At 65.9% G+C, this 109,661-nt stretch carries 118 protein-coding genes and 4 tRNA genes (2 of these 122 only partly in view); 61 read left to right on the top strand and 61 right to left on the bottom strand.

Annotated elements, in window-relative coordinates; translation table 11 throughout:
• Positions 1-423, top strand: the 3' portion of a protein-coding gene (locus FHS31_RS07750) for a 16S rRNA (uracil(1498)-N(3))-methyltransferase (RefSeq protein WP_167072994.1). The gene continues 318 nt to the left of window position 1, outside the view; 423 of the gene's 741 nt are visible here — the last part of the coding sequence; the start codon falls outside the window, past its left edge; the stop codon is at positions 421-423.
• A 3-nt stretch (positions 424-426) separates the two neighbouring features.
• On the opposite strand, the gene FHS31_RS16790 is transcribed toward FHS31_RS07750, so the two are convergent.
• Positions 427-708: a CcdB family protein gene (locus FHS31_RS16790; RefSeq protein ID WP_425057210.1), complete on the bottom strand. Its 282-nt coding sequence runs from the start codon at positions 706-708 to the stop codon at positions 427-429.
• A 304-nt stretch (positions 709-1,012) separates the two neighbouring features.
• Between FHS31_RS16790 and FHS31_RS07740 the strand changes: the two genes are divergently transcribed.
• The 7 genes from FHS31_RS07740 (at position 1,013) to FHS31_RS07710 (ending at position 6,302) form a co-directional block, all read left to right on the top strand.
• A complete protein-coding gene (locus tag FHS31_RS07740) occupies positions 1,013-2,386 on the top strand; it encodes a glutamate--cysteine ligase (RefSeq protein WP_167072791.1) in 1,374 nt (457 codons plus the stop codon).
• A 45-nt stretch (positions 2,387-2,431) separates the two neighbouring features.
• Positions 2,432-2,764 (top strand): hypothetical protein, encoded by a 333-nt coding sequence (locus tag FHS31_RS07735; RefSeq protein ID WP_167072790.1) that lies wholly within the window; start codon positions 2,432-2,434, stop codon positions 2,762-2,764.
• A gap of 14 nt (positions 2,765-2,778) precedes the next feature.
• The gene (ribD, locus tag FHS31_RS07730) at positions 2,779-3,801 is read left to right on the top strand and encodes a bifunctional diaminohydroxyphosphoribosylaminopyrimidine deaminase/5-amino-6-(5-phosphoribosylamino)uracil reductase RibD (protein WP_167072992.1); all 1,023 of its coding nucleotides are present in this window, start codon (positions 2,779-2,781) and stop codon (positions 3,799-3,801) included.
• Positions 3,802-3,808: 7 nt separating this feature from the next.
• Entirely contained in the window at positions 3,809-4,426 is a 618-nt protein-coding gene (locus tag FHS31_RS07725; RefSeq protein ID WP_167072789.1) for a riboflavin synthase, read from the top strand.
• On the top strand, positions 4,410-5,543 hold the full coding sequence (gene ribB, locus FHS31_RS07720) for a 3,4-dihydroxy-2-butanone-4-phosphate synthase (protein ID WP_167072788.1): 1,134 nt from the start codon (positions 4,410-4,412) through the stop codon (positions 5,541-5,543). The genes FHS31_RS07725 and ribB overlap by 17 nt, the downstream gene beginning before the upstream one ends.
• Entirely contained in the window at positions 5,543-5,962 is a 420-nt protein-coding gene (gene ribH / locus FHS31_RS07715) for a 6,7-dimethyl-8-ribityllumazine synthase (protein WP_167072787.1), read from the top strand. Before ribB ends, ribH begins: the two co-directional genes overlap by 1 nt.
• 91 nt (positions 5,963-6,053) lie before the next feature.
• On the top strand, positions 6,054-6,302 hold the full coding sequence (locus tag FHS31_RS07710) for a DUF6356 family protein (RefSeq protein WP_167072786.1): 249 nt from the start codon (positions 6,054-6,056) through the stop codon (positions 6,300-6,302).
• A 6-nt stretch (positions 6,303-6,308) separates the two neighbouring features.
• Here the strand turns inward: FHS31_RS07710 and FHS31_RS07705 are convergent, their stop codons facing one another.
• Positions 6,309-6,677, bottom strand: a complete 369-nt coding sequence (locus FHS31_RS07705) for a response regulator (RefSeq protein ID WP_341786314.1) — start codon at positions 6,675-6,677, stop codon at positions 6,309-6,311.
• 30 nt (positions 6,678-6,707) lie between these two features.
• On the opposite strand from FHS31_RS07705, the gene FHS31_RS07700 reads away from it, so the two are divergent.
• From FHS31_RS07700 to FHS31_RS07680, 5 genes are all read left to right on the top strand, one after another.
• Complete coding sequence (locus tag FHS31_RS07700; RefSeq protein WP_167072784.1) at positions 6,708-6,998, top strand: DUF3572 family protein; 291 nt, start codon at positions 6,708-6,710, stop codon at positions 6,996-6,998.
• Complete coding sequence (locus tag FHS31_RS07695) at positions 6,995-7,627, top strand: HAD family hydrolase (protein WP_167072783.1); 633 nt, start codon at positions 6,995-6,997, stop codon at positions 7,625-7,627. Before FHS31_RS07700 ends, FHS31_RS07695 begins: the two co-directional genes overlap by 4 nt.
• 30 nt (positions 7,628-7,657) lie before the next feature.
• A complete protein-coding gene (locus FHS31_RS07690; protein WP_167072782.1) occupies positions 7,658-8,116 on the top strand; it encodes a RidA family protein in 459 nt (152 codons plus the stop codon).
• A 145-nt stretch (positions 8,117-8,261) separates the two neighbouring features.
• Positions 8,262-9,395, top strand: a complete 1,134-nt coding sequence (locus FHS31_RS07685; RefSeq protein ID WP_167072781.1) for a GNAT family N-acetyltransferase — start codon at positions 8,262-8,264, stop codon at positions 9,393-9,395.
• Between the two features lie 7 nt (positions 9,396-9,402).
• Complete coding sequence (locus FHS31_RS07680) at positions 9,403-9,657, top strand: hypothetical protein (RefSeq protein WP_167072780.1); 255 nt, start codon at positions 9,403-9,405, stop codon at positions 9,655-9,657.
• Positions 9,658-9,693: 36 nt separating this feature from the next.
• Here the strand turns inward: FHS31_RS07680 and FHS31_RS07675 are convergent, their stop codons facing one another.
• Entirely contained in the window at positions 9,694-9,972 is a 279-nt protein-coding gene (locus tag FHS31_RS07675; protein ID WP_167072779.1) for a hypothetical protein, read from the bottom strand.
• 144 nt (positions 9,973-10,116) lie between these two features.
• On the opposite strand from FHS31_RS07675, the gene FHS31_RS07670 reads away from it, so the two are divergent.
• The 4 genes from FHS31_RS07670 to FHS31_RS16600 all read left to right on the top strand — a co-directional run bounded on the left by FHS31_RS07670 (position 10,117) and on the right by FHS31_RS16600 (position 14,168).
• Complete coding sequence (locus FHS31_RS07670; RefSeq protein ID WP_167072778.1) at positions 10,117-10,914, top strand: division plane positioning ATPase MipZ; 798 nt, start codon at positions 10,117-10,119, stop codon at positions 10,912-10,914.
• Positions 10,911-11,306 (top strand): J domain-containing protein, encoded by a 396-nt coding sequence (locus FHS31_RS07665; RefSeq protein WP_167072777.1) that lies wholly within the window; start codon positions 10,911-10,913, stop codon positions 11,304-11,306. The genes FHS31_RS07670 and FHS31_RS07665 overlap by 4 nt, the downstream gene beginning before the upstream one ends.
• 42 nt (positions 11,307-11,348) lie before the next feature.
• The gene (pgmG, locus tag FHS31_RS07660) at positions 11,349-12,731 is read left to right on the top strand and encodes a phosphoglucomutase/phosphomannomutase PgmG (RefSeq protein ID WP_167072776.1); all 1,383 of its coding nucleotides are present in this window, start codon (positions 11,349-11,351) and stop codon (positions 12,729-12,731) included.
• 72 nt (positions 12,732-12,803) lie between these two features.
• A complete protein-coding gene (locus tag FHS31_RS16600; RefSeq protein ID WP_167072775.1) occupies positions 12,804-14,168 on the top strand; it encodes an HD-GYP domain-containing protein in 1,365 nt (454 codons plus the stop codon).
• Here the strand turns inward: FHS31_RS16600 and FHS31_RS07650 are convergent.
• On the bottom strand, positions 14,160-15,086 hold the full coding sequence (locus FHS31_RS07650) for an arginase family protein (RefSeq protein ID WP_167072774.1): 927 nt from the start codon (positions 15,084-15,086) through the stop codon (positions 14,160-14,162). The genes FHS31_RS16600 and FHS31_RS07650 overlap by 9 nt on opposite strands.
• Positions 15,087-15,144: 58 nt before the next feature.
• Complete coding sequence (locus FHS31_RS07645) at positions 15,145-16,143, bottom strand: ligase-associated DNA damage response exonuclease (RefSeq protein WP_167072773.1); 999 nt, start codon at positions 16,141-16,143, stop codon at positions 15,145-15,147.
• Positions 16,144-16,332: 189 nt separating this feature from the next.
• Here FHS31_RS07645 and FHS31_RS07640 point away from each other — a divergent pair, with 189 nt between their 5' ends.
• The 8 genes from FHS31_RS07640 (at position 16,333) to tgt (ending at position 24,445) form a co-directional block, all read left to right on the top strand.
• Positions 16,333-18,738 (top strand): ligase-associated DNA damage response DEXH box helicase, encoded by a 2,406-nt coding sequence (locus FHS31_RS07640; protein WP_167072772.1) that lies wholly within the window; start codon positions 16,333-16,335, stop codon positions 18,736-18,738.
• A 211-nt stretch (positions 18,739-18,949) separates the two neighbouring features.
• Entirely contained in the window at positions 18,950-19,609 is a 660-nt protein-coding gene (locus FHS31_RS07635; protein ID WP_167072771.1) for a cell cycle transcriptional regulator TrcR, read from the top strand.
• Between the two features lie 87 nt (positions 19,610-19,696).
• Positions 19,697-19,948 carry an exodeoxyribonuclease VII small subunit gene (locus FHS31_RS07630; RefSeq protein WP_167072770.1) on the top strand — a complete coding sequence of 84 codons (252 nt, stop codon included), beginning with the start codon at positions 19,697-19,699 and terminating at the stop codon, positions 19,946-19,948.
• A gap of 7 nt (positions 19,949-19,955) precedes the next feature.
• A complete protein-coding gene (locus FHS31_RS07625) occupies positions 19,956-20,858 on the top strand; it encodes a polyprenyl synthetase family protein (protein WP_243843337.1) in 903 nt (300 codons plus the stop codon).
• Entirely contained in the window at positions 20,858-21,340 is a 483-nt protein-coding gene (coaD, locus tag FHS31_RS07620) for a pantetheine-phosphate adenylyltransferase (protein ID WP_167072768.1), read from the top strand. Before FHS31_RS07625 ends, coaD begins: the two co-directional genes overlap by 1 nt.
• Positions 21,341-21,342: 2 nt before the next feature.
• The gene (locus FHS31_RS07615; RefSeq protein WP_341786313.1) at positions 21,343-22,056 is read left to right on the top strand and encodes a peptidylprolyl isomerase; all 714 of its coding nucleotides are present in this window, start codon (positions 21,343-21,345) and stop codon (positions 22,054-22,056) included.
• A 109-nt stretch (positions 22,057-22,165) separates the two neighbouring features.
• Entirely contained in the window at positions 22,166-23,251 is a 1,086-nt protein-coding gene (gene queA / locus FHS31_RS07610) for a tRNA preQ1(34) S-adenosylmethionine ribosyltransferase-isomerase QueA (protein ID WP_167072767.1), read from the top strand.
• A 42-nt stretch (positions 23,252-23,293) separates the two neighbouring features.
• Positions 23,294-24,445, top strand: a complete 1,152-nt coding sequence (gene tgt / locus FHS31_RS07605; protein WP_167072766.1) for a tRNA guanosine(34) transglycosylase Tgt — start codon at positions 23,294-23,296, stop codon at positions 24,443-24,445.
• A 100-nt stretch (positions 24,446-24,545) separates the two neighbouring features.
• Here the strand turns inward: tgt and FHS31_RS07600 are convergent, their stop codons facing one another.
• A complete protein-coding gene (locus tag FHS31_RS07600; protein WP_167072765.1) occupies positions 24,546-24,839 on the bottom strand; it encodes a plasmid stabilization protein in 294 nt (97 codons plus the stop codon).
• 131 nt (positions 24,840-24,970) lie between these two features.
• Between FHS31_RS07600 and typA the strand changes: the two genes are divergently transcribed.
• Positions 24,971-26,812 (top strand): translational GTPase TypA, encoded by a 1,842-nt coding sequence (gene typA / locus FHS31_RS07595; protein ID WP_167072764.1) that lies wholly within the window; start codon positions 24,971-24,973, stop codon positions 26,810-26,812.
• Entirely contained in the window at positions 26,812-27,531 is a 720-nt protein-coding gene (locus FHS31_RS07590; protein WP_243843336.1) for a DUF72 domain-containing protein, read from the top strand. The genes typA and FHS31_RS07590 overlap by 1 nt, the downstream gene beginning before the upstream one ends.
• A 122-nt stretch (positions 27,532-27,653) precedes the next feature.
• Here FHS31_RS07590 and FHS31_RS07585 read toward each other — a convergent pair whose 3' ends face one another.
• A complete protein-coding gene (locus tag FHS31_RS07585; protein ID WP_167072989.1) occupies positions 27,654-28,313 on the bottom strand; it encodes a DNA-3-methyladenine glycosylase family protein in 660 nt (219 codons plus the stop codon).
• Between the two features lie 70 nt (positions 28,314-28,383).
• On the opposite strand from FHS31_RS07585, the gene FHS31_RS07580 reads away from it, so the two are divergent.
• Positions 28,384-28,701, top strand: a complete 318-nt coding sequence (locus tag FHS31_RS07580) for a 2Fe-2S iron-sulfur cluster-binding protein (protein ID WP_167072763.1) — start codon at positions 28,384-28,386, stop codon at positions 28,699-28,701.
• A gap of 120 nt (positions 28,702-28,821) precedes the next feature.
• Here the strand turns inward: FHS31_RS07580 and FHS31_RS07575 are convergent, their stop codons facing one another.
• The 3 genes from FHS31_RS07575 to FHS31_RS07565 all read right to left on the bottom strand — a co-directional run bounded on the left by FHS31_RS07575 (position 28,822) and on the right by FHS31_RS07565 (position 30,278).
• Complete coding sequence (locus FHS31_RS07575) at positions 28,822-29,571, bottom strand: TrmH family RNA methyltransferase (RefSeq protein ID WP_167072762.1); 750 nt, start codon at positions 29,569-29,571, stop codon at positions 28,822-28,824.
• Between the two features lie 256 nt (positions 29,572-29,827).
• Entirely contained in the window at positions 29,828-30,124 is a 297-nt protein-coding gene (locus tag FHS31_RS07570) for a hypothetical protein (protein WP_167072761.1), read from the bottom strand.
• 68 nt (positions 30,125-30,192) lie between these two features.
• Positions 30,193-30,278, bottom strand: a tRNA-Tyr gene (locus tag FHS31_RS07565).
• A gap of 123 nt (positions 30,279-30,401) precedes the next feature.
• Between FHS31_RS07565 and FHS31_RS07560 the strand changes: the two genes are divergently transcribed.
• Positions 30,402-30,475: transfer RNA gene (locus FHS31_RS07560), tRNA-Gly, on the top strand.
• Positions 30,476-30,488: 13 nt separating this feature from the next.
• Here FHS31_RS07560 and FHS31_RS07555 read toward each other — a convergent pair.
• The 3 genes from FHS31_RS07555 to FHS31_RS07545 all read right to left on the bottom strand — a co-directional run bounded on the left by FHS31_RS07555 (position 30,489) and on the right by FHS31_RS07545 (position 32,250).
• Entirely contained in the window at positions 30,489-30,749 is a 261-nt protein-coding gene (locus FHS31_RS07555; RefSeq protein WP_167072760.1) for a twin-arginine translocase TatA/TatE family subunit, read from the bottom strand.
• Between the two features lie 182 nt (positions 30,750-30,931).
• Complete coding sequence (gene scpB, locus FHS31_RS07550) at positions 30,932-31,504, bottom strand: SMC-Scp complex subunit ScpB (RefSeq protein WP_167072759.1); 573 nt, start codon at positions 31,502-31,504, stop codon at positions 30,932-30,934.
• Positions 31,501-32,250 (bottom strand): segregation and condensation protein A, encoded by a 750-nt coding sequence (locus tag FHS31_RS07545; protein WP_167072758.1) that lies wholly within the window; start codon positions 32,248-32,250, stop codon positions 31,501-31,503. The genes scpB and FHS31_RS07545 overlap by 4 nt, the downstream gene beginning before the upstream one ends.
• A 314-nt stretch (positions 32,251-32,564) precedes the next feature.
• Here FHS31_RS07545 and FHS31_RS16595 point away from each other — a divergent pair, with 314 nt between their 5' ends.
• The gene (locus FHS31_RS16595) at positions 32,565-32,687 is read left to right on the top strand and encodes a hypothetical protein (RefSeq protein ID WP_279587887.1); all 123 of its coding nucleotides are present in this window, start codon (positions 32,565-32,567) and stop codon (positions 32,685-32,687) included.
• A gap of 98 nt (positions 32,688-32,785) precedes the next feature.
• Complete coding sequence (locus FHS31_RS07540; RefSeq protein WP_167072757.1) at positions 32,786-33,145, top strand: EexN family lipoprotein; 360 nt, start codon at positions 32,786-32,788, stop codon at positions 33,143-33,145.
• Between the two features lie 132 nt (positions 33,146-33,277).
• Here FHS31_RS07540 and nagZ read toward each other — a convergent pair whose 3' ends face one another.
• The 3 genes from nagZ to argS are packed head-to-tail and all read right to left on the bottom strand — an operon-like array spanning position 33,278 to position 36,790.
• Complete coding sequence (gene nagZ, locus FHS31_RS07535; RefSeq protein ID WP_167072756.1) at positions 33,278-34,282, bottom strand: beta-N-acetylhexosaminidase; 1,005 nt, start codon at positions 34,280-34,282, stop codon at positions 33,278-33,280.
• On the bottom strand, positions 34,282-35,064 hold the full coding sequence (locus FHS31_RS07530) for an SPOR domain-containing protein (RefSeq protein WP_167072755.1): 783 nt from the start codon (positions 35,062-35,064) through the stop codon (positions 34,282-34,284). Before FHS31_RS07530 ends, nagZ begins: the two co-directional genes overlap by 1 nt.
• Before the next feature lie 7 nt (positions 35,065-35,071).
• Positions 35,072-36,790, bottom strand: a complete 1,719-nt coding sequence (argS, locus tag FHS31_RS07525; RefSeq protein ID WP_167072754.1) for an arginine--tRNA ligase — start codon at positions 36,788-36,790, stop codon at positions 35,072-35,074.
• 182 nt (positions 36,791-36,972) lie between these two features.
• On the opposite strand from argS, the gene FHS31_RS07520 reads away from it, so the two are divergent.
• The 4 genes from FHS31_RS07520 to FHS31_RS07505 all read left to right on the top strand — a co-directional run bounded on the left by FHS31_RS07520 (position 36,973) and on the right by FHS31_RS07505 (position 39,101).
• Complete coding sequence (locus tag FHS31_RS07520) at positions 36,973-37,359, top strand: membrane lipoprotein lipid attachment site-containing protein (protein ID WP_167072753.1); 387 nt, start codon at positions 36,973-36,975, stop codon at positions 37,357-37,359.
• A gap of 96 nt (positions 37,360-37,455) precedes the next feature.
• Positions 37,456-37,710 (top strand): DUF6894 family protein, encoded by a 255-nt coding sequence (locus FHS31_RS07515; RefSeq protein ID WP_167072752.1) that lies wholly within the window; start codon positions 37,456-37,458, stop codon positions 37,708-37,710.
• A 92-nt stretch (positions 37,711-37,802) separates the two neighbouring features.
• Positions 37,803-38,540 carry a Crp/Fnr family transcriptional regulator gene (locus tag FHS31_RS07510; protein ID WP_167072751.1) on the top strand — a complete coding sequence of 246 codons (738 nt, stop codon included), beginning with the start codon at positions 37,803-37,805 and terminating at the stop codon, positions 38,538-38,540.
• 60 nt (positions 38,541-38,600) lie between these two features.
• Positions 38,601-39,101, top strand: coding sequence for a CcdC protein domain-containing protein (locus FHS31_RS07505; RefSeq protein ID WP_167072750.1), 501 nt, complete (start codon positions 38,601-38,603; stop codon positions 39,099-39,101).
• A 132-nt stretch (positions 39,102-39,233) separates the two neighbouring features.
• On the opposite strand, the gene FHS31_RS07500 is transcribed toward FHS31_RS07505, so the two are convergent.
• The gene (locus FHS31_RS07500) at positions 39,234-40,382 is read right to left on the bottom strand and encodes a deoxyguanosinetriphosphate triphosphohydrolase (protein WP_167072749.1); all 1,149 of its coding nucleotides are present in this window, start codon (positions 40,380-40,382) and stop codon (positions 39,234-39,236) included.
• A 55-nt stretch (positions 40,383-40,437) separates the two neighbouring features.
• Positions 40,438-41,847 (bottom strand): SPOR domain-containing protein, encoded by a 1,410-nt coding sequence (locus FHS31_RS07495; RefSeq protein ID WP_167072748.1) that lies wholly within the window; start codon positions 41,845-41,847, stop codon positions 40,438-40,440.
• A gap of 211 nt (positions 41,848-42,058) precedes the next feature.
• Between FHS31_RS07495 and FHS31_RS07490 the strand changes: the two genes are divergently transcribed.
• Complete coding sequence (locus tag FHS31_RS07490) at positions 42,059-42,526, top strand: hypothetical protein (protein ID WP_167072747.1); 468 nt, start codon at positions 42,059-42,061, stop codon at positions 42,524-42,526.
• Positions 42,527-42,568: 42 nt separating this feature from the next.
• Here FHS31_RS07490 and FHS31_RS07485 read toward each other — a convergent pair whose 3' ends face one another.
• From FHS31_RS07485 to FHS31_RS07380, 22 genes are all read right to left on the bottom strand, one after another.
• On the bottom strand, positions 42,569-42,847 hold the full coding sequence (locus tag FHS31_RS07485; RefSeq protein ID WP_167072746.1) for a type II toxin-antitoxin system mRNA interferase toxin, RelE/StbE family: 279 nt from the start codon (positions 42,845-42,847) through the stop codon (positions 42,569-42,571).
• Positions 42,848-42,849: 2 nt separating this feature from the next.
• Positions 42,850-43,122: an antitoxin of toxin-antitoxin stability system gene (locus FHS31_RS07480; protein ID WP_167072745.1), complete on the bottom strand. Its 273-nt coding sequence runs from the start codon at positions 43,120-43,122 to the stop codon at positions 42,850-42,852.
• A 136-nt stretch (positions 43,123-43,258) separates the two neighbouring features.
• The gene (locus tag FHS31_RS07475) at positions 43,259-43,540 is read right to left on the bottom strand and encodes a DUF427 domain-containing protein (protein ID WP_167072744.1); all 282 of its coding nucleotides are present in this window, start codon (positions 43,538-43,540) and stop codon (positions 43,259-43,261) included.
• Between the two features lie 123 nt (positions 43,541-43,663).
• Positions 43,664-45,127, bottom strand: a complete 1,464-nt coding sequence (ftsZ, locus tag FHS31_RS07470; protein ID WP_167072743.1) for a cell division protein FtsZ — start codon at positions 45,125-45,127, stop codon at positions 43,664-43,666.
• 444 nt (positions 45,128-45,571) lie between these two features.
• Positions 45,572-46,825, bottom strand: coding sequence for a cell division protein FtsA (gene ftsA / locus FHS31_RS07465; protein WP_167072742.1), 1,254 nt, complete (start codon positions 46,823-46,825; stop codon positions 45,572-45,574).
• 118 nt (positions 46,826-46,943) lie between these two features.
• On the bottom strand, positions 46,944-47,930 hold the full coding sequence (locus FHS31_RS07460; RefSeq protein WP_243843335.1) for a cell division protein FtsQ/DivIB: 987 nt from the start codon (positions 47,928-47,930) through the stop codon (positions 46,944-46,946).
• Positions 47,927-48,874 carry a D-alanine--D-alanine ligase gene (locus FHS31_RS07455; protein ID WP_167072741.1) on the bottom strand — a complete coding sequence of 316 codons (948 nt, stop codon included), beginning with the start codon at positions 48,872-48,874 and terminating at the stop codon, positions 47,927-47,929. The genes FHS31_RS07460 and FHS31_RS07455 overlap by 4 nt, the downstream gene beginning before the upstream one ends.
• Before the next feature lie 121 nt (positions 48,875-48,995).
• Positions 48,996-49,889: a UDP-N-acetylmuramate dehydrogenase gene (gene murB / locus FHS31_RS07450; protein WP_167072740.1), complete on the bottom strand. Its 894-nt coding sequence runs from the start codon at positions 49,887-49,889 to the stop codon at positions 48,996-48,998.
• Positions 49,890-50,005: 116 nt separating this feature from the next.
• Positions 50,006-50,200, bottom strand: coding sequence for a hypothetical protein (locus FHS31_RS07445; protein ID WP_167072739.1), 195 nt, complete (start codon positions 50,198-50,200; stop codon positions 50,006-50,008).
• Positions 50,197-51,606 carry a UDP-N-acetylmuramate--L-alanine ligase gene (murC, locus tag FHS31_RS07440; RefSeq protein ID WP_167072738.1) on the bottom strand — a complete coding sequence of 470 codons (1,410 nt, stop codon included), beginning with the start codon at positions 51,604-51,606 and terminating at the stop codon, positions 50,197-50,199. The genes FHS31_RS07445 and murC overlap by 4 nt, the downstream gene beginning before the upstream one ends.
• Before the next feature lie 139 nt (positions 51,607-51,745).
• Positions 51,746-52,921 (bottom strand): undecaprenyldiphospho-muramoylpentapeptide beta-N-acetylglucosaminyltransferase, encoded by a 1,176-nt coding sequence (murG, locus tag FHS31_RS07435; protein WP_167072737.1) that lies wholly within the window; start codon positions 52,919-52,921, stop codon positions 51,746-51,748.
• Positions 52,918-54,147: an FtsW/RodA/SpoVE family cell cycle protein gene (locus FHS31_RS07430; protein WP_167072736.1), complete on the bottom strand. Its 1,230-nt coding sequence runs from the start codon at positions 54,145-54,147 to the stop codon at positions 52,918-52,920. Before FHS31_RS07430 ends, murG begins: the two co-directional genes overlap by 4 nt.
• Before the next feature lie 122 nt (positions 54,148-54,269).
• The gene (gene murD, locus FHS31_RS07425) at positions 54,270-55,364 is read right to left on the bottom strand and encodes a UDP-N-acetylmuramoyl-L-alanine--D-glutamate ligase (RefSeq protein WP_341786321.1); all 1,095 of its coding nucleotides are present in this window, start codon (positions 55,362-55,364) and stop codon (positions 54,270-54,272) included.
• Positions 55,365-55,901: 537 nt separating this feature from the next.
• Positions 55,902-56,972: a phospho-N-acetylmuramoyl-pentapeptide-transferase gene (mraY, locus tag FHS31_RS07420; RefSeq protein ID WP_167072735.1), complete on the bottom strand. Its 1,071-nt coding sequence runs from the start codon at positions 56,970-56,972 to the stop codon at positions 55,902-55,904.
• Complete coding sequence (locus FHS31_RS07415; RefSeq protein WP_167072734.1) at positions 56,972-58,342, bottom strand: UDP-N-acetylmuramoyl-tripeptide--D-alanyl-D-alanine ligase; 1,371 nt, start codon at positions 58,340-58,342, stop codon at positions 56,972-56,974. The genes mraY and FHS31_RS07415 overlap by 1 nt, the downstream gene beginning before the upstream one ends.
• Positions 58,343-58,466: 124 nt before the next feature.
• On the bottom strand, positions 58,467-59,885 hold the full coding sequence (locus tag FHS31_RS07410) for a UDP-N-acetylmuramoyl-L-alanyl-D-glutamate--2,6-diaminopimelate ligase (protein ID WP_167072733.1): 1,419 nt from the start codon (positions 59,883-59,885) through the stop codon (positions 58,467-58,469).
• Positions 59,872-61,629, bottom strand: a complete 1,758-nt coding sequence (locus FHS31_RS07405) for a peptidoglycan D,D-transpeptidase FtsI family protein (RefSeq protein WP_167072732.1) — start codon at positions 61,627-61,629, stop codon at positions 59,872-59,874. The genes FHS31_RS07410 and FHS31_RS07405 overlap by 14 nt, the downstream gene beginning before the upstream one ends.
• Positions 61,629-62,345, bottom strand: coding sequence for a hypothetical protein (locus tag FHS31_RS07400; protein WP_167072731.1), 717 nt, complete (start codon positions 62,343-62,345; stop codon positions 61,629-61,631). The genes FHS31_RS07405 and FHS31_RS07400 overlap by 1 nt, the downstream gene beginning before the upstream one ends.
• The gene (rsmH, locus tag FHS31_RS07395) at positions 62,342-63,298 is read right to left on the bottom strand and encodes a 16S rRNA (cytosine(1402)-N(4))-methyltransferase RsmH (protein WP_341786312.1); all 957 of its coding nucleotides are present in this window, start codon (positions 63,296-63,298) and stop codon (positions 62,342-62,344) included. Before rsmH ends, FHS31_RS07400 begins: the two co-directional genes overlap by 4 nt.
• Positions 63,295-63,753, bottom strand: coding sequence for a division/cell wall cluster transcriptional repressor MraZ (locus FHS31_RS16710; RefSeq protein ID WP_167072730.1), 459 nt, complete (start codon positions 63,751-63,753; stop codon positions 63,295-63,297). The genes rsmH and FHS31_RS16710 overlap by 4 nt, the downstream gene beginning before the upstream one ends.
• A 336-nt stretch (positions 63,754-64,089) precedes the next feature.
• Positions 64,090-64,311 (bottom strand): hypothetical protein, encoded by a 222-nt coding sequence (locus tag FHS31_RS07385; RefSeq protein WP_425057209.1) that lies wholly within the window; start codon positions 64,309-64,311, stop codon positions 64,090-64,092.
• A 258-nt stretch (positions 64,312-64,569) separates the two neighbouring features.
• A complete protein-coding gene (locus FHS31_RS07380) occupies positions 64,570-65,562 on the bottom strand; it encodes a cysteine synthase A (protein WP_167072728.1) in 993 nt (330 codons plus the stop codon).
• A gap of 149 nt (positions 65,563-65,711) precedes the next feature.
• On the opposite strand from FHS31_RS07380, the gene FHS31_RS07375 reads away from it, so the two are divergent.
• Entirely contained in the window at positions 65,712-66,101 is a 390-nt protein-coding gene (locus FHS31_RS07375; protein WP_167072727.1) for a hypothetical protein, read from the top strand.
• A 202-nt stretch (positions 66,102-66,303) separates the two neighbouring features.
• Here the strand turns inward: FHS31_RS07375 and FHS31_RS07370 are convergent, their stop codons facing one another.
• The gene (locus tag FHS31_RS07370) at positions 66,304-67,005 is read right to left on the bottom strand and encodes a CAP domain-containing protein (RefSeq protein WP_167072726.1); all 702 of its coding nucleotides are present in this window, start codon (positions 67,003-67,005) and stop codon (positions 66,304-66,306) included.
• 207 nt (positions 67,006-67,212) lie between these two features.
• Between FHS31_RS07370 and purL the strand changes: the two genes are divergently transcribed.
• The 3 genes from purL to FHS31_RS07355 all read left to right on the top strand — a co-directional run bounded on the left by purL (position 67,213) and on the right by FHS31_RS07355 (position 71,549).
• Positions 67,213-69,426, top strand: a complete 2,214-nt coding sequence (gene purL, locus FHS31_RS07365; protein ID WP_167072725.1) for a phosphoribosylformylglycinamidine synthase subunit PurL — start codon at positions 67,213-67,215, stop codon at positions 69,424-69,426.
• Positions 69,427-69,547: 121 nt separating this feature from the next.
• Entirely contained in the window at positions 69,548-70,459 is a 912-nt protein-coding gene (locus tag FHS31_RS07360; protein WP_167072724.1) for a DMT family transporter, read from the top strand.
• A gap of 268 nt (positions 70,460-70,727) precedes the next feature.
• Complete coding sequence (locus tag FHS31_RS07355) at positions 70,728-71,549, top strand: retropepsin-like aspartic protease family protein (protein ID WP_167072723.1); 822 nt, start codon at positions 70,728-70,730, stop codon at positions 71,547-71,549.
• Here the strand turns inward: FHS31_RS07355 and recN are convergent.
• Complete coding sequence (gene recN, locus FHS31_RS07350; protein WP_167072722.1) at positions 71,500-73,161, bottom strand: DNA repair protein RecN; 1,662 nt, start codon at positions 73,159-73,161, stop codon at positions 71,500-71,502. The genes FHS31_RS07355 and recN overlap by 50 nt on opposite strands.
• Positions 73,162-73,254: 93 nt before the next feature.
• On the opposite strand from recN, the gene FHS31_RS07345 reads away from it, so the two are divergent.
• Positions 73,255-73,599 carry an arsenate reductase gene (locus tag FHS31_RS07345; RefSeq protein WP_167072721.1) on the top strand — a complete coding sequence of 115 codons (345 nt, stop codon included), beginning with the start codon at positions 73,255-73,257 and terminating at the stop codon, positions 73,597-73,599.
• Between the two features lie 125 nt (positions 73,600-73,724).
• Here the strand turns inward: FHS31_RS07345 and FHS31_RS07340 are convergent, their stop codons facing one another.
• The 4 genes from FHS31_RS07340 to yajC form a co-directional block, all read right to left on the bottom strand.
• Positions 73,725-74,534 (bottom strand): outer membrane protein assembly factor BamD, encoded by an 810-nt coding sequence (locus tag FHS31_RS07340; protein WP_167072720.1) that lies wholly within the window; start codon positions 74,532-74,534, stop codon positions 73,725-73,727.
• Positions 74,535-74,580: 46 nt separating this feature from the next.
• Positions 74,581-75,543, bottom strand: a complete 963-nt coding sequence (gene secF, locus FHS31_RS07335) for a protein translocase subunit SecF (RefSeq protein WP_167072719.1) — start codon at positions 75,541-75,543, stop codon at positions 74,581-74,583.
• 151 nt (positions 75,544-75,694) lie between these two features.
• A complete protein-coding gene (gene secD / locus FHS31_RS07330; RefSeq protein WP_167072718.1) occupies positions 75,695-77,287 on the bottom strand; it encodes a protein translocase subunit SecD in 1,593 nt (530 codons plus the stop codon).
• 19 nt (positions 77,288-77,306) lie between these two features.
• Positions 77,307-77,651 carry a preprotein translocase subunit YajC gene (gene yajC, locus FHS31_RS07325; RefSeq protein WP_167072986.1) on the bottom strand — a complete coding sequence of 115 codons (345 nt, stop codon included), beginning with the start codon at positions 77,649-77,651 and terminating at the stop codon, positions 77,307-77,309.
• Between the two features lie 352 nt (positions 77,652-78,003).
• On the opposite strand from yajC, the gene FHS31_RS07320 reads away from it, so the two are divergent.
• The 3 genes from FHS31_RS07320 (at position 78,004) to FHS31_RS07310 (ending at position 80,361) form a co-directional block, all read left to right on the top strand.
• A tRNA-Pro gene (locus tag FHS31_RS07320) sits at positions 78,004-78,080 on the top strand.
• A gap of 134 nt (positions 78,081-78,214) precedes the next feature.
• Positions 78,215-79,930, top strand: a complete 1,716-nt coding sequence (locus FHS31_RS07315) for an aspartyl protease family protein (protein ID WP_167072717.1) — start codon at positions 78,215-78,217, stop codon at positions 79,928-79,930.
• Positions 79,927-80,361, top strand: a complete 435-nt coding sequence (locus tag FHS31_RS07310; RefSeq protein ID WP_167072716.1) for a cupin domain-containing protein — start codon at positions 79,927-79,929, stop codon at positions 80,359-80,361. Before FHS31_RS07315 ends, FHS31_RS07310 begins: the two co-directional genes overlap by 4 nt.
• Here FHS31_RS07310 and FHS31_RS07305 read toward each other — a convergent pair.
• From FHS31_RS07305 to FHS31_RS07290, 4 genes are read right to left on the bottom strand one after another with little or no spacing between them, the layout of a single operon-like run.
• Positions 80,288-80,731 (bottom strand): winged helix-turn-helix domain-containing protein, encoded by a 444-nt coding sequence (locus FHS31_RS07305; protein ID WP_167072715.1) that lies wholly within the window; start codon positions 80,729-80,731, stop codon positions 80,288-80,290. The genes FHS31_RS07310 and FHS31_RS07305 overlap by 74 nt on opposite strands.
• 42 nt (positions 80,732-80,773) lie before the next feature.
• The gene (locus FHS31_RS07300; protein WP_167072714.1) at positions 80,774-81,670 is read right to left on the bottom strand and encodes a transposase; all 897 of its coding nucleotides are present in this window, start codon (positions 81,668-81,670) and stop codon (positions 80,774-80,776) included.
• Entirely contained in the window at positions 81,667-82,533 is an 867-nt protein-coding gene (locus FHS31_RS07295) for a HEAT repeat domain-containing protein (protein ID WP_167072713.1), read from the bottom strand. The genes FHS31_RS07300 and FHS31_RS07295 overlap by 4 nt, the downstream gene beginning before the upstream one ends.
• Positions 82,534-82,537: 4 nt before the next feature.
• The gene (locus FHS31_RS07290; protein ID WP_167072712.1) at positions 82,538-82,690 is read right to left on the bottom strand and encodes a hypothetical protein; all 153 of its coding nucleotides are present in this window, start codon (positions 82,688-82,690) and stop codon (positions 82,538-82,540) included.
• Positions 82,691-82,807: 117 nt separating this feature from the next.
• Here FHS31_RS07290 and FHS31_RS07285 point away from each other — a divergent pair, with 117 nt between their 5' ends.
• Positions 82,808-83,251 carry a PaaI family thioesterase gene (locus tag FHS31_RS07285; protein ID WP_425057205.1) on the top strand — a complete coding sequence of 148 codons (444 nt, stop codon included), beginning with the start codon at positions 82,808-82,810 and terminating at the stop codon, positions 83,249-83,251.
• On the top strand, positions 83,248-83,652 hold the full coding sequence (locus tag FHS31_RS07280; protein WP_167072710.1) for a PaaI family thioesterase: 405 nt from the start codon (positions 83,248-83,250) through the stop codon (positions 83,650-83,652). Before FHS31_RS07285 ends, FHS31_RS07280 begins: the two co-directional genes overlap by 4 nt.
• Before the next feature lie 135 nt (positions 83,653-83,787).
• On the opposite strand, the gene FHS31_RS07275 is transcribed toward FHS31_RS07280, so the two are convergent.
• Genes FHS31_RS07275 through hpnI form a run of 4 tightly spaced genes read right to left on the bottom strand, consistent with a single transcriptional unit; the run spans position 83,788 to position 88,432 of the window.
• Positions 83,788-84,681: a ferritin-like domain-containing protein gene (locus FHS31_RS07275; protein ID WP_243843334.1), complete on the bottom strand. Its 894-nt coding sequence runs from the start codon at positions 84,679-84,681 to the stop codon at positions 83,788-83,790.
• Positions 84,678-85,751 carry a hopanoid biosynthesis-associated protein HpnK gene (hpnK, locus tag FHS31_RS07270; RefSeq protein WP_341786311.1) on the bottom strand — a complete coding sequence of 358 codons (1,074 nt, stop codon included), beginning with the start codon at positions 85,749-85,751 and terminating at the stop codon, positions 84,678-84,680. The genes FHS31_RS07275 and hpnK overlap by 4 nt, the downstream gene beginning before the upstream one ends.
• Positions 85,748-87,196 (bottom strand): hopanoid biosynthesis associated radical SAM protein HpnJ, encoded by a 1,449-nt coding sequence (gene hpnJ / locus FHS31_RS07265; RefSeq protein ID WP_167072709.1) that lies wholly within the window; start codon positions 87,194-87,196, stop codon positions 85,748-85,750. Before hpnJ ends, hpnK begins: the two co-directional genes overlap by 4 nt.
• Before the next feature lie 9 nt (positions 87,197-87,205).
• Positions 87,206-88,432: a bacteriohopanetetrol glucosamine biosynthesis glycosyltransferase HpnI gene (gene hpnI, locus FHS31_RS07260; RefSeq protein ID WP_167072708.1), complete on the bottom strand. Its 1,227-nt coding sequence runs from the start codon at positions 88,430-88,432 to the stop codon at positions 87,206-87,208.
• Positions 88,433-88,595: 163 nt separating this feature from the next.
• On the opposite strand from hpnI, the gene hpnA reads away from it, so the two are divergent.
• The 7 genes from hpnA to FHS31_RS16590 all read left to right on the top strand — a co-directional run bounded on the left by hpnA (position 88,596) and on the right by FHS31_RS16590 (position 96,379).
• A complete protein-coding gene (gene hpnA, locus FHS31_RS07255) occupies positions 88,596-89,591 on the top strand; it encodes a hopanoid-associated sugar epimerase (RefSeq protein ID WP_167072707.1) in 996 nt (331 codons plus the stop codon).
• Positions 89,588-90,712 carry a glycosyltransferase gene (locus tag FHS31_RS07250; protein ID WP_167072706.1) on the top strand — a complete coding sequence of 375 codons (1,125 nt, stop codon included), beginning with the start codon at positions 89,588-89,590 and terminating at the stop codon, positions 90,710-90,712. The genes hpnA and FHS31_RS07250 overlap by 4 nt, the downstream gene beginning before the upstream one ends.
• Entirely contained in the window at positions 90,709-91,554 is an 846-nt protein-coding gene (hpnC, locus tag FHS31_RS07245; protein WP_208408615.1) for a squalene synthase HpnC, read from the top strand. Before FHS31_RS07250 ends, hpnC begins: the two co-directional genes overlap by 4 nt.
• Positions 91,551-92,384 carry a presqualene diphosphate synthase HpnD gene (gene hpnD / locus FHS31_RS07240; protein ID WP_167072705.1) on the top strand — a complete coding sequence of 278 codons (834 nt, stop codon included), beginning with the start codon at positions 91,551-91,553 and terminating at the stop codon, positions 92,382-92,384. The genes hpnC and hpnD overlap by 4 nt, the downstream gene beginning before the upstream one ends.
• Positions 92,381-93,619 carry a hydroxysqualene dehydroxylase HpnE gene (hpnE, locus tag FHS31_RS07235; RefSeq protein WP_167072704.1) on the top strand — a complete coding sequence of 413 codons (1,239 nt, stop codon included), beginning with the start codon at positions 92,381-92,383 and terminating at the stop codon, positions 93,617-93,619. The genes hpnD and hpnE overlap by 4 nt, the downstream gene beginning before the upstream one ends.
• A complete protein-coding gene (gene shc / locus FHS31_RS07230) occupies positions 93,619-95,556 on the top strand; it encodes a squalene--hopene cyclase (RefSeq protein ID WP_167072703.1) in 1,938 nt (645 codons plus the stop codon). The genes hpnE and shc overlap by 1 nt, the downstream gene beginning before the upstream one ends.
• Before the next feature lie 163 nt (positions 95,557-95,719).
• Positions 95,720-96,379 carry a phosphorylase family protein gene (locus tag FHS31_RS16590; protein WP_167072702.1) on the top strand — a complete coding sequence of 220 codons (660 nt, stop codon included), beginning with the start codon at positions 95,720-95,722 and terminating at the stop codon, positions 96,377-96,379.
• 15 nt (positions 96,380-96,394) lie between these two features.
• Here FHS31_RS16590 and hpnH read toward each other — a convergent pair whose 3' ends face one another.
• Together hpnH and ispH are read right to left on the bottom strand one after the other, a co-directional pair.
• Complete coding sequence (gene hpnH, locus FHS31_RS07220; protein WP_167072701.1) at positions 96,395-97,543, bottom strand: adenosyl-hopene transferase HpnH; 1,149 nt, start codon at positions 97,541-97,543, stop codon at positions 96,395-96,397.
• Positions 97,544-97,551: 8 nt separating this feature from the next.
• Positions 97,552-98,508, bottom strand: a complete 957-nt coding sequence (ispH, locus tag FHS31_RS07215; RefSeq protein WP_167072700.1) for a 4-hydroxy-3-methylbut-2-enyl diphosphate reductase — start codon at positions 98,506-98,508, stop codon at positions 97,552-97,554.
• Positions 98,509-98,677: 169 nt separating this feature from the next.
• Between ispH and FHS31_RS07210 the strand changes: the two genes are divergently transcribed.
• Positions 98,678-99,253 carry an ABC transporter substrate-binding protein gene (locus FHS31_RS07210; protein ID WP_341786310.1) on the top strand — a complete coding sequence of 192 codons (576 nt, stop codon included), beginning with the start codon at positions 98,678-98,680 and terminating at the stop codon, positions 99,251-99,253.
• 123 nt (positions 99,254-99,376) lie between these two features.
• Here FHS31_RS07210 and dxs read toward each other — a convergent pair whose 3' ends face one another.
• A complete protein-coding gene (gene dxs / locus FHS31_RS07205; protein WP_208408614.1) occupies positions 99,377-101,299 on the bottom strand; it encodes a 1-deoxy-D-xylulose-5-phosphate synthase in 1,923 nt (640 codons plus the stop codon).
• Positions 101,300-101,608: 309 nt separating this feature from the next.
• Here dxs and FHS31_RS07200 point away from each other — a divergent pair, with 309 nt between their 5' ends.
• From FHS31_RS07200 to FHS31_RS07180, 5 genes are all read left to right on the top strand, one after another.
• Entirely contained in the window at positions 101,609-102,640 is a 1,032-nt protein-coding gene (locus FHS31_RS07200; protein ID WP_167072698.1) for a COX15/CtaA family protein, read from the top strand.
• Entirely contained in the window at positions 102,637-103,410 is a 774-nt protein-coding gene (locus FHS31_RS07195) for a hypothetical protein (protein ID WP_167072697.1), read from the top strand. The genes FHS31_RS07200 and FHS31_RS07195 overlap by 4 nt, the downstream gene beginning before the upstream one ends.
• 161 nt (positions 103,411-103,571) lie before the next feature.
• Positions 103,572-104,051, top strand: a complete 480-nt coding sequence (gene rplM / locus FHS31_RS07190; RefSeq protein WP_167072696.1) for a 50S ribosomal protein L13 — start codon at positions 103,572-103,574, stop codon at positions 104,049-104,051.
• Positions 104,051-104,614, top strand: a complete 564-nt coding sequence (gene rpsI, locus FHS31_RS07185) for a 30S ribosomal protein S9 (RefSeq protein ID WP_167072695.1) — start codon at positions 104,051-104,053, stop codon at positions 104,612-104,614. Before rplM ends, rpsI begins: the two co-directional genes overlap by 1 nt.
• A gap of 263 nt (positions 104,615-104,877) precedes the next feature.
• Positions 104,878-105,318, top strand: coding sequence for a hypothetical protein (locus tag FHS31_RS07180; protein ID WP_167072694.1), 441 nt, complete (start codon positions 104,878-104,880; stop codon positions 105,316-105,318).
• An 80-nt stretch (positions 105,319-105,398) separates the two neighbouring features.
• Here the strand turns inward: FHS31_RS07180 and FHS31_RS07175 are convergent, their stop codons facing one another.
• The 4 genes from FHS31_RS07175 to FHS31_RS07165 all read right to left on the bottom strand — a co-directional run bounded on the left by FHS31_RS07175 (position 105,399) and on the right by FHS31_RS07165 (position 108,040).
• Entirely contained in the window at positions 105,399-106,652 is a 1,254-nt protein-coding gene (locus FHS31_RS07175) for a dipeptidase (RefSeq protein ID WP_167072693.1), read from the bottom strand.
• Between the two features lie 66 nt (positions 106,653-106,718).
• A tRNA-Val gene (locus tag FHS31_RS07170) sits at positions 106,719-106,794 on the bottom strand.
• 57 nt (positions 106,795-106,851) lie between these two features.
• Positions 106,852-106,983, bottom strand: coding sequence for a hypothetical protein (locus FHS31_RS16585; RefSeq protein WP_279587885.1), 132 nt, complete (start codon positions 106,981-106,983; stop codon positions 106,852-106,854).
• 256 nt (positions 106,984-107,239) lie between these two features.
• On the bottom strand, positions 107,240-108,040 hold the full coding sequence (locus FHS31_RS07165) for a helix-turn-helix domain-containing protein (RefSeq protein ID WP_167072692.1): 801 nt from the start codon (positions 108,038-108,040) through the stop codon (positions 107,240-107,242).
• Positions 108,041-108,128: 88 nt separating this feature from the next.
• On the opposite strand from FHS31_RS07165, the gene FHS31_RS07160 reads away from it, so the two are divergent.
• A complete protein-coding gene (locus FHS31_RS07160; RefSeq protein ID WP_208408613.1) occupies positions 108,129-108,686 on the top strand; it encodes a hemerythrin domain-containing protein in 558 nt (185 codons plus the stop codon).
• A gap of 88 nt (positions 108,687-108,774) precedes the next feature.
• On the top strand, positions 108,775-109,661 hold the 5' portion of the coding sequence (locus FHS31_RS07155) for a PEP-CTERM sorting domain-containing protein (RefSeq protein WP_167072691.1). Its footprint extends 61 nt past the window's final position; only the first 887 of its 948 coding nucleotides appear in the window; its start codon is at positions 108,775-108,777; its stop codon lies off the right edge, out of view.

Genomic DNA, 109,661 nt, shown 5'->3' with positions numbered 1-109,661 from the left:
GCGACCGAGCTGGGCGTGGCGCGGCTGCAGCCGGTAATCACCCAGCGCACGATCGTCGATCGCCTCAACATGGATCGCCTCCGCGCCCACGCGATCGAAGCCGCCGAACAATGCGACCGCACCGCGCTGCCGGAACTGGCGGAGCCGGTGAAGCTCGCCGCCTTACTGCGCGATTGGGATAAAGCCCGCCCAATCCTATTCGCCGACGAACAAGGCGGCGCGCCGCTCCCCCAAGCCGCCAAGCCCGGCCCCGCCGCGATATTGATCGGCCCCGAAGGCGGCTTCACTGAAGAGGAACGCGCCTTGATTCGTGCCCACCCGGCCGCCCAACCCATCACCCTCGGCCCCCGCATCCTCCGCGCCGATACGGCGGCCGCGGCAGCTATCAGCCTGTGGATGGGGGCCGTGGGGGATTGGCGGTAGCGGTCAGAAACCGCGGAGGAGAAAGTCGATCGCACCCATGATTCTGTATTCGTCAGCGACAAGCGAGCCGACCACCTCGCCAAGCTCCGCTATCGTCAATGTCGTCGCGAGCTGTGGAACAAGGACCAAATTCCTGTTCCGAAACGACAACATAGGGTTGAGGCGCCCCAAGGCGTACCCCGAACTCTCTGCCAGCAATGGGATCGTAAAGCGCGTGGGCAGAGCCGACAAAAGATCTGCCTGACAATCTACAACCAGCGCGCCGCGCTCCGGCCATCGATACACATCCAACCAAGCCACTTAGAAGGTAGGGCGTCGCAGATATTTGTGCCCTTCGGTTTCAAACCAAATATTGTACGCGGCAATCGCCCCGGCATTCTCCGCCTGCCAAGCGGCCGAGCGCGCATCGCGATGGGGATCATTTTTCACCTGGCGATATGGCCGCGGCAAGGCGCCCTGGCCCTCGTCAGGAAGCGGGTCGGCATCATCGGGATTAGCGGGTCGCGCATCCATCATAGCAAAATAAGCTTGCGTCTAAGTCTATGCAAGCCGCTGGCGTCGCACCTTTCCGCCCGCTAATGGCGCGCTCATGACGACGCGCTCCGCTGATACCGGCCCTGATCCCCTGATCGAGGGCCGCGAAGACCTGATCGGTGTGTTCGCCAAGGGTGAGAAGCCCAAGGAGCGGTGGCGGATCGGCACCGAGCACGAGAAATTCGTGTATATGAAATCCGATCATCACGCGCCGTCCTATGAGGAAAAGGGGGGCATCCATGCGCTGATGATCGGCCTCACGAAGTTCGGCTGGGAGCCGGTCTACGAAGGCGAGAATATCATCGCGCTTTCGGGCGCCGACGGGGCGATCAGCCTTGAGCCTGCGGGCCAGTTCGAGCTCTCCGGCGCGCCGCTCGAAAATCTCCACCAGACCTGCGACGAGACCAACCGCCACCTCGCCCAGGTCAAGGAAATCGGCGACAAGCTCGGCATCGGTTTCCTGGGGCTCGGCTTCTGGCCGGACAAGACGCGCGAAGAGCTGCCGATCATGCCCAAGGGTCGCTACGAAATCATGCTGCGCCACATGCCGCGCGTCGGATCGCTCGGCCTCGACATGATGCTGCGCACCTGCACCATCCAGACCAACCTCGATTATTCGAGCGAGGCGGACATGGTGAAGAAATTCCGCGTCAGCCTGGCGTTGCAGCCGCTCGCCACCGCGCTGTTCGCCAACTCACCGTTCAAGGAAGGCAAGCCCAATGGCTTCCTCTCCTACCGCAGCCATATCTGGACGGACACCGATCCGCACCGCACCGGCATGCTGCCCTTCGTCTATGAAGACGGCTTCGGTTATGAGCGCTACGCCGATTACATGCTCAACGTGCCGATGTATTTCGTCTATCGGAACGGAGGCTATATCGATGCCTCGGGCCTCGATTTCCGCGATTTCCTGGCAGGCAAGCTTTCGGTGCTGCCGGGCGAGAAGCCACGCATTGCCGATTGGGTCGATCACCTGTCCACGGCTTTCCCGGAAGTACGGCTAAAAAGCTTTCTCGAGATGCGCGGTGCCGACGGCGGCCCGTGGAACACGATCTGCGCGCTGCCCGCCTTCTGGGTGGGCCTGCTGTATGATGATCAGGCGCTGGATGCCGCATGGGACGAGGTCAAGCATTGGACGATCGAGGATCACCAGCGCATCCGGGACCAAGTGCCGAGGCTCGGCCTGCAGACGCAGGGCCCGCGCGGGCGGACCTTTCAGGAACTCGGCAAACAGATCCTCGATGTCGCCCACGCCGGGCTCTCGGCGCGCAATCGGCTCAACGCGGCGGGTGATAACGAGACGGGCTTCCTCGCGCCGCTTCACGAAATCGTGGCGAGCGGCAAGGTGCCCGCGCAGCGCCTGCTCGATGCCTATGAAGGCGATTGGGGCGGCGACCTCAGCCGCATCTATGAGGCAATGAGCTACTAAGCCATCGCTCTGGCAAGATCGGGCCACCCGCCTTATCTTGCGGGCATGTCCTCCTGGTTCCCCCGCCCCGCTGCGCCCAAGACGCTGCTCGCCGATCTGCGCGGCGTCTTCACTGGCACGCGACGCCATCTGCTGGTCTTCGGCGCGATGGCGATCGGGATGACTTCGGCGATCATCACGCTGTTCGTGATCGACAGCCACGACAATATCGGCCCCGGCCCGCAGACGATCTATGTTTCGGACTGGAGCGCCAATCGGACGGACGCTGAGATCATCGCCCAGCAGAAGATCGATATGGTCGCGATCCACAAAGCCAAGGAAGAGCGGCGCAAGAGCTTCCAGCGGGTGGACGATGCGATGAAGGCGTGGGGTTTCTGAGCGACACCGGCTGGATGGCTTCCGCGCTGGCGATTGGCGAGCGCGGGCGCGGGCGATCGACCCCCAATCCCAATGTGGGCTGCGTGATCGTCCGCGAGGGCTGCGTCGTCGGGCGCGGCTGGACACAGCCGGGCGGGCGCCCCCATGCCGAGGCGATGGCGCTGGAGCAGGCCGGCGCGGAGGTGCGCGGTTCTACCCTCTACGCCACGCTGGAGCCCTGCGCGCACGATAGTGCGCGCGGCCCCGCCTGCGCCGATCTGATCGCCGCGGCCAAGCCTGCGCGGGTGGTCATCGCGCTTAGCGATCCCGATGTGAGGACGCGCGGACGGGGCATCGAGAGGCTCCGTGCGGCGGGGATCGAGGTGCTGGAAGGAGTCTGCGCTGCGGAGGCAGGGCGGAGCATGGCCGGCTGGCTTTCGCGGATCGAGCGCGGGCGGCCCTATGTCACGCTCAAGCTCGCCACCTCGCTCGATGGCAGGATCGCGCTGCCCGACGGCAGCAGCCGCTGGATCACCGGTGATGCGGCGCGGGCGCATGCCCATCTGGAGCGGGCGCGATGCGATGGGATTTTGGTCGGGCGGGGAACATGGGAAACGGATGTGCCAAAGCTCGACGTTCGCCTCCCGGGACTGGAAGATCGCTCGTCACGCCGCATTCTTCTTTCTTCCCGTCACCCCGGACTTGTTCCGGGGTCCACCCATCCCGAAGCTCTGGAGCGTGAGGTGCGGTGGACCCCGGAACAAGCCCGGGGTGACGTTTGGGAAGTGATTAGTGGCGTGGAGGCCATTGCCGCCCTTCCCGACTGCAACGATCTCCTCATCGAAGGCGGCGCCCAAACAGCCGCCTCTTTCCTCGCCGCCGATCTCGTCGATCGCCTTCTCCTCTACCGCGCGCCCATCCTGATCGGGGACGGCAAGGCCGCGATCGGAGACATCGGGCTCACCGATCTCGCCGCCGCGCATGGGCGCTGGACCTTGATCGACACCCGCATGCTTGGCAGCGACCGGCTGGAAGTCTACGAGCGCGCCCGGAGCTAAATCCCACATGTTCACGGGCATCATCACCGACGTCGGCGTCATCGAAAGCGTGGAGCAGCGCGGCGATGCGCGCGTCCGCATCGGCACGGCTTATGATACCGCCACCGTCGATCTCGGCGCCTCGATCGCCTGCTCGGGCGTCTGCCTGACCGTGGTCGACAAAGGGGCAGGCTGGTTCGCGGTCGACGTCTCGGGCGAAAGCCTGTCGCGTACCGCCGCGCAGATGTGGCAGCCGGGCCGCGCACTCAATCTTGAACGCGCGCTCAAGGTGGGCGACGAACTGGGCGGCCATATCGTCACGGGCCATGTCGATGGCGTGGCGACGGTGCTCGGCATCTGTCCCGAGGGCGATTCGCGGCGCATCGGCTTCGCCGCCCCCGCCGCGCTGGCGCCCTATCTGGCCGCCAAGGGATCGATCACGATCGATGGCGTGTCGCTTACCGTCAACGATGTCACCGATCAGCCCGATGGCGGCGTCCACTTCGCGATCAACATCATCCCGCATACCGCCTCCGTCACCACGCTCGGCCAACTCGCCGTGGGGCAGGCGGTCAATCTCGAAATCGATGTCCTGGCACGCTATCTGGGACGCATGGAGCAGTTACGTCATGTCCTCCCGGCCTGAACTGGCGCGCCTACGCCACGCCTTCCTCTCGACACCCGAGGAGGTGATCGACGAGGCGCGCAACGGCCGCATGTTCATCTTGGTCGACGATGAGGATCGGGAGAATGAGGGCGATCTCATCATCCCCGCGCAGATGGCGACTCCGCAGGCGATCAACTTCATGGCGACGCACGGCAAGGGCCTGATCTGCCTCGCGCTTTCGAAGGAGCGGGTCGATCAGCTCGGGCTCGATCTGATGAGCCGCGCCAACGGCACGCGGCACGAAACCGCCTTCACCGTCTCGATCGAGGCGCGGCATGGCGTCACCACGGGCATCTCCGCCGCCGATCGCGCGCGCACCATCTCCGTCGCGATCGACGGCACCAAGGGCCGCGACGAGATCGTCACCCCCGGTCACGTCTTCCCCCTCGTCGCCAAGAACGGCGGCGTGCTCGTTCGCGCCGGGCATACCGAGGCGGCGGTAGATGTCTCACGCCTCGCAGGGCTCAACGCATCGGGCGTGATCTGTGAGATCATGAAGGAGGACGGGACGATGGCCCGCCTCGATGATCTCGTCAGTTTCGCGCAGCTCCACAACCTCAAGATCGGCACGATCCGCGATCTGATCGCCTATCGCCGCCGCCACGATCACAATGTCGAAAAGACCGCCGAAACCAGCTTCAGGAGCGTGTGGGGCGGCGACTGGAAGGTCATCAGCTTCCGCAACAAGGCGGCGGGCACCGATTCGGTGGCACTCGTCAAAGGGCGGATAGATCCGGACAAGCCGACCCTGGTCCGGATGCATGCGATCAATGTCTTCGGCGATGTCTTCGGCGATTCCGGCCCGCGCAACGGCCTGCTTGCCCGATCGATGCAGACGATCGCCGCGGAGGGCGCGGGCGTCGTCGTGCTGCTCGAACGAGTCGGCACGCTCACGGATGCGGTGCTGCGCATGGCCGGCGCAGGCAATGCCGACATGCACGAACTGCGCGATTATGGCGTCGGCGCGCAGATCCTTGCCGAGCTGGGCATTCACGATATGATCCTGCTCACCAATTCGCACCATACTCTGGTGGCGCTCGACGGCTACGGCCTCAACATCGTCGCCGAGCGGGCGATCGAAGGCGAGGCGGACTGATGGCCAAATTCCTCATCGTCGAAGCCCGCTTCTACGACCATCTCAACGACCTGCTGCTACAGGGTGCCCGCTCCGCGATCGAGGCGGCGGGGCACAGCCACGAAACCATCACCGTACCGGGCGCACTCGAAATCCCCGGCGCGGTGGCGCTGGCAGCCGAAAGCGGACGCTATGATGCTTATGTCGCGATCGGCGTGGTGATCCGCGGCGAAACCTATCATTTCGAAATTGTCGCCGGCGAAAGCGCGCGCGGCCTGATGGCGCTGAGCCTCGATGGTCTCGCGATCGGCAACGGCATCTTGACCGTGGAGAACGAAGCCCAGGCCCTCACCCGCGCCCGGCCGACCGAGAAGGACAAGGGCGGCGAAGCCGCCAAGGCAGCGATCGCGATGCTGGAGCTCAAGGGGCGGTTTGGCTGACAGTAAGCCCCTCCCCTAAAGGGAGGGGCTAGAAAGCGGTGTCGCTGGATTCTCCGGCAATCGGCGGTTATCCTCCCTACCGGAGACCCCGATGATCGACCGCCTGTTCCTCTCGCATCCCCGCTCGGTCAACGAGACCTATTTCGAGCATTTCCGATTCGCCAGCCGGATCGGCATGCGGCTGATCGGCGGCGGGCTGGCGTGCATCGTCCATGCCGTCTTCCCAAAGCTGCACGAACGCACCGGTAGCCGCACGATCTTCGGCCTCAACGCGGAACTCAAGGGTCGCACACCGACCGAGGCCGAGCTCAACGGGGCAGCGCTGACCTGGGATATTTGAGCCGACTCACTCGCGGTGTGCCAACCTATCCACCGTCGCAACGAACCGCGCCACCGGCACGGGCTTGGCGACATAAGCCTCCGCTCCCGCGGCGCGGATCTTGTCCTCATCCTCCTTGGTGGCATAGGCCGTTACCGCCATGATCGGCGTGGCGCTTAGCATCGCATCGGCCTTGATCTGCTCGATCAGCTCCAGACCGCTGACGTGGGGAAGCTGGATATCCATGATGATGACATCGGGACCGAAGGCGCGGGCGCGATCCAGCACTTCTCTGCCATCGCGCACCGCTTCCGTCTGATAATCGTGGGCGCGGAGAAGATCGCAGAACAGCTTCGAGTTGAGCTCATTGTCCTCGACGACCAATACCTTCTTCACGACACCATCAACCTCCACTAGGCAGCGCGAATGGCCGGCCCGTTTATCGCATCAAACGCACGGCAGGGCCAAAGTGCCGATGCCTTCACGATTGCCCTGGGCGCGCTCGGCTGGGCGGTCTCCGAACCTGCGCGCGCCGATCGGCTGCTGGCACTGACCGGGCTCACCCCCGATGATCTGCGCGCCCGCGCCACCGATCCCGCCTTGCTGGCTGCCGTCATCGGCTATCTCGAAGGATATGAACCTGATCTGATCGCCTGCGCCGACGCGCTGGGCGTGGCGCCCGCCGATCTCGTCGCTGCGGGCCGGGGACTGGCATGATCGGGCGCCCGCTGCTGATCACCGATTGCGATGAGGTGCTGCTCCATATGGTGCGCCATTTCGGCGACTGGCTGGCGGAGGCGCACGCGATCGATTTCAAGCCGGTCGGCAGCCAGTTCGCAGAGGCGCTGCGCCACCAGCACAATGGCGAGGTGCTGAAGCCCGAGCGCGTCTGGCCGCTGCTCGATGGTTTCTTCAAGACCGAGATGGCGCGCCAGACGCTCGTGCCGCACGCAGCGCAGGCGATCTCGCGCATCGCCGAGGTCGCCGATGTCGTGATCCTCACCAATCTCGGCGAGCATAATCTCGAAGGCCGATCGGGCCAGCTCGCCGCGCTCGGCATCGATCATCGCGTCGTGTGCAATGGACATGGGCCCAAGGGTGCGGCGGTGCGCGCGCTGCTCGACGAATATCGCCCGAACATCGCCTGCTTCGTCGATGATCTCGGCTGGCACCACGCATCGGTGGCCGAGGCGGCGCCCGAGGTGTTCCGCCTCCACATGGTCTCCGAACCCTCGATCGCGGTCGACGTGCCCCCTGCTCCCGCCGCCCACGCCCGGATCGATGACTGGGCCGAGGCGCAGAATTGGCTGCTCGCACGGTTCGCAGGGCAACCGCTCACGGCTTGACGCCATCACGCACGGATACAAGGTAGCACTATGAGCATTGACGATCGCCTCGCCGAACTCGGCCACACCCTCCCCGAAGCCGCCGCCCCGGTCGCGGCCTATGTCCCCGCCGTCGAGGCGGGTGGCCTGCTGCACGTCTCGGGCCAGCTTCCCTTCCTCGATGGCCAGCTGATGGCTGGCCGCTGCGGCGAGGATCGTGATGAGGCCTATGGCGCGCAGGCCGCCGAAAAGTGCGGGCTGATGCTGCTCGCGCAGATCAAGAAGGCGCTGGGCTCGCTCGATCGGGTCGAACGGATCGTCAAGCTCGGCGTCTTCGTGAACTCGGCGGCGACCTTCACCGCGCAGCCCAAGGTGGCCAATGGCGCATCGGAGCTGATGGTCGCGGTGTTCGGCGATGCCGGCAAGCATGCCAGAAGCGCGGTCGGCGTACCGGTGCTGCCCTTGGGCGCGGTGGTCGAGGTCGATGCGGTGGTGGCGATCAAGGCGTAAGAGTAACCGCCCGTGCGCTCCGCTTCGCTCGCTTTGCTCCCCTCCCTGAAAGGGAGGGGCTGGGGGTGGGTCGATCAGAAGCGGACGGCATCAAGAGTGAGCCACCCACCTCTAACCCCTCCCTTACAGGGAGGGGGACGCGCTTATGACTGACCTTGTCGCCCGCCTCGGCCAGGGCGTCAGCTCCTTCACCGCCGCCGATTGGGATGCCTGCGCGGGCACGGACAATCCCTTCGTTTCCCACGCCTTTCTCGCCGCGCTGGAAGAATCGGGCAGCGCCACCGCCCGCACCGGCTGGCAACCCATCCCGATCGCGATCGATGGCGCGGACGGCCACCCCGCAGCACTCCTCCCCGCTTATTCCAAGAGCCATAGCCGGGGCGAATATGTCTTCGATCATGGCTGGGCGGACGCCTGGACGCGCGCGGGCGGGGAGTATTATCCCAAGCTGCAGATCTGCGTCCCCTTCTCCCCCGTCCCCGGCCCGCGCCTGCTGCTGAAGGACGAATCGCTCGCCGCGCCGCTGATCGCCGCCGCCGAGGCGGTGGTGGAGCAGCACGGCCTCTCGTCCGCGCACGCCACCTTCGTCGCGCCTGAGCAAATCCCGCTGTTCGAGGCGGCGGGCTGGCTGATCCGCACCGACAAGCAATTCCACTGGCCCAATCGTGGCTATGGAAACTTCGACGACTTCCTCGGCGCGCTCGCCAGCCGCAAGCGCAAGGCGATCCGCAAGGAACGTGCCGCCGCGCGCGAAGGGCTGACCTTCCTCCACCTCACCGGCGCCGAAATCACCGAGGCGCATTGGGATGCGTTCTGGATCTTCTATCAGGATACCGGGCAGCGAAAGTGGGGCACGCCCTATCTGCGCCGATCCTTCTTCACGCTGCTGGGCGAGCGGCTGGGCGATAAGGTGGTGCTGATGCTGGCAATCCGCGATGGCCGCGCAATCGCCGGCGCGCTCAATCTGGTCGGCAGCGATACGCTCTACGGCCGCTATTGGGGCTGCACCGAGGAAGTGCCCTTCCTCCATTTCGAGCTCTGCTATTATCAGGCGATCGATTACGCCATCGCCCACGGCCTCGGCCGCGTCGAGGCCGGCGCGCAGGGCGAACACAAACTCGCGCGCGGCTATGAACCGACCCCGACCTGGTCCGCCCACTTCATCCCCAACCCCAGCTTCCGCCGCGCCGTCGCCGACTATTTGGAAGCGGAGAGAGCCGCGATCGCGCGCGAGATCGATGCGCTGGAGGATTATGGGCCGTATCGGAAGGGGGAGTGAGCGGCTGATGACGAAACCTAAATCGACACGCCGATCGGCCCAAATTCTTTTGCTTATTGGCTCAGCTATGATCGTCGCCACGATCGCAGAACTTGTGGCTCACTTTTTCTTCGGCTTCGAGATTAAAAACAAAGCCACGGGATTGCCTGCAAGTAACTCCAGCATAATCACCGACAGCATTTACTTTGGCGGCATTGGAGCAATTTTTGGTCTTGCAGGAATCAGCCTCTTGCGGCCGCCGAAGTCTCGCAATGATAGCTAAGCCAGCGCCCTTCTCAAACCTGGTGTTAAATACGGCTCAAGCCGCCGCGCGAACCACCTGCAACGTAGCCCGCGCCAGCTTCTGCGCCTCGACGACTTCGCCGCCGGACATCTCGGTCGCGATTTCGGCGCGCCATTCCTGCGCGGGTTTGTAGCCGCAGATCGCCGCGACGTTCAGCCAGCGGTGCGCCTGCACCAGATCCAGCGGCATCCCCGCCGATCCGCTCGAATAAGCCATGCCCAATTCGAACGCGGCTTCGGCGCCGCCCTTCACCACGCTGGCCGTCTGATCCTTGTCGCTCAAAAGTCTGCTCATGCCCCAAGTTCCTTCTCGCGTGCGCACATCCTTGCCCGGAATGCCTACGAACCCGTTAACGACGATTTTTTTCGGTCCTTGAGTCGTTGCGCCGAAATTTTTGGCTGGCATAAGTCCCGCCGATGAACCGGATCGCATACTGACATGGCAGCGCATCGCCCCGCACATCGGATCGTCTTCGCCAATGAAAAGGGCGGATCGGGCAAATCGACCAGCGCCGTCCACGTCGCGGTGGCGCTGGCGACGGCGGGCAAGCGCGTCGCCGCGCTCGATCTCGATACCCGCCAACGGACCTTCGGCCGTTACCTCGACAATCGCGCCGCCATGCAGAAGACGGTGGAAGCCGCGCTGCCGATGGTGGCGCACGAGACTTATGATCCCGCCAAGAGCGGACCGATCGAGGAGAAGCTCGCCGCGCTGGCCGAGGGCGTGGATTATCTCGTCGTCGATACGCCGGGCCGCGACGATGATTATGTCCGCGCCGCCGTCTCCACGGCGGACACGCTCGTCACCCCGATCAACGACAGTTTCGTCGATCTGGATCTGATCGGGCAGGTCCATCCCGAGACCTTCAAGGTGACGCGGCCGAGCTTCTATGCCGAGCTGGTGTGGGATGCCCGCAAGGCGCGCGGCAAGCGCGATGGCGCGACGGTCGACTGGATCGTGCTGCGCAACCGCCTCCAGCATCTCGAAGCGCGCAACATGCGCCGCGTGGCTGCGGCGCTGGTCGAGCTTTCCAAGCGCGTCGGCTTCCGTATCATCCCCGGCCTTTCCGAGCGCGTGATCTATCGCGAGCTCTTCCCCAAGGGCCTGACATTGCTGGACCTCGGCGCGATCGGTCAGGATGCCGGCCTCGGCCACATCGCCGCGCGGCAGGAACTGCGCGAGCTGATCGCGGGCCTCCAGCTCCCCGGCGATGCGGAAGCGGCAAAAGCCGCATGATCGGCCTCGTCCTCATCGCTGCCGCCGCGATCGGCTATTGGGCGTGGAAGACGCGCGACGAGCAGGCGATGCGCTTCGGCGATGTCGCCGCCGTGGTCGCGGCGATCGTCGGCCTGGCGCTGTTCCGCAAATCCGAAACCTTGCCCGCGCTGCTCGCGATCGGCGGCGCGGGCTGGTGGCTATGGTTTAGGCGCGGCGGTGGCCGCACGATCGCCATGAGCCCCGCGGAAGCGCGCCGCCTGCTCGACGTGCCCTCCGATGCCTCGCCCGAAATGATCCGCGCCGCGCATCGAAGATTGATCGCGCGCGTTCACCCGGACGCGGGGGGATCGGCCGACCTCAGCGCGCGGGTCAACGCTGCGCGCGATACGTTGCTCGCCAACCGCATCTGATCAAACCCGAGCCGGCGTCCTGCCGGCCGCAAGGAGACCCGCATGACGCATCGTTTCGATCCGACCTCGCTTCGTGAATATGATATCCGCGGGGTGGTCGGGAAGACGTTGGGCGTGGACGATGCCTATGCGATCGGCCGCGGCTTCGGCACGCATGTGCTGCGCGCGGGCGGCACGCGCGTGGCGCTGGGCTGGGATGGGCGCGTCTCCTCCGAATCCTTGCGCGATTCGCTCTTGAAGGGCCTGCTGGAGACCGGCGTCGATGTTGTCCGAACCGGCCTTGGCCCCACCCCGCAGCTCTATTTCGCCGAGGCGACGTTGGAGGTGGACGGCGGCATCCAGATCACCGGCAGCCACAATCCGGCCGATTACAACGGCTTCAAGATGGTCCTCCAGCACAAGCCCTTCTTCGGCGACGATATCCAGTCGATCGGGCGGATGGCCGAGGAGGGCAATTGGGAAGAGGGCGAAGGCAGCGTCACCGATTATGATATCGAGGATATCTACGTCGATCGGCTGATGGCGGGTTATGCCGGCGGCACCTTCCGCATCGGCTGGGACAATGGCAATGGCGCGGGCGGCCGCATCCTGGAGAAGCTCGTCAAGAAGCTGCCCGGCGAGCATCACGTCCTCTACGCCGAGATCGACGGCACCTTCCCCCACCACCATCCCGATCCCACCGAGGAAAAGAACCTCGAGGATCTCAAGAAGCTCGTCGCCGAAAAGAACCTCGATTTCGGTATCGCCTTCGATGGCGACGCCGATCGTATCGGTGCGATCGACGGACAGGGCCGGGTGGTGTGGGGCGATCAGATCCTCTCGATCCTCGCCGAGCCGGTGCTCAAGGCCGTCCCCGGCGGCACGATCATCGCCGACGTCAAGGCCAGCCAGGCGCTGTTCGATCGCGTCAAGGAACTGGGTGGCGAACCTTTGATGTGGAAGACCGGCCACTCGCTCATCAAGACCAAGATGGCCGAAACCCATTCGCCGCTGGCGGGGGAAATGTCGGGCCATATCTTCTTCAAGCATGAATGGTATGGTTTCGATGATGCCATCTATTCGGCGGTGCGCTTCATCTCCTCGATCCACATGCTCGGCGGATCGCTGACAAATCTCAAAAGCGCGATGCCCGCTTTGGTCAACACGCCCGAGATGCGTTTCCAGGTTGACGAGAGCCGCAAGTTCGCGGTGGTCGAAGAAGTGCTGGAGCGGCTGTCCAAGACCGACGCCGAGGTCAACGCCACCGATGGCGCGCGCGTCAACACCCCTGACGGCTGGTGGCTGCTCCGCGCATCGAACACGCAGGACGTGCTGGTCGCCCGCGCCGAAGCCAAGGACCAGGCCGGCCTCGATCGCCTGCTCGGCCAGATCGACGAGCAGCTCGCGCTTTCCGGTCTGGAGCGTGGACCGCAAGCGGGCCATTGATCCGCAGAACTACGTATTACCCGCAAGCGGGGATTAACCCGCGATGGAGGGATTTGCTGCTATACCAGCAGCATGTCCATTCATGCCTCTCGGGCCACGGGGCCCGCACCGGCATCCTTACCGCTCGCCGAACTGCTCGGCGCGTTCAGTTATGCGCTGGATATCACCGAGGGCCAGCCGGAGGGGCATTGCGTTCGCGCCTGCTGGATCGGCAGCCATATCGGCCGCGCGATCGGCCTGTCCGAAGCGGCGCTGGCCGAGCTGTATTATGTGCTGCTGCTCAAGGATCTTGGCTGCAGCAGCAACGCCGCGCGGATCTGCGACATCTATCTGGCCGACGATCGCGCCTTCAAACGTGATTTCAAGCTGGTGGGATCGGGCCTGCGCCCCGTGCTCGGTTTCCTGCTCAAGAATGTCGGGCGGAACGTGCCGTTGCGTCAGCGCGGCAAGGCGATCCTCAACATCCTCAAGAACGGCCCGGCGATCGCGCAGGAAATGATCGAGACGCGCTGCACACGCGGCGCCGATATCGCGCGGCAATTGCATTTTTCGGATGCGGTCGCGTCCGGCATCTACAGCCTCGATGAGCTGTGGGACGGCTCCGGCAAGCCCGATCATCTCGCCGGCGAGGCGATCCCGCTGTTTTCGCGGATCGCGCTGCTGGCGCAGGTCGTCGAGGTGTTTCACGCCGCCGCCGGGCCGGAAGCGGCAATGACCGAAGCGCGCGGCCGATCGGGCAGCTGGTTCGATCCCACGCTGGTGGCGGCGCTGGAAAATGTCGCCGCGGCACCGGATTTCTGGACCGGCCTTGCCTCCCCGACGATCGCCACGCAGGTGCTGGCGCTGGAGCCCGCGCAGCATGTCCAGACGATCGACGAGGATTATCTCGACGATATCGCCGCCGCCTTCGGTTTCGTCGTCGATGCCAAGAGCCCTTACACCGGCGGCCATTCCCAGCGCGTCGCCGATTACTCGATCGCGGTGGCCGAGCGGGTGGGCTTCCCGGCCGATCGCCTGCGCTGGCTGAAGCGCGGAGCGCTGCTCCACGACATCGGCAAGCTCGGCGTCAGCAACGCCATCCTCGACAAGCCGGGGAGCCTTGATGAGGGCGAGTGGGTGGTGATGCGCGGTCATGCCGATGCCACGCAGGCGATCCTCGGCCGCATCTCCGCCTTCCACGATCTCGCGCCGATCGCCGCCGCGCACCATGAGCGGCTGGACGGCAAAGGCTATCCCCTCGGTCTCCAGGGCCAGGAGATCGATCTGGCGACGCGAATCATCACGATCAGCGATTTCTACGATGCGCTGACCGCGGACCGCCCCTATCGTGGCGCGATGCCCGCCGAACGCGCTCTGGCGATCATCGGCGAAGAAGTCGGCCGCGCGATCGATCCGCGCTGCTTCGCGGCCCTGAAGGATTATGCCGGTCTAGCCTAGCGCGTCGCGCGCGAGGCCCAGTCCGACCGCCGTGATCCGGGCCGCGACAAGGCCGGAGAGCAGATTGTGGTCATCCCGCGAAGGCACATATTCCACCATCGCCAGCCCCGCGATCCGCGCCTTGGCGGCAACGCCCCGCAATAGGCGGACCATATCCTCATAGGTCAGGCCGCCCGGCGTCGGCATGTTGACCGCGGGCAGCACGGCGGGATCGATGCCATCGCAATCGATTGAGATCACGACATTGGCGCCCGGTTCAATCGCATCGAGCACCGCGCTTAGGCCCTGCTCGTGGAGCGCATAGCTGGTGACAAGCTTCGATCCGAAGGCGCGGGCGTCGTCATGCTGCCAGCTCTCGCCCGACCCGAGACCCCGGATGCCGACCTGCACCATGCGCGTGACGAACGGCAATTCGGCCACCCGCCGCATCGTCGATCCATAGCCATAGGGATTGCCCTGCAGCACATCGGCCCAATCGACATGCGCATCCACCTGCAAGATGGTCAGCGGCCCCAGTGCCGCCATCCCCGCGATCGCCGGAATCGGCACCGAATCATCGCCGCCGAGGATGATCGGCACCGCCCCCGCTGCGACCACCTTCTCCACCGCCGCCGTGATCCGCGCGCGATTGCCCTCGGCATCCCAGGCGCTGGTCGGCACATCGCCCGCATCGACGCAGCCGCGCTTGTCCTCCTTGTCGGGAAAGAGCGTTGCATCGAGATCGAAATCATATTGGCCGAGCGATGCGCCGAACTGCGCAGACGCCTTGCGCAGCACCGCCGGACCATCGGCGGAGTGGCTGCGCTCGCCCGCGACGTAGGGGGAGGCTTCCGAGGCGCCGAGGACGACGACCTTGGCGCCATCGAGCTGGTCTAGATCGGCGTCGGGAAGGCCGATGAAAGTCTGGCGCTTGTGCATGAGGGCGAGACGTTCGGGTCGGTCCCAAGTTCCTCCCCTGCAAGGGGAGGATCAGTGTCTAATCGTCCTCATCTTCGTAATGCGCCAGCGCCAGCGCGCGGGCCTTGATCTGGCGGGTCATGCACCAGTGGACCAGAGCCTCCTCACGGCCATGCGTTACCCACACCTCGCTCGGCCCGATTTCCTGCAGCGTGGCGGTCAGCTCATCCCAATCGGCATGATCCGAGATCACTAGCGGCAGCTCGACATTCTTCTGCACGGCGCGCTGGCGGACCCGCATCCAGCCCGAGGCCATCGCCGTGATCGGATCGGGCAGGCGGCGCGACCAGCGATCGTTGAGCGCCGAGGGCGGGCTGATGACGATCCGCCCCTTCAGCTCCTCCTTCTTGACGCCGGTCGCGGCGCGCAGGTCGCCAAGCTCGACACCGAAGCTCTGATACAGTTCGCACAGCCGCTGCATCGCGCCATGCAGATAGATCGGATCGTGATGGTTGCGCCCGCGCAGCTCCATGATCACGCGCTGCGCTTTGCCCAGCGCGTAGGCACCGACCAGCACGCAGCGATCCGGATTGGCGTGGAGCGCCTCCAGCAGCCGATCCATTTCCGATCCGGTATCGGGATGGCGAAAGACGGGCAGGCCGAAGGTCGCCTCGGTGATGAAGATATCGCACGGCACCGGCTCGAACGGCGCGCAGGTCGGATCGGGGCGGCGCTTGTAATCGCCGGAGACGACGATGCGCTCCCCCTTATGATCGAGGATGATCTGCGCCGATCCCAGCACATGTCCGGCGGGCACGAAGCTTACCTCGACATCGCCCATGCGGACGCTCTCGCCATAAGCGATCGCCTGGCCATTCTGCGGCCCATAGCGGCATTCCATGATCGCCAGCGTCTCGGCCGTCGCCAGCACCGACCCGTGGCCGCCGCGCGCATGATCGGCATGGCCATGCGTCACCAGCGCGCGTTCGCGCGGCGTAGAAGGGTCGATCCAGGCATCGGCGGCGGGAATGTAGAGCCCGGTGGGGTGCGGTTCGATCCAGGATCCGAGACGGGGCATGATGGCTATATGGGTGAGCGAGGCGGAGGTTCCCATCGGCACATGTCCTCCTCCCTGCAAGGGAGGGCTAGGGGTAGGTGGATCAGAAGCACGCGCTCCGATGGAGAGCACCCCCAACCAAGCCATCCCTTCCAGGGAGGGGGCAATTGCCCTCGCCCTCCGCCGGTATGCTCCCCATATACCGTTGGAATGAAGGCCCTCCCTTCCCCCATCGCCGATTGGTTCGCGCGCCGCGGATGGGCGCCGCGGCGGCACCAGCTGGAGATGCTCGCCGCCGCCGAGGCGGGCCGCCACGCCCTGCTCGTCGCGCCGACGGGATCGGGCAAGACGATGGCAGGCTTCCTCCCCAGCCTCGTCGAACTCGCCACCAACCCGACGCAAGGCCTCCACACGCTCTACGTTTCGCCCTTGAAGGCGCTGGCGATCGATGTGCGGCGCAATCTGATCGATCCGATCGAAGAGATGGGCCTCGATATCCGCGTCGAAACCCGCACCGGCGATACGCCCTCCGATCGCAAGGCCCGCCAGCGCGTCAAGCCGCCGCAGATGCTGCTGACGACGCCCGAATCGCTCAGCCTGCTGCTCAGCCACGAAGACGCGATCCACCTGTTCGCCAATCTCTCGACGATCGTGGTCGATGAGGTTCATGCCTTTGCCAGTGGCAAGCGCGGCGATCTACTGTCGCTGTGCATGGCGCGGCTGCAGACGCTCGCGCCCAGCAGCAGCCGCGTCGCGCTCTCGGCCACCGTCGCCGATCCCGATGCCTATCGCGCCTGGCTCGCGCCCAATGGCGATATCGATGCGGTCAGCCTCGTGCGCGGCGATCCCGGCGCGGAGCCCAAGCTTGCCATCCTGCTGCCGCAAGACCGTATTCCCTGGTCGGGCCATTCGGGCCGCTATGCCGCCGAGCAGGTGATGGCCGAGATCGAAACGCACCGGACGACATTGGTCTTCTGCAATACGCGGAGCCTCGCCGAGCTGATCTTCCAGGACCTTTGGGCGGTGAACCCGCTCAACCTGCCGATCGGCATCCACCACGGCTCGCTGTCGATCGAGGCGCGGCGCAAGGTCGAGCAGGCGATGGCGGACGGGCGGCTGCGCGGGCTGGTCTGCACCGCCAGCCTCGATCTCGGCGTCGATTGGGGCGATGTCGATCTCGTCATCCAGATGGGGGCGCCCAAGGGTTCGTCGCGCCTGCTCCAGCGCATCGGCCGCGCCAACCATCGGCTCGAGGAAACGAGCGAGGCGGTGATCGTCCCCGGCAACCGTTTCGAATATCTCGAGGCGCGCGCCGCGCTCGATGCGGTCGAGGAACGTGAGCTGGACAATGAGGTGTTCCGCCCCGGCACGCTCGACGTGCTCGCCCAGCATGTCATGGCCTGCGCCTGCGCCGCGCCCTTCGTGGAAAGCGAGATGCTCGCTGAGGTGCAATCGGCGCTGCCCTACTCCGCACTGACCCCCGAACGCTTCCGCCAGGTGCTCGATTATATCGCCACCGGCGGCTATGCGCTTAAGGCCTACGATCGCTTCCGCCGCCTGACCAACGAAGGCGAGACTTGGCGGGTAAGCCACCCCAAATTCATCGCCCAGCACCGCCTCAACGCCGGCATCATCGTCGAAGCGACGATGCTCAACGTCCGTTTCCGCAACGGCCGCAGCCTTGGCAAGGTCGAGGAGAGTTTCGGCGCGACGCTACGCCCCGGCGACACCTTCTTCTTCTCGGGCCTGAGCCTGGAGGTGCAAGGCATGAGCGCCGAGGATCTGCTCGTCCGCGCCAGTTCCAAGCCCGCGCGCATCCCCACCTACGGCGGCGCGCGGATGCCGATATCGACCAACCTCGCCGATCGCGTCCGCGCTTACTTTGCAGAGCCCGAGCATTGGGCACGCTTCCCCGAAGATGTACGCGACTGGCTGGAGATGCAGGCACGCCGCTCGGTGCTGCCCAAGCCCGGCCAGTTGCTCGTCGAAACCTTCCCGCGCGAGGGGCGGCACTATATGGTCGTCTACAGTTTCGAAGGCTGGAACGCGCACCAGTCGCTCGGCATGCTGCTCACCCGGCGGATGGAGACGGCGGGGCTCAAACCGATCGGCTTCGTCGCCAGCGATTATGCCATCGCCACCTACAGCCTCGAGCCCGTCACCGATCCCGCCGCCTTGTTCGACAAGGATATATTGGAGGACGAATTCGTCGATTGGGTGCAGCAATCGAGCCTACTCAAGCGCGCCTTCCGCGAAGTGGCGGTGATCGGTGGGCTGGTGGAACGCCAGCACCCCGGCAAGCGCAAGACCGGCCGCCAGGTCAGCTTCTCGACCGATCTGATCTACGACGTCCTCCAGAAATACGAACCCGATCATCTACTGATGCGCGCCGCCTGGAACGACGCCCGCGCGCGGATGACCGATGTCGGAAGGCTGGCCGATCTGCTCGATCGCGCGGCGGGGACGATGCTTCATGTCGATCTGGCCAAGGTCTCGCCGCTGGCGGTGCCCGTGCTGGTCCTGATCGGCCGCGAGCGGGTGACGCAGGGCGCGACGGACGATGCGCTGCTGATCGAGGCCGAGTCCCTGGTCCGCGAGGCAATGGGCGAGGACTGAGCCCATAGCACATCCCTCGACTTCGCTCGGGACGAACGGTGAAGGAGGAGGAGACCTTAGAGTCCGTTCGTCCCGAGCGAAGTCGAGGGACGTGCCATAAAGCGATCCGCCGCCCAATCTGCTTGCCCCCGCCCCCGCCAAAGTCTACATTCCCTCCATATTCAGGCCGCTCCGCGAGGGGCGGCCCTTTCTTTATCTGGAGTTTCCGCCCGTGGCCCAGCCGCTCATGCCCCACGCGACCGCATCCTGGCTGGTCGATAACACCGCGCTTTCCTTCCAGCAGATCGCCGCCTTCTGCGGCCTGCACATCCTCGAAATCCAGGCCATCGCCGACGATACGGCCCAGACCAAGCTTACCGGCCGCGATCCGATCCGCGCGCATGAGCTGACTCAGGACGAGATCGATAAAGGCCAGGCCGATCCGAATTACGTGCTGGTCATGTCCAAGGTGCCCGATCAGCAGCGCCGCACCAAGGGCCCGCGCTACACGCCGGTCTCCAAGCGGCAGGACAAGCCCGATGGCATCGCCTGGATCATCCGCAACCACCCCGAAGTCACCGATGGCCAGATCAGCCTGCTGATCGGCACGACCCGCACCACCATCGCCGCGATCCGTGATCGCAGCCATTGGAACATGGCCAACATCACGCCGAAGGATCCGGTGACGCTCGGCCTCACCAGCCAGCGCGAGCTGGATGCGGTTGTCGCCAAGGCGGCCAAGGCGGCGGGCATTGAAGCACCGGTCGATACGCGGCTGGAGGGCGATCGTGAGGCCCTGATCACGCAGCTGCGTCAGGAGCGCGAGACCGCCGCCCACGCCGGCGATGCCGTGCTCAGCGACGTCGATGCGCTGTTCGGCAAGCGGAGCTGATCCTCTTTTCCTCCCCCTGGCGGGGGGAGGCTTATACGCCTTCCCAGCTTGACCCCCGCGCCGCCCACGATCAAAAGCTCGGAACCCATGAGCGAAACCGCGATGCCCGAGATCACCGAGCTTTCGTTCGAGGATGCGTTGAAGCGCCTCGAAACCATCGTGCATCGCCTCGAAAGCGGCGACGCCTCCCTCGAGGAATCGATCGAGCTCTATGGCGAGGGCGATCGCCTGCGGAAGCAGTGCGAGGCCCGTCTGCAGGCGGCGCAGGCCAGGATCGAACGGCTTACGCTCGACGCCAGCGGCACACCCACGGGCACGCGCCCCTTCGATGCCGCCTGATCGCCCCATGACCAATGTCGTTTCGATCTCGCTGAAGGCAGCGATGGAAGGCCTCGCCACCGAGGTGGATACCGCCTTCGATCAGCTGCTCACCCTGCCCGGCGATCTGCGCGATCGGCTATATGCCGCGATGCGCCATGCCGCCATCGGCGGCGGCAAGCGGATCCGCCCCCTGCTCGTCCGCGCGGCGGCCAACCTCTATCATGTCGATCCCGCGGCCTCGCTGCGCGCCGGGCTCGCGGTGGAATGTGTCCATGTCTACAGCCTGATCCACGATGATCTGCCGTGCATGGACGATGACGACATGCGGCGCGGCAAGCCGACCGTCCACAAGCTCTATGACGAGGCGACCGCCGTGCTGGCGGGCGATTCGCTCCACGCGCTGGCATTCGAGATCCTCGCCGAGCCCGAGTGGAACCCCGATCCCTTCGTGCGCGCCGAACTCACCGCCGAACTGGCGCGCGCCAGCGGCCCCGCCGGCATGGCCGGCGGCCAGGTGATGGATATCGAGGCCGAGACCGAGACGTTCGATCTTTCCACCACCACCCGCATGCAGCAGCTCAAGACCGGCGCACTGATCGGCTTCTGCCTAGAAGCCGGTGGCATCCTCGGCAAGGTGCCGCCCGAAGGCCGCCGCCCGCTGCGCGGCTTCGCGCGCGATATCGGCCTCGCCTTCCAGATCGCCGACGATCTCCTCGATGTGGAGGGCGAGGCCGCCAACACCGGCAAGGCGGTTGGCAAGGATGCCGAGGCGGGCAAGGCAACCTTCATCGGCCTGGTCGGGGTCGATCGCGCCAAGCAGCAGGCGCAGATGCTCGTCGATCAGGCCATCGGCCAGCTCGCCAGCTTCGGCGCCGAAGCCGATCTGCTCCGCGCCATCGCGCGCTACGTGATTTCGCGCGACCGCTGATGAAGACCGCCGTTTACTCGGGCACCTTCGATCCGCCGACGCTCGGTCATCTGGATATCATCGCGCGCGCGGGCAAAGTGTTCGATCGCCTGATCGTCGGCATCTTCAGCAACTCGGCCAAATCGCCCCTGTTCACGCGCGACGAACGGCTGGCGATGCTCCGTCGCGAAACCGCCGGTTATGACGGTGATATCGAAGTGCAGGCCTGCGATGGGCTGATCGTCGATTTTTGCTCAGGCGTCGGCGCAACGATCATCGTCCGCGGGCTGCGCAACGCCACCGATATGGATTATGAAGGCCAGATGGCGGGCATGAACCACATGCTCGACGACAGGATCGACACGGTCTTCCTGCTCGCCGATCCGGCGCTGCAGCCGATCGCATCAAGTCTGGTTAAGGATGTGGCGCGTAGCGGCGGCGATATCAGCCGCTTCGTCAGCGCCGGCGTGGCAGCCGACGTCGCCGCGAAATTGGGAGCGTGACAGTGTATCTGAAGAGCTTGGCATTCGGGATTGCGGCGCTGGCCGCCGTGCCGCTGTTCGCACAGGCGACGGGCCCGCAGGGGCTGGCCGAGCCCAAGGCGCCTCCGGAGACGGCGACCAAGCCGGATGCCACGCCCGCCATCGATCCCGCCAACGTGATCAATATCGAGCTTTCCAGCGGCGGCACTGTCTCGGTCCTGCTCCGCCCGGACAAAGCGCCGAAATCGGTGGCGCAGCTCAAGACGCTCGCCAACCGCCACTTCTACGATGGCCTGACCTTCCACCGCGTGATCGATGGCTTCATGGCGCAGGGCGGCGATCCCAAGGGCGATGGCTCGGGCGGATCGGACCTGCCCAACACGCCCGACGAGATCAACGATCTGCCCCACTTCCGCGGCGCGATGGCGATGGCGCGCACCTCGGCCCCGAACAGCGGCAACAGCCAGTTCTACATCATGCTCTCGGCCAACCTGCAGCTCGATCGCGGCTACACCGTCGTCGGCCGCGTGATTCAGGGCATGAAGAATGCCGATGGTATCGCCCAGGGCGAGCCGCCGCCGGTGCCGACGAAGATGGTCCGCGTCTACATCGGCGCCCCGCCCGCCGACCCCAGCCTGCCCGCGCCAGCCATCGCCGGCCTGCCTGCGGCGCCCGTGACGCTGCCGCCCAAGCCCGTTGCAACGCCTGCGCCGGTGAAGAAGACGATTAAGCACTGAGCCCCCAAACCCGTTCGTGCTGAGCTTGTCGAAGCACTGTCCTTCTTCGGACGCCGAAAAGAAGTACGGCCCTTCGACAAGCTCAGGGTGATCGGAGATTTTGTAGCCCATGCGCGTCGACGCTTTCGATTTCGCGCTCCCGCCCGAACGGATCGCGCTCCGCCCCGCCGTCCCTCGTGACAGCGCGCGGCTGCTGATATTGGAAGGCTCCGAAACGCGCGACGCCCAGGTCAGCGACCTGCCCGCGATCCTGCGCCCTGGCGATTGCCTCGTTTTCAACGACACCCGCGTCATCCCCGCGCAACTCGAAGGCAAGCGTGGCGCGGCGAGTATCGGCGCCACCCTTCACAAGCGTGAAGGCCCCCGCACCTGGATCGCCTTCGTCCGCAACGCCAAGCGCGTGCGGCTGGGCGATCGGATCGATTTCGGCGAGGGCGTCACCGCGATCGCCGAGCACCGCTACGACGATGGCGCGATCCTCCTCGCGTTCGAAGGCGACGAGCCCGTCGAGCTCCTCCTCGAACGTGCCGGCCGCATGCCGCTGCCGCCCTATATCGCCGCCAAGCGCCCCACCGATGCGCGGGATGCCAGCGATTATCAGACGATGTTCGCTGCCGAACCCGGCGCCGTCGCCGCCCCAACCGCTGCGCTCCACTTCACGCCCGGCCTGATGGCAGCGCTGAACAAGGTCGGCATCGCCCACGAAACCCTCACCCTCCACGTCGGCGCCGGAACCTTCCTGCCGGTGAAAGCCGACGACACCGCCGATCACCGGATGCACGCCGAATGGGGCCGCATCGATGCCGCCACCGCCGCCCGCCTCAACGGCGTTCGCGCCGACGGCGGCCGCCTGATCGCCGTCGGCACCACCAGTCTCCGCCTGATCGAAAGCGCCACCGATACGGAGGGCCGGATCCAGCCCTTCACCGGCGACACCGCCATCTTCATCACCCCCGGCTACACCTTCCGCGGCATCGACGGCCTCATCACCAACTTCCACCTACCGCGATCGACGCTGTTTATGCTGGTCAGCGCGCTGATGGGGCTGGAGCGGATGCAGGCCGCCTATGCTCACGCGATTGACAACCATTACCGCTTCTACAGCTACGGCGACGCGAGCCTGCTGTTGCCGGGCCGCGGCGATGGCGAGATGATCGAGCATCCGCGCTCGCACAGCATCCGTCACGATCTGTAATCTCTCGACAGGCCGGGCGCGCGGCGGCATGGGCGCGCCTTCATGATCGCGCCCCGCTTCGCCTTTTCGATCCACGCCACCGATGGCCTCGCGCGTACCGGCGAAATCGCCATGGGGCGGGGCACGATCCGCACGCCCGCCTTTATGCCGGTGGGCACGGCAGGCACGGTCAAGGCGATGCGGCCCGCCGAGGTGCGCGCGACGGGCGCCGATATCATCCTCGGCAACACCTATCACCTGATGCTCCGCCCCGGCGCCGAACGGGTGGCGAAGCTCGGCGGGTTGCACGCCTTCTCCGGCTGGGACCGCCCGATCCTCACGGACAGCGGCGGCTATCAGGTGATGAGCCTCTCGGCGCTGACCAAGCGCAGCGAGGATGGGGTTTCCTTCAAAAGCCACCTCGATGGCTCCGCGCACCACCTCTCCCCCGAACGATCGATCGAGATCCAGCGGCTGCTCGGCTCGGACATCATCATGGCGTTCGATGAGCTGGTGCCGACCACCACGTCGCGCGAGGTGCAGGCCGAGGCGATGGCGCGGTCCATGCGCTGGGCTAAGCGCAGCCGCGCCGCCTTCGACGGCGGCGGGGACCATGCCGCCCGCGCCGCGATCTTCGGCATCCAACAGGGGGCGCTCGATCGCGATCTGCGCCAGGCCTCGGCCGATGCGTTGCTGGAGATCGGCTTCGATGGCTATGCGGTCGGCGGGCTGGCGGTCGGCGAGGGCCAGGACGCGATGTTCGCCTGCCTCGATTATGCGCCCCAACAGCTCGATCCCGCCAAGCCCCGCTATTTGATGGGCGTCGGCAAGCCCGACGATATCGTCGGCGCGGTGGAGCGCGGGATCGATATGTTCGATTGCGTCCTTCCCACCCGCTCGGGCCGCAACGGTCAGGCCTTCACCTGGGACGGACCGGTCAACATTCGCAACGCGCGATGGGCGGAGGATCTGTCGCCGATCGATCCCGAAAGCCCGATCGCCGAATGGAGCCGCGCCTATCTCCACCACCTCATCAAATCGGGCGAGATGCTCGGCGCGATGCTGCTGACCCAGCATAATTTGTGGTTTTACCAGCAGGTGATGGCCGGGCTACGCGCCGCGATCACCGAGCAGCGGCTGAAAAGCTGGGCCAGTGATTTCCGCACGCGCTACGCATCAAGATCCTCCCCGGCGCGGGGAGGTAGCAGGCCGTAGGCCTGACGGAGGGGGCTCTCCACCGGCGCTGCGCTTCGCCGATAGCCCCCTCCACCATGCTTCGCACACCCCCCCTCCCCGTTCCGGGGAGGATCGGAAGTCAGCCCGCCGCTTTCTTCCGCCGCGTATCCCAGCCCTTCCGCGCCGCCGCCGACCGGGCCTCGGCCGATCCCGCCTTATGCGCCTTGCCGCCACGGCTCGAAGACACATGCGTATCCTTCTTGCCGCGCCCGGAGCCGGACTTATTCCCGCCGCCGCTTTCCTTATTCACCGTCGCCCAGGCGCGTCCCTCGGCGGTCTTCTTGGGCACGCCGCGCTTTTCATAGCCTTCCTCGATATGCTCGGCTTTGCGCTTCTGCTTGTCGGTATATGCGCTCTTGTCACCCTGGGGCATGATCGCTCTCCTTGTTCGCAAGCGGGAAAACGCTCGGACGGCCGGCGCGTTTCGCCCCAAGTTCCTTGCCGCAACGCCGCATTTCGCCTATGGGCCCGCCTGAATTCCGAAACTTGAATCGAAAGACCACCATGCGCCTTCGCAATGTGGCCATCATCGCGCACGTCGATCATGGCAAGACCACCCTGGTCGACCAGCTGTTCCGCCAATCGGGCACCTTCCGCGATAATCAGCGCGTCGAAGAGCGCGCGATGGATTCCAACGATCTCGAGAAAGAGCGCGGCATCACCATCCTCGCCAAGCCGACCTCGGTCGATTGGACGCCCGAGGGCGAGAGCGAGCCGATCCGCATCAACATCGTCGATACCCCAGGCCACGCCGATTTCGGCGGCGAGGTGGAGCGCATCCTCTCGATGGTCGATGGCGTGATCCTGCTGGTCGATTCGTCCGAAGGTGCGATGCCGCAGACCAAGTTCGTCACCGGCAAGGCGCTGGCGCTGGGCCTCAAGCCGATCGTCGTCGTCAACAAGATCGATCGTCCCGACGAGCGCATCCAGGAAGTGCTGGACGAGGTGTTCGATCTGTTCGTCAGCCTGGAAGCGAGCGACGAGCAGCTGGATTTCCCCGTGCTCTATGCCTCGGGCCGCAACGGCTATGCCAATGAGGATCCGTCGCTGCGTGAGGGCACGCTGGCGCCGATGTTCAACAAGATCATCGAGCATGTGCCGCCGCCGTCCGCCGATCCGGACGGCCCGTTCAAGTTCCTGGTGACTCTGCTGGACCGCGACAATTTCCTCGGCCGCATTCTCACCGGCCTGGTCTTCTCTGGGTCGGTCAAGACCAACATGCCGATCCACGCGCTCAACAATGACGGCAAGATCGTCGAGACCGGCCGCGCCTCCAAAATCATGACCTTCCGCGGCCTGGAGCGCGTGCCGACCGATGAGGCGCAGGCCGGCGACATCATCTCGATCGCCGGCCTTACCACCGCGACCGTCGCCGACACGATCGCCGATCCGAGCGTCACCGAACCGCTGCACGCGCAGCCGATCGATCCGCCGACGCTCTCGATGCGTTTCGCGGTCAACGATTCGCCGATGGCGGGCCGCGAGGGCACCAAGGTGACCAGCCGCATGATCCGCGATCGACTGGAGCGCGAATCCGAATCCAACGTCGCGATCAAGGTCACCGAGAGCGCCGACAAGGACAGCTTCGAGGTCGCGGGCCGTGGCGAGCTTCAGCTGGGCGTGCTGATCGAGACGATGCGCCGCGAGGGCTTCGAACTCGGCATCAGCCGCCCGCGCGTGCTGTTCCGCGAAGACGAGAACGGCAAGAAGACCGAGCCCTATGAAACCGTCGTGATCGACGTGGACGAAGAATATTCGGGCACGGTCGTCGAGAAGATGAACCTGCGCAAGGGCGAGATGACCGACATGCGGCCCTCGGGCGGCGGCAAGACGCGCATCACCTTCTCGGCGCCTTCGCGGGGCCTGATCGGCTATCACGGCGAATTCCTGTCCGATACGCGCGGCACGGGCATCATGAACCGGCTGTTCGAGAAATACGGCCCCCACAAGGGCAATATCGAAGGCCGCAAGAATGGCGTTTTGATCTCGAACGGCGCGGGCGAAGCCAACAGCTATGCGCTCGGCCCGCTTGAGGAGCGTGGCATCCTGTTCGTGACGCATGGCGAGGTGCTCTATGAGGGCATGATCGTCGGCGAGAATGCCAAGACGGATGATCTCGAGGTCAATCCGATGAAGGCCAAGCAGCTCACCAACTTCCGCGCCTCGGGCGGCAAGGACGACGCCGTCCGCCTCACCCCGCCCAAGCGGATGACGCTGGAACAGGCGATCGCCTATATCGACGATGACGAAATGGTGGAGGTCACGCCCAAGAGCATCCGCCTGCGCAAGCGCTACCTCGATCCGAACGAGCGCAAGCGCGCCAGCCGGGCGAAGCAGGCGGCCTGATGCAGCGGGTGGGGACGGCCGGCTGGTCGATCCCCGCCGCGGTGGCCGCGCGCTTTCCGGCGGAGGGCTCGGGGCTCGAACGCTATGCGGCCGTGTTCAACGCGGTTGAGATCAACAGCAGCTTCCATCGCCCGCACCGGCGCGCCACTTATGAGCGCTGGGCGGCGGCGGTGCCCGAGGGCTTTCGCTTCGCGGTGAAGCTGCCCAAGGCGATCACCCATGAGGCGCGGCTGGTGAACTGTGAGACGCTGCTGGCGGCGTTCGCCGAGGGTGTGGGCGGCCTCGGCAACACTCGCGGGCCGGTGCTGGTGCAATTGCCGCCGAGCCTGGTTTTCGATGCGGAGATCGCGGAGGCCTTCTTTCCCGCTCTCAGCGCCGCGCTACCCGGCGCCATCGCCTGCGAACCCCGTCACGCGAGCTGGTTCAGTCCAAAGGCCGAGACCTCACTCGTCAAGCATAAGGTGGCCCGCGTGGCCGCCGATCCCGCCAAGATACAGGAAGCCGCCGAACCGGGCGGCTGGCGCGCCCTCACCTACCGCCGCTTCCACGGTAGCCCGCGCATCTATTATTCGGCCTATGACCCGGACCAGGTAGCGGATCACGTTGCCTCGGGACGCAACGCGCCGGGCGAGGTCTGGACGATTTACGATAATACTGCCTCCGGCGCGGCGACCGAGGATGCGCTGACCTTGCGCGATATGCTGGCCCAAACCGCATGACGTCACCCCGGACTTGTTCCGGGGTCCACCCATCCCCCCCCCTCTCAAGGACATACCCCAGTCGCGCGGTGGATCCCGGAACAAGTCCGGGATGACGATGCGAGTGCAGTACCGAATTTTGCCTAAAGCGGCAGCTTCTCTCCGCCCTTGCCCGTCGCCCGCGCCACTGCCAGCCGCGCGCCATAATGGTGCCAGGCGAAGATCGCCGCGGCGCCGCGATGCGGGCGCCACGCCTCGGCCAGTTCGCGCACCCGCTTCTCGCTCGGTCGCGCTTCGTGGCCCAGCAGCTCGCCGACCTCGATCTGCACGACCAGATCGCCCGCCGGCCAGATATCGGTGCGGCCCTCGGCGAACAGCAGGTAGATTTCCGCTGACCAGCGGCCGATGCCCTTGATCTTGGTGAGCAGCGCGATCGCTTCCTCGTCATCCGCGGGCAATTGCGCGAAATCGACCTCGCCGCTCGCCACCAGTTCGCCCAGGCTGCGGATGTAGCCCATCTTCTGCCGGGAGAGGCCGACGCCGCGCAATTCCTCGTCGCTCGCCGCCGCCAGCGCCGCAGGGACTATGTCCGCGCCCACCGCCTCCTCCAGCCGCCGCCAGATCGCTGCCGCCGAAGCGACGCTCACCTGTTGGCCGACGATCGTGCGAAGCATGGTGACGTGCCCGCGCTCGCGGATGCGCGGATCGGGATAGCCGTGGCGCGCCAGCCCCGCGGCGAAGCCCGGCTCCTGTTGCGCCAGTGCATCAAGGCTCACGCGCAGTTGCTCGGCCGTCAATCCCATCATTTCGCCTTATTGCCAGCGCGGCCCGTCCGACATAGGGAGCGCCGCAGTTCCTTGAGGAGAATCCCTAATGCCGAAGCTGATCGTCGTCACTCGCGAAGGCGAAGAGCGCGAGCTCGAAGGCGAAGCCGGCCTGTCGGTAATGGAAGTGATCCGCGATGGCGGCGTCGATGAGCTGCTGGCGTTGTGCGGCGGCTGCTGCAGCTGCGCCACTTGCCACGTCCACGTCGATCCTGCCTTCGTGGATAAGCTGCCGGAGATGAGCGAAGACGAGGATGATCTGCTCGACAGCAGCGATGATCGCGACGAAACCTCGCGGCTTTCCTGCCAGATTCCGTTCAGCGATGCGCTGGATGGCCTGAAGGTCCGGATCGCCAGCGACGATTGATATTTTCAAGCCCCTCCCCTTCAGGGGAGGGGTTGGGGTGGGGCAGTCCGCTCGTTCCGGGTGCCTCCCTGAATTTTGCCAGCGTCCCCCACCCCAACCCCTCCCCTAAAGGGGAGGGGCTTATCTACTGCGCCGCGCCTCGGCATAAAGGGCGATCGCGGCGGCGTTGGAGATATTGAGGCTCTCGATCTTCGGGCTGATCGGCAGGCGCGCGAGTTCATCGCAATGCGCCTCGGTATTCTGGCGCATCCCTTCGCCCTCGGCGCCCAGCACCAGAGCGACGCGCGCCGTGCCGATCGCCTGCTCCAGGGAGCGTCCGCCCGCGCCGGTGAGCCCGATTCGCCAGAAGCCCGCTTCCCCGATCTCATCCAGCGCGCGTGCCAGATTGACCACGCGGACCCAGGGCACGAATTCCAGCGCGCCGGATGCCGCCTTGGCCAGCGCGCCGCTCTCGGGCGGGGCATGGCGATCCTGCGTCACCAGGCCCAGCGCATCGAACGCCGCTGCCGACCGCAGCACCGCGCCGACATTGTGCGGATCGGTAACCTGATCGAGCACGATTAACGGCCGCTGATCGCCCGCGCCCTGCGCCAGCAGATCGCCGAGCCAGATCTCCTCCAGCGGATCGACCTCGATGACGATGCCCTGGTGCGGCGCATCGGAGGGCACCAGCCGGCCGAGATCGGGCGCCTCGGCAAAGCTCATCGGTACGGCGGGATCGAAGCCGCCGAACGCCGCTGCCGCCTCGCGAGTCGCCCATATCCGGCGCACGGTGCGCTCGGGATTGGCGAGTGCCGCCGCGACCGCGTGGCGGCCCCAGAAACGGGGGCGATTGGAAACGGGCTGGGAAGGACGATGACCGCGGCGCATAGGCGCTGCTGGTAAGCCCGCCTCCCGAAAAGCGAAAGCCCCGCCCGCGATAAGCGGGCGGGGCCGGAGGCGATCGGCGGGTAAGTCGATGCTCCCCAAGCAAGCCAAACAACAGCGAAGCGCCGGGGTAGACAGCGCCTCTATCCAACGGAGGGGGGTAGACCGCCGCGGGAATGACGACTTTGTACGGCACGCCCGCAAATCGAGCAAATCGATTTTTGCGATGCAACTTATCGAAAGGGTCGCAAATCGGGCCTTAATGTGGGTCTGCTGGTGCAGCGCCGTCCGTGCCCTCGGCAGCGTTTCGCCGTTCATTTTCCGCGATCCAGCGTTCGATCATCCGTCCGCGAGGCGTCTTGCGCGCGCGCTCCACGGAAGCACGCTGTTGACGCTCCCACTGCGCCTCGGTCATCGGCGCGCGCAGCACCTGCAAGCTCTCCCCGGGCGAGACGATGATCGGCATCGCCCCGAGCGGACTGCCCAGCGGAACGTGCCGGGCGTCGATCCCGGGCGGCACCGCGAGCACAGCGAGCAGAGGCAGCAACAGGCCCATCGCGATCCTTTAGCGGGGCTCCGCTTGCCTGGCGATGAAGCGATGGCTGGAAGGGGGGGCTTAAAGTTTGGTGGACAGGGCTGGATTCGAACCAGCGTACGCTTGCACGGGCAGATTTACAGTCTGCTGCCTTTAACCACTCGGCCACCTGTCCAGGTGCTTTTCGCGGGAGAGGCGGCTCAATGGCGACTAGGCTCCGGGCTGTCAACGCCCCGCCAACGATTGCGCAAAGCCGATTGACCCGTCAGCGCCGCCACGGCTAAGCCGCCGCCACGGCGCGGGTATAGCTCAATGGTAGAGCACTAGCCTTCCAAGCTTGTGATGCGGGTTCGATCCCCGCTACCCGCTCCAGCAATCCTCAAAATCAAACCTTCGGCCGGTCATCCTGCATCGGTTGAAGGTGCGGATCCTTGCTAGGTTCCAGCGGCGGCTGGCTGTCCAGGCGCGGCGGAGGGGCGGCGGCGCGGCGGGCGGTGGCCTCTTCCTCTTCGTCGGCAAGGCCCTTCTTGAAGCTTTTGATGCCGCGGCCGGCATCGCCCATGATGTCCGAAAGCCGGCCCTTGCCGAACAGCAGCATCACCACCACCGCCAGCAGCAGCCAGTGCCAGATACTCAAGCCGCCCATCGCCAGTCTCCTTCAACGTGCCCGCTATGTAGGGAAGCGGAGGCGGTTGCGCCAGATAGTTCCTCCCCGGCAAGGGGAGGGACCATGCGCAGCATGGTGGAGGGGGCTCGCGGCAAGGCGCGACGCTAGTTGAAAGCCCCCTCCGTCAGCCTCCGGCTGCCACCTCCCCGTGCCGGGGAGGATCAAACGTCCCCTTCCCCCGCATCCAGCCGGAGCTGCTGCTCCATCGCCAGATCGATCGGATCGAGCAGTCCTGCCGCCTTGAGATCCTCGATCCCGGGCAGATCGCGGCGTGAGGCGAGGCTGAAGTGATCGAGGAAGTCGGGCGTCGTCGCAAAAGTCAGCGGGCGCCCCGGCACCTCGCGCCGCCCGGCGGGCTTGATCCAGCCGGCCTCCAGCAGGGCATCGAGCGTCCCCTTGCTGATCTGCACGCCGCGGATCGCCTCGATCTCGGCGCGGCTGACGGGCTCGTGATAGGCGATTATTGCCAGCGTCTCGATCCCCGCGCGGCTCAATTTGCGCGGCTCGGGCCGCTCGCGGCGCAGGATATGGGCAAGGTCGGGCGCGGTACGGAAGCTCCAGCGGCCGCCATGCTCGGTCAGCGCGATGCCATGGCCCTCATAGGCGCTCCCCAGCCGATCGAGCGCGCCCTTGATATCGCCGATGCCCGTGGCGGCGGCGAGCTCGCCCGGCGTCATCGGTGCCTCCGCCGCGAACAGCGCCGCTTCCAGCGCGCGGAGATCGTCGGCGATCATGATGCCCGCACCATCAGGGGCGCGAACGCCGCATCCTGGCGAAATTCCAGCCGCCCCTGCTTGGCCAGCTCCAGCGAGGCGACGAAGCTGGAGGCGATCGCCGATCGGCGATAGTCGGGCGCCATATCGGCGGGCAGGAAGCTCGCGAGATCGGCCCAATCGAGGCCGACCCCGATCATCCGCGAGACCAGCTCGATCGCCGTCTCCAGCGTCATCACCGTGCGGCGCTGGACGATATGGATCGCCGGGATCGCCCGCGCCTTCACCGCGCCATAGGCCGCGATCAGATCGAACAGATTGGCCTCCCACATCGGCTTCTTGACGATCCGCAGCCCGTCGGGATCGCCCCGCGGGAACACATCCCGCCCCAGCCGATCGCGCGCCATCAGCCGTGCCCCCGCCTCGCGCATCGCATCCAGCCGCTGCAGCCGGAGCTGCAGCCGCAGCGCCAGTTCTTCGGGGCTCGGCTCGATCTCGGGATCGCGCGGCAGCAGCAGCGCCGATTTGAGATAGGCCAGCCATGCCGCCATCACCAGATAATCGGCCGCGACCTCCAGCTTGAGCGCGCGTGCCTGCGCGATGAAGGCCAGATATTGCTCGACCAGTGCGAGAATCGATATCTGCTTGAGATCCACCTTCTGCGCGCGCGCCAGCGTCAGCAGCAGATCGAGCGGCCCTTCCCACCCCTCCACATCGATCGACAAGGTCTCCTCCGCCGCCAGCGGGAGGTTCAACGGTTCAGCCATCGCCGGAGACTAGCGCATCCGATCCGTCAGGAAAGCTTTGGCGCGCCAAATTTATCGCCGCCGGAACTGGGGGCTTCCCGGCGCCGCGACGTCTTCCGCATGGGTGGGATACGGCCCTTCCCATCAGAGTTGCTTGGCGCATCCTACGCCCCGTTGCACCCCCTTACCCCGCAACGGGGCGTACTTCGCCGCACCGCGCGCCTCTCGCTCCCGCGCGCCCGTCAACCTTCGTAATATTGTGCAACAGGGCGACGCTAGGCTGTGCCGGTGCCGATCGGGCGACGTCTGTTCTGAAACAGCCGGGGGGCTTTGGAATGATCGTACGGCTTGGCAATGCCGCCTTGAATATGCTGATCGCGTCGACCGTGGTGATGTCCGTAATGGCGCTGGGACTGGCGATCGCCATCTGCCTATGGCCGCACGGGCCCTTGCCTTAGGCACGTTCCCCGCCGATGATCGGCCATGCCTAGAGGGGTGGGCCGGATGGGTGATGATCTTAAACATTCGCGTGCTTGAACCGGCCTGAACAGGTCCGATGGCGATTTGCATCCTCGAGAAACGTGCGCGGCGGTCAGCGGCGCTGGCGGCGGCATGTGCGCTCACCGGCTGCCACCCCGCCAAGTCCGTGGACTTCTACCGCCAGAATACCGTTGAGCGGGACGCGATGGTCAACCGCTGCCTTGCCACCAACGGCCAAAGCTGGGATTGCACCAACGCCATTACCGCGGAGGCGGAGCGGTGGGGCACCAAGGATATCGATGGCTTTACCGTGGTGCTTAGCGGCGATGCGACGACGGTCGCCAATCCCGATGCCGCGCCGTCGGTAGCGCCGATCACTTCGGCGGGCCCCTCGCAGCCCACCAGTGCCCCAGCAGCGCCTGCTCCCAGACCTTAAATCCTCCCCTGCAAGGAGAGGGGGACCATCCGAAGGATGGTGGAGGGGTATCCCGCCATCGAGAGGGTGACACCCCTCCGTCAGCCCTGCGGGCTGCCACCTCCCCTTACAGGGGAGGATTGGCGATCCGAACTATTGCAGCGCCGCCAGGAAGGCATCACGGGTCGCGATCAGCGCATCGAAATCGCCTTCGGGCGCGCCGATCGTCGCCATCGCTCGATCGAGCCGGGCGCGCGCCATCGCACCGATCTCCGAGACCGCACCGGCGCAGGCTTCCATCTCGGCCATGTCCCCCGAACAATGCAACGCGACATCGCAGCCCGCCGCGATCACGCCCGCCGCCCGATCGGCGAAGCTGCCCTTGAGCGCGTGCATGCCGAGATCGTCGGACATCAACAGCCCATCGAAGCAGATCCGCCCGCGCACGATCTCGCCGATCACCTTGGCCGAAAGGCTGGCGCACTGTTCGGCGTCCCAGGCGGTGTAGACGACGTGCGCGGTCATCGCCATCGGCGCCCAATCGAGCTGCGCGAACGGGCGGATGTCGGTCTCCAGCTCCTCGGCGGAAGCATCGACCACCGGCAGCTCGATATGGCTGTCCGCCAGCGCCCGGCCATGCCCCGGCACATGCTTGACCACGCCGACCGCGCCGCCCGCACGCAGCCCTTCCAAGGTCGCCCGCCCCAGCGCGGCGACGCGCATCGGCTCGGTGCCGAGCGCGCGATCGCCGATGATATCGTGCGCGCCGGGCTTGCGGACATCGAGCAAGGGCAGGCAATCGACGTTGACGCCGACCGCGCGCAGCATCAGCGCCAGCGCCTGCGCATTGGCCTCCAGCGCCTTAATCGCGCTCATCGGCGCGATGTCGTAAAGCTGATCGAACACCGCGCCCGGCGGGAACTTGGGCCATTCGGGCGGCTGCATCCGCGCGACGCGCCCGCCTTCCTGATCGATCAGGATCGGCACATCTGCGCGCCCCGAGATCGTTCGGAGATCGTCGGTCAGCCGCTTCATCTGCGCGCGATCGACGACATTGCGCTTGAACAGGATGAAGCCCGCCGGATCGACGCCGGTAAAAAAATCCCGCTCGGCCGCACCCAGCTCAGGGCCGGCCATTCCCAAAATCAAAGGCGTCATCAGTCGCCGACCACCGCGCAGGTCTCGCCCGCGATCTTGAGCCGCGCGCAAAGCTTGCCCGGTACATCACCGCCGCTCGCGCGCAAGCGGTAGAGCGTGGCGTCGCCCGAGGTCACCGGCTGCACCGCCATCGTCATGTCGTGGAGGAAGGCAAAGCGCGTCGATAGCCCCTTCCATGCCGCCTTGGCCTTGGCCTCGGAGGAGAAAGCGCCGAGCTGGATCGCCCCGCCGCCGGTGGGCGGCGGCGGAATCGCAGGCGCCTCGGGTTTGGCCGCAACCGGGACAGGGGCCGGCAGCGGCGGCGCGTCGACCGTCCGTGGCAAGGGGGCTACGGGCGGCGCGGCGGGTGCCGGCGCAGCGGCCTGTGGTGCCTGCACCGGCTTGCCGCGCCGAATGATCGGCTCTTCGGGCACGGCGTTGAGATCGAGCACGCCGTTGATTTCCTCGCCAGCGCCGGTACCGGCGGCGACCTCGCCGACCTGATCGGTCTTGAGGCCGCCGCTTTCGGGCGGCTTGACCTTATACGGCCCCGGCATTGCATGGATCACGCCGCCGATATCGGCAGTGGCGGCGCGGTGATGGCGGAACCAGACCACCGCTGCGGTGATCATCGTTATCCCGATCAGCACCGCGATCACCGTGACGATCACGCCGCCATAACCACCGGGATCGGGATAGCGGCCGGCATCTTCGTCTTCGACCGGCTCCAGCCACGGCAGCCGCTCCGAACCCGAAGCCTCACCGCCTAATCCGGGTAAAGGGCCGCGCCGGATCTCCACCATCGCTCGCTCACATCTCCGTGGCGGCCGCGACGCCCATCACGCCCAGGCCGTTCTTCACAACCTGCCCGATCCCATCGGCCAACGCCAGCCGCGCCGCGGTCCTGGCGGGGTTGTCCGCCAACAAAAAGCGGCGGGCGGGATCGTCATTGCCCTGGTTCCACAAAGCATGGAATGCGGCGGCGAGATCGTAGAGATAGAAAGCGATGCGGTGCGGCTCGTGCGCGCTCGCCGCCGCCTCGATGATGCGCGGGAATTGCGCGGCCAGCTTGACCAGTTCCAGCTCGGCCCCGTCGAGCAGGCCGAGGTCCGCCTCGGGCAGCACGATCCCCGCCTCCACCGCGCGCCGATGCAGCGATGCGATCCGGGCGTGCGCATACTGAACGTAGAAGACCGGGTTGTCCTTCGACGCCTCCACCACCTTGGCGAAATCGAAATCCATCTGCGCGTCAGCCCGCCGGGTCAGCATCGTGAAGCGCACGACATCCTTGCCGACCTCCTGCACGACATCGGCGAGCGTCACGAACGAGCCAGAGCGCTTGGACATCTTCACCGGCTCGCCACCGCGCAGCAGCCGCACCATCTGGACGAGCTTGACGTCGAACGGCTTGGCCGTAAGCGCCTGCACCGCCGCCTGGATGCGCTTGACCGTGCCGGCATGGTCCGCGCCCCAGATGTCGATCATCTGATCGGCTTTCTCGGCCTTCTGGACATGGTACGCGAGATCGGTGCCGAAATAGGTTAGCCCGCCATCCGATTTGCGCACCGGCCGATCCTGATCATCGCCGAACTGAGTCGAGCGGAACAGCGTCATCTCGGTCGGCTCCCAATCGTCGGGAAGCTCGCCTTTGGGCGGCTCGAGCATACCCTCGTAGATCAGGCCCTCGCGCCGCAGCCGATCGAACGCAGCATCGACCCGGCCCGTCTTCTGAACCGCAGCCTCCGAGGCGAACACCTCGTGCCGGATGCCGAGCAGCGCCAGATCGTCGCGGATGCGATCCATCATCAGCGCGACCGTCTTCTCCCGAAACAGGTCGAGCCATTCGCTTTCGGGCGCTCGCGCATATTGGTCGCCGAAATCGGCGGCGAGCGCCTGCCCCACCGGCACCAGATAATCGCCCGGATACAGGCCTTCTGGGATCGTTATCGTCTCGCCGAGCGCTTCCTTGTACCGCAGCCATGCCGATCGCGCGAGCGTCTGCACCTGCGCCCCCGCATCGTTGACATAATATTCGCGGATGACGGTATAGCCCGCATATTCCAGCAGCCCCGCCAGCGCATCGCCCACCACCGCGCCCCGGCAATGCCCCATGTGCATCGGACCCGTAGGATTGGCGGAGACATATTCGACGTTGACGGTGGCGCCCTGCCCCAGCTCCGCCCGGCCATAATCGCTGCCCTCCGCCAGGATCGTGGCCAGCTCGTCCGCCCAGGTCGCTTCCGTCAGCCGGACATTGAGGAAGCCCGGTCCCGCCACATCGACGCTGACGACATGATCGAACGCCTGCAGCCTGGGTGCGATCAGCGCCGCCAGAGCGCGCGGATTGGTCCCCGCCGGCTTGGCGAGCACCATCGCCGCGTTTGTCGCCAGATCGCCATGCGCGGCATCGCGCGGCGGCTCGACCGTGATCGCGCGGCGCTCCAGCCCGCCCGGCAGCGCGCCTTCCTGGACAAGCACATCCAGCACGGCATCGAGATCAGCGGCAAAACGGGCATGAAGCGTGGGCAAATGCGGTTCCAACAGCGAGAGAGACGCGCGCCTCTAGCGAATTGCGGCGCGCGCGTCATGTCCGCCGCGCGTCTTGCTGAACGAAAGCTGCTTACCCCGTTCGAAACGCATTCAGTGCCCGCGCGCCAGAGATGCCCGCCTCGGCCGTCGATAGGTCGAGCGATTGTTTCAGGAGGAAGCTCATGAAGAAGATCATTCTCACCGCCACCGCCGCGCTGATGCTGGCCGGTGCCGCCTCGGCGCAATATGCGCCGCCCCCGCCCCCGCCGGGCGCAGCTTATGCTCCGCACGCCTGGGACCGTGACGCCTTCTGGCGCGGCGCGCCGGAGAGCCCCCGCGCGCGCATCGATTTCCTGCAGGATCGGATCAGCCGTGGCGCTGCCGACGGCAGCCTCAGCCGCCGCGAAGCCGCGCGCGCCAACCGCGAACTCAACAATATCCGCAGCTGGATCCGCCGCATGCATTGGCAGGATGACGGCCGCCTGACCCCCGATCAGCGTGCCCAGGTCCAGGACCGGCTCGATTGGCTGAGTGGCCAGATTCGCTGGATGCGCCACAACGGCTGGTAAGCCCCCGCCCCCGCCGTTTTCCCGGCGGGGGCCTATTCTTCGAGACGACGCCGGAACGATAGGAACGACGGCCAATTATATTTGGTTCTACTGTCCGTGAAACACTATCATCTCAATCTCTACAACGACGTGGTCGTGGCCGATGAGGAGGGCATCGAGCTGCCCGATCTCCCGGCTGCGAAGGCCTGTGCGATCGAAGCAGTGCGGGCGTTGATCGCCGACAGCGTCGTCGAGGGAAGGCTCATCAAGCTCGACCACCGCGTCGAGGTGACGGACGATCGGGGCAAGGTGCTGGCGGTAATCCCGTTTGGCGAGGTGATCGAGATCGAAGGCATGCGCCTCGCGCATTAGCGTGCAAGCTTGATTTATGCTATGGAGCTTGCTGCCGGTCCCATGTCGAGCGGAGGCTTCATGCATCCCGCTCTATCCCAGGAACATAAAAGATGCTGGGCACTGCCCAAACGGCGATGGACGCCTTTCTCCGTCGGCTGCTGCTACGTTCGGCTCTCGGCCCTGAAGAGCAGGCGGCGATCCGTGGCCTGAAGGGCCAGCTGATCGAATTCGCGGCACGGCGGGATGTGGTCCTCCCCGGGCAACGGATCGAGCATGCCTGCCTGACGGTCGCCGGTCTGCTCGGCCGCTTCGATCAAATGAAGGACGGCAGCCGCCAGATCACCGCATTCTATCTTCCGGGCGACATGTGCGATCTCCATTCGGTGGTCGCGCCGGTCACCGGCTGGGGCCTCACCGCGCTTTCGGGCGCGACGTTGCTCCAGATCGCCCATGCCGATCTGCGCGAACTTGCCCGGCGCTATCCGGCGCTCGCCCTCGCTTTCTGGCGCGACACGACGACCGACGCCTCCATCCTGTCCAAATGGGTCGCCAATATCGGCCGCAAGGACGCGCGCGCCCGTATCGCGCATCTGCTGTGCGAGATGGGGCTGCGCAGCGAAATGGCGGGAATCGGCACGCGCACCGCCTTCCGTTTCGATGCCACGCAGGAGCTGATCGCCGATGCGGTGGGATTGACGCCGATCCACGTCAACCGCGTGCTGAGCACGCTCCGCAGCGAAGGGGTGGCCGTCTTCCGCAACCGCATGGCGGAAGTGCAGGACTGGGACAGGCTCGCCGCCATCGCCGAATTCTCGACCGCTTTCCTGCTTCTCGACGAACCGCGCTAGCCGCTCTCTGGACAAACCGTGATAACCGCCTTAGGTAAGTAACACACTAAGGGGTGGGCCATGCACGCGCAGCAATCGCAGACGATCAGCTATATCATCACCGCCATCGTCATCGGGCTGGTGATGGTGCTGCGCTTCCGCCGCATCGGGCGGGCGCAGCGGCTCAATCTCAACACCTTGTGGATCGTGCCGGCGCTCTTGGCGGCGGTCCTCGTCTTCTCCACCTTCGAATCTCCGCCGCGTGACGCGCTGGGCTGGCTGTGGCTGGCGGCAGCGGCCGCGGTCGGCGCGTTGCTCGGCTGGCGACGCGGCAAGCTGATGCACATCCACGTTGATCCCGCCACCGGCACGCTCAACCAGACCGTCTCGCCCGCGGCCCTGCTGTTCTTCGTGCTGCTGATCATCGCGCGGCAGGGCCTGCGCTATGAGGCCGCCGCTTACGGCGTCAACATGCTCAAGATCACCGGCATCCTCATGGCCCTCGCCACCGGCCTGGTCAGTGCGACGCGGGTTGAGATGTATCTGCGGGCGAAGCGGATCCTGGCGAGCGGGGTGGTGTGATTATATCCTCCCCTGCAAGGGGAGGGGGACCATCGCGAAGCGATGGTGGAGGGGTATCCGCTATCGATAGGGTGACACCCCTCCGTCGCGCTTCGCACGCCACCTCCCCTTGCAGGGGAGAAGTAAGTAATCTCAAATCCCCTCCAGCATCTCCACCGGCCCGACAAATTCCCGATAGCGGGCAATCGCGAAGCGATCGGTCATGCCCGCGATAAAGTCGCCGATGTGCCGCGTGCGCGCGGGCTCTTCGGCGGGCAGGTCTTCCAGCCACCAGGCGGGCAGCAGGGCCGGGTCGGCGATATAGGCCTCGGCCAGCCCGGCGACGATCTGCCGTGCCTGCTCGGCCACCGCCACCTGCTGGGGATGATGATAGAGATTGGCGTACATGAAGCGCTTGAGCGCGCGCTCCGCCTCGGCGAGCGCGGGCGAGAAGCCGATCAGCGGCCCGGGCGCCCCGCGCACCTCAGCGACCGAAGCCACCCCCGCCGCCGCGATCCGCCGCCGGCTCTCGGCCAGCAAATCCTCGACCATCCACCCGATCCCGGTGCGGATCAGTTCGCCCAGCAGCGTCTGCGGCTTTGCCTCGGGCCAGCGCGCGCGTACCTGCCGCCAGCTCTCCGCGACGAATGGCTCGGCCAGCACCGCCTCCCAATCGAGCAGCCCGGCGCGCAGGCCATCGTCGATATCGTGATTGTCATAAGCGATATCGTCGGCCAGCGCCGCCACCTGCGCCTCCAGGCTCGGCTGCGTGCCCAGCTCCAGCGGCCAATCCGAATCCACCTCGGCCAATGCCCAAGGCGGCGCGGCGACCGGGCCGTTATGCTTGGCCAGCCCCTCCAGCATCTCCCACGTCAGGTTGAGGCCGGGATGATCGGGATAGGCGCGCTCGATCAAGGTCAAAGTGCGCAGCGTCTGCGCGTTATGGTCGAAGCCGCCCGCCGCCGCCATCGCCGCCTTGAGCGCGGCCTCGCCAGCATGGCCGAAGGGCGGATGGCCGATATCATGCGCCAGCGCCAGCGCCTCGGTGAGATCCTCGTTCAGCCCCAGCGCGCGTGCGATCGTCCGTGCGATCTGCGCCACCTCCAGGCTGTGCGTCAGCCGCACGCGGAAATGATCGCCATCGGGCGCGACGAACACCTGCGTCTTGTGGCGCAGGCGGCGGAAGGCGATCGAATGGATGATGCGATCGCGGTCGCGCTGGAAAGCATCGCGCGTCGCGCTAGGCGACGAAGCATAGCGCCGCCCCCGGCTCGCCGCCGGATCGCTGGCATAGGGATTCATGGTTGCTCGATCCGCTCACGCGGATGGCGCCGGTTCAGCAAAGCTGGAACGGCCATCAATCAACCGGCTCGACCGGAGTACCCGACGGCGTCGTCACCTGAAACGAACTGTGGCCCTTGGCGCGCTGTTCCTTGATCCACGCCTGCGCCGCCGAACTGCCTGCGAAGGGGCCGATCATCAGCCGGTTCGTATAGCGATAGTGCATCGTATACGGCGTCCGCCCCGCCAGCGCTGCGCCATATTCGCCCTTTAGCTTCGCCCACGCCTTGGGCAGATCGCGCTTGTTCGCGCCGCCCGCGATCTGCACCCAGACGCGCTCGGGATTTTTCTTGGCGGCGCTCTTGGCCTCCGCCGCCTTCTTGTCCTTGGCCGCCCTGGCATCGGCGAGTTTCTCTTCGCGCGCTTGTTTGAGCTTCTCGGCGCGGGTGAGCTTGTGCGGCGGCTCGGCCTCGACAGCCGCGAGCTTCGCCTCGCGCGCCGCCTTGGCCGCCTCGGCACGGGTCAATTTGCGGGCGGGCGGCGGCGCGACGGTGCCTGTGTCCACGGTCGCCGCCGGCGTCGGCGGGGGAGCGGGGGGCGATACGACCAGCGCGGGCGCGGAGGGCGCGGGCGCCGCGGCGATCCGCACCGGCGGCGGCGCCTTGACCGCCACCTGACCCGGCGGCGGGAAGCGGCCGAGGAACACCGCCGCCGCCTTGTCGGCAGGCTTAAGCCCCTGCAGCCGCTCCAGATAGGGCTTGAGCGCCGCGACCTGATTGGGCGGCAGCACCAGCGGCGCATCGCTCTCCGCGCCCGCAATATCCCCCGCCAGCGCGCGCACGAACATCCGCGTCCGCCACGCCGCGACATCCTGCCGCCGCAGCAGGGGATCGAGTGTCGCCAGCGCCGCGCCCTGCTCGCCCGCGATCGCCTGGCTGAGCGCGAGGCGACGCAGGATCATCGGATCGCCGGGCTTGATGCTGAGCGCGAGGCGATAATCCGCCTGCGCGCTATGCGGCGATCCGCGCAGATCATAGGCCAGCCCGCGATCGGCGGCGATCCGCGCCTCGGGCATACCCGCCGCGATCGCAGCCTTGAAATAGCGCAGCGAATCGCGCGAATTGCCCTGCGCGACAAGCACCGATCCCAGCCCCGCCTTCACCGCGCCATTGTTGGGCGAAAGCGAATCCGCGCGCGCGAAAAAGCCGTTGGCCGCGTTGAAATCCCCCACCGCCAGCGCCGCCTGCCCTGCCCCGATCAGCGCCGCCACGTCATCGGGATGTGCAGCGAGCACACGCAGATACCGCGACAAAGCCTCCGCCATATCCCCCCGCGCGGCAGCGGCCCGCCCCTGCGCCATGGGATCGATCGTCTGCACCGTCTGCATCGGCGGCGGCGAGGACGGCTGGGCGAGATCGTCAGGCGCAACCCGCTGCGCCGCCGCGACATCGGAGATCAGGGCGACGGACAGGAGCAGGCGTATCATGACGCGGCGGAAGCTCGCGGATGACAACCGCGCAAGCAAGCATATCCCGTGCTGCGGCGAACCGTTCAAACTCAGCGGCGGGAGGACCGCGATGGGCTTTTCCGTTGAGCCATCAAGCCGACATGGGCCCCCCGTCAGATCGCGGTACGGCATCCCTGGCTAAGTGTGGCGGCGGTATGTAGGCTGGGGGCGAAACGGTAGGGGTAGTCGGGTGACGCCGATAGCATTGTTCTTGGCGCTGTGGGTCACCTTGGTGATCGCCCCGGATACGCCAACCGGCCGCTTCCTGCACCGGGTAATGATCGACGTTCCAGCCAAATTCTTCAACCGAGCCACGAGAGGTCACGTGCTGTTGGTGATCATCATGCTTGGCCTTGCTGCGGCTCTTGCGTGGTTTGGAGGAGCCGATGGCTTGCGGTTCTTCGGCATGACCGTCCCGGACGTTGCAGCCTGGTCCGCCATGTTCGAAATCAGCGCATATCTCGATGCGATAGCTGCCATTGTCGCTGCATCTTCCGCTTTGCGCGTCGGCGCTGTTCGGGTTCGTCTCGGCGCAGCTTCAAGGCCGAAGTCCCGCCGAGCGCGAGGCACCTCCCGCCCGCGCGACAGTCGGCGCCAATCCCATAATGTGCCCGCGAACGATGATGATTGCGACGGGAGACTCGCTTTCGCGAGCTGACCGACGGAGGGCCTTAGTCAACCATTCTGTTCTTCAGGAAGATCACAGCGGGGGCCATTGGCGCGCGGTGTGGATCAGCACGAGAATCCACACCGTATCGTTCACAATCTCGTAGACAAGCCGATAGCGCGGATGCGGCGTGAGTTCGCGCGTGCCGGACACTTTTCCCTCGTGTCCAAGCATGGGGAAGTCAGCGAGGCCCGCAACAGCATCGCTGAACGAGCGGTCTATCCGGCGCGCCGCGTCGGGGTCGCGAGCTTCAAGATAATCCCAGATCGCCGTGCGATCCTGCTCGGCCTCCGGCGTCCATAGAACTTTCACGCCTAGTCAGTGAGGCGGACACGGCGAGCGGCAAAATCGGCCTCGACCGCCTCATTGGATCTGCCCTGACCTTTATGGACGGAAGCGCGTGCCGCTTCGACCTTATGATGCAGGAAAGCGTCATGGTCGTGCCGGTCTCGCTCCCGCTGGACGAACTCCCGCATCAACTCGCGTACCACCTGCGATGCGGGGCGGTGGCTGGCTCCGGCCGCCGCCATGAACTCGGCCCGCAAATCGGATTCCAGTTTCATCGTGAAAACAGCGGCCTTCGGCATGGCATCCTCTGCAAAATACTTACGAGGTATATATACGAGCACGGTGTTGGGAGCAAAGGATCATGCCACCGATCAACGGCGTTTACAGAAAGGCCGGGACTGACCGCATGGGGAACCGGTTCGTCGATTTCACCCCTTACCCAACCTTAACACCCTTCCAAAAGGCCACACGCCCGCGGATCGCCTCAGCTTTGGGTTTGGGGTCGGGATAATACCAGGCGGCATCGCGGTTGTCGGCGCCGTCGATGTGCAGGCTGTAATAATGCGCTGTGCCCTTCCACGGGCAGAAGCTCGTCGTATCGCTCGGCCGGAGCAGCGCGGGATCGACCGCATCCGCTGGAAAATAATGATTACCCTCGATGACGATCGTATCGTCGCTGCTGGCGATCAGTGCGCCATTCCATCGTGCTTCGACCATCCTGTCTCTCCTGTGACGATGGCACGGTCGTGCGCCAGCCCGCGCGCGTCAAGGCTTGCCGTCCCCAACGAAAAAGGCCGGAGCGTTACCCCCGGGGCCTTTTGCTCATCCGATGGCCCTAACTTACTGATTATTCTGCCGATTGAGGAAGCGCGGGATATCCAGCGGATGCTGGCTCGCCTCATCCTCTTCCTCGGCCTGCACCTTGCTCGATCCGCGCGCGATGCTGGACATGCGCTCGAACAGGGTCGCGCCTTCGCGAGCCTGGGGGACAGGCGCCGGGGTGGGGGTGATGGAGCTGATCGTCGCGGTCGGCTGATCCTCGGCGTCGGGCTCGCTCATCAGCCAGCGGCGCGGGGCGACGACCTTGGGCGCAGTCTCTGCTTCGGCTGTCGGCTCGGCGCTCGCGTCCGGCGCGATCAGATCCTCGCCCAGCTCCAGCTCCTCGTCGCTATCGGCGGCGGAGGCTTCGGCGGTCGGCGGGGTCAGCACGATCGGCGCGGGTTCGGGCGCTGCGGCCTTGGCCTCCCCCGAAGGCGTGCCGGGCGTACGCACTTCGGAGCGGCTGCGCGGCGGGAAGCTGAACAGCTTCGAAGGCTCGGCCGGCGCCGCGGTCATCGCATCGGCCTCGATCCCGGTGGCCACCACGGAAACGCGGATCTTGCCTTCGAGATCGTTGTTGAACGCCGAACCCCAGATGATGTTGGCATCGGGATCGACCAGTTCCTTGATGTGGTTGGCCGCTTCGTCGACTTCGAGCAGGCGCATATCCTCGCCGCCGGTGATCGAGACGATCACGCCCTTGGCGCCCCTCATCGAAACGCCGTCGAGCAAAGGATTGGCGATCGCCTTCTCCGCCGCCTCGATCGCGCGATTGTCGCCCGATGCTTCGCCCGTGCCCATCATCGCCTTGCCCATCTCGCTCATCACCGAACGGACGTCAGCGAAATCGAGGTTGATCAGGCCCGGCATCACCATCAGATCGGTGATCCCGCGCACGCCCTGCTGCAGCACCTCGTCGGCCATTTCGAACGCTTCCTTGAAGGTCGTGTTCGGATTGGCGATCAGGAACAGATTCTGGTTGGGGATGACGATCAAAGTATCGACATGCTTCTGCAGCTCGGCGATGCCCGCGTCGGCGGACTTCATGCGGCGGTTGCCCTCGAAGCTGAACGGCTTGGTGACGACGCCCACCGTCAGGATGCCGCGCTCGCGCGCCGCCTTGGCGATCACCGGCGCGGCGCCCGTGCCCGTGCCGCCGCCCATGCCCGCCGCGATGAAGCACATGTGGCTGCCCTCAAGCGCGCGTTCGACCTGCTCCAGCGTCTCTTCCGCCGCCGCGCGGCCGATCTCAGGACGGCTGCCCGCGCCCAGCCCTTGCGTGATCTTGAGGCCGAGCTGGATGCGCTGCTCGGCGGGCGAGGCATTGAGCGCCTGCGCATCAGTGTTGGCGACGATGAAATCGACGCCCTGCACTTCGGCGCCCATCATGTTGGCGACCGCGTTGCCGCCCGCGCCGCCGACACCGATCACGCTGATTCGCGGCTTGAGTTCGTCGATTTCCGGCCGGAGAAACTGGATCGTCATGGAAAACCCCTTAAGGATGCCCGACGCACGACGCGCCCAAATCACTAATACCCCAAGATGGCAGACGCGATTCGCCGGGGCGAGCGAAATCGTGCGATTTGGCAAAAGTTTTCCACAGGGAATTTGCACATTTCCCCACAGGAGCCTGTGGATAAGTTTTGCGCGTGTCGATTTGCCTATTCCCTGCGATCGTCACGCTACCACACTCCATTTCCCCCTGCGGTCCGCCACTACCTTCGTTCGTGTCGAGCGAAGTCGAGACACGTTCGACGTCCCGCCTGCGGCACCTCCCTCGACTTCGCTCGGGACGAACGGGCCGAGGGAAGGCTAGCCTGCCGCTTATGCGCCGACCCAAGTCCGAATAAACGATGTCAAACAGCCTTCCCCTCGGGAGTTCGAATAGAACAAATCGAGTCCAATGTCAAGCAAAAAGTGCCGTATGGGTTAATATCCGCTCTTCGCCGCCGCGATCATCCGCTGGATGAAGTTGCGCGGAGACAGCCGAATGGCGTTCGGCACCGTCGGCGGCCGCAGGTCGATCGGGTTGGAGGCGGCGAACTGCACCAGCCCCGCCAAAGTCGCGAAGGCCGGGCCGGAATGCGCCTCGGGCAGGCCGATCAGCCCGCGCGGCCGCCCGATCCGCACCGCTCGGCCCAGCACGCTCTGCGCATAATCGGCGATCCCCTTCAGCTCCGCACCGCCCCCGGTCAGCACCACCTGCCGTCCGATCGGCCCAACGAAGCCTAGCTCCTTGAGCGCCTGATCGATCGAACCGAAAATCTGCTCCAGCCGCTGCCGGATCACCGCGATCAGCTGCGCGCGCGTGATCCGCGCCGGTTCGCTGGTCGCATCGCCCTCGCCCGAGAGCGGCGCCACCTCGATCATGTCATGATTGTCGCGGGGGCTGGTCTGCGCCGAGCCGTGGAAGCATTTCATCCGCTCGGCCTGCGCGCGGCGCGTGCCGATCGCCGAGGCGATATCATCGGTGATGTCCGCCGCCCCCACCGGCAGGCTCGCCAGCCCGACGAGCAGCCCGCCCGCGATCAGCGAGACGTTGGTCACCTCGGCGCCCAGCTCGACCAGCGCCACCCCCAGCTCGCGCTCCTCCTGGCTCAGGCAGGACATCGCCGTCGCCACCGGCGAGGCGACGATCTGCTGCACCGCCAGATGCGCCGATCGCACGCAATGATCGAGATTGCGGATCGGCGAAGGCTCGGCAACGACGACATGGATATCGACCCCCAGCCGCTCGGCATACAGCCCCAACGGGTTCTGCACGCCCTTCAATCCATCGATCGTGTAGAGCGCGGGCTGCGCGTGGAGCACGGTGCGCCCATCGGGATCGATCGAGCGGCGCCCGGCATCCAGCAGCTCGGCGATATGCCGCTCGCTGATCCGCTCGCCCGCCAGCTCCACCTCCACCGAGGCGACCTCGCTGACCAGACCGCCCGCCGAAAAGGTCAGCCACACTTCATCGATATTGGTGCGTGCAATCCGCTCGGCCTGCTCCACCGCCTCGCGCACCGCGCCCTCGGTGGCGGACATATCGGCGATGAACCCGCGCCGCACCCCCCGGCTCTCGCGCTGCCCGGTGCCGAGCACGAGCAAACCATCCTCGGTCGGCTGCGCGATCAAGGCGGCGACCTTGGACGAGCCAATATCGAGCGCGGTGATCAGCCCTTCGCGGACGGGGGCCATCAGCGAACGCCGCCCAAAGGAAACCCGTTTGTGTCGAGCGAAGTCGAGACACGTTCGACCTTACGCCAAGCGGCACGTCCCTCGACTTCGCTCGGGACGAACGGAGTTGGGGCTGCCATCACGTCACCGACTTATCGGCAGGCGCCACCGCAGCGGGCGCGCTCGCATCCGGCGCGACCGGCGGCGGCGCTGGATCCTCGATCCTGTAGCCCGGCTCATCGCTCATCTTGACGACGATGCGGCTCGGATCACGCATATCGAACCGCACGATGCCACGCCCCAGCAGCCGCGCCTCGGCATCGCGCTTGGTGAAGAAGGCCAGCGCGCTCTTCGCCTCGGCGGCGCCTTCCGGCAGCGACAGGATCTCCCCCGAACTGAAATGCAGATCCCAGCGCCGCCCGCCGACCCAGGTCGCGGCATCGACCAACGGCTTGAGCGCGGGTTGCGTCGCGATCAACGCCTGGAAATCGGCGGCGTGGGTGTTGGCATCGGGCCCGATCACCAGCGGCAGCTGCGCGGTCATCGAAGCGGGATCGACCTGCGCGATCGGCGCACCATGATCGTCGATCAGCTGCAGCCGCTGCTGATATTGCCAGATCCCCGCGGGCTTGCGCTCGACGATATCGATCGCCAGTGTATCGGGCAGCCGCCGCGACACCCGCGCATCCGCCACCCAGGGCAGGCCGAGCAGATTCTGCCGGATCGCCGCCAGATCGACCAGCGGCATATCCTCCCCGCTCGCCTCCTGCGCGATGCGGTAGACGGCATCGCGATCGACATGGACGAGGCCCGTCGGCTGGATGTTGCGCACCTGAAAGCCCATCGCGCCGATGCCGTGCGCCGCCGCCATGCCCACCATCTGCGGCACGCCCATCGCCGTCACCCCTGCGCCGATCCCGGCGACGAGCAGCAGGCCGAGCGACCAGTTCTTGAGGCTCGCCCAGGTCTCGGGCGCGACCGGGATCGCGGCGAAGGCCTTTCCGATCCCCGCGCCGATCTGCGCGCCCATCGAAGGCCGCTTGGTGCGCGCGGGCGGGCGCCGCCGCGCGGGCTTGCGCGCCGCAGTGGGCTCGGCACGGCGGCGCGGCACGGGCTTGGCGCTCATCGCGCGAACCTCGAAAGCGCTTCGTCGATCACCGCCTGAACAAGCTCGTCGTAGCTCATGCCCACAAGCTTCGCCTGTTCGGGGACAAGGCTCAAGGGGGTCATGCCCGGCTGGGTATTGACCTCGAGCAGATAGACGCCCGCCTCGCCCGCGCTGTCATCCCAGCGGAAGTCCGATCGCGAGACGCCCTTGCAGCCGAGCAGTTCATGCGCCTTGATAGACATGGCCAGCATCGAAGCCACGACATCGTCGGGAATGTTCTCCGCCGGGCAGACGTGGGTGGTCAGGCCATCGGTATATTTGGCGGCATAATCATACCAGCCATTCTTGGGGATCAGCTCGGTGATGCCCAGCGCCTTGGGGCCATCGGCGGTATCGATCACCGAAGTCGTAAGCTCGCGCCCCCGAATATAGGGCTCGGCGAGCAGGCTCTCGAACTCCCCCCATGGCCCGGGCACATCGCGCCCGATCGGATCGCCATAATTGCCCTCGGCGGTAACGATCGCCACGCCCACCGAAGAGCCCTCATTGACCGGCTTCACCACATAGGGCCGGGGCAAGGGATCGCCCGCGAACAGGCTCTCGCTCGCCACGATCCGCCCGGCGGGCATGCGGATCCCGTGGGGGACGAGCGCCTGCTTGGTCAGCACCTTGTCGATCGCGATCACCGAAGTGGCGAGGCCCGAGTGCGTATAGGCCAGCCCCATCAGATCGAGCATGCCCTGCACGGTGCCATCCTCGCCCGGCGTGCCGTGCAGCGCGTTGAACACGACGTCGGGCTTGGCTTCGGCAAGCCGCGTGGCGACGTCGCGGCCCATATCGATGCGCGTGACGCGATGGCCCAGCCGTTCGCAAGCCTCGGCAACGCCATTGCCCGAGACGAGACTGACCTCCCGCTCCGCCGACCAACCGCCCATGAGGACCGCGACGTGGAGTTGGCTCACGACGCCACCAAGAGGCGTTCGTCACCCCGGCCTTGTGCCGGGGTCCACCCCACCACAAGCTCCGGAGCGAGAGGATGAGTGGATGCCGGAACAAGTCCGGCATGACGGGTAAGAAAGATCATCACGCCATCACCCCCACCCGCTGAATCTCCCATTCCAGCGTCACCCCGCTCTTCGCCAACACCCGCGCCCTTACCTCTTCCCCCAAAGCCTCGATATCCGCACTCGTCGCCGCGCCGATGTTGAGCAGGAAATTGGTGTGCTTCTCGCTGACCTGCGCATCCCCCCGCCGCAGCCCGCGACATCCAGCCTCGTCGACCAACGCCCAAGCCTTGTGCCCCGGCGGATTCTTGAAGGTCGATCCTCCGGTCTTGGAGCGCAGCGGCTGCGCAGCCTCGCGCTCCGCCGCGATGCGGTCCATCTCGGCCTGCACCGCGGCAGGCGCGGCCACCCGCCCCTCGAACAGCGCCGAAACGACGATCGCGCCCTCAGGCAAAGCGCTATGCCGATAGCTGTAGCCCAAGTCATCGCGCGACAAAGTCCGCGCCTCTCCCGAACGCAACACGACATCGGCCTCGATCAGCACATCCTTCACCTCGCGCCCATAAGCGCCGCCGTTCATCCGCACGAAGCCGCCGACCGTCCCCGGGATCGAGCGCAGAAACTCCACTCCGCCGATCCCGGCATCGCGCGCCGTCGAGGATACGAGAATACCGCTCGCCCCTCCCCCGCAACGCAGCCGCAGGCCCTCCGCCGAGACCTTGGCGAAGGCCTTGCCCAGCCGCACGACCACGCCCGGCACCCCGCCATCGCGCACGATCATGTTAGAACCCAACCCGAGGCCCATCACCGGCACCCGGGGATCAAGCTCGCGCAGGAACCCCACCAGATCCTCGACATCCGCGGGCTCGAACAACCACTCCGCCGCCCCGCCCGCCTTGAACCAGACGAGCGGCGCCAGCGGCGCGTTCGGCGTGAGCTTGCCAGCGACGCGGGGGAGGGTGAGGGTGGCCATAACTTAAAGCCCCTCCCCTTTAGCGGAGGGGTTGGGGTGGGGGAGTCGGGAATGGAGCTCGCTTCGCTCGCCACCACCCCCAACCCCTCCTCTGAAGAGGAGGGGCTTAGCGGCCCTCACCCCTTCGGGCCCCACAGCGCGAGCCACTTCTCCCACGCCTCGATCTGCTGATCCGCCAATTGCTTGGCCGCTTCGCTCGCGCCGCCGAAATTATCCTTGGGCATCGCCTTGAACATCGTCTCGACGTTCTGCTTGTGCGCCTGGATCAGCTGCTTCTGCATCGCGACGAAGGGTGCGAAAAAATCGTTCATGCCCGTTTCTCCTTGCCGATGGCTTCCGCCAGCCCCGCCGCCCATTTTGTGATATCGCCCGCGCCCAGGCAAATGACCATATCCTCCGGCTGCGCCTCGGCGGCGAGCAGCCTGGCCAGCTCCTCGGGCCCCGAAATCTCGCAGGCCGCGCGATGCCCGCGCATCTTGAGCCCCGCGACCAGGGCCGCCGCATCGACGCCCTCGATCGGCGCCTCGCCCGCCGTATAGACCGGCGCGACATAGACGACATCCGCCTCGTTGAACGCGGTCTGGAACTCGGTCAGCAGATCGCGCAGCCGCGTGAAGCGATGCGGCTGGACGACCGCGATCACGCGATTCTTCGCGCCCTCGCGCGCCGCCGACAGAACCGCTTTGATCTCGACCGGGTGATGCCCGTAATCATCGATGATCGTCACGCCATCCACCTCACCGACCTTGGTGAAGCGCCGCTTGACGCCGCCAAACTTGGCGAACCCCGTCTTGATCACTGCGTCCGGCACATTGAGCTCGAGCGCAACACCGATCGCCGCCAGCGCATTCTGGACATTGTGCCGCCCCGGCATCGGCAGCTCGATCCCCTCGATCGACCGTACCGCGCCGCTGCGCTCCCGGATCAGACATTCGAAGCGGTTGCCGCCCGGGATCGGCGTCACGTTGACGCCGCGCACATCGGCCTGTGCCGAAAAGCCATAGGTGACGACGCGCCGATCGCGGATCTTGGGCAGGATCGCCTGCACCTCGGGATGATCGAGGCACATTAAGGCCGCGCCGTAGAAGGGCACATTCTCGACGAACTCGACGAACGCCGCCTTCACGGCATCGAACGAACCATAATGATCGAGATGCTCGGGATCGATGTTGGTGACCACCGCCACCGTGCCATCGAGCCGCAGGAAGCTGCCATCGCTCTCGTCGGCTTCGACCACCATCCAGTCGCTCGCGCCGAGGCGGGCGTTCGAGCCGTAGCTGTTGATGATGCCGCCGTTGATCACGGTCGGATCGACCCCGCCCGCATCGAGCAGCGCCGCCACCATCGATGTCGTCGTCGTCTTGCCATGCGTCCCCGCCACCGCGACGGTCGATTTCAGCCGCATCAGCTCGGCCAGCATCTCCGCGCGGCGCACTACGGGCACGCGCGTCTCGAGTGCCAGCTCCACTTCGGGATTGCCGCGCTTGATCGCGGTGGAGGTGACCACCACCGCCGCATCGCCGAGGTTCTCCGCCTTATGCCCGATCGCCACCGGAATGCCGCGCTTCCGCAGCCCCTCGATCACATAGCCCTCGGCGACGTCCGATCCCTGCACCTTGTAGCCGAGATTGTGCATCACCTCGGCGATGCCGGACATGCCGATGCCACCGATGCCGATGAAGTGGATCGTGCCGATTTCGGTGCCGACGCCCTTCACAACCGATCCTCCCCTGCAAGGGGAGGTGGCATCGCGAAGCGATGACGGAGGGGTGTCACGCTATCGAGGGGGCGACACCCCTCCACCATGCTGCGCATGGTCCCCCTCCCCTTGCAGGGGAGGATCTGAGCGGAGTCCCTCACGCCGCCCCCCCGATCGCCAAAGCACCCGTCTTCACCGTCTTCGCGCGCACATCGTCTCCAATCGCATCCATCACCGGCGGCCGGCCGAAGCTCTCGACAAGATCGGCCAGCCGCGCCGCCGCATCGGGTATCCCGCTCGCCTTGGCCAGCGCCGCCGCCGCAATCAAAGCCTCCGGGTCTTCCAACAAGGCGGTGATCTGCTGCGCCAGCACCGGCGGCGTGAAGTTCGCCTGCGCGATCATCCGGGCGCCGCCCGCCGCCGACATCTCGCGCGCATTGGCGCTCTGGTGATCGTCCATCGCGCTCGGCAGCGGCACGAGGATGGCCGGCCGCCCGGCGACGGTCAGCTCGGCAATCGTCGAGGCGCCGGCGCGCGCGATCACCAGATGCGATCGCGCCAATATTTCGGGCAGATCGGGCAGGTAAGTGGCCAGTTCCGCCGGGATACCCAGTTCGCGATAGCGCGCGCGGACCTGATCGATATCCTCGGGCCGGCATTGCTGGACGATCTGCAGCCGCTGGCGGATCGGCTCCGGCAGCAGCCCCAGACCATACGGCACCACGGTCGACAGAATCGTCGCGCCCTGGCTGCCGCCGGTGACGAGGATGCGGAAGGGCGAAAGATCGTCGAACGGCGGAAACGGCTTCTGGCCGATCTGGCGGATGATCTGCCGCACTGGATTGCCGACGAGGTGCACCTTCTTGGCGTAGCGCGGCTTCAGGCGCTCGACATGCGGATAGGCCGTCGCGATCGCGCGCACCCGCCCCGCCACCAGCCGATTGACGCGCCCCAGCACCGCATTCTGCTCATGCACCACCGTCGCGATGCCATCGGCAAAGGCGCCGAGCAAAGCGGGCAGCGCGGGATAGCCGCCAAAGCCAACCACGGCGGTCGGCTCGAAACTCTCATACAGCCGGCGCGCCATCGCGCGCCCGGCCAGGATGCCCTTCGCCGCCTTGCCCCAGCCGAGCGGCCCGCCGGTCGGACGCCCCGCCGGCATGACATGCACCGGCACATCCTCGAACAAGGCGGGGATACGCTGCCCGCGCTCGTCGGTGATCAAAGCGACGCGATGGCCGCGCGCGATCAGCTCGATCGCCAGCGCATGCGCGGGCACCATGTGGCCGCCGGTGCCCCCGGCGGCGAGAACGAAGTGTCGGCTGACGGTCACTGGCTCTTCCAGGTCACCACATAAGGGGAGCGCGTGAGATACGGATTCTTGCGCGTGAAGGCGAGCAGCAGCCCGAAGCCGAGGCTCAAAGCGATCATCGAGGAGCCGCCATAGGAAATGAACGGCAATGTCATGCCCTTGGACGGCGCGAGATGGACGTTGACCGCCATATTGATCAGCGCCTGCATCCCGAACTGGCAGACGAGTCCCGCGCTCGCCAGCATCAGGAAGCGATCCTCTTCGTGCAGCAATTTGATCAGCACGCGCATCACGATCGCCAGATAGATCAAGGCGATCGCCACGCAGGCGATCAGCCCGAATTCCTCGCCGATCACCGAGAAGATATAATCGGTGTGCGGCTCGGGTAGGTTCAATTTCATCGTTCCCGCGCCCGGACCGGTGCCGACGACGCCGCCGTGGGTTAGCGTGCGCAGCGCGCTCTCCACCTGCCCGCCGATCTCCTTGTTGGCGTCGCCCTTATCGAGAAAGCGGCCGATCCGCTCGTGCGCGACGGGATAGAATTCGTAAGCCGCCAGCACCATCGCCACCGCCGCGCCCGCCAGACCCGCCAGCCACTTCATGCCGACCCCGCCGATCATCAGCATCATCGCCCACACCACCGCGAAGATCACCGTCTGACCGAAATCGGGCTGCTTCATCAGCAGCACCGCGACCAAAGCGAGGAAGCCGCCGGTCATCGCCGTGGTCGGCAGCTTCTGATCCTTAGCGTTGAGCGACAGCATCCAGGCGATCGCCACCACGAACATGGGTTTCAGGAATTCGGCCGGCTGGATCTGGACGCTGCCGATATAGAGCCAGCGCTGCGCGCCATTCTTCTCCGCGCCGCCCATGATCGGCACCAGCACGAGCATCAGGGTGAACGCCACCGCGCCAACCAGTGCCAGGCGCCGCGCGACCGGCTTGGGCAGCATCGAGACACCGATCAGGATCGGCACCGAAATCCCCGTCCAGATCAGCTGGCGCCAGAAATAATAGAGCCGCGGCATGCTGTAGTGCGCGTCCGAATAGCGATGCGCGGCGGCGGGTGCGGCGGCGGCCACCGCGATCAGCCCGATGCCGATCAGCAGAGTGACAAGCGCGAGCAACACGCGATCGATCTCCCAGAACCAGATCGCCAGTGCGGACCTGTCGCCACGCCCCCAGCGCTCGCCCTGGCGTTTGCGCTTGGGGAGCGGTGCGATCGATTCCTCTGCCACAGTCGCCATCTAAAGAGCCCCTACCCCATCAAACCCGTTCGTCCCGAGCGAAGTCGAGGGACGTGCAACAAGCGCAACGCAAACATGTCTCGACTTCGCTCGACACAAACGGGTGAGGCTGGAGCGCCGGGTCACAACCCCGCCACCGCCGCCCGAAACGCATCCCCCCGCGCTTCATAATCCCTGAACTGATCGAAGCTCGCGCAGGCGGGCGAGAGCATCACCACCTCTCCCACCTTCGCGGCGGCCGCCGCATCGCGCACCGCTTGGAGCAACGTCCCGCTCTCCGTCACCGGCTTCCCCGCGTCCCTGAGAATACGCGCGAACATCGGCCCCGCCTCCCCGATCGTATAGCCTGCCACTACATGATCGAAGTGCGGCGCGCAGTCGTCCAGATCGTCCGTCTTGGGCAGCCCCCCAAGAATCCAGTGGATAAGTGGATAAGCCGCGAGCGCGGGCGCCGTCGCGGTGGCGTTGGTCGCCTTGCTGTCGTTGACGAACAGCACGCCCTCGCGCTCAGCGATCCGCTCCATGCGGTGAGGTAGGCCGGGGTAGGTGCGGAGGCCCTGTTCGACGAGTGCCCCGTCGATGCCGAGAACTTCCATAACCGCAATTGCGCAAGCGGCGTTCTGATGATTGTGGGGGCCTTGCAAGGAAGGCCAGTTCTTTTGTCGGTCCGCGTAATTGAGCGCGAGCAACAGCGTGTTGTTAGGAACCAGCGACGAAAGCTCTCGCTCTCCTAGTACCGCTGCATGAAACGGCTCCGAAGGCTGCTGCATCTGAAACAGCCGCAGCTTTGAATCCCGATACCCCTCGAACCCCTCGTACCGATCCAGATGATCCGGGGTTATGTTGGTCAGCACCGCGACGTCGCAATCGAGGGTGAAGGTCAGGTCGATCTGATAGCTTGAAAGCTCCAGCACATAGACGCCGCCGTCGGGGAGCGGCTCTTGGCTCAGGATCGGCAGGCCGATGTTGCCGCCCATCAGGCTCGGCACGCCCGCGGTTTCCAGGATGTGGTGGATCAGCGCGGTGGTGGTCGATTTGCCGTTGGTGCCGGTGATGCCGACCACCTTGTGCGGCGGCAGCGTCGCGCGTCCTTGCGCGAACAACTCGATATCGCCGATGATGGGGACGCCGGCGGCCTTCGCGTGCGCGGCGATGGGGTGGCGGTTGAGGGGGACGCCGGGGGAGACGATGACGGCGTCGAAGCCGGTGAGAGGAATGGTGAGAGGGTCGGCGAAACTTAGCTCCCCCTCCCCTTCAGGGGAGGGGGTCGGGGGGTGGGGGAGTCGGCTAAGGTAAGGAGCAGAGGTTGAGGGCGGGGGGGGGGCCCCCCCCCCCCCCCCCCCCCGGGGGGGGGGGGGGGGCGGGGGCGGGCGGGGGGGGGGGGGGGGCGCGCGGCGGGGGCCCGGGGGCAAAGACACGGGGGGTGGGGGGGGTGTTGTTGTTGTTGGTGTTGGTTTTTGGTGGGGGGGTGGGGGGGGGGGGGGGGCCCCCCCCCCGGGGGGGGGGGGGGGGGGGGGGGGGGGGGGCGGCCCCCCCCCCCCCCAGTCGGCTAAGGTAAGGAGCAGAGGTTGAGGGCGTTCCCCACCCCAACCCCTCCCCTGAAGGGGAGGGGCTTAGGGCCGCACGCTTCGCCTCATCGCTGTCCCACGCCACAACGCTCGCGCCACTCGCCAGCAGCGCCTCCACCGTCGCGACACCACTGCGCGCCAGCCCCAGCACGGCATAACGCTTGCCCGCCCAGGCGCTGCTCGTGATCACCGCAGTTTGAGCGTGGCGAGGCCCGCCAGCGCCAGCACGAAGCTGATGATCCAGAAGCGGATCACCACCGTCGGCTCGCTCCAGCCAAGCTGTTCGAAATGGTGGTGGATCGGCGCCATCTTGAAGATGCGCTTGCCGGTGCGCTTGTAGAAGAAGACCTGCAGGATGACCGAAACCGTCTCCAGCACGAACAGCCCGCCGATGATTAGCAACACGATCTCATGGTGCGCCGTCACCGCGATCGCCCCAAGCGCGCCGCCCAAGGCGAGGCTGCCGGTATCGCCCATGAACACCGCCGCCGGGGGCGCATTGAACCATAGAAACGCCAGCCCCGCGCCGATGATCGATGCGGTGAGAATGGTCAACTCGCCCGCGCCGGGGACGTGAGGAATGCCGAGATAGGCCGCGAACTTGGCGTTGCCGACGAGATAGGCGATGACAAAAAAGGCGAGGCTGGCGATCACCACCGGCATCGTCGCCAGCCCGTCCAGCCCATCAGTCAGATTCACGGCATTGCCGAAGCCGACGATGATGAACGCCGCGAAGAAGATGTAGAGCGGCCCGAGATCGATCACCGGCCCGTTGTAGAACGGCAGATACAGCACCGTGCTGTTGCCGCGCGTGATGATGTAGGCGGCGACGCCCGCCACCGCGAATTCCAGCACCAGCCGCACCCTGCCCGAAATCCCGGCATGGCTGCGCTTGGTCACCTTGTCGTAATCATCCAGAAAACCGATTAGCCCGAAGCCGAGCGTTACCAGCATGCAGGCCCAGACATAGCGATTGTCGAGGTCCATCCAGAGCGTCATCGAGACGACGACGCTGGCGAGGATCATCAGCCCACCCATTGTCGGCGTGCCGACCTTGGAGAGGTGGGTCTGCGGGCCATCGGCGCGGATAGGCTGGCCCTTGCCCTGGCGGATGCGCAGCCAGCCGATGAAGCGCGGCCCGATCAGCAGGCCGAAGGCGAGCGCGGTGATCGCCGCCGCGCCCGCGCGCACCGTGCTGTACCGCACGAGATTGAGGAGATGTGGGAAGCCGAAATATTCGGCGAACCAATGCAGCACTAATTCACTCCCGCCAGCGCATCGACAAGCCGCGCCAGCCCAACCGAGTTCGATCCCTTGACGAGCACCGCATCGCCCGCGCCGATCAGGGCGCGCGCCTCCGCTGTCGCGGCTGCGGCGTCGGCCACATGCGCGAAGGCGACGCGGCCCTCAAGCGCTTCCGCCAGCGGTGCCATCTCCGATCCGACGAGCAGAGCGAAATCGACGCCCGCCGCCTCGATCGGCGCCGCCAGCCCGGCATGATGCTCCGCTTCTGCAGGCCCAAGCTCCTTCATCGATCCGAGGATCGCGATCCGCCGATCGGCCTTCTCCGCGCCCAATACGGCGAGCGTCGCGCGCATCGATGCCGGGTTGGCGTTATAGGCTTCATCGATCAGCAGCGCCTCGCCGGCCTGCGTTTGGATCGGCAACCGCCGCCCGCGCCCGGCCAGTCCCGCCAGCTCCGCCAGCGCCAGGCCGGCCGCAGGCAGATCGGCGCCGACTGCCTCCACCGCCGCCAGGATCGCCAGCGCGTTGCTGATCCAATGCTCGCCCGGCTGGGAAAGCGTGAAGGTGAGTTCGGCGGCGCGCAGCCGCGCATTGATCAGCGTGCCCTTGTCGCCCTTGACCCCCTCGCGGGCCCAGACATCCGCCTCCGCTGAACGCCCGAAGGTGACGATCTCGGCGGCATAAGGCTTGGCGGCGGCGATCAGCCGATCGCGGTGCGGGCTGTCATAGGGAATGATCGCGGTGCCGCCCGGTTCGAGGCCCTGGAAGATCTCGCCCTTGGCATCGGCGATCGCGCTCTCGTCCTTGAAGAAGGCGCCATGCGCCAGCGCCACGGCAGTGACGATCGCGACATGCGGGCGGACGAGGCGGGTAAGCGCCGCCAGCTCGCCGGCGTGGTTCATCCCCATCTCGAACACGCCATATTCGGTGTCGCGTGGCATCCGCGCGAGGCTCAGCGGCACGCCGACATGGTTATTATAGCTCTTGAGGCTGCGATGAGCGCGGCCCGGCGCCGCACGGTTCAGTGCCTCGAACAACGCCTCCTTGGCGCTGGTCTTGCCCACCGATCCGGTGACCCCGATCACCTTGGCCGCCGTCCGCGCGCGCGATCCCGCGCCGAGGGCATTCAGCGCATCGGTCGTATCCGCGACACGAACATGCGGGCCCTCGACCGGCTGGGACACGAGGACACCGCTCGCCCCTTGGGAAAAGGCTTGCGAAACGAAGCGATGGCCATCGGTCGCCTCGCCCTTCAGCGCCACGAACAGATCACCCTGCCCCACCTCGCGCGAATCGAAGGCGATGCCCTGCGAGTCGAAATCGGCCGAGGCGGCGCCACCGCAGGCGGCGGCGATCTCTTGCGATGTCCAGAGCGCGTTCATCGGATTTGGGCCCAAACGCAAGGCTTTGTGGAATGGACGGCCGGCCCGGCCGGGGGGTTGGCCATACTCGGCCGACCGCCCACCCACGACCCCTCCCTTGGGGCGGAGGGGAAACTGTAACCTATCACTGCGCGCATTCCCGCGCCACTTGCACATCGTCAAACGGCAAAATGCGATCACCGATGATCTGCCCCTGCTCATGGCCTTTACCGGCCAGCAGCACAATATCGTTTGCGCCAGCCCGTTGGATCGCCGCCGCGATCGCCTCGCGCCGCCCGCCGATCTCGATCGCGCCGGGCGCGCCCGCCATCACTTCGGCGCGGATCGCGGCGGCATCTTCGGTGCGGGGATTATCGTCGGTAACGATCGCGACATCGCCCAGCCGCGCCGCGACCGCACCCATCAGCGGCCGCTTGCCGCGATCGCGATCCCCGCCCGCGCCGAACAGCACGATCAGTTTCTCCTGCGTATGCGGGCGGAGCGCCTGGATCGCGGCTTCCAGGCCATCGGGCGTGTGCGCATAATCGACATAGATCGGCGCGCCCGCCTTGCTGATCGCCGCGCGCTCCAGCCGCCCGCGCACCGGCTGCACCCGGGCGAGCAACTCCAGCACCTTGGTCAGCGGCATGCCTGTGGCCATCACCAGCCCGGCGGCGGTCAGCGCGTTCGCGGCCTGGTAGGCGCCGATCAGCGGCAATTTGAGGACGTGGCTTTTACCCTCCGCCTCGACCGTCAAGGTCTGCCCGAGCTGGGTCGGCTCACGCTTGATCAGCCTGAGCGTCTCGCCCTTGGTGCCGACCGTGATCAGCTTGAGCCCCCGCTCGCGAGCCAGTTCGACCACCCGCGTCGAGGCATCGTCATCCATCCAGACCACCGCAGTGCCGTCCTTATCCACCACCTCGGTGAACAGCCGCAGCTTGGCCTCGAGATAGGCCTCCATCGTACCGTGATAATCGAGATGATCGCGGCTGAGATTGGTGAAAGCCGCCGCCTGCACGGGCAGCCCTTCGGTGCGATATTGCGAGAGGCCGTGGCTCGAGGCTTCGAACGCGACATGCGTGACGCCCTCGGCGCGCAGGCCGTGAACGTTGGAGAGGAAGGTGACGATGTCGGGCGTGGTCAGCCCGGTCGAAACGCTCTCGTCCGATGTGGTGACGCCCAAGGTGCCGATCGACGCGGCATGATGCCCCGCCATCCGCCACAACTGCCGCACCAGCTCGACATTCGAAGTCTTGCCGTTGGTGCCGGTGACCGCGACCACGGTTTCCGGAAAGGGCGCGAAGAATTTCGCCGCGGCCTGCGCGAACGTCCGACGCGGCTCACCTCCGGCGATATGGACCGCGCCCGCAACCTTCGCTTCGGGCCGCGCGACCACTGCGACCGCGCCATCCGCCACCGCCTGGCCGATAAAATCCTCGCCATTGTGCGCGGAGCCGCGGAAGGCGCCGAACACTGTGCCCGGCGCCACCTTGCGGCTGTCGATCGCGAAGCCGGTGACGCGCGCATCGGAAGGTACGTCCGCGAAAAGGTCAGTTAAGTTCATTCTTGCCGGGCACCTTCTTCTCGAGGATCAGCGGCATGAGATCGGATTCGTCGACATCCATCGCGGGATCCATCGTGGGCATCACGCCCAGCAGCGGTGCGATCCGCGCGGCGATACGCTTGGCGAGCGGCGCGGTCATCCAGCCCGCGGTCTTGAAGCCCGCGGTAGCTTTCGACCCCTTGGCGTCGTCCAGCACGGTAACGATCACGTAACGCGGATGATCCATCGGGAAGGCACCGGCGAACACCGTGATGTTGGCGCCCTTGCTGTAATGGCCGCCGACGATCTTCTCGGCCGTGCCCGTCTTGCCACCCATGCGCAGGCCGGGCGCATTGGCATTGGTGCCCGTGCCCTGCAGCACGACGAGGCGCATCAGCTGGCGGACCTTGGCGCTGGTCGCTTCGGAGATCACCCGCTCGCTCGGCACCGGCTTATTGGGATCGCGCGGCACGAGCGTCGCGGGATGCCAGACGCCGCCGTTGGCCAGCGCAGCGAAGGCTTCGGCCAGGTGCAGCGGCGTCACCGCGATGCCGTGACCGAACGCGGTCGTCATCACCGTCGATTGCGCCCAGTAAGCGGGCACCTGCGGCATCCCACGCTCCCGCAATTCGATGCTGCTACGCTCGTAAAAGTGCAGCTTGTGGAACATCGATTTGATACGATCCTGCCCCAGCTCGACCGCGATCTGCGAAGTGCCGATGTTGGATGAGAAGGTCATGATCTCGGGAATAGAAAGCGATCGATGCTTGGGCTCGTCGTCATGGATCTGGTGGCCACCAACGGTGATCGGATGGCTGACATCGATCATCCGGTTCCAGTTGGTGATCGTACCGCTCTCGATCGCATTGGCGAAGGTGATCATCTTGAAGGTCGACCCGAGTTCGTAGGTCGCCATCGTAACCTTGTTGATCATGTCGTGATTGTTGGCGTCGGCGGCCCCCTTCAGTGGGGTGTTGGGGTTGATCGTCGGCAGCGAGGCGAGCGCCACGACTTCGCCGCTGTTGGCGTCCATGACGATACCCGCGGCGCCCACAGCCTGCGTCTCCGCCATCCGCCGCGCAAGCTCGCCTTCCACCGCCGCCTGGACGCGGCCGTCGATCGTCAGCTTGATCGATTTGCCGGCCTTCAGATCGTCGTTGAAATAGCGCTCCACGCCGATGCCGGTCATCGTATCCTTATGCGTCTTGGGATCGTCGACCTCCTGCGCATAGCCGAGGACATGGCCGGCTAGGTTCGCCTGCGGATAGAGACGCTGGGTCTGGCGCATCTCCATGATGCCTGGATCGCCGATCGCGTGAACCGCCTGCACCAGCTCGGGCTGCGCACGCTCGGCCAGCCAGACGAATTTCTTGCGCTTGCTGAACAGGATCGCGCGATATTGCGCTTCGGTCTTGGTTGGGATCAGCTGCGCGAGGCGGGCGGCGATGGCATTCTTGTCGCCGAGGATATTCTGCGGATTGACCGCGATCGCCCAGCTCGTGACCGTGGTCGCCAGCGGCAGTCCGTTGCGATCGACGATATCGCCACGCCGCTCCAGCGCCACCACCGGACCATGCGCGCCATAGCCGCTGAACAGGCAGAGCTGCACCAGCCGCAGCGCGATCGCCAGCGTCACCAGCATGAACAGCAGCATCACCACCATCAGGCGGAAATGCGATTGGCCGAGCGGCTGGGTGGCGATCGCCGGTTCGGGCGTGCGGAACAGCGGGCGCGCGGGTTCGGGGCGGAACGCCGCTGTCGCCATCAGAGCGCGGCCCTCTTATGCGCACCCTTCTTCTCAGCCGCGATCAGCGAACCGAGATCGGAGGGCAGCAGGCTATCGTCTACCTTGACGGCCTTACGCTTGGGCTTGGCCGGCACGGGATCGTCGGCCGTCGCCGCCTTGTGCGCGGGCTCTTCAAACGAGGCGAGCGTGAGCTTGGCGGGCGTCGAACGCTCCGGCTTGGGCGCGGTGCTCTTGGCGGCGGGCTTTTCGAGGGAGGCCTTGACGACAGGCGCGGGTGCGTCGGCCGCCAGCGGGCCCGGCTTATCCTGCACATAGGTCGCCACCCGCAGCATCGGCTGCTGGATCGCAGGCGCCGGGGCTTGCGCAGGCGCGGGTTGCGGCGCGGCGGCGGGCGCGGACTTCTGATAGGCCGCCATCTGGATATTGCCCTCCAGCGGCCGCTTCGGACCGCCCGCAAGGCTTGCCAGCTGCACCTCGTTGGCGACATATTGCACCGGCCGCGCCGCCTGCAGCGCCAGCACCTGATTCCACCGCTCCAGCTGGCCCATGCGGCTGCGTGCGGCGATTTCGGTCTCCAGGCGGCGGATGTCGTTCTGCGTATCGGCGATCTGGCCATCGACCCGCAGCAGCGCGCCCCGCTCGGCCGCGACAGACTGCGAGGCCATGTAGCAGAGCAGGGCCGCGAACGCGCACCCGGCAACCCAGGCGATCAGGCGGAAGCGTGCGGCGATCATGCAGTGCGTCCTTGCTTGATGGAGCCCCAAGCCGGGGCGGCGGTGCGGCGGGCGGAACGGAGCGTGGCGGAGCGGGCGCGGGGATTGCGCGCGAGTTCGGCGTCGGAGGGGCGGATCGCCTTGGCGACGGCCTCGAACGTCGGTGCGGGGCCGGCGGCGGCTTGCGGCAGGTGGCGCGATCCCGAGGCGTTGCCGCCGCTGCGCTCCTTGAGGAAGCGTTTGACGATGCGATCCTCAAGGCTGTGGAAGCTAACGACCGCGAGGCGCCCGCCGGGCTTCAGCGCGCGCTCGGCGGCGGCGAGGCCGTCCTCGAGCTCGTCCAATTCGCGGTTCACATGGATGCGCAGCGCCTGGAAGGTGCGCGTGGCGGGATCCTTCTTGTCATGCTCGCGATGGCCGAGCGCGCGGCGGACGACGGTGGCGAGTTGTCCCGTCCGCTCCACCGGCCGCGCGGCGACGATCGCGCGCGCGACCCGGCGCGACTGGCGCTCCTCGCCCAGATTGTAGAGCACATCGGCAATGTCCGACTCTTCGGCCTCGTTGACGAAGTCGGCAGCGCTCGGCCCGTCCTGGCTCATCCGCATGTCGAGCGGCCCATCGGCCTGGAAAGAAAAACCACGGTCGGCGCGGTCGAGCTGCATCGAGGAGACGCCGACATCCAGCGTCACGCCATCGATCGCGTTTTCGCCCACTTCCTCGGCCAGTTCGGAGAAGCGCGACGACACCAGCCGCAGCCGCCCCTCGGCCTCGGCCACCAGAGCCTGCCCCTCGGCAATCGCATCGGGATCGCGATCGAAGGCGACGACATTTGCGCCCGCCGCCAGCAGCGCGCGCGTGTAGCCGCCCGCGCCGAAGGTGCCGTCGACATGGGTTTCGCTCGCCGCGGGCGCGAGCGCGGCGATCACCTCGTCGATCAGCACCGGCGCGTGCCGCGGATCATGCGCGGCGCTCACAGGCTCAGCCCCTTTTCCTTGAGCAGGCCGTTGAGGATCGCGAGATTGACCGGCTGATCGGCGAACGCCTCGGCCGCCTTATCCGGCGCCCAGATTTCGAAATGTTTGATATTGCCCCAGAACAGCGCAACGTCTTTGATCCCGACCAGATCGCGGATCAGCTGCGGCAGCACCAGCCGTCCGGCGGAATCGAAGCTCACCTCGGTCGCGCCGCCGACATTGTCGCGCCCGAGATCGTCAAGCGCCGCCATCCGCTCGGCAGCGGGCAGATCAGCGAGGCTGGCTTCGAGATCGGCCGACAATTCCTGGTCGCCGATCGCATCATAGGCCTTCAGCCGGTTCATCTCCTTGGCGATGACGATGCTGAGCTGTTTGTCGTCGGCCGGAATGCTGCCCTGGCGATAGTTGGCGCAGCGCAGGGCGATCGTGTCGCGGAAGCGCGCGGGTACGGACACGCGACCTTTCGAGTCGATCGCGTTCAGCGCATACCCCCTGATGGGATGATTGACCGCCAACTGCCTACCCTGTCGCCCCGACGTGGCTTCCCCTGCCGCATCGTCCCCTCTTGGCCGGATGCGCGGGGAAGGCGCTCCAAACCATGGGTCAGGTGTGGGATATCATGGGTTAAACCTGGGATCAAATCCCATTCTATCCCACCAGATGTGCATGCGTGGGAGGGCATGGAAAAGCGATCCGCCGAATAAACGAGCAATTACCGAGGCTTGGCTAAAGCCAAGCCTGTGGATAAGTCTGTGAAGGCAAATTTTTGCGAATCCGCCGGGGCGGAGGGATCAGTGCTTCTTGAGCGGCTTGGACTCGGGCGTGGCGTCGCTGGTCGGATTTCCAGGCGCGACGCCGAGCTGGGCCAGCGGCTCGGCCGGCGCACTGGCGTTGATCGCCGGATTGGTGAGATTACCAGTGCGGTCGGCGGCGACGCTGATCAAGGCGGTGGCGAGCATGACGAGCAGGAACACGCAGGCGAGCCCCGTGAGCCCGACACGCACGCGGCGCATCATCCCACGAAATCCCATTGATGGCGCGGCGCGTTCATCGATCGCTAGAATAAGCCGGTCGATCGCACTTGTGAACTGGCTACCATTCCGCGAGTCCGGGATCGATCCCTCTTAAATCCTCCCCTGCAAGGGGAGGTGGCGCGCGTAGCGCGTCGGAGGGGTATCCCGCTATTGAAAGGGTTACACCCCTCCGTCAGCCCTGCGGGCTGCCACCTCCCTTGCAGGGGAGGATCGTCAATCGCGACAAGATTAATCGCCCTAATACTTAAGCCACTCCGGCGCAGCGAAGCCCTTCGCCCCCAGCCACTCGGGGTTGAACAGGGTCGAAAGGTAACGCATCCCGCTATCGCAGAGGATCGTGACGATCGTCTTGCCCGGCCCGAGCTGCTCCGCCAGCGCCATCGCGCCGGCGACGTTGATGCCCGATGACAACCCGACGCACAGCCCTTCGTCCTTCAGCAGCGCGAAAGCCTGACGCAGCCCCTGCTCGTCCGAGATGCGGAATTGCGTGTCGATCGGCGCGCCTTCGAGATTGGCAGTGATCCGGCTCTGGCCGATACCTTCCGCCACCGATGAGCCCTCAGCGGTCAGCTCGCCCTTGGCATAATAGTTGAACAAGGCCGCGCCATGGGGATCGGTCAAGGCGATCGTCACGTCGGCATCGCGCTCCTTCAATCCCATGCCGACGCCCGCGATGGTGCCGCCTGTACCCGCGGCGCAGGTGAAGCCGTGGATGCGCCCGCCGGTCTGCGCCCAGATCTCGGGCGCGGTGCCCTGGATATGCGCCATGCGGTTGGCGACATTGTCGAACTGGTTGGACCAGAGCGCGTTCGGCGTCTCCTCGGCGATCCGGCGCGAGGTGTGGACGTAATGCGCGGGGTTGGAATAAGCGGTCGGCGGCACCTCGACGAGCTCGGCGCCCAGCGCGCGCAGTGTATCCTTCTTCTCCTGGCTCTGCGTTTCGGGGATGACGATGATCGTGCGATAGCCCTTGGCGTTGCCGATCAGCGCTAGGCCGATGCCGGTGTTGCCCGCCGTCCCCTCAACGATCGTGCCGCCGGGGCGCAGAGTCCCGCGTGCCTCGGCATCCTCGATGATATATTTGGCGGCGCGGTCCTTGATCGATCCGCCGGGGTTCATGAATTCGCACTTGGCGAGGATATCGCACCCCGTCGCCTCGCTCGGCCCCTTGAGCCGTACCAGCGGCGTGTTGCCAACGAGCGATGCGGTATCGAGTGCGAAGCCTGCCATGATCCCCGGATAGCAGGCGCATCGGCCCTGCCAAGCAGCCTTGTTTTGCGAAGGCAAAAGCCACGCTTCATCGCAGTTGCGTCAGCATTGATGACATTTCGGCGAAAAGCGCCTTGACGATAGCCTTCGCAGTCGCAAAAAACGCTTCGATGATGAAAAAAGCCCTCGCCGCCGCCGCCCTTTCCGCGACCGTTCTGCTTGCCGCCTGCGGCGAGCCGACCACGATCACGGCGGGCGCGCCCAACGATCCCACCGCAGACCAGGTCGCCGCCGCGCCCAAGGTCAAGCTGCCGCCGGCGATGCTGGCCAGCAAGACCTATCGCTGTCAGCCCGGCAACGAGGTACTCTACGTCAATTGGTTCAACGACAATACCAGCGCCAACATCAAGAAGAAGAAGGAAGATACCCCCGTCGCGCTCACCGCGCCGGCCAAGGGCGAGCCTTTCTCGGGCGGCGGTTATGTCGTGAAGGGTTCGGCCGACTCCGCCAAGGTCACGATCACCCCGCCGGGTGGCAAGGATCTGGAATGCTCGGCCTGATCGCCGCTTCCTGACACCAACCGAGGGCCGGCGGAGCGATCCCCCGGCCCTTTTCTTTGCCCGCAACCCGTGATCCTCCCCCGCCAGGGGAGGTGGCGCCAAAGGCGTCGGAGGGGGAGGACGGCGGCGGGCGATCGAGGTTGCTTAGTCCTCCCCCTCCGTCAGCTGCGCTGACACCTCCCCCTTGCGGGGGAGGACGGAGTTAATGCTGAGCGCCCTGCCCCATCGCCGCCACCGCGCGGCGCGGCTCATCGGGGAGGGTCGCATCCGGCGTATCGGCCATATCGATCACGCACATCGTGCCATATTGGGGGTGCGGGCCGCAGGCGACGCCCGCATAGCGCAGGTGCGCGGAGAACATCGCGATGCGGTGGCCGCGATCGGGAACGCCATCATCGATCAGCAATTGGCGGATGACGTCCTTGGCGTCCTGCGCGCCATAAGCGATCACCTCCGCCACCTGATCGCCGCCGCCCTGCCGCGCGACGCGATCGCCGGGGCTGGAGCCATCCGCGCCGAAGTGACCGGTATCGCCGCTGTGCGATTGCTCGGTTACATAATCGGCGGCGGCGCGGCGCAAGGTCTCGGAAGGCTGCAGCATTCCCAGCCCGCTTTGCGCCTGAAGAAAAGCGATTGTCTCGTCGACGGCAGGCCGGCCCTCCGTGGTCTGCATCGCGACCCTCTGGCCGGGGATAATCACGGCATTGGCGTGGAAGAAACCCCGATAGGCCACCAGCGTCTCGACATAGGCTGTGGGCTGAGTGCGCGCGAAGTTGAAGGTCGCCAGCACAGTGGCTTCCACCTGGCGCAGATCGCTTGGGAAGTGCTGCGGCGGAGTCGCCGACGCCACGCCGGTCAGGGCGAGGCCGCCAAACAGAAACGCAACGAACAACGGCCCACGCATGACAGGAACCCTAAACAGGATTTCGCCGCCTGCGGCGTGCCGGGCGGTGCACACTCCTTACACAAAATCACATCGGCCCGCTAGTTAAGGTAAATTCCTGACAAGGCTCGCCAATCGGTCGGCCTGTGATCCTCCGCGCGCCGGGTCCGCGCGCTCCACGAATGCAAGGGGTAGGCTAAGGCGGAACCCTCCGCTATCGGCCTGCGCATGTCCGAAATCACGCCCCAAATCGTCGCCGATCATGGCCTCTCCACGGACGAATATGAGCGGGTGCTGGGGGCGCTGGGGCGCGAACCCAATCTGGTCGAACTCGGCATCTTCTCGGTGATGTGGAGCGAGCATTGCTCGTACAAATCCTCACGGCTTCATCTCGCCAAGCTGCCCACCACCGGACCGCAAGTGATCTGCGGCCCCGGCGAGAATGCAGGCGTGATCGATATCGGTGACGGTCAGGCGGCGATCTTCAAGATGGAGAGCCACAACCACCCGAGCTACATCGAGCCCTATCAGGGCGCGGCGACCGGCGTCGGCGGCATCCTGCGCGATGTGTTCACGATGGGTGCCCGCCCGATCGCCAACATGAATGCGCTGCGCTTCGGATCGCCTGATCACCCCAGGATGAAGCACCTCATCGCGGGCGTGGTCCACGGCATCGGCGGCTATGGCAATTGCGTCGGCGTGCCGACGGTGGGCGGCGAGGTCAATTTCCACCCCGCCTATGACGGCAACATCCTCGTCAACGCGATGACCGTCGGCGTCGCCGAGACCGCCAAGATCTTTTATTCGGCCGCCTCGGGCGTCGGCAATTCCATCGTCTATGTCGGCAGCAAGACCGGGCGCGACGGCATCCACGGCGCAACCATGGCCTCGGCCGATTTCGGTGAGGATGCCGATGCCAAGCGCCCGACCGTGCAGGTCGGCGATCCTTTCACCGAAAAATTGCTGATCGAGGCGTGCCTGGAATTGATGGCGTCCGACGCGATCGTCGCGATCCAGGACATGGGCGCGGCGGGCCTTACCTCCTCCAGCGTTGAGATGGCGAGCAAGGGCGGCGTCGGCATCCGGCTCGATATGGATGCGGTGCCCCAGCGCGAAGAGGGCATGACGCCCTATGAGATGATGCTCTCCGAAAGCCAGGAGCGGATGCTCATGGTCTTGAAGCCCGGTCGCGAGGATTTCGCCGAAGCGATCTTCAAAAAGTGGGAGCTGGATTTCGCGGTGATCGGCACGGTGACCGACACCGGCCGCATGGAGCTGGTCTGGAAGGGCAAGACGGTGTGCGATCTTCCCCTTGGCCCGCTCGCCGACGAAGCGCCGAAGTACGATCGGCCGTGGGTGAAGACGGTGCCCCCTGCCGAACTGACCGATGTGCCCGAAAGCACGGATCCTGCCGCCGATCTGCTCACGTTGATGGGTTCGCCCGATATCGCCAGCCGCCGCTGGATCTGGGAGCAATATGACCACATGGTCGGCGCGGACACCGTCCAGCGGCCCGGCGGCGATGCCGCGGTGGTGCGCGTCCACGGCACCGACAAGGGGCTGGCGATCAGCACCGATTGCACGCCGCGCTATTGCTATGCGGACCCGTTCGAGGGCGGCAAACAGGCGATCGCCGAATGCTGGCGCAACATCACCGCGGTCGGCGCCACGCCGCTCGCCACCACCGATTGCATGAACTTCGCCAATCCCCAGCGGCCCGAGATCATGGGGCAGTTCGTCGGCTGTATCGAGGGCATGGCCGAAGCCTGCACCGCGCTCGATTTCCCGATCGTGAGCGGCAACGTCAGCCTCTATAACGAGAGCAAAGCGACCGGGGGCGGCTCGGCGATCCTGCCCACCCCCGCGATCGGCGGCGTAGGCCTGCTCGCCGATTGGCGCAAGAATGCGACGATCGCTTTCAAGGGCATCGGCGACACCGTGCTGGCGATCGGCGAGCGCGGCGGCCATCTCGGCCAGTCGCTGTGGCTGCGCGAGCTGCACGGCATCGAGGGCCGCGACGCCGGCCCGCCGCCGCCGGTCGATCTGCGCGCCGAGCGCCGCACCGGCGATTTCATCCGCGATCAGATCGCCAAGGGCGCGATCACCGCCTGCCATGACGTCTCGGACGGCGGGCTCGCCGTCACCCTCGCCGAAATGGCGCTGGCCGGCGATATCGGCGTGCTGGTCAACGAGGTGCAGCCGTTCGGCGTCGCGGGTTCGCTGTTCGGCGAGGATCAGGGGCTGTACGTGGTCACCGTCTGCGACACCTGCCTCGCCGATTTCATGATCGCCGCCCACGCCGCCGACGTCCCCGCCGATCCCCTCGGCCGCACCATCGCGCGCCGCGTGATCTTCGAGCTGGCAGAAGGCGATTGGAGCGTGACGATCGATGCGCTGCGGGAGGCGCACGAGGGCTTCTTCCCGAAATTGATGGGAAAATGATCCTCCCCTTCAAGGGGAGGTGGCATCGCGTAGCGATAACGGAGGGGTATCACCCTCTCGACAGCGGGACACCCCTCCACCAGCCTGCGGCTGGTCCCCCTCTCCTTGCAGGGGAGGCGCTTTGAGCGCCACCTCCAAGCCCCTCGCTTTCGCCGCGCTCACCCTCGCCGGCGTCTGCTGGGGCCTCGGCTTCCCGCTCGGCAAGCTCGCGCTGCGCGAGATCAGCGCATCGCACCTCGTGCTGCTCCGCTTCGCCGTCGCCGGTATCGTCGCCCTGCCCTTCGCGCTGACCGCCGAAGCGCGGGCGCTGTTCAGATCGCCTGCAATGTGGCTCTCCGGTGCCAGTTATGGTCTGGGCTTCATCGTCCAGTTCGAAGGCCTCGCGCATGTCACGGTGACGCTCGCCGCGCTGCTGATCGGCCTGCTGCCCGCGCTAGTGGCGATCGCCGCGCGGGTGATGGGCGAACGCATCAGCCGCACCTCGTGGATCGGGGTGGCGGGCGCGACAATCGGCGCCGCACTGATCGCCGGCAAGCCGGGCGGATCGGGCACGCCGCTCGGCATCGCGCTCTCCCTGGGCTCGCTGCTGATCTTCCTCGTCTGGCTGTTCGCGGTGAAGCGCGTTCCCGCGACCAGATCACCGATGGCGGTGCCCTCGGTCGCGCTGCTGATGTCGACCCTGTTCGTCGCCCCAATCTCCTTCGCGCTGCATGGCCCGCCTCCACTCGCGCTCTCCACGACAAGCTGGATCGGCATCGTCGGCAGCGGCCTGCTCTCCACCCTGCTCGCCACCGCCGCCTGGAGCTTCGGTGCGGCGCATGTCGACAGTGCGAGCGCGGGCGTCTTCATCAATCTCGAGCCATTAATGGGCGCGGTCATCGGCGTGGCGCTGTTCGGCGATCCGCTCGGTTTCGGCCTGCTGGCGGGCGGCGTGCTGATCCTGATCGGCAGCATCACCGTCGTGCTGGGCGAGCGCACCACGCCGGAAGTGGCGAACCTCGCCGCCGCCGGGCATGGGCTGGGGACGGAATGACCCGCCTGCCTGCATGCCATGCACTATGACAACCAATCGGCAGCCGTTCAGATTTCAATAATCGGTCGATAACAATCGATTGTTACCCGCAGAATAGACGATTTATTACTTAAGTCCGAAGATATTTACATTAATTAACATTCTCCCCATAAATGGAGAAGCCTCCAAGTCGGAACAATCCGCAATAAAGCTACGTTGAGCATTTAACCCCCCAAGGCTTGGCAGGCACTGGCGGATTTCGAAATTCCAGATTTGTTGGAGCCCGAAAATGCCAAGTAGTGTTGCTTTGACGGTGTTCAAATTCGCGCTCGTCGCAAGTATTTTGCCCATCGCGAACGAGATACGCACCGTATGGTCACAGCCTTCACAGTCGGCACAGTCGTCGAGCGAACAGATCGAGCGAACCGATTCGCCTTCCATCGTCGACGTTGAGGATAAGCAGCGCCAAATCCCGGTGAGCGCCGATGGTCTCTATCATGTCGACGCCAAGCTGAATGGCCGGAACGTGAGCCTCGTCGTCGATAGCGGTGCCAATACGACGATCCTGACGCAGGCCGATGCCCGCCGCGTGGGCCTCAAGCCCAAGAAGATGCACTTCCGGCGCAGGATCGTGACCGCCAATGGCGAAGCCTCGCTCGCTACCGTTGCAATTCCCAAAATGGAGGTTGCAGGAAAGAATTTGAAAGACGTACCGGTCTCCGTGATCGGTAAGGAAGGCGGTGCTTCGTTGCTCGGCCAGGATGTGATCGCGCGCCTCGACGGCGTTTCGATCAATGATGGCGTGATGACTATCGCGGGTGGAACTGGCGCGGGTGGAACTCGCGCGGGCGGAACTGGCGCGAGTGGAGCTGGCACCAGCGAAAAGGATACGGGCGAAAAAGGCGCGGACGGGAAGAGCGCAGGCGGAGAAGCCGCGGGCGAGAAGGGTGCGGAAGCGAGCGAAAAGATCGCGATCGAAATAGCCCCGGACAGCAAGGGAACGGACAGCAAGGGACCGGACGGACACGGAACGGACGGAAAAAACGCGGCCGAAAAGGGCGCTACATCGCACCCAGCAGCTTCCCCGCCTGCGCCCTCGCTTCATCGGTGACTTCGGCGCCTGAGAGCATCCGGGCGATCTCCTCCCGGCGCTCCCCGACGTCCAGCGCATGCACGCCCGTGCGCGCGACCAGCCCGTCCGAGCGTTTCTGGATGAGCATATGGCCATCGGCGCGCGCAGCGACCTGCGGGCTGTGTGTGATCACCAGCAGCTGGGTGCGCCCCGCCAGCCGCGCCAGCCTTTCGCCGATCGCGCTCGCCACCGCGCCGCCGACTCCGCGATCGACCTCGTCGAAGATCATCGTCCCCGCCCCGCCTTCCTCGGCCAGCGCCACCTTGAGCGCGAGGATGAAGCGCGACAGTTCACCGCCGCTGGCGATCTTGACCAAAGGCGCGAACGGCGCGCCCGGATTGGTGCTGATTTCGAATTCGACCCGATCCAGCCCCGCCGGTCCCCATTGCGCCTCGGGCAAGGGCTCGATCGTGGTGCGGAAGCGCGCGGCATCCAGCTTGAGCGGCGCGAGTTCGCCCGCCACCGCCGCATCCAGCCGCGCCGCCGCTGCCTTGCGAGCGGCGCTCGCCGCCTCGGCCGCCGCCCAATAGGCCTCGCGCGCCAGCTTCACCTCGCGGCTCAGCGCCGCCAGCCCCTCGCCGCCCGCCTCGATCCGCTGCAGCCGGCCCGAGAGCTCCTCGGTCAGCGCCGCCAGCGCATCGGGCTCGACGCGATGCTTGCGCGCCAGCCCGCGCAGCTCGAATAGCCGCGCCTCCATCGCCTCCAGCTTGCCCTCGTCATAGGCAAAGGCCTCATCGGCGCGGCTAAGCTTGTCCTCGGCCTCGTCCGCCTCAAGCAGCGCGCGATCCAGCGCCGCCAGTGCCTCGGCCAACAAAGCATGCTCTCCGCTCAGCCGATCGAGCCGCCGCGCCGCCTGCCGCAGCCCCGCCAGCGCGCCCTCCGATCCATCAAGATGCGCGCGCACCGCCGCCAGCTCTTCGGCGAGCCGCGCGCCCTTCTGCATCGCCGATCGCGCCTCGGCGAGCTCCGCTTCCTCGCCCGGCTCGGCAGCGAACTTGGTCAGTTCGGCGACGGAATGCTCCAGCCACTCGCGATCCCGCTCCGCCGCCTCGACATCGGCTTCAGCCATCGCCAGCGCCTCTTGCGCCGTCCGCCATTGGGCGTGGGCATCGGCCACCGCCTTGCCGTCCAGCCGCGCGAAAATGTCGAGCAAAGCGCGATGCCCGCGCGGATTGAGCAGACCGCGATCATCGTGCTGACCATGAATTTCGACCAACGTCCCGCCCAACGCGCGCAACAGGGCGGCGGAGACCGCGACATCGTTGACGAAGGCGCGGCTACCGCCATCGGCCTTCACCGTGCGGCGGATCAGCAAAGGCTCGCCCGGCTCGGGCGCCATCTCATTCTCGGCGAGCAGCGCGAAAGCGGCATGATCGGCGGGGAGATCGAAGCTAGCCGAAACGCTCGCCTGCGCCGCGCCATTCCGCACCAGCCCGGCATCGGCGCGCACGCCCAGCGCCAGCCCCAGACTATCGAGCAGGATCGACTTGCCCGCCCCCGTCTCGCCCGTCAGCGCGGCGAGACCAGGCCCGAATTCCAGGTCGAGCGCCTCGATCAAAACCACGTCCCGGATCGAAAGGCTCGCGAGCATGACGCCTATCTAGGGCAGGCGAACAAAAACGGAAAGCGGGCTTGCTGCCGGCAGAAGAGCGCGGCAAGCGGTCGGCTTTCGATGGAGGATCAGATGGCCGTCACGCTCTACGGCATTCCCAATTGCGACACGGTCAAGAAGGCGCGGACGTGGCTGACGGAGCGCGGCGTCGAATACGCTTTCCACGATTACAAGAAAGCGGGTGCCGATCCGGCGCGCATTGCAGGATGGGTGGCGCAAGCGGGGGTCGATCGCGTGCTCAACAAGGCGGGGACGACCTTCCGCAAGCTGCCGGACGGCGCCAAGGCCGATCTCACCCAAGAGAAGGCTGTCATGCTGATGGCCGAGCATCCCTCCACGATCAAACGGCCTATCGTCGAGTATGATGGCGGGCTGCTGGTGGGGTTCAAACCGGAGGAATGGGCGGCGGTTTTGTAGGTTTAAGCCCCCCCTTCAGGAGAGGGGTTTGGGGGGTGGGGCGAGCAAAGCTAGCTCTGCCCTCAGACATCAGAGGGACTCCCCCACCCCAGCCCCTCCCCTAAAGGGGAGGGGCTGGGGTGGGATCAGCTCTTGAAGATCTGCGCCTTGGCGCCTTCCTTCTTTTCGATCAGCTCATAGGCGTGCTTGTACCAGTCGGTGCCCGGATAATTGGCGCCGAGCACCGCGGCGGACCGCTTCGCCTCATCCAGCACGCCCATTTCCAGATAGCTTTCGGTCAGCCGCATCAGCGCCTCGGGCACGTGCGTGCTGGTCTGGAAACTGTCGATGACGTGGCGGAAGCGGATCACCGAGGCCAGCCATAGCGCGCGCTTCTGATAGAAGCGCCCAATCACCATCTCCTTGCCGGCGAGGTGATCGTTGATGAGATCCTCCTTCAGCCGCGCATCGGACGAATAGCGCGTATCGGGATAGCGGCGGATCAGTTCGCCCATCGCGTCGAGCGCCTGCTGCGTTACCTTCTGATCGCGGTCGACGTCGCCGATCTGCTCGTAATAATCGATCGCGATCAGATAATAAGCATAAGCCGCATCGCGGTTGCCGGGGTGGATCGAGATGAAGCGCTGCGCCGCGGTCACCGATTCGGCATATTCGTGCGCCATATAGTGAGCGAAGGCGCTCATCAGTTCGGCGCGGCGCGCCCAGATCGAATAGGGATGCTGGCGCTCGACCTCATCGAACAGCGCCGCCGATTCCTTGTAGCGGTGCTGATCAAGCCGATCCTTGGCGGCATTGTAGAGCGTATCGACATCGCGCGCGACGTAGCGATTGCTGTCCTTGCCGATCTTGTTCTTGGCGCAGCCCGCGAGCGCGAGGCCGCCGAACAGGATGAGGAGGAGGGCGCGGAGCCAGGGCGAGCGGAACGTGAAACGCATCTGAGGGCCTTAGCGAACGGTTAGCGGAGCGGGAAGGCCCATGCGATCAGCGGATTCGCTCGGCGCCGGCCGGCGGACCGCTGCGCGCGGGCCGGGTATCGGGCACCTTGGGGCTGAGGCCGAGCGTGATCAGCAGCGAACTCGATACGTAGATCGAGCTGTACGTGCCGACGATCACGCCGAGCAGCATCGACGCCGAGAAACCGCGCAACACCGGGCCGCCGAAGAACAGCAGCGACGAGAGTGCGAGCAGCACGGTCAGCGATGTCATCACGGTGCGCGGCAGCGTCTCGTTGACCGAAAGATCGATCAGCGCGCGCATGTCCATGCTGCGATATTTGCGCATATTCTCGCGGATGCGATCGTCGATCACGATCTTGTCGTTGATCGAATAGCCGATGATCGTGAGGACGGCGGCGACGATGTTGAGATCGAAGGTCAGTTGCGTCACCGCGAAAAAGCCCAGCGTCATCAGCACATCATGCGCGATCGCAACGAAGGTGGAGACGCCGAACTGCCATTCGTACCGCAGCCAGCTGAACACCGCGATGCCCAGCACCGCGAGAAACACCGCAAGCAGGCCGTTGCGGATCAGCTCGCCCGAAACCTTGCCCGAAACGGTATCGGCCTTGTTGAACTGCACGCCAGGGAATTTGGCGGCGACGGTGCTTTCGACGGTCTTCACCAGCTGGTTGGTCGCGCCCTCGTCGGTCGTTTTGGGCACGGGCAGGCGGATCGAAATCGTGTGGGGATCGCCGAACTGCTGCAGCGACGCCTCGCCGACATGCAGCGCCTCGATATCGGCGCGCAGCTGATCGACACTCGGTGGCTGCTGGAAATGCGTCTCGATCGCGACGCCGCCGACGAAATCCACCCCGAAGTTGAGGCCCCGCACCGCGACCAGCGCAACCGCGGCGATGGTCAAGAGCATCGTCAGCCCAAACGCCCAATAGCGCAGGCGGACGAAGCCGATGTTGGTGTTGTCGGGAACGATTTTCAGCAGGCGCATGATGACGTCCTTAGCCCTCTCCCCTTCAGGGGAGAGGGTTGGGAGAGGGGGAGTCGGGAAAAATAGAGCGCAGCGTTACCACGCACCCGTAGCCCCCTCTCCCCGACCCTCTCCCCGCCGGCGGGGAGAGGGAGATTGGCGCAACGCGCCATCATATATGCATCTCCGTCGGGCGGTTCTTGCGAATCCACAGCGCGGTCAGCATCCGCGTGAAGAGCACCGCGGTGAACACGCTGGTGCAGATGCCGATCAGCAGCACCACCGCGAAGCCCTTGACCGGACCCGAGCCCAGCACAAGCATGATCAGGCCGGAGATCGCGTGGACGGTATTCGCCTCGAAGATCGTTCGGCTGGCTTCCTTATAGCCGAGCTCCACCGCCTGGACGACGCCCCGCCCGCGCCGCCGCTCTTCGCGGATGCGCTCGTTGATCAGCACGTTGGCATCCACCGCGGTGCCGATCGTCAGCACGAAGCCGGCGATGCCGGGCAGCGTCAGCGTCGCGTTGAGGATCGCCATCACCGCCAGGATCACGAAGATGTTCAGCACCACGGCGAGATCGGCGTAGAAGCCGAACCGCCCGTAGGTGACGAGCATGAACACGATCACCGCGACGCTGGCGATCACGCTGGCCAGCACGCCGGCATGGATCGAATCGGCGCCGAGCTGCGCCAGCACGGTGCGCTCTTCGACCACCTTCAGGTTCACCGGCAGCTTGCCCGATCGCAGCGAAATGGCGAGCGCGTTGGCGCTGTCGCTGGTGAAATTGCCATTGATGATCGCGTTGCCGCCGAGGATCGGCTCATTGATGTTGGGCGCGGACAGGACAATATTGTCCAGGATCATTGCAAACGGCTTGCCGGTATTTTCCTGCGTCACCCGCGCGAACTTGCGCCCGCCGGAGGCATTGAATTTGATCGCGACCGCCGGGCGCTGATCCTGGTCCTTGGTCAGGCTCGCATCGATCAGATCGTCGCCCGAGATCAGCACGCGGCGCTGGACGGCGATGAACTTGCCCGGGCTGTCGGGATAAGGGAGCGTCTGCGATCCGGGCGCGGACTTGCCCTGCGCGACGAGGTTCACGTCGGCGCTCTGATCGACCAGCTTGAATTCCAGCTTGGCGGTCTTGCCGATCAGTGCCTTGAGCGCGGCCGGATCCTGGAGGCCCGGCACCTCGACGAGGATGCGCGTTGCGCCCTCGCGGATGATCGTCGGCTCCTTGGTGCCCATTTCATCGATGCGCTTGCGGACGACCTCGGTGGCGGTCTGCATCGCGCGATCGGCGCTGTCGGCGAGGCCCGCCTGGGTCGGCGTCATCACGATCCGCGTGCCATCGACGACGCGCACGTCCCAATCGCGCTGCCCGGTGACGCCCACCGCGCTGGTCTGCTTGCGCGCCGCCTCGACCGCGGCATCCAGCTGCGTGACGTCACGCACCATGAAGCTCAGCGCGCCATTGTCGGTCGAGATATCGCCGATGCTGATCGCGGGATCGTTGCGGCGCATCTCGGTGCGGATCGTATCCTCCATCTTCTGGAGGTTCTGCTTGGCGAGATCGGCGGTGTCCGCCTCCAGCAGCAGGTGGCTGCCGCCGGAGAGATCGAGGCCCAGGTTGATGCGCGGCATCCGGCCCAGGCCGATGCTGTTCGCGGTGCTTTCGGGCATCAGGCTCGGGATCGCCAGCACCACGCCGAGCGCGAGCACGAGCAGGATCGACCAGACCTTCCAGCGCGGGAAATCGAGCATTGTGGTTACCGGCCCGCGATCAATCGTTGGCGGGCTTGGCGCCCTTGGGGCGAACCTCGGCGAGCATCGATTTCACGACGCGGTGGCGATGGCCGGGGGCGAATTCCACCTCCACCTCATCCCCGTTCACCGATATCACCTTGCCGATATGGCCGCCGCCGGTGATGACCTCATCGCCCTTCTTGGTCGCCTCGATCGCCAGCTTCTGCTCCTTCATCCGCTTCTGCTGCGGGCGGATCATCAGGATATAAAAGATGCCGAAGATCAGGATCAGCGGCAGCGCCTGCACGAACAGCGCGGCGATCCCCCCGCCCTGAGCGGAAGCGGCGCCGGTGGATTGGGCATAAGCGGGCGAGGCGAACATAAGCGTCACAAAATCCTGAAAGAGCCAGGCGCAAGGCGCACCAGCCGAGAAGGCGGAGCGCCTATCACGGGGCCGCTTCGGTCGCAACGCTGGCTTTTGCCCCTCTCCCTCTTTCGCGGGAGAGGGAGGGGCCCGCAAAACGAGCGAAGCGAGATTTGCGGGAAGGTGAGGGTCTGCCTTCTTGGCCGACCTCTGCCAAAGAAGAAGACCCTCACCAGCGAACAGGTACGAGGTGCCCCGGCACCTCGTAGGTCATGCCGGGAGCATGACCGACCTGTTCACTCCTCTCCCGTGAAGAACGGGAGAGGGCTAGACGTCGCCGCCCGAACTCCCTAGAGCGCGCCGCCTGGATCGGGGCGTAGCGCAGCCTGGTAGCGCATCAGACTGGGGGTCTGGGGGTCGCAGGTTCGAATCCTGTCGCCCCGACCAGAATTTCTTCGAGAAGCTGGAAAAAGTGCGGCCATCGCGAGCGGCGCCGCCATGCGTCCGGCTCCCTTGATGTCCGCGGTGCGGCTTGGCACCATTCTCCTCAAAGGAGATTCGCCTTGCGGAAGCTTTTGGGAATGGCCGCGCTTATTCTGGCCGCGCCAGCGTCAGCGGCTTCGCAGTGTCAGCTCGTCAAATATCTGGAGCTACCGGTGCAGATGACCGGCGCGCGCCCGATCGTCACCACCAAGATCGGTGGCAAGGACGCGCGCTTCATCCTGGATAGCGGCGCCTTCTTTTCGACGATGTCGCGCGCGTCGGCCGCAGAATATCAGTTGGTGACCGTCGCGGCCCCGGCGCGCCTGCATCTGCGCGGCATCAACGGCGAAACAAGCGCGGATATGACCACAGTCCGCGAATTCGAGCTGGGTGGCGTCAAAATTCCACAGGTGCAATTCATCGTCGGCGGCACCGATACCGGCCAGGTCGGGCTGTTGGGCCAAAATTTCCTCAGCATGTTCGATGTCGAATATGATTTCCCCCATGGCATGTTGCGGCTGTTCAGGGCCAAGAATTGCCCGGATGCCGCCGCCGCATATTGGGCTGGGCAAAGGCCTGTAACCGTGCTGCCCCTGATCCCGGTTCCCTATCACACGGTCGCCACGGTCACGCTGAACGGCGTCAAGCTGAAGGCCGGCTTTGATAGCGGCGCGCCGCTGGCCGGTCTGACGCTTTCCGGCGCCAAACATGCCGGCCTGACGCCGCAAAGCCCCGGTGTGACGGAAGCGGGCTATACCGGGGGAATCGGCTCCAAGACGCTCAAGCAATGGGTCGGCACGTTCGACAAGATCGACATCGGCGGCGAAGCCATTCCCCATCCGCGCATCCATTTCGCCGATATGGAGCTCGGTGACTTCGACATGCTGATCGGCTTCGATTTCTTCCTCACCCACCGCATCCTTGTCGAAAACAACGCCGGACGGATGCTCGTGACCTATGAGGGCGGGCCGATGTTCGGCCTGAAACCGACGGGTGTGCGCGATGCCGGCGGCGCGGAGATCGCGCTCGACAAGCCCGATGCCGCGCCCACCGATGCCGAGGGCTTCGCACGCCGCGGCGGCGTCTCTGCCTCGGGCGGCAAGCTGGAGGCGGCGATCGCCGATTTTGATCAGGCGGTGGCGCTGGCGCCGGGCAATGCCCGCTATCTGAAAATGCGCGCCGCCGCGCGAATGGCCAACCGCCAGCCCCTGCTCGCGCTCGCCGATTATGAGAAAGTGATCGCGATCGATCCCGCCGATCCCGATCCGCACGTCGCTCGCGCCAATCTCCGGCTGGTCTTCAACGATCCGAAGGGCGCCGCCGAAGATATCGCCATCGCCGACAAGACGCTGCCGCCCTCGTCCGAAGGCAGGCTGATGCTGGGTGGGCTGTTCGATACGGTGGAGCAATATCCGCAGGCGATCGCCAATTTCGATCAGTGGCTCAAATTCCATCCCGAAGACGAACGCAGGCCCGTCGCGCTCAACGGCCGCTGCTGGGCGCGCGCGCTGCTGAACCAGGAGCTCGACAAGGCGCTCACCGATTGCAACGCCGCCATCCGCGCGCGACCCAATGCGGGCGCCTATCTCGACAGCCGCGCGCTGGTCCGCCTCCGGCGCGGCGAGCTGGCGCTGGCCAAGGCCGATTATGACGCCGCGCTGGCGCTGACGCCGCGCAATGCCCTGGCGCTCTACGCGCGTGGGCTGGTGCGCGGGAAGCTGGGCGACGCGGCGGGTGCCGAGACCGACCGCGCGGCGGCGCTGGCGATCCAGCCGGCGGTAGCAGCGCGCGCGAAACGGCTGGGGCTGGAGTGACCAGCTCCGAAATCGATCTCCGGGATACGACACTCGAAGCGGCGACGGTCCGCACCGCGCTTGATCTCCAACCGCATCCCGAGGGCGGCAGTTACCGCGAACTTTGGCGCGACACGCCGGCCCACGGTGGGCGCGGTGCCGTGAGCAGCATCCACTTCCTGCTCGGCGAAGGCGAGCGGTCGCACTGGCACCGCGTCGATGCCGCCGAAATCTGGCTATGGCAGGCTGATGCGCCGTTGCGCTTACAGATCGATCGCAATGACGTAACGCTCGGCCCTGGTCCCGGCGAGGCACTGCAGAGCATTGTCCCCGCACACGCATGGCAGGCGGCCCAATCGCTCGGCGCCTGGACCTTGGTCAGCTGCATCGTCGCTCCGGCGTTCGATTTTGCCGGTTTCGAACTGGCACCGCCGGACTGGTCTCCGCCGTGATGGCATAGCCGCCTTCGCCATAGACGATCGTCAGCGCCGCCCCCAGCTTGGCGCGCAACCGCGAAATATGAACCGCGACCAGATTGGTCCCCGGATCGAAGCCATAGCCCCAGATCCGCGCGATCAGCGCGGGCTTGTCGAGCGGCTCCGGTGCATCGATCAGGCAGCCGAGCAGCGCCAGCTCGATCCGCGTCAAGCGGACGCGCCGCCCCGCCACCAGCGCCACGCCCGCCGCGCGATCGATCTGCACCGGCGGCGCGATCACCACCCTCAGATCACCGCCCGCGATGACCTCATGGCCCAGCGCGCCAAGCGCATGGGCGATAGCCGCCCGCTGATCCCTATCTCCGCCTTCGACGCACAGCTGCACCAGACCTTCGTGCCACCATCGCCGCCAAGCAACGCATTAAGATCAGGCCATTTCGGAGGTTTTAAACAGCATCCGCGCCAGCCCGGAAATCTGCGCACTGGCATCGTCCGCCGCACGCTCCAGCGCCGCACAGCGTGCACGGTCGTCGGGAGCGGCATCGGCCAGCGCCCGGAAAGCGCCGAAACGGATGCGGTCGCACGGATGATGCGCGCTGAAATGATCGAGCAGTTTCCGCCCCTCCTCCCCGCCCAGCGGCGCGAGGAAGCCCAGCAGCGGCTCGATCGGGCTGCGCGCCAATTGCTCGGCGATCCGTCCGCGGTCGACATCGAAGCGATATTGATCGAGGAACGCACGCCCCGCCGTGCCCTGAACGATGTTGAGTGAGACCGAGAGGCTCTCCGGCGGAAGCTGGCTGTGGATATCGCGGTGGGCGCGATACAGCGCTACCTTGCCCTCGCTCAGCTGTGTGCGCTCAATAAAGCGCAGCGATACGGGCTCGCCGGGCACGCCGACGAAATCGCCGTCCGGCTCGAAATAATCGCTCCAATAGCCCGGCCCGAAATGGCCGACGGTGAGGAAGCTGAAATTGTGATCGTGGGGGATGCCGTAGAAGAAGCGCTCCGCCCCGCTCGCCCGGACCAGCGCATCCCCCGCCTCGGGCCACAGGTTGGCGCGAACGAACCAGCCCGGCCCGCGATGCAGCAACACGACCTGCGGACCATAGCCATTGTCGCGCTCCTGCGCGCCGGCGCGATCCTTGAGCGCCTCGATCAGCAGATCGCCCAGGAAGCCGCGATCGGCGGAAAGCCCCGCGAGCAGGGGCGCTGCCTCGACATAAGCCGCCTCGTCATCGCCATCGAAGTCCCGCGCCTCCATCGCGGCGAGGAAAGCGCCGAGCGCCATCGGCTCCGGCGCGCCGGGATCGATCGCCAGCGTCATGCCGCGAGCAACGCCAGCGTCCGGCGCGCCGCCGCGCGGACATCGGCATGCGGATCGGCCAACGCCATCCTGTCGAGCAGAGGCCGCGCCTGATCGGGCGCCATCGCGGTCAGTTCGCGCGCGATATGCCAGCGCAGGTGCGGCGGGCCTGCTCCGGCGGCCGCGCGCAGCGCGGGCGCGGCGTCGTGGCGCTCCATCCGACAGAGCAGGCTCGCGATCAGCTGCATCCGCATCGCCGCGCTATCGGTAGCCGTTCGAGCGACCAGCGCGCCGCTCGCCACGTCATAGGTCGCCAGCGGCACGCCGCTCTCGCGCGTCGTCGCCTGCACCAGGATCGCGGGTTTGGAGCCGGGCGCGATTGACCAGGCCTCGCTGACGCCATCGATCAGGAGAAGCTCGCCCGCCCCGATCCGCCGCTCGCCGGCGAAGCGACAACGCCCGTCGTCCAACCCCCACAAACGTACTGTCGGCGCGCATCCTAGGAAACGCACCAGCAAGGCCTGCCCGGAAAAGCCAATCGTCCCTGCCGTCTCACGTGGGCTGGGCAGACGCAGCAGGCTAATCGCCAATCGCGGATTCGCGAACAGCCGCACGCCTTCCCTTGGCGCCTGGCCGATCGGCTGCAGCGGCGGTTCGAACAGTGGATCGGCCCGCGACGCGGCGATCAGGCGCGCGAAGCTGCGGTCAAGCCAGCCCAAATCTTCCAGCACGGGCCGGACGGCTACGATGGCATCGCCGCCGCCCTTCAGCGCAGCCCGCAGCGCGGCGATCGCCGGCTCAGCTTCGAGCGCGCGAGCGAAGTCCTCGCCCAACACCCGTCGCCGCCGACGCCCCTCCGGGCAGGCGATCGCCGCCGCCAGCATGCGGTCAGCCGCCGCCGTAAACGAGCAACGCCAGCAGCACGCCGGTTTCGGCGCAGGGCTGCCCGCCGCCCGCATCGTCCAGACCGCCCGCCATGCCCACCGCGTCGGGCAATTCGGGCAGGTCCTCCAACCGTATTTTCGCGTCTTCGGATCGCATTGCGTTTCTCCCCGTTAGTGCGGTTCGAAAGCTAAGCGGCGATCGCGCTGGAGCGGCTGTTACGTTTTCGTAATGTCAGGCTTGTAGGCCGGGGGGAGCCTTCATATGGATCAAGCCGTGGCCAGTTCCCTGCCTTCGGATATCGCGCAATTGGTCGCATCTCGCTCTGGTCATACCGTGGCGCTGGGTATCCGTTATGCGGCGCACGGCGCCGATTGGGCGGAGCTGACGCTGGATTATGATCGGCGGCTGATCTCTGATCTTTCCACCGGCATCCTCGCCTCCGGCCCGATCGTATCGCTGATGGATACGGTGTGCGGCACCGCCGTCTGGTTGAAGCGCGGCGAGTTTCTGCAGCATGCCACGCTCGATCTGCGGATCGATTATCTCCGGCCCGCGCAGCCCGGTCACCGCGTCACCGGCCGCGGCGAATGCTATCGGCTGACGCGGCGCATCGCCTTTACGCGCGGCATGGCGCACGATGGCGATCCGCACGATCCGATCGCGCACGTCACCGCCACTTTCATGCTGAGCGCCGAAGGCTTCGGTGCCGCGTCATGACCAAGGTCGCGCTGCTGCCCTACGCCGATTTCCTCGGCATTCGCATCGTCGAAGCCGACGGCGACGCGCCGTTGCTGGCGATGCCCTGGTCCGAAGGGTTGGGTGGCGCGCCGGAGCGCATCCATGGGGGTGCGCTCGCCGGGCTGCTGGAGATTGCCGCCATCGCCGCGATCGATGCCACGCTCGACGATCCGGCGCAGGCGCGCGAACGCTTCAAGCCGATCAGCGTCACGGTCGATTATATGCGCCCCGGCCTGATGGTGGAGACCTATGCGCGCGGCGAGGTCGTCCGCATCGGTACGCGCATCGCCAATGTCGCGGTGGAAGCCTGGCAAGACGATCCCGAACGCCCGATCGCCACCGCGCGGATGAACGTCGCCATCGGGGCGCCGGGCGCCTGACCGACCCTCCCCGGCACGGGGAGGTGGCAGGCCGCAGGCCTGACGGAGGGGGCTCCCCGTTAAGCGCAGCGCCGGTTGATAGCCCCCTCCACCATCCTTCGGATGGTCCCCCTCCCCGCCTCGGGGAGGATCAAATCAGGCCGGCTTCCGAAGCACCTTCAGCACCAGCCGCATCACCCCCGGCACGAACCTGGGCCGCAGCAGCCTTGGATCATAAGGCGCCAGCCGCCGGTCATTCTCCGCAATGCAGATCGCCGCCAGCTCGGGGAAGCTCACCTCCACGCCCAGCTCCTTGGAGCCGTTGAGCGTGAAATTATTCTCCTGCGCCTTGGTGTTGTTCCCCATGCCCTTGGCCATATCGATCCGCTCCCAGATAAGGAACAGCCACACCGCCAGCACTTTGGCTTCGAACCAGGGGCGCCGCCACAGCGGCATGTTGCGCCGCCACCAGCTCACCCAGTTGACGAAGAACAGGATATGCCGCCCCTCCTCGCGCATCACCGGCTCGAACGTGTCGATCAGCTCAGGCGGAAAGAAGCCGGTATCCTTGGCGATCTTGAACAGTCCGAAGCCGAAGAAGCTATCGATGCACTCCGAATAGCCCGAGCGCATGAACGCCCATTCGGCATCCTTGGGCTTGGGATAGTCGGGTTCGTCCTCCAGCTGGATGCCGTAGGCGCGGACCATATCGGCGAGGACGATCTTGTGGCGGCTCTCTTCGAACGCATCCATCTCCACCGCGCTCTTGAGCAGAGGATCCTTCACCGTTTCGCCGAAAGTCTTCACAAACAGGCCGGTGCGGCCCTCGGTCTGCACCGCCATGTCCCAGATCGGCAGCGAGACGATCTTGGCCTGCACCTCCGGCGTCAGCTTGGGCCAGTCGATCAGCGCCGGTTTGTAGGGGTCATGCGTGTCGAGCAGGGTACGGCACATCAGCGCGAGATGTTCGCGGCTGCCGCGCTTGATCGGCTGATCGTGCGGGGGCGCAAGCGGCGCGGACGGCACCATGCTGCGATCGAAATAAGTCATGCCGTCTCCTTCCTCGCAAAATCCGCGAACGTGCCGAGCGTGATGCCGCGTGCCGCGATTTCGGTCCCGATCGCGGGATCGGTCAAGGCTGCGAGCTCATCGGCATACAGATAGCCGGGCGCCGAGCCGGGATAGTCGCCGGTCGCCGGATGCACATAGATTTCGCTCAAGCCTTCGGGCAAATTTCCGATCAGCCCCGCCAGCCGATAGCGGGTCAAGGCGCCGCTCCAAGCGATGCCGAACACCTGATCGGGCACCAGCACCCAAGAATCGCGAAAGCGCTCCGCCACCGATCGCGCATAATAAGCCGACAGGCGGCCGACCGAACTCGCCTTGGTCGGCTCGACCGCGTTGAGCACGGCCAGCGGCTCGATCGGCGCGCGCGCGGCGTTCAGCCCGAAATGCGCGCCGATCTCCAGGATCAGGCCCGCGATCGTCGGGTGCAGGTGGAAATGCTTGTGCGCGTTGACATGATCGAGCGCGAGGCCGGTGGCGGCAAACCTCTCGAACTGCGCCTCGATCTCGTCATACAGTTGCGCACGGACCAGCGGGCGGAAGAAAATCTCTGTGCCCAGCCAGGCCATATCGGTGCGGAAATGGCCATCCGCGTCGACCAGATCGGGGATCAGATCGGGCGGTAATACCGGCCGCCCCTCTACCAGCACGATATGCAGGCCGACGCCCAGGCCGGGCATCACCTTGGCGCGCGCCACCGCATCGGCGGCGGCCTCCCCCGCCACCATTAGGCTCGCGGCAGTGAGAATGCCCTCCCGGTGCGCCCGCTCCACCGCTTCGTTGACCGCGACCGAAGCGCCGAAATCGTCCGCGGTGACGATCAGCCTCCTGCCCGATTGCCAGCGCGGCTTTGGCGGGCGCGGCGGGCTGGGGAGCTTGGCTTCCTTGGCCGGCTTTGGTTTCTTGGGCTTGGGCGCCTTCTTGGGCTTCGGCTCGACAAGTTTCTTGAGCGCGGGCGGAAGGGGGAAGCGCGGCGGCTTCTCATCCTCCCGCCACCAGGCGCCACCATGTTTGCTAGCCCCCCCGCGCGGATCGCGGGGAGGTTTGTCGCTCACGCGGGCGCCTGCTTGCGGTTCTTGAGGAAGCTGAAGAATTCGACGCCTTCGCGCAGGCGGCGCTTCATCATGTCCCAATCGCGCACCATCTCCCAGACGATCGAGCCGATCTTGCTCGGGCGGAAGTAGAAGCGTTTGTAGAATTCCTCGACCTTGTCGAAGATCACGCTCGCCGGCAGGTGCGGATAGCTGAGCTGCGCGATCTGCGTGCCGCCGTCGGTGAGCAGATGATCGCTGCCGTCGAACCAGCCGTTGTCCATCGCCTGCTTGTAGAGGAACGTGCCCGGATAGGGCGCGGCGAGGCTCACCTGCAGCGTGTGCGGATTGACCTCCTTGGCGAAGGCCAATGTCTCCTCGATCGTATCCAGCGTCTCGCCGGGAAGGCCGAGGATGAAGGTGCCGTGGACGACGATGCCGAGATCGTGGCAATCGCGCGCGAACCGCTTCGCCACATCGACCAGCAGGCCCTTCTTGATATTGTGCAGGATCTTCTGGTTGCCGCTCTCATAGCCGACGAGCAGCAGGCGCAGGCCATTGGCCTTGAGTATCTCCAGCGTCTTCCTCGGCACATTGGCCTTGGCGTTGCAGCTCCACGAAACCTTGAAGCCGGGCTTGCCGAAGCCGAGCTCGCCAAGCGCGCGCGCCAGATCCTCGACGCGATCGTGGACGTCGGTCAGCGTATCGTCGTCGAAGAAGATCTCCTTCACCTCAGGCATCTCGCGGAGGATATATTGCACCTCCTCGATCACCTTGGGGATGGAGCGGAAGCGGTAATTGTGCCCGCCGATCGTCTGCGGCCACAGGCAGAAGGTGCAGCGGCTCTTGCAGCCCCGCCCCGTGTAAAAGCTGACATAGGGGTGGCGCAGATAGCCGCCGAAATATTTCTCGATCGTCAGGTCGCGCTTGTAGACGGGCGAGACCATGGGCAGCGAGTCCATATCCTCGATCATCGCGCGCGGCTTGTTGGCAACGAGGCTGCCGTCAGGCGCGCGATACGTAATGCCATCGACCTCGCTGAGCGGCTTGCCCTCGGCGATCTCGAGGATCGTGAAATCATATTCCTCGCGCGCCACGAAATCGATGTCGGCACTGGCGGCAAGGCTCTTTTCGGGCTCGACCGCAACCTTGGCGCCGACGAAGCCGACCAGCGCATCCGGGTTGCGCTCCTTGATCAGCCGGGCGGTACGGATGTCCTGCCCGAAGCTGGGCGTCGAGGTGTGGAGGACGATCAGCTCCTTGCCGTCCACCTCATGCGCGATATCGTCCCACATCTGATCGTGCGCGGGCGCATCGATCAGCCGCGATCCTTCCACCATCGCGGCAGGCTGGGCGAGCCAGGTGGGATACCAGAAGCTGCGGACCTCGCGCTTCATCTGATAGCGCGCGCCGGCACCGCCATCGTAGCCGTCGAACGAGGGGGCCTGCAGGAAAAGGGAACGCAGCATAGTCGTCGATCACTCCGCCAGCCCCGCAGGGCCTTCATAGGATTGGGCCGTGACGCGGCCTTTGCCTGCCATTACTAGCTGTTGCCCCCGCCAATCAACCGATCGCACGACAAACGCCCGCAGGTATAGCGCCAGCGCGAGGATATCGCGGGGAAACAGCATCCAGGCTGAACAAGTGGGTGCTCCCGCCCAGCGATCAATGATGCGCTTGAGCAACAGCCGCGCGCCGAATGCCAGCGCGGTGAGTGTGAGGCCGAGGCGCGGCATCAGCGGAATCAAGGCGAGGGCGAAGGGCAGCGGATAGGTGAAGACCATGCCGGCATTGCCGATCGGATCGACAATGCGCAGCGTCTTCTGCCAGCGCAGTTCGTGCCGCCACAGCGCACCGAGGCCGGCTTCGGGAAATTCGTGGACCAACAGCATCGGCGGCAACACGACATCAAGGCCCAGAGCGCGGACCTTCGCGCCGATCGCATAATCGTCGGCCAGCGTATCGGCGACGCCCTCGAAGCCGCCGATCGCCGCCAGCGTGGCGCGGCGGAGCGCGATGGTCGATCCCATGCACGGCTTAGCGAGCCCCAGCGATAGACCCATCACCACCGCGGGCAGGAAGTGGTAGCTCGCCCCCGCCGCCGACAGCCGCGACCAGCGGCCCGCCACACCCTCACCCCGATAGACACAGGTCACGGCGCCCACCTGCGGCGCGGCCAGCGCGCCCGCCAGCATGGCGAGATAGTCGCGCGGCACCCGCATATCGTCATCGCTGATCACGATCAGATCGTGCCGCGCGACGGGCAGCATGTTGATAAGGTTGGAGACCTTGGCATTGGCGCCGTGCGAGGTGGGATCGACGACCTCGCTAATCTCGTCATCCCCGCGCAGGCGGGGATCCATAATCGGACCTTCAAGTGGAGAAGCGGCCCCCGTCCCGAGTGGGCTCCCGCCTGCGCGGGAATGACGGAATTGGTGGAGCACCTCCCGCGCCGGATCGTCCGCGCGCTGCACGCCCGTTACCATCTGGATCGGCGCATCCCAATCCTGGTCGAAAAACCCCGCGAGATTGTCCGCCAGCCCCGGCTCGGCGCCATGCAGCGGCTTGAGCAGGCTCACAGGCTCGGCCGGTCCCACCACTGACTTCCGCCCGGCAAAGCGCGCCACGGCCACCGCGCTATACAGCGTCGTCACCATCCCGCCGATCGCGAGCATGCACAACAGCCAGGCCAGGATCGTCGCCATCCGATGCGATTGAACCACCTCCCCGTTCGTGTCGAGCGTAGTCGAGACACGCTGCGTGTCGCTCGTGGCACGTCCCTCGACTTCGCTCGGGACGAGCGGGCTTACCGGTGGTAACCGCTCGCGCCCTTCTCAATTCCGCCCCCGCCGCCTAGATCACGCCGCGATGCACGGCGACACCATCCTCGTAACCGGCGTAACGGGCTTCGTCGGCTCCGCCGTCGCGCGCGTGTTCGCGAATGCGGGCTACAAAGTGCGGGGCATGGCGCGCGCGTCGAGCGACCGCACCAACCTCGCCGATTTTCCCGGCACGATCGTCACCGGCGATCTCGATGATAAAGCCTCGCTGGTCGCCGCGCTCGAGGGCTGCGGCGCGCTCGCACATGTCGCCGCCGATTATCGCCTGTGGGTGCCCAAGCCCGCCGATATCATCCTCAGCAACGGCATGGGAACGCGCAACATCATGGAGGCCGCGCTCGAAGCGGGGGTGCAGCGCATCGTCTACACCTCCAGCGTCGCCACGCTGAAACCGCTGCCCGATCGCCCTTCCGATGAGGACCACCCGGCCACCGCCGAAAATGCGATCGGCGCCTACAAGAAGAGCAAGACCGTCGCCGAGCGGCTGGTCGAAAGGATGGTCTCCGAGCAGGGCCTGCCCGCGACGATCGTTTTGCCCTCGACCCCGATCGGCCCGCGCGACGTGAAGCCGACGCCCACCGGGCGCATCATCGTCGATGCCGCCAACGGGCGGATGCCCGCCTATGTCGAAACCGGGCTCAACCTCGTCCATGTCGACGATGTCGCGCACGGTCTTTTGCTCGCGCTGGAAAAAGGCAAGATCGGCCGCCGCTACATCCTCGGCGGGGACGATGTGCCGCTAGGCGCGATGCTCGCCGAGATCGATGCCCAGCTCGGCCGTCCGTTCACCGCGAGGAAGCTGCCGATCGCCCCGCTCGTGCCCGTCGCGCTGGCCATGGAGGGCTTCGCGCGGCTCAGCGGGCGCGAACCCCGGATGACGCTGGACACGCTGCGCATGAGCCGCACACACATGTATTTCTCCAGCGCCCGCGCCGAATCCGAACTTGGCTACGCGCACCGCCCCTGGCAACAGGGCATTGCCGACGCGCTGGCCTGGTCGAGCGCGCACGGAATGCTGACATGATCTGGCTGGCGGTGCTGGCGCTGGCAGTCTGGATCGGCTTGCTCGCCGCCCGCAACGGTTTCTGGCTGGCGCGCGAGCGGGACGAGGCGCTTTTCCCCGTCCCCGTGCACTGGCCCAAGGTCACCGCCATCGTCCCCGCGCGCGACGAGGCCGACGTGATCGCCCGCGCGATCGGATCGATCGCCGCGCAGGATTATCCCGGCGATCTCCAAATTATTTTGGTCGACGACGGCAGCAGCGACGGCACCGCCGAGATCGCGCGGTCGCTCGGCGCGCCCAACCTCCGCATCCTCCCCGGCACGCCCTTGCCGCGCGGCTGGACGGGCAAGCTCTGGGCGATGGAGCAGGGCCGGATCGCGGCGGGCGAAGACCCCCAATATCTGTGGTTCACCGATGCCGATATCGTTCACGCTCCCGACACGCTCAGGATGCTCACCTCCCGCGCCGTGGCCGAGAGACTGACCCTGCACACCTTGATGGCGGAACTGCGCTGCGACAGCCCCGCCGAGCGCGCGCTCGTCCCCGCCTTCGTCTTCTTCTTTCAGATGCTCTATCCCTTCGCGGCGGTGAACCGTCCCGCCTCCCGGATAGCGGGCGCGGCGGGCGGCTGCATGCTGGCCGATCGCGCGGCGCTGGCCCGGGTCGGTGGTCTTCAGACGATCGCCGCCGCACTGATCGACGATTGCGCGATGGGCCGCGCGATGAAGCGCCAAGGTCCGATCCGTCTGTCGCTCACCCGCCGCTCGGTCAGCATCCGGCCCTATGGCGGCTGGCGCGATATCGGGCGGATGATCGCCCGCTCGGCCTACGCGCAGCTCGGCTATTCGCCGCTGGCGCTTGCGGGTACTTTGATCGGCATGGCGCTGATCTACCTCGCCCCGCCCGCGCTTACCTTGTTCGCGCACGGCTTGCCGCGCTGGCTCGGCCTTGCCGCCTGGGCGCTGATGGCGCTGAGCTTCCAGCCGATGCTGCGCTTCTACCGCCGCTCGCCTTTGTGGGGCTGGGCCTTGCCGTCAATCGCGGCTTTCTATGCGGGCGCCACCTTCGTTTCCGCCTGGGATCATTGGCGGGGCAAGGGCGGCATGTGGAAGGGCCGCGCCCAGGCGCAGCTGCAGCCATGAACGCGCCCATCTCCGCCGAAAGCCTCGCCTCGGGCAAGGGCCATAAGGACGAGAATTTCCCCGTCGCCTCGGCGATCGTGGCGCCGAAATATCGCGCGCAGATCATGGCCTTTTACAGGTTCGCGCGCGGGGCCGACGATGTCGCCGATAATGCCGAGGCTTCGCCCGCCGACAAGCTCGCCCGGCTCGAAGCGATGAACGACACGATCATCGGGCTCAGCGATGCCGATCCGGCCTCGGTCGCGCTGCGCGAGGTTCAGAGGGCGCACGGGATCGATCGCTGGCACGCGCTCGATCTGCTGGAAGCCTTCACCCGCGATTGTACCCGAAACCGTTATGAAAGCTGGGACGATCTGATCGATTATTGCCGTTTTTCGGCGATGCCGGTCGGGCGCTACGTGCTCGACGTTCATGGCGAAAGCCGCGATCTCTGGCCCGCCAACGATGCGCTCTGCGCGGCGCTGCAGGTGATCAATCACCTCCAGGATTGCGCCAAGGATTATCGCGCGATCGATCGCGTCTATCTGCCGCAGGAGTTACTCCGCGCGCACGGCGGCCGGACGGAAGACCTCGGCGGCGACCGCGCGACGCCCGGGCTACGCGCCGCGATCGTCGATGCCGCCGAGCGGACCGAAGCCCTGCTCCATCGCTCCGCCGCTTTCTCAGGAAATATCAAGGACAAGCGGCTTGCGCTCGAGGTGGCGGTGATCCACGCGCTGGCGATGAACCTCGTCCGCCGCCTCAAGACCCGCGATCCGCTCAGCGAGCGCGTCCACCATAGCAAGATCGAGATGCTGGCGATTGCGACCCGCGCGGCCTTCGGGCGTTTGCTTGCCCGATGAGCGCCGAAGACCTCACGGAGGCGGTCCCCACGCCCAAGAGCAGCTTCACCGCGGGCATGAAGGTACTGCCCAAGCCAGAGCGCGCGGCGATGTACGGCATCTATGCTTTCTGCCGTGCGGTGGACGATATCGCCGACGATATGGCGGGCAGCCGCGAGGAGCGCGCCCAGGCGCTCGATCAATGGCGCCGCGATCTTGACGATCTCTATGCCGGCGGCCCCGGCGGGAAGGCCGCCTTCCTCAAGCCCGGCGTCGAGCGGTTCGGTCTGGCGCGTGACGATTTCGAGGCGGTTCTCGATGGCATGCAGATGGACGTCGATCGCGATATCCGTTGGCCGCCGCGCGAAGAACTCGATCTCTATTGCGATCGCGTCGCCTCGGCGGTGGGGCGGCTTTCGGTGCGCGTGTTCGGCATGGATGCGGCGCCCGGCCGATTGCTGGCGCACCATCTCGGCCGCGCGCTGCAGCTGACCAACATCCTGCGTGACATCGATGAGGACGCCGCGATCGGCCGCCTCTATCTGCCCGCCGAGGAGCTGGAGCGCGCCGCCATCCCGATCGGGGCCATCGATGCGGTGATCACCGATCCGCGCATCGATCGCGTCGCCCGCCAGGTCGCCAATGAGGCCGAGCATCATTATGCGCAGGCGCGTGTGATCCTCGGCCAGCGTCCCAAGGGGCATTTGCTGGCGCCCCGGCTGATGCTCGCAGCCTACGCCACTTTGCTCCGCCGCATGACCATGAAGGGCTGGGCGCACCCGCGCGGGCGCGTCCGCCACAACCGGCTCAAACTGTTCTTCACCCTGCTCGGGCTGAAGCTCGACCTGTGAGACGCGCGCATGTCGTCGGCGCGGGGCTGGCCGGGCTCAGCGCCGCGATGGCGCTCATCGAAAAGGGCTATAGCGTCCGCCTCTCGGAAGCCGCGCCCCACGCCGGTGGCCGCTGCCGATCCTATCGTGATCCCAAGCTTGGCGTGGTGATCGACAACGGAAATCACCTCGTCCTTTCGGGCAACACCCATGTCGGCGCCTATCTCGAGCGCATTGGCGCGAGCGGCGGGCTGATCGGGCCGGAAGAGGCGATCTTCGATTTCGCCGACCTGCGCGATGGCGCCCGCTGGCGGCTGCGCCCCAATGCCGGGCCGATCCCGTGGTGGATCGCTTCGTCCGCCCGCCGCGTGCCCGGGACGAAGGCACGCGATTACCTTCCCCTTGCCAAGCTGGGCCGGGCGGGGCGCGACGAGACCATCCCCGACAGCCTCCCTGCCAAAGGGCTGCTGTGGGAAAGGCTGCTCGATCCCTTTTTCGTCTCCGCGCTCAACACCCCCTCCGCTACGGCCTCGGCCAAGCTGGCAGGCGCGATCGTTACGGGTACGTTACAGAAGGGTGGGCGAGCCTGCCGCCCGTTGGTGGCGCACCCGACATTGGGAGCGACCTTCGTGGATCCCGCGCTCGCCTGGCTCAAAGCGAAGGGCGCGGACATCCGCCTCGGCCGCCGCCTGCGTGCGATCGATGCCGGAGACCGCGTTATTGGCCTCACTTTCGCCGATACTTCCGATCCAATCGCCGCCGACGAACCCGTGATCCTCGCCGTCCCCGCCTGGAGCGCCACCGAACTGCTGCCCGGCCTCACCGCCCCCGATCAGCATCACGCGATCGTCAACGCCCACTTCCTGATGCCCGCGCCCGCCAACGCGCCGCTGCTTACCGGCGTGATCGGCGGCACCGCGCATTGGATCTTCGCCTTCCCCGATCGCCTCTCGGTAACGATCAGCGCCGCCGATGCGCTGTGCGACATGGACCGCGATCAACTCGCCGCGCGCATCTGGGCCGACGTCGCCGCTACGCTCAGCATCCCCGAACCGATGCCGCCGTGGCAAATCGTCCGCGAACGGCGCGCGACCTTCGCCGCCACGCCCGCACAGGATCGCCGCCGCCCCGCTGCCCGCACCTCCCTTGCCAATCTCTTCCTCGCAGGCGATTGGACGCAGACCGGCCTGCCCGCGACGATTGAGGGCGCGATCCAATCGGGCGAGACGGCCGCCGCGCTGACTGACGGACGTTGATGCTGACCACCGCCGATCTTCTCTCTGGCACCCCCGCGCTCGATCGCGTCGAAGATGCGGTCGCCTCGGCGGCGCAGGCGCTCAAGGCGCTGCAAAAGCCTGACGGCCACTGGGTGTTCGAGCTGGAAGCCGACGCCACCATCCCCGCCGAATATATCCTGCTGCGCCACTATCTCGGCGAGCCCGATGATCTGGCGCTGGAGGCGGCGATCGGCCGCTATCTCCGCCGTATCCAGGGCGATCATGGCGGCTGGCCGCTGTTCCACGGCGGCGCGCTCGATCTCTCGGCGACGGTGAAGGCTTATTATGCGCTCAAGATGATCGGCGACGATCCGCAGGCGCTGCACATGGCCCGCGCCCGCGCCGAGATCCTCAAGCGCGGCGGCGCGGTGGCGAGTAACGTCTTCACCCGCATCCAGCTCGCCTTGTTCGGCGCGGGATCATGGGCGGTGGTGCCCGAAGTGCCGGTCGAGCTGATGCTCGTGCCGAAGAACTTCCCGATCCACATCGCCAAGATCTCCTATTGGGCGCGCACGGTGATGGTGCCGCTGCTGGTGCTGGCGGCGCTCAGGCCTATCGCGAAGAACCCGCGCGGTATCCGCGTCGATGAGCTTTACGTGCCCGGCGCCAGGCCTCCCGCCAGCGGCGCGCACGCGCATCGGGGCTGGGCGTTCGCGTTCAATATGCTCGATCGCGGGCTCAAGATGTTGGGCAACCGCTGGCCGAAGCGCCTGCGCGCCAGGGCGATCGAGGCGGCGCGGACGTTCGTGGTCGAACGGCTCAATGGCGAGGATGGGCTCGGTGCCATTTATCCGGCCATGGCGAACAGCGTGATGATGTTCGATTGCCTGGGCTATACGCCCGATCACCCGGATCGCGCCATCGCCCGCCAGTCGGTAGAGAATTTGCTCGTCCGCCGGGAGGATGGTGAAGTCTATTGCCAGCCCTGCGTCTCGCCGATCTGGGACAGCGCCCTCGCCGCGCACGCGATGCTGGAGGCGGGCGAAGAAGCCTCCGCCGGCCGCGCGCTCGATTGGCTCGCACCCAAACAGGTGCTGGATGTCGAGGGTGATTGGGCGTGGCAGCGCCCCGGCCTGCGCCCCGGCGGCTGGGCCTTCCAGTACAACAACGCTTATTATCCCGATACCGACGATACCGCCGCCGTCGCGCTGGCGATGGACCGCGCCGCGCCGGGCAAGTTCGAGGAGGCGATCGAGCGCGCCCGCGAATGGACGCTCGGCATGCAATCCTCGGACGGCGGCTGGGGCGCGTTCGATATCGACAACAGCCACCATTATCTCAACAACATCCCCTTCTCGGATCATGGCGCCCTACTCGATCCGCCGACCGTGGACGTCGCCGCGCGCTGCATCTCCTTCCTGGCCCAGCGCGGAAACCCGGACGATAAGGCCGCGATCGATCGGGGCGTGGCGTTTATCGCGAAAGAGCAGGAGAAGGACGGCAGCTGGTTCGGCCGCTGGGGCGTCAACCATATCTATGGCACCTGGTCGGCGCTGTCGGCCCTCAATGCCGCCGGCGTGCCCGCCGATACGCCGATGATCCGCCGCGCGGTGGCGTGGCTGGAGGCCATCCAGAACGAAGACGGCGGCTGGGGCGAGGGTTGCGAAAGCTATGCGCTCGATCGCGCCTGCCACACCCCCTTCCCCTCCAGCGCCTCGCAGACCGCCTGGGCGCTGATCGGGCTGATGGCGGCGGGCGAAGTGGACAGTCCAGCGGTCGCGCGCGGCGTGGCCTGGCTCCTCGCTCATCAGGATGCGGACGGGCTGTGGGGGCAGGAAGTCTACACCGGCGGCGGCTTCCCCCGCGTTTTCTACCTCCGCTACCACGGCTACCCGAAATTCTTCCCGCTCTGGGCACTGGCGCGCTACCGTAACCTGCAGCGCGGCAATTCGAGGGATGTAGCGTGGGGCATCTAGCGCAACCTGCCCCCTCCCCCCCTGTGGGGGAGGGTTGGGGAGAGGGGATCGACCGAGCCGGCTCGATGCCGGCGAGGACGAATAAGCTCGCTGCACTCGCCCCCCTCTCCCTCCCAAGCCTGGCGGCTTGGGCCCCTACCTCTCCCACAAGGGGAGAGGGCTAGTGCTCCCCATCCTCGTCGCCACGGGCTTCAATCGTGAGGTCCAGACCCTCCCCACCGAAGGCGTGATCGCCGTCGCAGGGGGCGGGGACGCCGCCGCGCTCGAACGCAATCTCTCCGCGCTCGCCCCCAATGCCGCCGGCATCGTCAGCTACGGCCTCACCGGCGCGCTCCATGACGATCTCAAGATCGGCGACTGGATCGTCGGCAGCCGGATCTGCGGCGGGATCGATCTCGAATGCGATCGCGTCTGGAGCGAAGCGCTCGCCGCCCGCCTCCCCGGCGCGCGCATCGGTGGCTTCTTCGCCGATGGCCGCATGATCGATACCGTCGCCGAAAAGCGCGATCTCGGCCGCTGCCACACCGCGCTCGCCGTCGATATGGAGAGCCACGTCGCCGCCCGCGTGGCTCAGGCGCACGGCCTGCCCTTCGTGATCGTCCGCATTGTATCGGACGAGGCCGGCCACCTGCTGCCACACGCGGTCACCGTCTGCATGAAGCCCGACGGCAGCCTCGATACCCCCGCGATGCTCAAGAGCCTCGCCGCCGATCCCCGCCAATTGCCCGATGTCGTCAAGACGATGGCAAATTTCGCGAAAGGCTTTCGCGGGCTGAAGGCGGGCGCGCAGAAGATCGGCGCGCGGATGGCGTTTCCCGGCTGACGGATCAGCCGAGGATCAATTCACCTCGACGTGGCGGTCCGTCTTGTTGCCGGCCTTCGCCATCCGATCGAGATGCGCGTCGACGTTCAGCGAGAAGACGTCCTTCGATCGCCGCTGATTCTCCAGCGAAATATCCTCCGCCATCGGGCCATCGGTGCGGACGCCCTTGAGGCTCAGCATCGCCGCCTTGATCGGGTGATTCATGATATCCGTGACGGCGCTGGCTTCGAAGCCGGAATGCACCATGCAATCCTGGCACTTCTCATAATTGCCGACGCCGTACTGATCCCAGTCGGTGCCTTCCATCAGCTCGGTGAAGCTATCGACATAGCCTTCGCCGAGCAGGTAGCAGGGCTTCTGCCAGCCGAAGACAGTGCGCGTGGGATTGCCCCACGGCGTGCATTTATAGGCCTTATTGCCCGCCAGGAAATTGAGGAAGGCGGTCGATTGGCTGAACGGCCATTCCTTGCCGCCGCGCCCGCGTGACAGGATGCCGCGGAACAGCTCCTTGGTCCGGGTGCGGTTGAGGAAGCTCGCCTGATCCGGCGCGCGCTCATAGCTGTAGCCGGGTGAAACCGTGATGCCGCTGACGCCCAGCGCCTTCACCGTATCGAAGAAGCGCGCCACCCGCTCCGGATCGGCATCGTTGAACAAGGTGCAGTTAATCGAGACCGCGAAGCCGCGCTCCTTGGCCATGCGGATCGCATCGACCGCGACCTCATAGACGCCATCCTGGCTCACCGCCTGATCGTGCATGCCGAGATCGCCATCGAGATGGATCGACCAGGTGAAGCCGGGGTTCGGCTTGTAACTGTCGATCTTCTTCTTGAGCAGCAGCGCGTTGGTGCAGAGGATGACGTATTTCTTGCGCGCCAGGAAACCCTCGACGATCTTGGGCATGTCGCGATGGAGCAAGGGCTCGCCGCCCGCGATCGAGACCACCGGCGCGCCGCACTCGTCGATCGCCGCCATGCATTGATCGTAGCTCAGCCGCTGATTGAGGATCGAATCGGGATAATCGATCTTGCCGCAGCCCTTGCAGGCGAGGTTGCAGCGGAACAGCGGCTCCAGCATCAGCACCAGCGGGTAACGCTGGACGCCCCGGAAGTGCTTGCCGGCGATATAGGCGCCGATGCGGGCGACCTGGGACAAAGGTACGGGCATTTAGGGTGTCAGCCTTCTACGGGCGCCGGTTGCCTAAGCTTGCGCAGCTCGGGCGGCAGGCGGAATTCGATATGTTCCTCGATCCCGTCGAGCTTCTCGACGGCGATATCGGGGCGGCAGGCACGGATGCGATCGATCACGCCCTGCACCAGCTCTTCGGGCGCGGACGCTCCGGCGGTGAGGCCGATCACCTCCACCTGCTGCAGCCAGGCGGGATCCAACTGCGTGGCATCCTCGATCAGGAAGCTGGGCAGCCCCTCTTCCTCACCGATCTCGCGCAGCCGGTTGCTGTTCGAGCTATTGGGCGCACCGACAACGATGATCATGTCCGAAACGCGGGAGAGATCGCGCACCGCCTGCTGGCGGTTCTGCGTCGCGTAGCAGATATCCTTGACGTCGGGACCGATCACATCGCTGAACCGCGCCTGCAGCGCCGAGATGATGTCGCGCGTATCGTCGACCGAAAGCGTCGTCTGCGTGACATAAGCGATCGGTGCATCGAGCGGCAACGGCAGCCCGGCAACATCCTCGACCGTGCCCGCCAGCCACACCTTGCCATCGATCTGGCCGAGCGTGCCGACCACCTCCGGGTGCCCGGCATGGCCGATCAGCACCAGATTGCGGCCCTGCTTCAAATAGCGGCGGCCCTGGAAATGCACCTTGCGGACGAGCGGACAGGTGGCATCCAGCACCTGCAGCTCGCCGATCCTGGCCTCTTCCTCGACATCGCGGCCGACGCCGTGCGCGCTGAACACCGCGACCTCGCCGGGGGGTACTTCATCCAGTTCCTCGACGAACACCGCGCCCTTGTTGCGCAATTTCTCGACGACATGGCGGTTGTGGACGATCTCGTGGCGGACATAGACGGGCTTGCCGACGCGATCGAGCGCCTGATCGACGATGTCGATCGCGCGGATTACGCCCGCACAAAAGCCGCGCGGCTGAGCAAGAACGATCTTGGCCAAAGGACCTCCCAACGCGAAACTCCCTTTCTCTTTGATCGCTTTGCCGCCGCGCAGCAAGCCTTGCGGGCGGCAGGATGAAGCCCCGATGACTGTTACGCCCCACAGCAACCGTTCAGCCCCCGTTTGGTCACAAAGTGCGTTAGAAGCGCCGAGATACAAGGAGAGCGTCGTGAATTTCCGCCTGCCTGTTGCAGCTTTGCCGCTGTTTTTGGCGCTTGCCGCGCCTTCGCACGCCGCCGAAATCGGCGCCGCCGCGCATGTCGCCGCTTATGATGACAAGGTCATAGCGGTGATGAAGGAGGGCCTTCCGACCGCGCAGCGCATCGCGCGCTTTCAGACGATCGTCGCGCAAAGCTACGATATGCCCGCGATCGCGGCGCTGGTGATCGGCCCGGGCTGGGCGAGTGCGTCCGCCGCCGACAAGAGTGCCGCGATCCAGGCACTCACCCGCCATTCGGCGATCAGCCTGGCACGCAATTTCAAAAGCTATTCGGGCGAGAAATTCGTCGTCGATCCCACGGTGCAACAGCGCGGGAACGACAGCATCGTCAAGGTGAGGATCGGCAGCGACATCCTCTACTTCCGCGTCCACCGCTCGGGAAGCGGCTGGTCGATCATCGACGTGATCTCGGGTGGCGTCAGCCAGCTCGCCGTGCAGAAATCCGATCTGGCGAGCACGGCTGCGGGCGGCGCAGCGGCGGTAGCGAAGCGGCTGCAGCAGGTGGATGCAAAGGCGGGAGGGTGACATCAAGCCCCTCCCCTTCAGGGGAGGGGTTGGGGGTGGGGTAGTCCGATCGAGGTTGGGCGCTTTGGGTTGAGTGCGTTCCCCACCCCAACCCCTCCCCTCAAGGGTAGGGGCTAAAGATAATTACGCCCTAAACCCCTCGACAATCCCCACGCTATTCCGCCGCAAGGCGGTCAGCACCGTCTCGACGATCGCATCGGCATCCAGCCGCGCCTCGGCATATTGCAGCTCGGGCTTGTCGTGATCCTGGAACATGTCCGGCAGGCGCAGCGTGCGCAGCTTGAGGCCACCGTCGATCAGCCCCTCGTCGGAGGCCAGGGTCAGCACATGCGCGCCGAGCCCGCCGATCGCATTCTCCTCGATCGTCACCGCCACTTCGTGCGTGGCCAGCGTCTTGCGGATCAGCGCATTATCCAGCGGCTTGGCGAAGCGGAGATCGATCACGGTGGTCGAAAGCCCCTGCGCTTCCAGCCGATCGGCCGCGGCCTGCGCTTCGGCCAGCCGAGTGCCAAGGCTGAGGATAGCTACCGCCTTGCCCTCGCGCACGATACGGCCCTTGCCGATCTCCAGCGTCTGCGGCGTCTCGGGCAGCGCCACGCCGGTGCCGGCCCCACGCGGATAACGGAACGCGATCGGGCCATCGTCATATTGCGCGGCGGTATGGACCATATGGACGAGTTCGGCCTCGTCCGCGGGCGCCATCACCACGAAATTGGGCAGCGTCGAGAGATAAGTGAGATCGAAGCTGCCCGCATGCGTCGCGCCATCGGCGCCGACCAGCCCGGCGCGATCGATCGCGAAGCGCACCGGCAGATTCTGGATCGCGACATCGTGGACGACCTGATCATAGGCGCGCTGCAGGAAGGTGGAATAGATCGCGCAGAACGGCCGCATCCCCTGCGCGGCGAGACCGGCGGCGAAGGTGACGGCATGCTGCTCGGCGATGCCGACATCGAAGCTGCGATCCGGGAAAGCCTTGGCGAAGCGATCAACGCCGGTGCCCGAGGGCATGGCGGCGGTAATCGCACAGATGCGCGGATCGCTCTTGGCTTCCTCGACCAGCGCATCGCCGAACACGTTCTGATATTGCGGCGGCCCCGGCGGCGCCTTGGCCTGGACGCCCGAGACGACATCGAATTTCTGCACCGCGTGCAGCTTATCGGCGCGCTCCTCGGCGGGCGCATAGCCATGGCCCTTCTTGGTGACGACATGGACGAGGATCGGGCCCTCGGCCGCGTCGCGGACATTCTCCAGCACCGGGATCAGATGATCGAGATTGTGGCCGTCGATCGGGCCGACATAATAGAAGCCGAGCTGTTCGAAGAGCGTGCCGCCCATCGCCATGCCGCGCGCGAACTCGTCAGTCTTCTCCAGCGCATCCTTGATCGGGCGTGGCAGCTTGCGCGAAATCTTCTTGGCAACCTCACGCAGCGACAGGAACGGCCGCGAGGAAACGATCATCGCCAGATAGGCCGAAAGCCCGCCCACCGGCGGCGCGATCGACATATCATTGTCGTTGAGGATCACGACCAGGCGATTGCCCGCCGCTTCCGCATTGTTCATCGCCTCATAGGCCATGCCCGCGGACATTGCGCCATCACCGATTACCGCGATCGCCTTGCCCGGCTTGTTCGCCAGCTTGTTGGCCACCGCGAAGCCCAGCGCCGCCGAGATCGAGGTCGACGAGTGCGCCGCGCCGAACGGATCATATTCGCTCTCGCTGCGCTTGGTGAAGCCCGAAAGGCCACTGCCCTGCCGCAGCGTGCGGATACGATCGCGCCGCCCGGTGAGGATTTTGTGCGGATAGGCCTGGTGGCCGACATCCCAGATCAATTTGTCATCGGGCGTATTGAAGACATAATGGAGTGCGGTCGTCAGCTCGACCACGCCGAGCCCGGCACCCAGATGCCCGCCCGTCACCGACACCGCCGAGATCATCTCGGCCCGCAATTCATCTGCCAGCTGGCGCAGCCGGCTCTGGTCCAGTGCGCGAACATCCCGAGGAAGATTGACGGTATCGAGCAGGGGCGTTTCGGGTTTGGACATCAGGTTTTCATTCTCCGAATTGTCCCTCTTAGCGACGTTGACACAGGTTCGCCACATCCGTGGATCAAGCCGTCCACAACTTTGATGCCGGTGCGGCGGCGTTACCACAGCGCGGGGAAGGCTGAACGCGCGATGGATAAGTTTCATCCTCCCCGGCACGGGGAGGTGGCATCGCGCAGCGATGACGGAGGGGGCTCACAATCAAGCGCAGCGCCGGTGGATAGCCCCCTCCACCATCCTGCGGATGGTCCCCCTCCCCGTGCCGGGGAGGATTGAGTTCGCGTCGACCGCGCCGCATAGCGCGCCCCGATGTTCTTTACGCGCTCCCCCTACCACCCCAAACCCCGCGCGCTCGGCCAGTGGCTGCTGGTCGTCGCCGCACTGGTGTTCGGGATCGTCATCGTCGGCGGGATCACGCGCCTGACCGAAAGCGGGCTTTCGATCGTGACGTGGGATCCGATCCTCGGCACGCTGCCGCCGCTCACCCACGCGCAATGGCAGGCGGCGTTCGATGCCTATAAGGCAATCCCCCAATATGCCGCCTTCAACAAGAGCATGACGCTGGAGGGCTTCCAGCACATCTATTTCTGGGAATATCTGCACCGCCTGCTGGCGCGCGGCATCGGCACGGTGCTGGGAATCGTGCTGCTCGTCTTCTGGTGGAAGAGCTGGATTCCGCGCGGCTATGGGCGGCGGATCGTGCTGATCCTGGCGCTGGGCGGGCTGCAGGGGCTGATCGGCTGGTGGATGGTCGCCTCGGGCCTGCAGGATCGGGTCGAGGTCAGCCACCTCCGCCTCGCCACCCACCTGCTCGCGGCGATGCTGATCTACGGTGTGCTGATCTGGACCGCGCTCGATCTGTTCGGTGAAGCCAAGGGGCAGCCCCGCGCGCGGCTGCTGCTCGATCCGGCCAGCGCGATCTTCGCGCTGGCGGTGCAGCTGATGCTGGGCGCTTTCACCGCCGGGCTGCGCGCGGGCTATGCCTTTTCGAGCTGGCCGCTGATGGGGGACCATTTCTTCCCGCAGGGCGGCTGGGCGCCGCAGGGCATTGCCTTCAACCTCTTCTACAATCCTGTCGTGGTGCAATTCATCCATCGCTGGTGGGCGTGGGTGGTGGTGATGGTGGCGCTGCTGCTGGCGCAATCCGCGTGGAAGAAGGGCGGCCGCGTGGCGGGCATTCACGCCATTGTGCTGGTCGCGCTGCAGGTCGTGCTGGGGATCGCCACCCTGCTCACCGGCGTACTGCTGCCGATCGCGGTGGCGCACCAGGCGGTGGCGGCGCTGCTGCTCGCCTGCTTCGTGTGGTGCGCGCATGTCGTGGGGACGGCGCCCCGGCGATGATTGCCGTGATGCTCGCGGCAGCGATCGCCCCCGCCTTCGCGCCGCCGCCGGGCACAATCACCTACACCATCCGCGATCTCTACGCCGCACACGAAGCGGTGACGACGCGCGAGACACTGGCCTTTACGCGCGACGATCGCGGCCTCGTCGCCCATCTCGTCCCGCTGTCGCGCACGTCGGACGCCTCGCCACAGGCGCGCGATGCGATCGCCCGGCTGTTCGCGCCGCTGATCGGGGTGGAGAGCAAGCTCCGCCTCGCGGCCGACGGCACTCCTTTGCAGCTGATCGACAGCGACAGGCCATGGGCCGCCTTCCTCGCCTCGCGCGCGGCGCTGCGCGCCAAGTTCAACGCCGATCCGGCGCTCCCCGCCGCCGCCAAGGCGATGACCAATAAAGTGCTCGATGCCGAAACCGCCCCCACCGCGCGCGACCAGCGGCTGCGCGAGCCGTTCGAACAAATCCTGCCGCCGCGCCTGCCGCCACTGGCGATCGGCAGCAGCAGCGATTTCAAGGCGACGATCGCGACCCCCGGCGGCCCGGTCTCGGCCACAGGCAAAGTCACGCTGACCGCGATCGAGAACGACCTGCTCCGCTACCGCATCACGCTCGCCACCGCGCCGATCGGCGACAAGGCCGCCGTCTACAAACAAAGCGATGACCTGACGATCGACCGCGCTACCGGGCTTCTGGCGGCGGCGCACCGCGAACGCAGCCTTGTCATCGGGGGCGGCGCGGTCCAGCCGATTCTGACCGAGGACATCGCCCGCTGATCCATGAGGTATTATTTTACCTCACGAGAAAAGGCCCGATCTGTTGACTTTTATCGCCCTCTGCCGCTAACGGCCCTCCAGCGGCGCTGCCCCCAACCGGGCGGCGCCTCGTTGTTTTCGAGTGCCTTCGCGGCACTTTCGCCAACTTTCAAGGAAGCCCAATGAAGGCGCTCACCAAGACCACCCAGGTGGCCACGCCGTCCACGATCGAGAAGAAATGGCATCTGATCGATGCCGATGGCCTCGTCGTCGGCCGCGTCGCCTCGATCATCGCCAACGTCCTGCGCGGCAAGCATAAGCCGAGCTACACCCCGTTCCTCGATTGCGGTGACAACGTCATCGTCATCAATGCGGATAAGGTGCGCTTCACCGGCAAGAAGCTCGGCCAGAAGGTCTATTACAAGCACACCGGTTACGCCGGCGGCATCAAGGGCATCACCGCGGCCAAGGTGCTGGACAGCAAGTTCCCCGAGCGCGTGCTCGAAAAGGCAGTCGAGCGGATGATCCCGCGCGGCCCGCTCGGCCGCCAGCAGATGCGCAACCTGCGCGTCTTCAAGGGTGCCGAGCATGATCATGCCGCGCAGAGCCCGGAAGTGATGGATATCGCGGGAATGAACCGCAAGAACAAGGTGGGCGCATAATGTCCGATAATCGCCAGTCTCTCGCCGATCTCGCGAACCTCACCGGTCAGGCCGCGCCTGCGCCCGTCCCTACCGGCGCGGACAGCACCGAGGTCGTCAGCCCCGATGCCTATCTCGCCGGCGAGATCGCGCCGCCGTCGACCCCCGCCGTGCTGCGCGAGCAGGAAATCGACGCGCAGGGCCGCGCTTATGCAACCGGCCGCCGCAAGGATGCCGTCGCCCGCGTCTGGATCAAGCCGGGATCGGGCAAGGTCACGGTCAACGGCCGCGATCAGGAAGTCTATTTTGCACGCCCCACGCTGCGCCTCGTCATCAACCAGCCCTTCCAGGTCGCCGAGCGCGAAGGCCAGTATGACGTGATCGTCACCGTCGCCGGTGGCGGTCTCTCGGGCCAGGCCGGGGCGGTGAAGCACGGCATCAGCCAAGCGCTCACCAAATATGAGCCGATCCTGCGCGCGCCGGTAAAGGCCGCAGGCTTCCTCACCCGCGACAGCCGCACCGTCGAGCGTAAGAAATACGGCAAGGCGAAGGCCCGCCGCAGCTTCCAGTTCTCGAAGCGGTAGGAAACGGGCGGCTTCGGATTGCGCAAGCAATCTGAAGACTCGCCACGACGGGCAGCGGGATCGGCGCAGCCGGTCACGTCTGACGGCATGGCGGACCATCGAAACAGAAAGGGCGGCCCCGGCATCCGGAGCCGCCCTTTTCTTGGGAACGTATGCCGGCGGGCAACGTCAGCTTCCGCCCCCAGATGTTGCCGTTCGGGCCTTGCAAGCAGCTGGCGACAGCGGACATATCGCGTTGACGGCAGATCGGGAGGAGAACGACTATGCGCAAGGTTTCGATCATTACGCCTAGTCTTATGCTCCTCCAGCCGATGTCTCCTGCAATCGGCGATGAGGTTGTTCAGATTGATAAATCGGGCAAAGGCGCCGTTCTGTGCATGTGGGGAATTTATCAAGCCGCTAGCGCCGTCGGTTTGGAATGTCACAAAGGTGAAGACGCTGCTTTTCAGAACGAACTGAAACGCTCCCTCGATCGCATGGACGACTTTATAATCAAAAACAGCAAACGGCCGGTGTCAAAGGCCGATCTTGAATCCCGTCGATCGGAAGGGCTTCAACAGCTACGCTCTTCTGGAAATATCTGCATCGGTGACGCCGCTAAGATATACAGCGCGTTGCAGAGTGCTGGGGCCATGAATCTGGAAAAGCAAACAACTGATCTTCTATCTATCCCGCGCGAGCCGGTAATGAACCCGTGCCTATAGCTGTCGACAATGTAAGTCCGCCTATGTTCAATTGCTGCTGATACCTGCCAGTCCGCTTCCCATCCATAGCGGTCGTTCGCTCAGGGCTTCTTATCCATCGCCACCTCAGTCCCTGTCGCCGCCGGCTCGCCCTTCATCCCGGCCGCAACCTTCTCCGCCTCCGCCATCACCCGCAGCACATTCTCGCCGGCCAGCTTGGCGATGTTCTGATCGCTCCAGCCGCGCTTCATCAGCTCTTCCAGCAGCGCCGGATATTTGGAGACATCCTCCAGCCCCTCGGGCACGCTCTCGATCCCGTCGAAATCCGATCCCAGCCCGACATGGTCATACCCCGCGACCTTGGCGACATGATCGATATGATCGGCGACGAGGCTCAGCGTCACGCGCGGCGCCGGATGCGCCTTCACCCAATCGGCGAGATCGGCCTTGGCCTTGTCCGGCTGGCCGATGTCGAGCGCCTTATATTTGGCGTCCGCGCCCGCCTTTTCCGCATTCCACAGCCGCAGCGGCTCCGAATCATAGGCCGGGTAGAAATTGACCATCACCACCCCGCCATTGGCCGCGAGCAGTTTCAGCACCTCATCCGACACGTTGCGGGGATGATCGGAAAGCGCCCGCGCGCTGGAGTGCGAGAAGATCACCGGCGCCTTGGACGCCGCCAGCGCCGCGCGCATCGTGCCCTCGCTGACATGCGCCAGATCGACCAGCATCCCCAACCGGTTGAGCTCATGCACCACCGCGATGCCGAACGGCGTCAGCCCGCCGTGCGTCGGCGCGTCGGTGGCGCTGTCCGCCCAGGCGATCGTCTTGAAATGCGCCAGTGTCAGATAGCCCGCGCCCAATTCATGATAAGCTCGAAGCACCGAGAAATCGGCATCGATCTGGCCGCCGCCCTCGACGCCCATCATCGAGGCGATCCGGCCCGCCTTGTGGATGCGGCGGACATCGGCGGCGGTGCGCGCCAGTTCGAACGTCTCCGGATAGCGCGCGACGATCTGGCGGACAAGATCGATCTGATCGAGCGTCTGCTTGACCTGATCCAGCTCGGGCTGGTTGGCCGAGACGAACACCGACCAGAACTGGCCGCCGACCATGCCCTGCCGCAGCCGGGCGATATCGGTCATGTAGGGATGCGTGCGCTTGTCGAGCCCGGAGCGCAGATCGAGCGTCCAGCGCTCATCCTTGGCATCGCCGGTCAGCGTCTCCGGCCAATCATTGTGCCCGTCGATCAGCGGCGTCGCCTTGAGGATTCGGGCGACGCGCGCCGCATAGGGATCGGGCGGCGCCGCCGTGGCGGAGGTGGCGAGGAGGGCGGCGAGGATCAGGGTGCGCATCGCGTGAAGATGACGGCAGCGCAACGAAGCCGCAAGCGCCGATTGCCAGGTTCGCATTTCAGGGAATGGTGGGCGCTGACGGGCTCGAACCGCCGACCCTCTCGGTGTAAACGAGATGCTCTACCAACTGAGCTAAGCGCCCCTGCGTTGATAGCCGTTAAGCGCTGCGGCGGCGGGCATCAAGCCTGCGCCTTCGATCTCAAACGAAGTGGCGCAGTTCGGCAATGAGCACCCACAGGCCGCTTGAGGCAAGGATGCCGAGCAGCAGGCCGCCGGGTAAGCCCTCCTTCGCGGGCTGCGTCATGATCTTGGTTCCGTCCATGCCGTCCATTTACGCTCCGCTACCTGATCGGGGAAACAGATTGATCCGCTTTGTCTGATCGGCTCACCCGATCATGAACGGATGAAGACCAGCAGGAAAAACCATAGCAGCACGCTGCTCAATAGGCCGAACCGGATCGCTGCCATGGGTGAAAGCCGCTGCATCATTGATTCTCGCGTTCCTACTGCGGAGAAGACGTCACCCAACCATAAGACCCTCACCCGCAAGCCACGGGCACAATGTCATCAAAGGTGACGAACGCGAGTCAGCCCTCGGCCAGCGCCAGGTAAGCGGCCATCCGCTCGGCCGCGCCTTCGCTCAGCGCCACGAACATCCGGCGGCGATCGGCTGGATCGGCGAGGCGGAGGAACAGGCCCTGATCGGTCAGCGCCCGGATCCAGCGCAAGGCCGTGGTCGGCGGCACATGCGCAGCGATGCACAGGCTGGAGACCGCCACCTGCGCGCCCTCCAGCCGGGCGGCGTATAGATCGAGCAGCATGTCCCAGGCGGGATCGGCGAAAATCTCCGCGGCAAAGAAGCGTTCGCGTAGCCGCCGCTTGCGGATCAGGCGGCGCACGAAGGCCGCGTTGATCGGTGCGCCATCGGATAAGGAAGGCGCGGAAACGACCGGTGGGTGCGTAACCGCCGGGGCCGCCGCGGCAAGATCGGCCAGGGCGCGCGCGATGCGCCCCGCTTCCTCACTCAACTGGCGCAGGGCGGGCAGACCCGTCTCGCGCACCGAAGCACCGTCCTGCGCCAGAGCGACGGCGATCGCCGCCGCCCATTCCACCGCATCGGGATCGACGAGCAGCTCCGCCTTGCCGAGGATCGCCGCCGCGGCATCGATCGCCTGCGCATCGATCTGCGCGATGATTGGCGTATCGCCATCGGCGAAACGCTCGAACGCCTCGAACCCGCGCAGGTCGGCAAGGATCAGATCGAATTTACCCTCGAAAGCCTGCGGTGTACCGGTCGCGGCGACCCAGCCGCCGGCCGCGCGCACCAGGCCGCCAAGCTCCGCCTCGCATCCCGGATCATCGCTGAGAATGAGAACCTTCGCCGCCATGGCCCACGATCCCAGCGGCTCCTGCGCACGTCAAGCGGAACCCGCGGTGCTGCCGAACGCTATGCGCGATGGCTAACAGGAGGCGATCATGGGCAAATACACGCAGCGCAACGGCGAAGGTCTCCATCGGATCGCCAAGGACGATCCGCTCGCCCTTCAGGTTCTGAAGACGGAGCATCATACGTTCCGCGAACTGTTCGATGCCGCCCAGGAGGCGGAGGGCGCCGCGCTCAAGAAGATCGGCGACGAGCTGTGCCTGCGCCTCGATGTGCATATGACGATCGAGGAGGAGATCCTCTATCCGGCGGCCAAGGCGATCGGTGAGGGCGATGATGTCGACGAAGGAATCGTCGAACATGCGGCCGGCAAGGATCTCGCGGGTCAGATCGCGCAGATGAAGGGCACCGAAGAGCTCTACAAATCGAAGATCCACGTCCTCGGCGAACAGACCATCCATCATATCGACGAGGAGGATGAGGAACTGTTCGAAGAGATGAAGGAAGCCCACGAGGCCGGCAAGATCGACCTCGACGCGATCGGCGAACAGCTCCGCTCCCGCCAGGCCGAGCTTTACGGCAAGGTGCTGGAAACCGGCGATCTCGGCCCGACGCAGGAGGCCGATGCGGAGGAAGTGCCAGCGGGATAGTCAGCCGAGCCCCCCGATCGGTGATAGCTCGCCCGGCTTGTCCGTGTTAGCTTCTGCCCGGTTTTCTACCGAATCGGGGGGTTCGATCATGGTAAGGTTTCTGCTGGGGGCCGCGTGCCTGCTGACGGCGGTCGCCGCTGATGCGACCGTCTATACCTATAGCTTCACGGGCAGCACGCCGGTGGGAAACTATCCCACATCGCTTCAGGCAGGAAACATGACGGGATATGACGGCCGGGTCATTAGCCAAGGTACGTTCGTCACATCCGCCAGCAACGCCATCACCGCCATGACCGGGACGTTTGACGGCAAAGCGTTGAGCTACCTGACGAACCCCTCCGCGCCGAACGTCTATTACGACGGCCATTTCCATTATGACGATCTGCTTGCACCCGATCAAAGCAGCGTACTGGACATGAACGGCGTGGCGTTCACGATCGGCGCGACCGAATATAATCTGTTCGGTACGCCGCAGATCGCCGGATCGCCGTATTACACTTACGATACCGCACTCGCCCCCGATAATATCCATCACGAACATTGGTACGGCAATCTCGCCATCACGCAGGTCACCCCGGTCACGGTCGCGGGCGGCACCCAAGCCGATCCCACGGTGCTTACGCAGGAGGCGGTCAGCGCGATCACGGGCTCGGTCGGCCCCGATGCACTCGACCAGTTTTACAGCTTCAACTGGAACGGTGAAAATCCGTTCACAAGCACTGTCTCGATCGGCGATGCCGCGCAATCCGACAGCTTTCAGCTGATCCTTTCGGGCAATGGCGTGAACGAGATCGTGGATCTCAACGCCGCCAACGGCTTCAACGCCACACTTAACAAGGATTTGCTGGCCGGCGCCTACACGATCGGCATCACCGCCACCGTGGACGTCGACCCGAGCTTCACGATCACCTTCGGCAGCGCGCTCAACAGCGACGTGCCGGAGCCAACGACCTGGGAAACCCTACTGGGCGGGCT

The sequence above is a fragment of the Sphingomonas vulcanisoli genome (assembly GCF_011761305.1).
Taxonomy (GTDB): Bacteria; Pseudomonadota; Alphaproteobacteria; order Sphingomonadales; family Sphingomonadaceae; genus Sphingomonas_I; species Sphingomonas_I vulcanisoli.
The sequence above is the reverse complement of the archived record's forward strand: the minus strand, read 5'-3'. Positions and strand labels throughout refer to the sequence as shown.

Coding starts and splice junctions, on each gene's coding strand:
- FHS31_RS07740 (WP_167072791.1), top strand. CDS start 1,013: ATGACGACGCGCTCCGCTGATACCGGCCCTGATCCCCTGATCGAGGGC.
- FHS31_RS07735 (WP_167072790.1), top strand. CDS start 2,432: ATGTCCTCCTGGTTCCCCCGCCCCGCTGCGCCCAAGACGCTGCTCGCC.
- ribD (WP_167072992.1), top strand. CDS start 2,779: ATGGCTTCCGCGCTGGCGATTGGCGAGCGCGGGCGCGGGCGATCGACC.
- FHS31_RS07725 (WP_167072789.1), top strand. CDS start 3,809: ATGTTCACGGGCATCATCACCGACGTCGGCGTCATCGAAAGCGTGGAG.
- ribB (WP_167072788.1), top strand. CDS start 4,410: ATGTCCTCCCGGCCTGAACTGGCGCGCCTACGCCACGCCTTCCTCTCG.
- ribH (WP_167072787.1), top strand. CDS start 5,543: ATGGCCAAATTCCTCATCGTCGAAGCCCGCTTCTACGACCATCTCAAC.
- FHS31_RS07710 (WP_167072786.1), top strand. CDS start 6,054: ATGATCGACCGCCTGTTCCTCTCGCATCCCCGCTCGGTCAACGAGACC.
- FHS31_RS07700 (WP_167072784.1), top strand. CDS start 6,708: ATGGCCGGCCCGTTTATCGCATCAAACGCACGGCAGGGCCAAAGTGCC.
- FHS31_RS07695 (WP_167072783.1), top strand. CDS start 6,995: ATGATCGGGCGCCCGCTGCTGATCACCGATTGCGATGAGGTGCTGCTC.
- FHS31_RS07690 (WP_167072782.1), top strand. CDS start 7,658: ATGAGCATTGACGATCGCCTCGCCGAACTCGGCCACACCCTCCCCGAA.
- FHS31_RS07685 (WP_167072781.1), top strand. CDS start 8,262: ATGACTGACCTTGTCGCCCGCCTCGGCCAGGGCGTCAGCTCCTTCACC.
- FHS31_RS07680 (WP_167072780.1), top strand. CDS start 9,403: ATGACGAAACCTAAATCGACACGCCGATCGGCCCAAATTCTTTTGCTT.
- FHS31_RS07675 (WP_167072779.1), bottom strand. CDS start 9,972: ATGAGCAGACTTTTGAGCGACAAGGATCAGACGGCCAGCGTGGTGAAG.
- FHS31_RS07670 (WP_167072778.1), top strand. CDS start 10,117: ATGGCAGCGCATCGCCCCGCACATCGGATCGTCTTCGCCAATGAAAAG.
- FHS31_RS07665 (WP_167072777.1), top strand. CDS start 10,911: ATGATCGGCCTCGTCCTCATCGCTGCCGCCGCGATCGGCTATTGGGCG.
- pgmG (WP_167072776.1), top strand. CDS start 11,349: ATGACGCATCGTTTCGATCCGACCTCGCTTCGTGAATATGATATCCGC.
- FHS31_RS16600 (WP_167072775.1), top strand. CDS start 12,804: ATGTCCATTCATGCCTCTCGGGCCACGGGGCCCGCACCGGCATCCTTA.
- FHS31_RS07650 (WP_167072774.1), bottom strand. CDS start 15,086: ATGCACAAGCGCCAGACTTTCATCGGCCTTCCCGACGCCGATCTAGAC.
- FHS31_RS07645 (WP_167072773.1), bottom strand. CDS start 16,143: ATGCCCCGTCTCGGATCCTGGATCGAACCGCACCCCACCGGGCTCTAC.
- FHS31_RS07640 (WP_167072772.1), top strand. CDS start 16,333: ATGAAGGCCCTCCCTTCCCCCATCGCCGATTGGTTCGCGCGCCGCGGA.
- FHS31_RS07630 (WP_167072770.1), top strand. CDS start 19,697: ATGAGCGAAACCGCGATGCCCGAGATCACCGAGCTTTCGTTCGAGGAT.
- FHS31_RS07625 (WP_243843337.1), top strand. CDS start 19,956: ATGACCAATGTCGTTTCGATCTCGCTGAAGGCAGCGATGGAAGGCCTC.
- coaD (WP_167072768.1), top strand. CDS start 20,858: ATGAAGACCGCCGTTTACTCGGGCACCTTCGATCCGCCGACGCTCGGT.
- queA (WP_167072767.1), top strand. CDS start 22,166: ATGCGCGTCGACGCTTTCGATTTCGCGCTCCCGCCCGAACGGATCGCG.
- tgt (WP_167072766.1), top strand. CDS start 23,294: ATGATCGCGCCCCGCTTCGCCTTTTCGATCCACGCCACCGATGGCCTC.
- FHS31_RS07600 (WP_167072765.1), bottom strand. CDS start 24,839: ATGCCCCAGGGTGACAAGAGCGCATATACCGACAAGCAGAAGCGCAAA.
- typA (WP_167072764.1), top strand. CDS start 24,971: ATGCGCCTTCGCAATGTGGCCATCATCGCGCACGTCGATCATGGCAAG.
- FHS31_RS07590 (WP_243843336.1), top strand. CDS start 26,812: ATGCAGCGGGTGGGGACGGCCGGCTGGTCGATCCCCGCCGCGGTGGCC.
- FHS31_RS07585 (WP_167072989.1), bottom strand. CDS start 28,313: ATGGGATTGACGGCCGAGCAACTGCGCGTGAGCCTTGATGCACTGGCG.
- FHS31_RS07580 (WP_167072763.1), top strand. CDS start 28,384: ATGCCGAAGCTGATCGTCGTCACTCGCGAAGGCGAAGAGCGCGAGCTC.
- FHS31_RS07575 (WP_167072762.1), bottom strand. CDS start 29,571: ATGCGCCGCGGTCATCGTCCTTCCCAGCCCGTTTCCAATCGCCCCCGT.
- FHS31_RS07570 (WP_167072761.1), bottom strand. CDS start 30,124: ATGGGCCTGTTGCTGCCTCTGCTCGCTGTGCTCGCGGTGCCGCCCGGG.
- FHS31_RS07555 (WP_167072760.1), bottom strand. CDS start 30,749: ATGGGCGGCTTGAGTATCTGGCACTGGCTGCTGCTGGCGGTGGTGGTG.
- scpB (WP_167072759.1), bottom strand. CDS start 31,504: ATGATCGCCGACGATCTCCGCGCGCTGGAAGCGGCGCTGTTCGCGGCG.
- FHS31_RS07545 (WP_167072758.1), bottom strand. CDS start 32,250: ATGGCTGAACCGTTGAACCTCCCGCTGGCGGCGGAGGAGACCTTGTCG.
- FHS31_RS16595 (WP_279587887.1), top strand. CDS start 32,565: ATGATCGTACGGCTTGGCAATGCCGCCTTGAATATGCTGATCGCGTCG.
- FHS31_RS07540 (WP_167072757.1), top strand. CDS start 32,786: ATGGCGATTTGCATCCTCGAGAAACGTGCGCGGCGGTCAGCGGCGCTG.
- nagZ (WP_167072756.1), bottom strand. CDS start 34,282: ATGACGCCTTTGATTTTGGGAATGGCCGGCCCTGAGCTGGGTGCGGCC.
- FHS31_RS07530 (WP_167072755.1), bottom strand. CDS start 35,064: ATGGTGGAGATCCGGCGCGGCCCTTTACCCGGATTAGGCGGTGAGGCT.
- FHS31_RS07520 (WP_167072753.1), top strand. CDS start 36,973: ATGAAGAAGATCATTCTCACCGCCACCGCCGCGCTGATGCTGGCCGGT.
- FHS31_RS07510 (WP_167072751.1), top strand. CDS start 37,803: ATGCTGGGCACTGCCCAAACGGCGATGGACGCCTTTCTCCGTCGGCTG.
- FHS31_RS07505 (WP_167072750.1), top strand. CDS start 38,601: ATGCACGCGCAGCAATCGCAGACGATCAGCTATATCATCACCGCCATC.
- FHS31_RS07500 (WP_167072749.1), bottom strand. CDS start 40,382: ATGAATCCCTATGCCAGCGATCCGGCGGCGAGCCGGGGGCGGCGCTAT.
- FHS31_RS07495 (WP_167072748.1), bottom strand. CDS start 41,847: ATGATACGCCTGCTCCTGTCCGTCGCCCTGATCTCCGATGTCGCGGCG.
- FHS31_RS07480 (WP_167072745.1), bottom strand. CDS start 43,122: ATGCCGAAGGCCGCTGTTTTCACGATGAAACTGGAATCCGATTTGCGG.
- FHS31_RS07475 (WP_167072744.1), bottom strand. CDS start 43,540: ATGGTCGAAGCACGATGGAATGGCGCACTGATCGCCAGCAGCGACGAT.
- ftsZ (WP_167072743.1), bottom strand. CDS start 45,127: ATGACGATCCAGTTTCTCCGGCCGGAAATCGACGAACTCAAGCCGCGA.
- ftsA (WP_167072742.1), bottom strand. CDS start 46,825: ATGGCCCCCGTCCGCGAAGGGCTGATCACCGCGCTCGATATTGGCTCG.
- FHS31_RS07460 (WP_243843335.1), bottom strand. CDS start 47,930: ATGAGCGCCAAGCCCGTGCCGCGCCGCCGTGCCGAGCCCACTGCGGCG.
- murB (WP_167072740.1), bottom strand. CDS start 49,889: ATGGCCACCCTCACCCTCCCCCGCGTCGCTGGCAAGCTCACGCCGAAC.
- FHS31_RS07445 (WP_167072739.1), bottom strand. CDS start 50,200: ATGAACGATTTTTTCGCACCCTTCGTCGCGATGCAGAAGCAGCTGATC.
- FHS31_RS07430 (WP_167072736.1), bottom strand. CDS start 54,147: ATGGCGACTGTGGCAGAGGAATCGATCGCACCGCTCCCCAAGCGCAAA.
- FHS31_RS07415 (WP_167072734.1), bottom strand. CDS start 58,342: ATGAACGCGCTCTGGACATCGCAAGAGATCGCCGCCGCCTGCGGTGGC.
- FHS31_RS07410 (WP_167072733.1), bottom strand. CDS start 59,885: ATGAACTTAACTGACCTTTTCGCGGACGTACCTTCCGATGCGCGCGTC.
- FHS31_RS07405 (WP_167072732.1), bottom strand. CDS start 61,629: ATGGCGACAGCGGCGTTCCGCCCCGAACCCGCGCGCCCGCTGTTCCGC.
- FHS31_RS07400 (WP_167072731.1), bottom strand. CDS start 62,345: ATGATCGCCGCACGCTTCCGCCTGATCGCCTGGGTTGCCGGGTGCGCG.
- FHS31_RS07385 (WP_425057209.1), bottom strand. CDS start 64,311: ATGCGCCGCGTGCGTGTCGGGCTCACGGGGCTCGCCTGCGTGTTCCTG.
- FHS31_RS07380 (WP_167072728.1), bottom strand. CDS start 65,562: ATGGCAGGCTTCGCACTCGATACCGCATCGCTCGTTGGCAACACGCCG.
- FHS31_RS07375 (WP_167072727.1), top strand. CDS start 65,712: ATGATGAAAAAAGCCCTCGCCGCCGCCGCCCTTTCCGCGACCGTTCTG.
- FHS31_RS07370 (WP_167072726.1), bottom strand. CDS start 67,005: ATGCGTGGGCCGTTGTTCGTTGCGTTTCTGTTTGGCGGCCTCGCCCTG.
- purL (WP_167072725.1), top strand. CDS start 67,213: ATGTCCGAAATCACGCCCCAAATCGTCGCCGATCATGGCCTCTCCACG.
- FHS31_RS07355 (WP_167072723.1), top strand. CDS start 70,728: ATGCCAAGTAGTGTTGCTTTGACGGTGTTCAAATTCGCGCTCGTCGCA.
- recN (WP_167072722.1), bottom strand. CDS start 73,161: ATGCTCGCGAGCCTTTCGATCCGGGACGTGGTTTTGATCGAGGCGCTC.
- FHS31_RS07345 (WP_167072721.1), top strand. CDS start 73,255: ATGGCCGTCACGCTCTACGGCATTCCCAATTGCGACACGGTCAAGAAG.
- FHS31_RS07340 (WP_167072720.1), bottom strand. CDS start 74,534: ATGCGTTTCACGTTCCGCTCGCCCTGGCTCCGCGCCCTCCTCCTCATC.
- secF (WP_167072719.1), bottom strand. CDS start 75,543: ATGCGCCTGCTGAAAATCGTTCCCGACAACACCAACATCGGCTTCGTC.
- secD (WP_167072718.1), bottom strand. CDS start 77,287: ATGCTCGATTTCCCGCGCTGGAAGGTCTGGTCGATCCTGCTCGTGCTC.
- yajC (WP_167072986.1), bottom strand. CDS start 77,651: ATGTTCGCCTCGCCCGCTTATGCCCAATCCACCGGCGCCGCTTCCGCT.
- FHS31_RS07315 (WP_167072717.1), top strand. CDS start 78,215: ATGGCCGCGCTTATTCTGGCCGCGCCAGCGTCAGCGGCTTCGCAGTGT.
- FHS31_RS07300 (WP_167072714.1), bottom strand. CDS start 81,670: ATGACGCTGGCGATCGATCCCGGCGCGCCGGAGCCGATGGCGCTCGGC.
- FHS31_RS07295 (WP_167072713.1), bottom strand. CDS start 82,533: ATGCTGGCGGCGGCGATCGCCTGCCCGGAGGGGCGTCGGCGGCGACGG.
- FHS31_RS07290 (WP_167072712.1), bottom strand. CDS start 82,690: ATGCGATCCGAAGACGCGAAAATACGGTTGGAGGACCTGCCCGAATTG.
- FHS31_RS07280 (WP_167072710.1), top strand. CDS start 83,248: ATGACCAAGGTCGCGCTGCTGCCCTACGCCGATTTCCTCGGCATTCGC.
- FHS31_RS07275 (WP_243843334.1), bottom strand. CDS start 84,681: ATGACTTATTTCGATCGCAGCATGGTGCCGTCCGCGCCGCTTGCGCCC.
- hpnJ (WP_167072709.1), bottom strand. CDS start 87,196: ATGCTGCGTTCCCTTTTCCTGCAGGCCCCCTCGTTCGACGGCTACGAT.
- hpnI (WP_167072708.1), bottom strand. CDS start 88,432: ATGGCGACGATCCTGGCCTGGCTGTTGTGCATGCTCGCGATCGGCGGG.
- hpnA (WP_167072707.1), top strand. CDS start 88,596: ATGCACGGCGACACCATCCTCGTAACCGGCGTAACGGGCTTCGTCGGC.
- FHS31_RS07250 (WP_167072706.1), top strand. CDS start 89,588: ATGATCTGGCTGGCGGTGCTGGCGCTGGCAGTCTGGATCGGCTTGCTC.
- hpnC (WP_208408615.1), top strand. CDS start 90,709: ATGAACGCGCCCATCTCCGCCGAAAGCCTCGCCTCGGGCAAGGGCCAT.
- hpnD (WP_167072705.1), top strand. CDS start 91,551: ATGAGCGCCGAAGACCTCACGGAGGCGGTCCCCACGCCCAAGAGCAGC.
- shc (WP_167072703.1), top strand. CDS start 93,619: ATGCTGACCACCGCCGATCTTCTCTCTGGCACCCCCGCGCTCGATCGC.
- hpnH (WP_167072701.1), bottom strand. CDS start 97,543: ATGCCCGTACCTTTGTCCCAGGTCGCCCGCATCGGCGCCTATATCGCC.
- dxs (WP_208408614.1), bottom strand. CDS start 101,299: ATGTCCAAACCCGAAACGCCCCTGCTCGATACCGTCAATCTTCCTCGG.
- FHS31_RS07200 (WP_167072698.1), top strand. CDS start 101,609: ATGTTCTTTACGCGCTCCCCCTACCACCCCAAACCCCGCGCGCTCGGC.
- FHS31_RS07195 (WP_167072697.1), top strand. CDS start 102,637: ATGATTGCCGTGATGCTCGCGGCAGCGATCGCCCCCGCCTTCGCGCCG.
- rplM (WP_167072696.1), top strand. CDS start 103,572: ATGAAGGCGCTCACCAAGACCACCCAGGTGGCCACGCCGTCCACGATC.
- rpsI (WP_167072695.1), top strand. CDS start 104,051: ATGTCCGATAATCGCCAGTCTCTCGCCGATCTCGCGAACCTCACCGGT.
- FHS31_RS07180 (WP_167072694.1), top strand. CDS start 104,878: ATGCGCAAGGTTTCGATCATTACGCCTAGTCTTATGCTCCTCCAGCCG.
- FHS31_RS07175 (WP_167072693.1), bottom strand. CDS start 106,652: ATGCGCACCCTGATCCTCGCCGCCCTCCTCGCCACCTCCGCCACGGCG.
- FHS31_RS16585 (WP_279587885.1), bottom strand. CDS start 106,983: ATGGACGGCATGGACGGAACCAAGATCATGACGCAGCCCGCGAAGGAG.
- FHS31_RS07165 (WP_167072692.1), bottom strand. CDS start 108,040: ATGGCGGCGAAGGTTCTCATTCTCAGCGATGATCCGGGATGCGAGGCG.
- FHS31_RS07160 (WP_208408613.1), top strand. CDS start 108,129: ATGGGCAAATACACGCAGCGCAACGGCGAAGGTCTCCATCGGATCGCC.